The 114541-nt window shown below is 49.2% G+C and carries 112 protein-coding genes, 9 tRNA genes and 6 rRNA genes (2 of these 127 cut by a window edge); 110 read left to right on the forward strand and 17 right to left on the reverse strand.

The annotated features are described in order from the left end of the window. The 8 genes in view from gspG to AC5SV9_RS11445 are tightly spaced (at most 9 nt apart) and all read left to right on the forward strand, a layout consistent with a single transcriptional unit that may run on beyond the window. A protein-coding gene (gene gspG / locus AC5SV9_RS11410; RefSeq protein ID WP_475152582.1) for a type II secretion system major pseudopilin GspG crosses the window boundary here: on the forward strand, positions 1-29 show its 3' end. 424 nt of this gene lie to the left of the window's left edge; only the last 29 of its 453 coding nucleotides appear in the window; the start codon falls outside the window, past its left edge; it ends in the stop codon at positions 27-29. Next, positions 29-625, forward strand: coding sequence for a type II secretion system minor pseudopilin GspH (gene gspH, locus AC5SV9_RS11415; RefSeq protein WP_475152583.1), 597 nt, complete (start codon positions 29-31; stop codon positions 623-625). The genes gspG and gspH overlap by 1 nt, the downstream gene beginning before the upstream one ends. Next, positions 622-990, forward strand: coding sequence for a type II secretion system minor pseudopilin GspI (gene gspI / locus AC5SV9_RS11420; protein WP_331922465.1), 369 nt, complete (start codon positions 622-624; stop codon positions 988-990). The genes gspH and gspI overlap by 4 nt, the downstream gene beginning before the upstream one ends. Beyond that, positions 983-1606, forward strand: coding sequence for a type II secretion system minor pseudopilin GspJ (gene gspJ / locus AC5SV9_RS11425; RefSeq protein WP_475152586.1), 624 nt, complete (start codon positions 983-985; stop codon positions 1604-1606). Before gspI ends, gspJ begins: the two co-directional genes overlap by 8 nt. Further along, positions 1603-2595 carry a type II secretion system minor pseudopilin GspK gene (gspK, locus tag AC5SV9_RS11430; RefSeq protein ID WP_475152587.1) on the forward strand — a complete coding sequence of 331 codons (993 nt, stop codon included), beginning with the start codon at positions 1603-1605 and terminating at the stop codon, positions 2593-2595. Before gspJ ends, gspK begins: the two co-directional genes overlap by 4 nt. Then, positions 2592-3779 carry a type II secretion system protein GspL gene (gene gspL, locus AC5SV9_RS11435; protein WP_475152588.1) on the forward strand — a complete coding sequence of 396 codons (1188 nt, stop codon included), beginning with the start codon at positions 2592-2594 and terminating at the stop codon, positions 3777-3779. The genes gspK and gspL overlap by 4 nt, the downstream gene beginning before the upstream one ends. Beyond that, complete coding sequence (locus AC5SV9_RS11440) at positions 3776-4246, forward strand: type II secretion system protein M (protein WP_475152590.1); 471 nt, start codon at positions 3776-3778, stop codon at positions 4244-4246. Before gspL ends, AC5SV9_RS11440 begins: the two co-directional genes overlap by 4 nt. A 9-nt stretch (positions 4247-4255) precedes the next feature. Then, the gene (locus tag AC5SV9_RS11445; RefSeq protein WP_475152592.1) at positions 4256-4999 is read left to right on the forward strand and encodes a type II secretion system protein N; all 744 of its coding nucleotides are present in this window, start codon (positions 4256-4258) and stop codon (positions 4997-4999) included. A gap of 8 nt (positions 5000-5007) precedes the next feature. On the opposite strand, the gene yrfG is transcribed toward AC5SV9_RS11445, so the two are convergent. Then, on the reverse strand, positions 5008-5688 hold the full coding sequence (gene yrfG / locus AC5SV9_RS11450; protein ID WP_417706029.1) for a GMP/IMP nucleotidase: 681 nt from the start codon (positions 5686-5688) through the stop codon (positions 5008-5010). A 58-nt stretch (positions 5689-5746) separates the two neighbouring features. Here yrfG and nudE point away from each other — a divergent pair, with 58 nt between their 5' ends. The 8 genes from nudE to AC5SV9_RS11490 all read left to right on the forward strand — a co-directional run bounded on the left by nudE (position 5747) and on the right by AC5SV9_RS11490 (position 14632). After that, positions 5747-6346 (forward strand): ADP compounds hydrolase NudE, encoded by a 600-nt coding sequence (gene nudE, locus AC5SV9_RS11455; protein ID WP_134058504.1) that lies wholly within the window; start codon positions 5747-5749, stop codon positions 6344-6346. After that, entirely contained in the window at positions 6324-7154 is an 831-nt protein-coding gene (gene cysQ, locus AC5SV9_RS11460) for a 3'(2'),5'-bisphosphate nucleotidase CysQ (RefSeq protein ID WP_475152594.1), read from the forward strand. Before nudE ends, cysQ begins: the two co-directional genes overlap by 23 nt. Positions 7155-7405: 251 nt before the next feature. Then, positions 7406-9007 carry a phosphoenolpyruvate carboxykinase (ATP) gene (gene pckA / locus AC5SV9_RS11465; RefSeq protein ID WP_475152595.1) on the forward strand — a complete coding sequence of 534 codons (1602 nt, stop codon included), beginning with the start codon at positions 7406-7408 and terminating at the stop codon, positions 9005-9007. Between the two features lie 223 nt (positions 9008-9230). Continuing rightward, entirely contained in the window at positions 9231-10850 is a 1620-nt protein-coding gene (locus AC5SV9_RS11470) for a methyl-accepting chemotaxis protein (protein ID WP_475152597.1), read from the forward strand. 162 nt (positions 10851-11012) lie between these two features. After that, positions 11013-11516 carry a hypothetical protein gene (locus AC5SV9_RS11475; protein ID WP_475152599.1) on the forward strand — a complete coding sequence of 168 codons (504 nt, stop codon included), beginning with the start codon at positions 11013-11015 and terminating at the stop codon, positions 11514-11516. Further along, positions 11513-12181: a PspA/IM30 family protein gene (locus tag AC5SV9_RS11480; protein ID WP_475152600.1), complete on the forward strand. Its 669-nt coding sequence runs from the start codon at positions 11513-11515 to the stop codon at positions 12179-12181. Before AC5SV9_RS11475 ends, AC5SV9_RS11480 begins: the two co-directional genes overlap by 4 nt. Continuing rightward, positions 12181-12852 (forward strand): YqiJ family protein, encoded by a 672-nt coding sequence (locus AC5SV9_RS11485; protein WP_475152603.1) that lies wholly within the window; start codon positions 12181-12183, stop codon positions 12850-12852. The genes AC5SV9_RS11480 and AC5SV9_RS11485 overlap by 1 nt, the downstream gene beginning before the upstream one ends. A gap of 40 nt (positions 12853-12892) precedes the next feature. After that, entirely contained in the window at positions 12893-14632 is a 1740-nt protein-coding gene (locus tag AC5SV9_RS11490) for a flotillin family protein (protein WP_475152605.1), read from the forward strand. Positions 14633-14671: 39 nt separating this feature from the next. On the opposite strand, the gene AC5SV9_RS11495 is transcribed toward AC5SV9_RS11490, so the two are convergent. From AC5SV9_RS11495 to AC5SV9_RS11505, 3 genes are all read right to left on the reverse strand, one after another. Next, positions 14672-16513 carry a choice-of-anchor I family protein gene (locus AC5SV9_RS11495; protein ID WP_475152606.1) on the reverse strand — a complete coding sequence of 614 codons (1842 nt, stop codon included), beginning with the start codon at positions 16511-16513 and terminating at the stop codon, positions 14672-14674. 113 nt (positions 16514-16626) lie between these two features. After that, the gene (locus AC5SV9_RS11500; RefSeq protein ID WP_475152607.1) at positions 16627-16869 is read right to left on the reverse strand and encodes a YheU family protein; all 243 of its coding nucleotides are present in this window, start codon (positions 16867-16869) and stop codon (positions 16627-16629) included. Next, on the reverse strand, positions 16866-17867 hold the full coding sequence (locus AC5SV9_RS11505) for a hydrolase (protein ID WP_475152610.1): 1002 nt from the start codon (positions 17865-17867) through the stop codon (positions 16866-16868). Before AC5SV9_RS11505 ends, AC5SV9_RS11500 begins: the two co-directional genes overlap by 4 nt. A gap of 53 nt (positions 17868-17920) precedes the next feature. Here AC5SV9_RS11505 and AC5SV9_RS11510 point away from each other — a divergent pair, with 53 nt between their 5' ends. The 4 genes from AC5SV9_RS11510 to AC5SV9_RS11525 all read left to right on the forward strand — a co-directional run bounded on the left by AC5SV9_RS11510 (position 17921) and on the right by AC5SV9_RS11525 (position 23524). Then, a complete protein-coding gene (locus AC5SV9_RS11510; RefSeq protein WP_475152613.1) occupies positions 17921-18412 on the forward strand; it encodes a hypothetical protein in 492 nt (163 codons plus the stop codon). After that, positions 18412-19962 carry a GMC family oxidoreductase N-terminal domain-containing protein gene (locus tag AC5SV9_RS11515; protein ID WP_475152616.1) on the forward strand — a complete coding sequence of 517 codons (1551 nt, stop codon included), beginning with the start codon at positions 18412-18414 and terminating at the stop codon, positions 19960-19962. Before AC5SV9_RS11510 ends, AC5SV9_RS11515 begins: the two co-directional genes overlap by 1 nt. Positions 19963-20056: 94 nt before the next feature. Further along, positions 20057-21439: a diguanylate cyclase domain-containing protein gene (locus AC5SV9_RS11520; RefSeq protein ID WP_475152619.1), complete on the forward strand. Its 1383-nt coding sequence runs from the start codon at positions 20057-20059 to the stop codon at positions 21437-21439. Positions 21440-21511: 72 nt separating this feature from the next. Next, the gene (locus tag AC5SV9_RS11525) at positions 21512-23524 is read left to right on the forward strand and encodes an amidohydrolase family protein (protein ID WP_475152622.1); all 2013 of its coding nucleotides are present in this window, start codon (positions 21512-21514) and stop codon (positions 23522-23524) included. A gap of 16 nt (positions 23525-23540) precedes the next feature. On the opposite strand, the gene AC5SV9_RS11530 is transcribed toward AC5SV9_RS11525, so the two are convergent. Next, on the reverse strand, positions 23541-25154 hold the full coding sequence (locus AC5SV9_RS11530; RefSeq protein ID WP_475152624.1) for an NAD(P)/FAD-dependent oxidoreductase: 1614 nt from the start codon (positions 25152-25154) through the stop codon (positions 23541-23543). A 147-nt stretch (positions 25155-25301) separates the two neighbouring features. Between AC5SV9_RS11530 and fdxA the strand changes: the two genes are divergently transcribed. Then, positions 25302-25628 carry a ferredoxin FdxA gene (fdxA, locus tag AC5SV9_RS11535; RefSeq protein WP_331924169.1) on the forward strand — a complete coding sequence of 109 codons (327 nt, stop codon included), beginning with the start codon at positions 25302-25304 and terminating at the stop codon, positions 25626-25628. Between the two features lie 9 nt (positions 25629-25637). Here fdxA and AC5SV9_RS11540 read toward each other — a convergent pair whose 3' ends face one another. The 3 genes from AC5SV9_RS11540 to AC5SV9_RS11550 all read right to left on the reverse strand — a co-directional run bounded on the left by AC5SV9_RS11540 (position 25638) and on the right by AC5SV9_RS11550 (position 28243). After that, positions 25638-25778: a DUF3149 domain-containing protein gene (locus AC5SV9_RS11540; RefSeq protein WP_475152626.1), complete on the reverse strand. Its 141-nt coding sequence runs from the start codon at positions 25776-25778 to the stop codon at positions 25638-25640. 88 nt (positions 25779-25866) lie between these two features. Then, positions 25867-26343, reverse strand: coding sequence for a TIGR02444 family protein (locus tag AC5SV9_RS11545; protein ID WP_475152628.1), 477 nt, complete (start codon positions 26341-26343; stop codon positions 25867-25869). Continuing rightward, positions 26336-28243 carry an ABC transporter ATP-binding protein gene (locus tag AC5SV9_RS11550; RefSeq protein ID WP_475152631.1) on the reverse strand — a complete coding sequence of 636 codons (1908 nt, stop codon included), beginning with the start codon at positions 28241-28243 and terminating at the stop codon, positions 26336-26338. Before AC5SV9_RS11550 ends, AC5SV9_RS11545 begins: the two co-directional genes overlap by 8 nt. Positions 28244-28347: 104 nt before the next feature. Between AC5SV9_RS11550 and AC5SV9_RS11555 the strand changes: the two genes are divergently transcribed. Further along, positions 28348-28554 (forward strand): YheV family putative zinc ribbon protein, encoded by a 207-nt coding sequence (locus AC5SV9_RS11555; RefSeq protein WP_226768265.1) that lies wholly within the window; start codon positions 28348-28350, stop codon positions 28552-28554. Here AC5SV9_RS11555 and AC5SV9_RS11560 read toward each other — a convergent pair. Then, positions 28551-28778, reverse strand: coding sequence for a SlyX family protein (locus AC5SV9_RS11560; RefSeq protein ID WP_134058456.1), 228 nt, complete (start codon positions 28776-28778; stop codon positions 28551-28553). The genes AC5SV9_RS11555 and AC5SV9_RS11560 overlap by 4 nt on opposite strands. After that, positions 28765-29745, reverse strand: coding sequence for a WD40 repeat domain-containing protein (locus AC5SV9_RS11565; RefSeq protein WP_475152633.1), 981 nt, complete (start codon positions 29743-29745; stop codon positions 28765-28767). The genes AC5SV9_RS11560 and AC5SV9_RS11565 overlap by 14 nt, the downstream gene beginning before the upstream one ends. A 105-nt stretch (positions 29746-29850) precedes the next feature. On the opposite strand from AC5SV9_RS11565, the gene fkpA reads away from it, so the two are divergent. Beyond that, positions 29851-30591 carry an FKBP-type peptidyl-prolyl cis-trans isomerase gene (gene fkpA, locus AC5SV9_RS11570; RefSeq protein ID WP_134058450.1) on the forward strand — a complete coding sequence of 247 codons (741 nt, stop codon included), beginning with the start codon at positions 29851-29853 and terminating at the stop codon, positions 30589-30591. 54 nt (positions 30592-30645) lie between these two features. On the opposite strand, the gene rsd is transcribed toward fkpA, so the two are convergent. Next, positions 30646-31131 (reverse strand): sigma D regulator, encoded by a 486-nt coding sequence (rsd, locus tag AC5SV9_RS11575; protein WP_475152635.1) that lies wholly within the window; start codon positions 31129-31131, stop codon positions 30646-30648. Between the two features lie 147 nt (positions 31132-31278). Here rsd and nudC point away from each other — a divergent pair, with 147 nt between their 5' ends. Next, positions 31279-32073, forward strand: coding sequence for an NAD(+) diphosphatase (gene nudC / locus AC5SV9_RS11580; RefSeq protein WP_475152637.1), 795 nt, complete (start codon positions 31279-31281; stop codon positions 32071-32073). Between the two features lie 280 nt (positions 32074-32353). Continuing rightward, positions 32354-33433: a uroporphyrinogen decarboxylase gene (hemE, locus tag AC5SV9_RS11585; RefSeq protein ID WP_134058441.1), complete on the forward strand. Its 1080-nt coding sequence runs from the start codon at positions 32354-32356 to the stop codon at positions 33431-33433. 36 nt (positions 33434-33469) lie between these two features. Here the strand turns inward: hemE and AC5SV9_RS11590 are convergent, their stop codons facing one another. From AC5SV9_RS11590 to AC5SV9_RS11600, 3 genes are all read right to left on the reverse strand, one after another. Beyond that, positions 33470-34831 (reverse strand): TonB family protein, encoded by a 1362-nt coding sequence (locus AC5SV9_RS11590; protein ID WP_475152639.1) that lies wholly within the window; start codon positions 34829-34831, stop codon positions 33470-33472. A 128-nt stretch (positions 34832-34959) separates the two neighbouring features. Then, positions 34960-36384: a Si-specific NAD(P)(+) transhydrogenase gene (sthA, locus tag AC5SV9_RS11595; protein WP_134058435.1), complete on the reverse strand. Its 1425-nt coding sequence runs from the start codon at positions 36382-36384 to the stop codon at positions 34960-34962. Between the two features lie 87 nt (positions 36385-36471). Then, on the reverse strand, positions 36472-37590 hold the full coding sequence (locus AC5SV9_RS11600) for a fatty acid desaturase (protein ID WP_475152642.1): 1119 nt from the start codon (positions 37588-37590) through the stop codon (positions 36472-36474). A 99-nt stretch (positions 37591-37689) separates the two neighbouring features. On the opposite strand from AC5SV9_RS11600, the gene fabR reads away from it, so the two are divergent. Next, positions 37690-38298: an HTH-type transcriptional repressor FabR gene (gene fabR / locus AC5SV9_RS11605; protein WP_475152643.1), complete on the forward strand. Its 609-nt coding sequence runs from the start codon at positions 37690-37692 to the stop codon at positions 38296-38298. Here the strand turns inward: fabR and trmA are convergent. Further along, positions 38295-39383, reverse strand: a complete 1089-nt coding sequence (gene trmA, locus AC5SV9_RS11610) for a tRNA (uridine(54)-C5)-methyltransferase TrmA (protein WP_475152645.1) — start codon at positions 39381-39383, stop codon at positions 38295-38297. The genes fabR and trmA overlap by 4 nt on opposite strands. A gap of 136 nt (positions 39384-39519) precedes the next feature. Continuing rightward, on the reverse strand, positions 39520-40008 hold the full coding sequence (locus AC5SV9_RS11615) for an RNA recognition motif domain-containing protein (RefSeq protein WP_475152647.1): 489 nt from the start codon (positions 40006-40008) through the stop codon (positions 39520-39522). A gap of 619 nt (positions 40009-40627) precedes the next feature. Between AC5SV9_RS11615 and AC5SV9_RS11620 the strand changes: the two genes are divergently transcribed. From AC5SV9_RS11620 to AC5SV9_RS11930, 63 genes are all read left to right on the forward strand, one after another. Further along, positions 40628-42164: ribosomal RNA gene (locus tag AC5SV9_RS11620) — 16S ribosomal RNA — on the forward strand. A 72-nt stretch (positions 42165-42236) separates the two neighbouring features. Beyond that, positions 42237-42313: transfer RNA gene (locus AC5SV9_RS11625), tRNA-Ile, on the forward strand. Between the two features lie 225 nt (positions 42314-42538). After that, positions 42539-42614: transfer RNA gene (locus tag AC5SV9_RS11630), tRNA-Ala, on the forward strand. Positions 42615-42808: 194 nt separating this feature from the next. Continuing rightward, positions 42809-45691, forward strand: a 23S ribosomal RNA gene (locus AC5SV9_RS11635). A gap of 93 nt (positions 45692-45784) precedes the next feature. Next, a 5S ribosomal RNA gene (gene rrf, locus AC5SV9_RS11640) occupies positions 45785-45899 on the forward strand. Together the 16S, 23S and 5S rRNA genes with 2 tRNA genes alongside form the textbook arrangement of a ribosomal RNA operon. A 206-nt stretch (positions 45900-46105) precedes the next feature. After that, positions 46106-47116, forward strand: coding sequence for a UDP-N-acetylmuramate dehydrogenase (gene murB, locus AC5SV9_RS11645; RefSeq protein WP_475153357.1), 1011 nt, complete (start codon positions 46106-46108; stop codon positions 47114-47116). Beyond that, positions 47109-48092, forward strand: a complete 984-nt coding sequence (gene birA, locus AC5SV9_RS11650) for a bifunctional biotin--[acetyl-CoA-carboxylase] ligase/biotin operon repressor BirA (RefSeq protein WP_475153355.1) — start codon at positions 47109-47111, stop codon at positions 48090-48092. The genes murB and birA overlap by 8 nt, the downstream gene beginning before the upstream one ends. A 1-nt stretch (position 48093) precedes the next feature. Further along, positions 48094-48789 carry a type III pantothenate kinase gene (locus AC5SV9_RS11655; RefSeq protein ID WP_475153353.1) on the forward strand — a complete coding sequence of 232 codons (696 nt, stop codon included), beginning with the start codon at positions 48094-48096 and terminating at the stop codon, positions 48787-48789. Between the two features lie 111 nt (positions 48790-48900). After that, positions 48901-48976: transfer RNA gene (locus tag AC5SV9_RS11660), tRNA-Thr, on the forward strand. Between the two features lie 5 nt (positions 48977-48981). After that, positions 48982-49066: transfer RNA gene (locus AC5SV9_RS11665), tRNA-Tyr, on the forward strand. A 31-nt stretch (positions 49067-49097) separates the two neighbouring features. Next, positions 49098-49172, forward strand: a tRNA-Gly gene (locus tag AC5SV9_RS11670). A gap of 11 nt (positions 49173-49183) precedes the next feature. Beyond that, positions 49184-49259, forward strand: a tRNA-Thr gene (locus AC5SV9_RS11675). A gap of 73 nt (positions 49260-49332) precedes the next feature. Beyond that, positions 49333-50517, forward strand: a complete 1185-nt coding sequence (tuf, locus tag AC5SV9_RS11680) for an elongation factor Tu (RefSeq protein ID WP_134059789.1) — start codon at positions 49333-49335, stop codon at positions 50515-50517. 163 nt (positions 50518-50680) lie between these two features. Further along, positions 50681-50757, forward strand: a tRNA-Trp gene (locus tag AC5SV9_RS11685). A 74-nt stretch (positions 50758-50831) separates the two neighbouring features. After that, complete coding sequence (gene secE, locus AC5SV9_RS11690; protein WP_226768308.1) at positions 50832-51206, forward strand: preprotein translocase subunit SecE; 375 nt, start codon at positions 50832-50834, stop codon at positions 51204-51206. A 15-nt stretch (positions 51207-51221) separates the two neighbouring features. Continuing rightward, the gene (nusG, locus tag AC5SV9_RS11695) at positions 51222-51749 is read left to right on the forward strand and encodes a transcription termination/antitermination protein NusG (protein WP_008224569.1); all 528 of its coding nucleotides are present in this window, start codon (positions 51222-51224) and stop codon (positions 51747-51749) included. A gap of 120 nt (positions 51750-51869) precedes the next feature. Beyond that, entirely contained in the window at positions 51870-52298 is a 429-nt protein-coding gene (gene rplK / locus AC5SV9_RS11700; protein ID WP_027672427.1) for a 50S ribosomal protein L11, read from the forward strand. Positions 52299-52301: 3 nt separating this feature from the next. Continuing rightward, positions 52302-53003: a 50S ribosomal protein L1 gene (rplA, locus tag AC5SV9_RS11705; protein ID WP_134059755.1), complete on the forward strand. Its 702-nt coding sequence runs from the start codon at positions 52302-52304 to the stop codon at positions 53001-53003. Between the two features lie 287 nt (positions 53004-53290). Further along, positions 53291-53785, forward strand: a complete 495-nt coding sequence (gene rplJ, locus AC5SV9_RS11710; RefSeq protein WP_027672429.1) for a 50S ribosomal protein L10 — start codon at positions 53291-53293, stop codon at positions 53783-53785. A gap of 64 nt (positions 53786-53849) precedes the next feature. Then, positions 53850-54215, forward strand: coding sequence for a 50S ribosomal protein L7/L12 (rplL, locus tag AC5SV9_RS11715; protein WP_134059759.1), 366 nt, complete (start codon positions 53850-53852; stop codon positions 54213-54215). A 174-nt stretch (positions 54216-54389) separates the two neighbouring features. Beyond that, on the forward strand, positions 54390-58415 hold the full coding sequence (rpoB, locus tag AC5SV9_RS11720; RefSeq protein WP_475153351.1) for a DNA-directed RNA polymerase subunit beta: 4026 nt from the start codon (positions 54390-54392) through the stop codon (positions 58413-58415). A 65-nt stretch (positions 58416-58480) separates the two neighbouring features. After that, a complete protein-coding gene (gene rpoC / locus AC5SV9_RS11725; protein WP_475153349.1) occupies positions 58481-62662 on the forward strand; it encodes a DNA-directed RNA polymerase subunit beta' in 4182 nt (1393 codons plus the stop codon). 151 nt (positions 62663-62813) lie between these two features. Then, complete coding sequence (rpsL, locus tag AC5SV9_RS11730) at positions 62814-63188, forward strand: 30S ribosomal protein S12 (RefSeq protein WP_019677787.1); 375 nt, start codon at positions 62814-62816, stop codon at positions 63186-63188. Between the two features lie 89 nt (positions 63189-63277). After that, entirely contained in the window at positions 63278-63748 is a 471-nt protein-coding gene (rpsG, locus tag AC5SV9_RS11735; RefSeq protein WP_134059768.1) for a 30S ribosomal protein S7, read from the forward strand. 23 nt (positions 63749-63771) lie between these two features. Next, complete coding sequence (gene fusA / locus AC5SV9_RS11740; protein WP_475153346.1) at positions 63772-65874, forward strand: elongation factor G; 2103 nt, start codon at positions 63772-63774, stop codon at positions 65872-65874. Between the two features lie 55 nt (positions 65875-65929). Beyond that, positions 65930-67114, forward strand: coding sequence for an elongation factor Tu (gene tuf, locus AC5SV9_RS11745; RefSeq protein ID WP_134059789.1), 1185 nt, complete (start codon positions 65930-65932; stop codon positions 67112-67114). A 136-nt stretch (positions 67115-67250) separates the two neighbouring features. Next, positions 67251-68990: an acyl-CoA dehydrogenase family protein gene (locus AC5SV9_RS11750; RefSeq protein WP_475153344.1), complete on the forward strand. Its 1740-nt coding sequence runs from the start codon at positions 67251-67253 to the stop codon at positions 68988-68990. Positions 68991-69002: 12 nt separating this feature from the next. Beyond that, positions 69003-69863 (forward strand): phospholipase A, encoded by an 861-nt coding sequence (locus tag AC5SV9_RS11755; RefSeq protein ID WP_475153343.1) that lies wholly within the window; start codon positions 69003-69005, stop codon positions 69861-69863. Between the two features lie 224 nt (positions 69864-70087). After that, the gene (gene rpsJ / locus AC5SV9_RS11760) at positions 70088-70399 is read left to right on the forward strand and encodes a 30S ribosomal protein S10 (protein ID WP_008899121.1); all 312 of its coding nucleotides are present in this window, start codon (positions 70088-70090) and stop codon (positions 70397-70399) included. A 29-nt stretch (positions 70400-70428) separates the two neighbouring features. Then, positions 70429-71067, forward strand: a complete 639-nt coding sequence (rplC, locus tag AC5SV9_RS11765) for a 50S ribosomal protein L3 (RefSeq protein ID WP_134059736.1) — start codon at positions 70429-70431, stop codon at positions 71065-71067. A gap of 18 nt (positions 71068-71085) precedes the next feature. Further along, the gene (gene rplD / locus AC5SV9_RS11770) at positions 71086-71691 is read left to right on the forward strand and encodes a 50S ribosomal protein L4 (RefSeq protein ID WP_008224494.1); all 606 of its coding nucleotides are present in this window, start codon (positions 71086-71088) and stop codon (positions 71689-71691) included. Then, positions 71688-71990: a 50S ribosomal protein L23 gene (gene rplW / locus AC5SV9_RS11775; RefSeq protein ID WP_134059733.1), complete on the forward strand. Its 303-nt coding sequence runs from the start codon at positions 71688-71690 to the stop codon at positions 71988-71990. The genes rplD and rplW overlap by 4 nt, the downstream gene beginning before the upstream one ends. A 16-nt stretch (positions 71991-72006) precedes the next feature. Then, positions 72007-72831, forward strand: coding sequence for a 50S ribosomal protein L2 (gene rplB / locus AC5SV9_RS11780; protein WP_475153341.1), 825 nt, complete (start codon positions 72007-72009; stop codon positions 72829-72831). Between the two features lie 16 nt (positions 72832-72847). After that, positions 72848-73126, forward strand: coding sequence for a 30S ribosomal protein S19 (rpsS, locus tag AC5SV9_RS11785; RefSeq protein ID WP_008950795.1), 279 nt, complete (start codon positions 72848-72850; stop codon positions 73124-73126). Positions 73127-73136: 10 nt separating this feature from the next. After that, on the forward strand, positions 73137-73469 hold the full coding sequence (gene rplV, locus AC5SV9_RS11790) for a 50S ribosomal protein L22 (RefSeq protein WP_475153359.1): 333 nt from the start codon (positions 73137-73139) through the stop codon (positions 73467-73469). 11 nt (positions 73470-73480) lie between these two features. After that, positions 73481-74194, forward strand: a complete 714-nt coding sequence (gene rpsC / locus AC5SV9_RS11795) for a 30S ribosomal protein S3 (RefSeq protein ID WP_008224489.1) — start codon at positions 73481-73483, stop codon at positions 74192-74194. 12 nt (positions 74195-74206) lie between these two features. Next, positions 74207-74620, forward strand: coding sequence for a 50S ribosomal protein L16 (gene rplP / locus AC5SV9_RS11800; RefSeq protein WP_134059727.1), 414 nt, complete (start codon positions 74207-74209; stop codon positions 74618-74620). Next, positions 74620-74811, forward strand: coding sequence for a 50S ribosomal protein L29 (gene rpmC, locus AC5SV9_RS11805; protein ID WP_008224486.1), 192 nt, complete (start codon positions 74620-74622; stop codon positions 74809-74811). The genes rplP and rpmC overlap by 1 nt, the downstream gene beginning before the upstream one ends. Then, on the forward strand, positions 74811-75065 hold the full coding sequence (gene rpsQ / locus AC5SV9_RS11810) for a 30S ribosomal protein S17 (protein ID WP_068238321.1): 255 nt from the start codon (positions 74811-74813) through the stop codon (positions 75063-75065). The genes rpmC and rpsQ overlap by 1 nt, the downstream gene beginning before the upstream one ends. 165 nt (positions 75066-75230) lie before the next feature. Beyond that, positions 75231-75599, forward strand: coding sequence for a 50S ribosomal protein L14 (rplN, locus tag AC5SV9_RS11815; protein WP_475153339.1), 369 nt, complete (start codon positions 75231-75233; stop codon positions 75597-75599). 9 nt (positions 75600-75608) lie between these two features. Beyond that, a complete protein-coding gene (rplX, locus tag AC5SV9_RS11820; RefSeq protein ID WP_215399480.1) occupies positions 75609-75923 on the forward strand; it encodes a 50S ribosomal protein L24 in 315 nt (104 codons plus the stop codon). Positions 75924-75942: 19 nt separating this feature from the next. Next, entirely contained in the window at positions 75943-76482 is a 540-nt protein-coding gene (gene rplE / locus AC5SV9_RS11825; RefSeq protein WP_027672153.1) for a 50S ribosomal protein L5, read from the forward strand. Between the two features lie 11 nt (positions 76483-76493). Then, entirely contained in the window at positions 76494-76799 is a 306-nt protein-coding gene (gene rpsN / locus AC5SV9_RS11830) for a 30S ribosomal protein S14 (protein ID WP_134059719.1), read from the forward strand. Between the two features lie 21 nt (positions 76800-76820). Beyond that, entirely contained in the window at positions 76821-77213 is a 393-nt protein-coding gene (rpsH, locus tag AC5SV9_RS11835; protein ID WP_475153338.1) for a 30S ribosomal protein S8, read from the forward strand. 15 nt (positions 77214-77228) lie between these two features. Further along, positions 77229-77762, forward strand: a complete 534-nt coding sequence (gene rplF / locus AC5SV9_RS11840; protein ID WP_134059713.1) for a 50S ribosomal protein L6 — start codon at positions 77229-77231, stop codon at positions 77760-77762. A gap of 9 nt (positions 77763-77771) precedes the next feature. Further along, positions 77772-78122 carry a 50S ribosomal protein L18 gene (gene rplR / locus AC5SV9_RS11845; RefSeq protein ID WP_068238302.1) on the forward strand — a complete coding sequence of 117 codons (351 nt, stop codon included), beginning with the start codon at positions 77772-77774 and terminating at the stop codon, positions 78120-78122. Positions 78123-78131: 9 nt separating this feature from the next. Further along, entirely contained in the window at positions 78132-78635 is a 504-nt protein-coding gene (gene rpsE, locus AC5SV9_RS11850; protein WP_475153336.1) for a 30S ribosomal protein S5, read from the forward strand. 6 nt (positions 78636-78641) lie between these two features. Then, a complete protein-coding gene (rpmD, locus tag AC5SV9_RS11855) occupies positions 78642-78824 on the forward strand; it encodes a 50S ribosomal protein L30 (RefSeq protein WP_027672159.1) in 183 nt (60 codons plus the stop codon). A gap of 3 nt (positions 78825-78827) precedes the next feature. Continuing rightward, positions 78828-79262: a 50S ribosomal protein L15 gene (gene rplO, locus AC5SV9_RS11860; RefSeq protein ID WP_134059710.1), complete on the forward strand. Its 435-nt coding sequence runs from the start codon at positions 78828-78830 to the stop codon at positions 79260-79262. Positions 79263-79277: 15 nt separating this feature from the next. Next, positions 79278-80606 (forward strand): preprotein translocase subunit SecY, encoded by a 1329-nt coding sequence (gene secY, locus AC5SV9_RS11865; protein ID WP_475153335.1) that lies wholly within the window; start codon positions 79278-79280, stop codon positions 80604-80606. Positions 80607-80627: 21 nt separating this feature from the next. Then, positions 80628-80741, forward strand: coding sequence for a 50S ribosomal protein L36 (gene rpmJ, locus AC5SV9_RS11870; protein WP_008950799.1), 114 nt, complete (start codon positions 80628-80630; stop codon positions 80739-80741). Positions 80742-80876: 135 nt separating this feature from the next. Then, entirely contained in the window at positions 80877-81233 is a 357-nt protein-coding gene (gene rpsM / locus AC5SV9_RS11875; protein ID WP_027672162.1) for a 30S ribosomal protein S13, read from the forward strand. Positions 81234-81244: 11 nt separating this feature from the next. After that, positions 81245-81634 carry a 30S ribosomal protein S11 gene (gene rpsK / locus AC5SV9_RS11880; protein ID WP_027672163.1) on the forward strand — a complete coding sequence of 130 codons (390 nt, stop codon included), beginning with the start codon at positions 81245-81247 and terminating at the stop codon, positions 81632-81634. Between the two features lie 33 nt (positions 81635-81667). Further along, a complete protein-coding gene (gene rpsD / locus AC5SV9_RS11885; RefSeq protein ID WP_134059704.1) occupies positions 81668-82288 on the forward strand; it encodes a 30S ribosomal protein S4 in 621 nt (206 codons plus the stop codon). A 24-nt stretch (positions 82289-82312) separates the two neighbouring features. Continuing rightward, on the forward strand, positions 82313-83302 hold the full coding sequence (locus AC5SV9_RS11890; RefSeq protein ID WP_008224458.1) for a DNA-directed RNA polymerase subunit alpha: 990 nt from the start codon (positions 82313-82315) through the stop codon (positions 83300-83302). A gap of 39 nt (positions 83303-83341) precedes the next feature. After that, positions 83342-83740 carry a 50S ribosomal protein L17 gene (gene rplQ / locus AC5SV9_RS11895; RefSeq protein WP_027672166.1) on the forward strand — a complete coding sequence of 133 codons (399 nt, stop codon included), beginning with the start codon at positions 83342-83344 and terminating at the stop codon, positions 83738-83740. A 111-nt stretch (positions 83741-83851) separates the two neighbouring features. After that, the gene (locus AC5SV9_RS11900; protein WP_475153330.1) at positions 83852-85132 is read left to right on the forward strand and encodes a serine hydrolase; all 1281 of its coding nucleotides are present in this window, start codon (positions 83852-83854) and stop codon (positions 85130-85132) included. A gap of 358 nt (positions 85133-85490) precedes the next feature. Further along, a 16S ribosomal RNA gene (locus tag AC5SV9_RS11905) occupies positions 85491-87027 on the forward strand. A 72-nt stretch (positions 87028-87099) separates the two neighbouring features. Next, a tRNA-Ile gene (locus AC5SV9_RS11910) sits at positions 87100-87176 on the forward strand. Between the two features lie 91 nt (positions 87177-87267). Beyond that, positions 87268-87343 (forward strand) — tRNA-Ala (locus tag AC5SV9_RS11915). 194 nt (positions 87344-87537) lie between these two features. Further along, a 23S ribosomal RNA gene (locus AC5SV9_RS11920) occupies positions 87538-90420 on the forward strand. A gap of 93 nt (positions 90421-90513) precedes the next feature. Further along, positions 90514-90628, forward strand: a 5S ribosomal RNA gene (gene rrf, locus AC5SV9_RS11925). Positions 90629-90839: 211 nt separating this feature from the next. Beyond that, positions 90840-92648 (forward strand): EAL domain-containing protein, encoded by a 1809-nt coding sequence (locus tag AC5SV9_RS11930; RefSeq protein ID WP_475150108.1) that lies wholly within the window; start codon positions 90840-90842, stop codon positions 92646-92648. Here the strand turns inward: AC5SV9_RS11930 and AC5SV9_RS11935 are convergent. Continuing rightward, entirely contained in the window at positions 92602-93558 is a 957-nt protein-coding gene (locus tag AC5SV9_RS11935; protein ID WP_475150106.1) for a 1-aminocyclopropane-1-carboxylate deaminase/D-cysteine desulfhydrase, read from the reverse strand. The genes AC5SV9_RS11930 and AC5SV9_RS11935 overlap by 47 nt on opposite strands. 69 nt (positions 93559-93627) lie before the next feature. Here AC5SV9_RS11935 and AC5SV9_RS11940 point away from each other — a divergent pair, with 69 nt between their 5' ends. From AC5SV9_RS11940 to rng, 21 genes are all read left to right on the forward strand, one after another. After that, on the forward strand, positions 93628-94542 hold the full coding sequence (locus AC5SV9_RS11940; protein ID WP_475150103.1) for a hypothetical protein: 915 nt from the start codon (positions 93628-93630) through the stop codon (positions 94540-94542). Continuing rightward, entirely contained in the window at positions 94539-95135 is a 597-nt protein-coding gene (locus tag AC5SV9_RS11945) for a PilN domain-containing protein (protein WP_475150100.1), read from the forward strand. The genes AC5SV9_RS11940 and AC5SV9_RS11945 overlap by 4 nt, the downstream gene beginning before the upstream one ends. Then, a complete protein-coding gene (locus AC5SV9_RS11950) occupies positions 95132-95782 on the forward strand; it encodes a hypothetical protein (protein WP_475150098.1) in 651 nt (216 codons plus the stop codon). Before AC5SV9_RS11945 ends, AC5SV9_RS11950 begins: the two co-directional genes overlap by 4 nt. Further along, positions 95760-96080 (forward strand): hypothetical protein, encoded by a 321-nt coding sequence (locus AC5SV9_RS11955; RefSeq protein ID WP_475150095.1) that lies wholly within the window; start codon positions 95760-95762, stop codon positions 96078-96080. The genes AC5SV9_RS11950 and AC5SV9_RS11955 overlap by 23 nt, the downstream gene beginning before the upstream one ends. Then, the gene (gene mshL / locus AC5SV9_RS11960; protein WP_475150094.1) at positions 96073-97731 is read left to right on the forward strand and encodes a pilus (MSHA type) biogenesis protein MshL; all 1659 of its coding nucleotides are present in this window, start codon (positions 96073-96075) and stop codon (positions 97729-97731) included. Before AC5SV9_RS11955 ends, mshL begins: the two co-directional genes overlap by 8 nt. Positions 97732-97733: 2 nt before the next feature. Beyond that, positions 97734-98651 carry an ExeA family protein gene (locus AC5SV9_RS11965; protein WP_475150092.1) on the forward strand — a complete coding sequence of 306 codons (918 nt, stop codon included), beginning with the start codon at positions 97734-97736 and terminating at the stop codon, positions 98649-98651. Beyond that, the gene (locus AC5SV9_RS11970) at positions 98648-99820 is read left to right on the forward strand and encodes a tetratricopeptide repeat protein (protein ID WP_475150090.1); all 1173 of its coding nucleotides are present in this window, start codon (positions 98648-98650) and stop codon (positions 99818-99820) included. The genes AC5SV9_RS11965 and AC5SV9_RS11970 overlap by 4 nt, the downstream gene beginning before the upstream one ends. A 4-nt stretch (positions 99821-99824) precedes the next feature. Beyond that, positions 99825-101555: a GspE/PulE family protein gene (locus AC5SV9_RS11975; protein ID WP_475150088.1), complete on the forward strand. Its 1731-nt coding sequence runs from the start codon at positions 99825-99827 to the stop codon at positions 101553-101555. A gap of 4 nt (positions 101556-101559) precedes the next feature. Continuing rightward, on the forward strand, positions 101560-102789 hold the full coding sequence (locus tag AC5SV9_RS11980; RefSeq protein WP_475150086.1) for a type II secretion system F family protein: 1230 nt from the start codon (positions 101560-101562) through the stop codon (positions 102787-102789). A gap of 82 nt (positions 102790-102871) precedes the next feature. Continuing rightward, positions 102872-103441, forward strand: a complete 570-nt coding sequence (locus AC5SV9_RS11985; protein ID WP_475150085.1) for a prepilin-type N-terminal cleavage/methylation domain-containing protein — start codon at positions 102872-102874, stop codon at positions 103439-103441. Between the two features lie 25 nt (positions 103442-103466). Next, positions 103467-103982: a prepilin-type N-terminal cleavage/methylation domain-containing protein gene (locus tag AC5SV9_RS11990; RefSeq protein WP_475150083.1), complete on the forward strand. Its 516-nt coding sequence runs from the start codon at positions 103467-103469 to the stop codon at positions 103980-103982. Between the two features lie 69 nt (positions 103983-104051). Further along, positions 104052-104498: a prepilin-type N-terminal cleavage/methylation domain-containing protein gene (locus AC5SV9_RS11995; RefSeq protein WP_475150082.1), complete on the forward strand. Its 447-nt coding sequence runs from the start codon at positions 104052-104054 to the stop codon at positions 104496-104498. After that, the gene (locus tag AC5SV9_RS12000; RefSeq protein WP_475150080.1) at positions 104492-105085 is read left to right on the forward strand and encodes a type IV pilus modification PilV family protein; all 594 of its coding nucleotides are present in this window, start codon (positions 104492-104494) and stop codon (positions 105083-105085) included. The genes AC5SV9_RS11995 and AC5SV9_RS12000 overlap by 7 nt, the downstream gene beginning before the upstream one ends. Continuing rightward, positions 105085-105840, forward strand: a complete 756-nt coding sequence (locus AC5SV9_RS12005) for a PilW family protein (RefSeq protein ID WP_475150078.1) — start codon at positions 105085-105087, stop codon at positions 105838-105840. Before AC5SV9_RS12000 ends, AC5SV9_RS12005 begins: the two co-directional genes overlap by 1 nt. Next, positions 105830-106240 carry a type II secretory pathway component gene (locus tag AC5SV9_RS12010; RefSeq protein WP_475150076.1) on the forward strand — a complete coding sequence of 137 codons (411 nt, stop codon included), beginning with the start codon at positions 105830-105832 and terminating at the stop codon, positions 106238-106240. The genes AC5SV9_RS12005 and AC5SV9_RS12010 overlap by 11 nt, the downstream gene beginning before the upstream one ends. Next, entirely contained in the window at positions 106237-110571 is a 4335-nt protein-coding gene (locus AC5SV9_RS12015; protein WP_475150074.1) for a DUF6701 domain-containing protein, read from the forward strand. Before AC5SV9_RS12010 ends, AC5SV9_RS12015 begins: the two co-directional genes overlap by 4 nt. A 219-nt stretch (positions 110572-110790) precedes the next feature. Beyond that, on the forward strand, positions 110791-111834 hold the full coding sequence (locus AC5SV9_RS12020) for a rod shape-determining protein (protein ID WP_008219881.1): 1044 nt from the start codon (positions 110791-110793) through the stop codon (positions 111832-111834). Between the two features lie 28 nt (positions 111835-111862). Beyond that, positions 111863-112729 carry a rod shape-determining protein MreC gene (gene mreC, locus AC5SV9_RS12025; RefSeq protein WP_475150070.1) on the forward strand — a complete coding sequence of 289 codons (867 nt, stop codon included), beginning with the start codon at positions 111863-111865 and terminating at the stop codon, positions 112727-112729. After that, the gene (gene mreD / locus AC5SV9_RS12030) at positions 112729-113211 is read left to right on the forward strand and encodes a rod shape-determining protein MreD (RefSeq protein WP_134058322.1); all 483 of its coding nucleotides are present in this window, start codon (positions 112729-112731) and stop codon (positions 113209-113211) included. The genes mreC and mreD overlap by 1 nt, the downstream gene beginning before the upstream one ends. A 10-nt stretch (positions 113212-113221) precedes the next feature. Next, on the forward strand, positions 113222-113797 hold the full coding sequence (locus tag AC5SV9_RS12035; protein WP_475150068.1) for a Maf family protein: 576 nt from the start codon (positions 113222-113224) through the stop codon (positions 113795-113797). Further along, on the forward strand, positions 113794-114541 hold the 5' portion of the coding sequence (rng, locus tag AC5SV9_RS12040; protein WP_134058318.1) for a ribonuclease G. The gene runs 719 nt beyond the window's last position; the window shows 748 of its 1467 coding nt (coding positions 1-748); its start codon is at positions 113794-113796; its stop codon lies beyond the right edge, outside the window. Before AC5SV9_RS12035 ends, rng begins: the two co-directional genes overlap by 4 nt.

The raw sequence follows: 114541 nt of genomic DNA on the forward strand, positions 1-114541 counted from the left end.
TGGATGTTAACGAGGCGCAGAGCAACTAATGCCGACGCTGCCTGCTATGCCTTATCGACGCAACGGCTTTACCCTGGTAGAGGTAATGCTGGTGATGTTGCTGATTGGCTTGCTGGCAACGATGGTAGTGATGAATTTCAGTGGTGAATCGCGGGAAGACAGGCTGGAAAAAGAAGCCGAGCGGTTTCAGCAGATATTTCAGTTTGTCGCAGAAACCGCCATGCTAAAGCAGCAGGAATGGGGCTTGTACATTTTGCCCGACCGCTACGGCTTTCTGTACTACAACAATGATGATGGCAAATGGGCGGCGGCAGAAGAACCTGCCGGCGTCGCGCAGCACCGATTACCGGAAAATATTTCACTGCAATTGGAGCTGGAAGGGCTGCCGGGAGAGGAAACTAACCTGCTGAGCAAGCTTGAGTGGCAGTTAGATGAAGACGAGCAGACAGAAGAGGACAGTAAAATACCGGTATTGCCACAAGTGTTTATTTTGTCATCAGGTGAAATCAGCCCGTTTCAGCTGCTGTTGACTGAAAATTCCGACCTGACGCCGCTATACAGCGCTGTGTCTACCGATTTTGCCATTCCGCTAACCCGCAGTGCGGTATCGACGGAGCGGCCATGAAGCGTAATGGCTTTACTTTGCTGGAGCTGCTGGTGGCGATGGCGATTTTCGCCACTGCGGGACTGGCGATTATGCAGTCCAGTTCGGCGCATATCCGCAATCTTAGCCAGTTAGATGATTTAACCATTGCCAGTTATATCGCCGACAATCAAATGCAACTGGCGATGCTCGATAAAGAATGGCCCGGTAAAGAAAAAAGCCAGGGCGAAGTAAAAATGGCAAACCGTGACTGGCTGTGGCAGCAGCAGGTGAGCAAACTGGCCGATGAGGATCTGCGTCTGGTGCAAATCAGCGTCAGTTTGGCCGAGTCACCAGAGCAGGTGCTGTACCAGTTGCAAAGCTACCGGGGGAAGCCCGGTGGTTAAGCGCAGCGCAGGCTTTACGTTTATTGAAATGCTGTTGGCTGCGGCTATTTTTGCCCTGGTTGGTTTGGCGTCAGTCGCGATTTTAAGTAGTGTGACGCAAAGCGACGAGCTGTCGCAGCAAGAAAGTAAACGTTTAGTCGAGCTGCAGCGAACTATGTTGATGCTGGAACGAGATTTTATGCAGATCAGTTTGCGGCACGTGCGGCTTGACGGCGAGGCGCCCGCCAAATATCGGCTGTTTGGCGAGAAATTCTTACTGGAAAGCGAAGATCACGGTATCAGCTTTGTGCGCCAGGGCTGGCGCAACCCGGGCATGGTATTGCCACGCAGCGAGATCCAGGCGGTGGCTTACCGTTTACAGGACGGCACTTTACAACGCTTGTTTACGCTGTATCCGGATGCGGTTACCGGTACCGAGCCTAAAGTACAACAGTTACAAACGGGCTTAAGCGGGTTCGAGGTTCACTATTTACAGGGCGAGGACTGGCTGGAGCGCTGGCAGGATGCAAATTTTCCGCAGGCCGTGCGCGTGACACTGGTCGATGAGAACCTTGGTAATCTGGAACGGATTTTTACATTGCCAGATGCAGTAGTGGCACAGAGCGCGCGCGAATGAATGCATTTCGTTGCCGTCAGCAGGGTGTGGCTCTGGTTGCAGTGCTGATGATCATTGCCATTGTCGTGGTAATCGCAGTGAATATGACCGGCCGGCTGCAGCTTCAGCTGCAGCGGCAGCAAAATGTGCAACAGCAGCAGCAGGCATTCTGGTATGCGATGGGCGCCGAACAGTTTGCCAAAGTGCTGCTCAGCCGCACGTTGGCGGGTGAGGAAAGTGTTAACTTAGCACAGGACTGGGCGCTGCAGGGGGCAACTTTTCCGGTTGAGAACGGTACCATAGCCGGTGATATCAAAGACCTGCACAGCTGTTTTAATATCAATGCGCTACAAAATGTCAGTGCACAGAATGGCAATCGCAACGAGCCAAGCCCGGCACAAAAAGCCTTTTTGCGGCTGCTGGAGTTAAAAGGCAGCGAGCTGTCGATGCCTGCAGAGTATCTGGTGGCCCGTTTAGGTGACTGGTTAGATGAAGACAGCCTGCTAAGTACAGCGGGCAGCGCCGAAGATGACGACTATGCCGCGCTGCAGTTTCCGTACTATACCGCAAATGGTCTGATGGCCAGTGTGTCGGAGCTGAGGGTTATTCTGGATATGACACCGGCAGATTATCAGCTGCTGGCGCCCTATGTGTGCGTGATACCAGAAAACAGTGGTCTGGTACTGAATGTTAACACGCTGACTGAGGATACCGCGGTGTTGTTGGCGGCGCTTATTCCTGAGCTGACAGAACAAGGCGCGGCAGATGTGGTTGCCGGCCGGCCCGAGGAAGGGTTTGCCAATATTGAAGAGGTGTTTGGCAGCGAAGCGCTGGCAGGTATCACTGTGCCTGATGAGGTAAAAACAATGCTCAGCGTTAAGTCTGACAGTTTCCAGCTTACGGCAACCGCCGCCTATCTGGAGAGCGGGTTCATATTAACGTCGGTACTAAAATTAGATGAAAATAATCAGGTCAAAGTATTGGCCCGGCGATTTGGAGGCCAGGGGTGAGTGAACAGTTGGTGATCCGGCTAGGCAGCCGGGCAGATCAGAGCATCAGCTGGCTGGTGTGGGCCAGCCATAATCAGGAAGTGATTGCCAGTGGTGAAATTGCCGGTGCAGATCAATTGCCTGAGCTGGCTGTACGTCTGGGAGGCAGGCCGGTAGTGGCATTAGTGCCGGCTTCAGATGTGGTGCTAAAGCAGGTCAGCTTGCCAGCAAAGCCTAACCGGCAGCTGCTGCAGGCGCTGCCTTATATGCTTGAAGAAGAGCAAGCTGAGGATATTGAAAAGTTGTTTCTGGCGCTTGGCGCCACAGAGCAACACGATGGCCAGTATAGCCAGCAGGTAGCGGTTTGCCAGCATCAGCGCATGCAGCAATGGCTAAGCTGGTTGCAGGAAGCTGGTTTTAGTGTCAGCCGCATGTTACCTGATGCTTTGTTATTGCCAGAGCAACAGTTACCGGCGTGTATTCAGTTGCACGAACAATGGCTGTTAAAGCAAAGCCGTTGGCAGGTATCGGCTATAGATGCGGCCTGGTGGGGGGATTACCTGCAGCTGGCGGCGTTACCTATGCTAACCAGTTACAGCCCGTGGCCGCAGGAGCTGATGCAAAGCCATCAGTTGGCCGAACCCGAGCTACCGCTGGCTTTACTGGCAAGTCAACTGCAGCACAGCGACTTCACACTGTTGCAGGGTGACTACAAACCCAAACGTAAAGTAAACCCGCAGCTGCAGTTGTGGCGCAGCAGCGCTGTGTTAGCTGGCGCCTGTCTGGCGGTGTATCTGTTGCAGCTGGGTTTCAGCAACTGGCAACTGGCGAGGCAGAACACGGCGTTGCAACAGCAAAGCCAGGCGGTTTATCTGCAGGCTTTCCCGCAAGAGCGCATAGTGAACCTTAATTTGCAGCTACAGCAAAAGCTTTCAGCAGTTGGCGGCAATACCGATCAGAGTTTTCTGGTGTTGTTGGATAAACTACAGCAACAGCTGGCTGGTGTGCCGGATATTAGCCTGGAAAATTTGCGCTTCGATGGTAAAAGGTCAGAGCTACGTTTTCAGGCCAAAGGTGATGGTTTTCAGAGCTTTGAAAAGCTGAAATCTGCGCTGGAACAAGCTGGCTTTATTGTCGAACAGGGTGCGCTTAGCAACGATGGCGGCAAGGTTCAGGGCAGTATCGCGATGCGGAGCAGAATATGAAGCAACAATTCCTAAGCTGGTGGGCCGGTTTGCAGCAGCGTGAGCAGCGTTTGCTGACATGGGCCACTGTAGTGGTTGCTATCGGCCTGTTCTATTGGTTGCTGTGGCAGCCACTGCATCAGGCAAATGCGGCGCAGCAGCAAAAAGTATTGGCAGCCCAAAAGCAACTAAGCCAGTTACAACAACTGCTGCCACAACTAAAAGCCGCGGGTAATAAAACGGCCCGCAGCGGTGGTAGTATTCAGCAAATTATCAGCAACAGCGCGCGCAGCGCCGGAGTGAATGTCAGCCGGATGCAGCCGCAGAATGAGCAACTGACGTTAGTACTTGAAGATATCAGTTTTGAACAACTGCTGGGCTGGCTGCATACATTGCAATATCAGCACGGTGTTAAGTTAGTTAACCTGGATATTGCAACGGCAGATAAGCCCGGCATAGTGCGGGTGCGACGTATGGTAGTGGAGTAAGCAAACGGCATGACAAAAGCGAAACTGATCATTATTGGTGTTATCAGCTATCTGCTGTTTACCGTGCTGCTGACCCCGGCCAGCTGGTGGCTAAAGCTGGTACCGCTGCCGGCTCAACTGCAGTTTGGGGGGGTCAGCGGTACTTTGTGGCATGGCAATATTGCCGGAGTACAATATCAGAATTTACAGCTGACAGACGTGCAATGGCAGCTAAATGGCTGGCAGCTGTTTACCGGTAAGCTGCAGTTTGCGTTGCAAAGTGGCAGCGTGAAGAACCCGCAGCAACCCTATTTTAAAGGTAAAGCCAGCTATGGCTTCAATGGTGCAGCCCTGACTGACGGCCTGATTAAACTGCCGGTTACTCAGCTGATACCGATGTTACCCTTACCGCTGCCGGTGCAGGCTAGTGGTGAGCTGGTGCTGGATATTCCCTCTTTTCAGCAGGGGCAACCCCGCTGTGAAGTATTAAAAGGCAACGCCAGCTGGCAAGACGCCCGGCTACAGACGCCAACCGGCACCTGGCTTGAACTGCAAAACCTGTTTGGTGAGCTGGCGTGTGACAACGGCACCATAGTGCTGACGACAGACGGTGCCAACTTGCTTGGCCTGGATATCAAAGCGGTGCTAAATGCCGAGCAGTTACTGGTGAACGGTACATTAAAACCAGACGCCAGCATGCCCAAAGAAGTACATCAGGCAATGCAATTTCTTGGCAAGCCAGACGCGCAGGGCCGCTTCCCTATCAGATTCTGATGCGATAATCAGAGCGTAGCACGCGCGCTGCCTCTGATATCATCGAGCAGCACGCTGTAATCCGTAATGGCAGGAAACTCAGTAATTTGCCGGCTTAATTGCTGGCTATCCGGGTTAGCCACGGCCAGCAGATGCTTAATGCCAAAATCCTGTGCGGCTTTTAAAATTGGCAGGCTGTCATCAACGAATAAGGTTCGGGCAGGGTCAAACCCCAATCGTTGCTGCAGTTTTTGCCACAACGCCCAGTTTTCTTTAGTAACACCAAACTCATGAGTAGAAATGAGAGTATCAATGTAGTTAGCCAGTTCGGTACGTTCAATCTTTAACGACAGGCTGCCCGGGTGGGCGTTGGTCACCAGTACTATGTCACGCCCACTGTGTTTTAATGTGGTCAAAAACTCTGGCACGTCAGCGCGCATGGCTATTTTGTGCATCACTTCACGCTTTAGCTCGGTGATCGGTAGTTGCAGACGTTTGCCCCAGTAATCCAGGCAATACCATTCCAGCTTACCGGTCAGCTCAGCATACTCAGCCTTAAGCTGCGCTTGCGCGTCTGCCAGGCTGATACCGCTTATTTCGGCCCAGCGTTTGGGCAGATGCTGTAGCCAGAAATAATTATCGTAGTGCAGATCCAGCAGGGTTCCGTCCATGTCCAGCAATACGGTATCAATTTCAGCCCAGTTCAGCATAGGTTTTTCCTGTTAATCGTTTTATAGTAACAGTCTGGATTGTATCAGAGGTGGCAGCATGACGCAGCGGCAGCACGACAAACATAACAGCAAACAAAAGCCGGAAATACTCAGCGCCGATATCGTTGCCCAAAGCCGTCTGTTTAAAATTGAACAACTGGAGCTGCAGTTCAGTAACGGTGTGCAGCGCACCTATGAGCGCATGCGTGGCAGCGGGCGTGGAGCCGTAATGATCATTGCCTGCCCGGATGATGCCCACTTTTACCTGGTACGCGAATATTGCGCTGGCACACATGATTACCAGTTGGGTTTTCCTAAGGGCTTAATCGACCCGGGGGAAGATATTCTTACGGCCGCTAACCGGGAACTGAAAGAAGAGATTGGTTTTGGCGCGCGCCGTTTTGTACAGTTAAAGTCACTGGCGTTAGCTCCTGGCTATTTTAATGCTACAATGCATATAGTTCTGGCCTTTGATTTATATGCAGAAAGCTTAGAAGGCGATGAGCCTGAGCCGTTGGAACTGGTTAGCTGGCCACGCCAGCAAAGTACCGCCTTGCTGCAGCAGGCTGATTTTACCGAAGCCAGAAGCGTTGCCGCCCTGTTATTAGCACAGCAATATTTGGAAGTGAATCCGGATGTTTTTAAGCAGACTGCTTGATCCAGTTAAATCTGCGGCCCGGGAGGCTGGGGCAGAGTTATGGCGGTTGTATCAAAGCGGTGATTTTCAGCAGCAGCAAAAAGCTGATTTAAGCCCGGTAACCAGCGCAGATCTGGCCGCAAACCGGATTATTATCAACCACTTGTCTGAATTGACCCCTAACATTCCGATTATCTCAGAAGAATCACATTTAGTGCCGTTAGCCCAGCGTCAGGACTGGCCGCGTTACTGGCTGATAGACCCGATGGACGGTACGCAGGAGTTTGTCGCCAGAAGCGGTGATTTTGCTGTCAGCGTTGCTTTGGTCGAGTATGGTTGGCCTGCGCTTGGTGTGATCTACTGGCCCAAAGAAGACATTATGTACTATGCCAGCCGTGGTAATGGTGCCTTTAAGCAGCAGCGCAACCTGATTAACCGGATGAAAGTAAACCAGCATCAGGCGGGTGATACCCTTAAAATTGCGATTAGCCGGCGGCAGCCGCTGCAGCCAATAGTTGATTTATTACATAGCACAGAGCATGTTGAATATATTGCGCTGGGTAGCTGTTCGTTAAAAAGCTGTCTGGTAGCAGAGGGGAAAGCCGACTGCTATATGCGTTTGGGGCCAACCGGCGAGTGGGATACCGGCGCTGTGCATGTGATTGTTGAAGAGGCCGGTGGCAAAATTCTTGATAGTGAGTTTACCGCGCTCAGCTACAATCAGCGTGATACGCTGGCTAATCCTGACTTTATGGTGATGGGACAGGCCAGCATACCCTGGCAGCAACTCGTTAAATCACGTCCGACACAGCGTAACCTGACTGCCTGATTCTGAAAGTGTATTAACGAACTTTCAGGTTGGCTTTCATCTTGGTTTTAATTTCTTTCAATCCTTTCAAAGTCAGTTGTGACGCGCCTTTAAGGCCTCTCGCGTGTTTTTTTGCCTATCTTTTAAAACGGAAAAACGTTATTATGCGGCTGGGTTTTTGCACAGAGCAACAAACTAAGTGACAAAAATTCCTGAAAATTAAGTCCGCCAGAGACTGCACCCTTACCTACAGTACCCTTAGGAGTTACATCATGTCCGATCTGGATCTGAGCCAATACGGCATCACAGATGTCACGGAAATTATTTATAACCCTTCGTATGATCAGTTGTTTACGGAAGAAACCCGTGCTGGTTTACAAGGTTATGAACAAGGCAAACTGACCAAACTGGGCGCAGTTTCAGTCGATACTGGTATCTTTACCGGCCGCTCACCAAAAGACAAATATATTGTGCGTGATGACACGACCCGCGACACTGTGTGGTGGTCTGATCAGGGCAAAAACGACAATAAAGCTATAACACCTGACGTATGGGCAGATCTGAAGTCGCTGGTTACTAAGCAGTTATCGGGTAAGCGTTTATTTGTTGTCGACACCTACTGCGGCGCCAACGCTGACACCCGCCTGGCGGTAAGGTTTATTACAGAGGTTGCCTGGCAGGCGCATTTCGTTAAAAACATGTTTATCCGTCCGACGGATGCAGAGCTGAAAACTTACCAGCCGGATTTCATTGTAATGAATGGTGCCAAGTGCACTAATCCGGATTGGCAACGCCATGGCCTGAATTCAGAAAACTTTGTCGCCTTTAACCTGACTGAGCGTATCCAGCTGATCGGTGGTACCTGGTACGGCGGTGAGATGAAAAAAGGTATGTTCTCGATGATGAACTACTTTTTGCCACTACAAGGCGTCGCGTCTATGCACTGTTCAGCTAATGTCGGCAAAGATGGCGATGTTGCGGTGTTCTTCGGTTTGTCAGGTACCGGTAAAACTACGTTATCAACCGATCCTAAGCGGCAGCTGATTGGTGATGATGAGCACGGCTGGGATGACGACGGCGTATTTAATTTTGAAGGCGGTTGTTACGCAAAAACCATCAACCTGTCGCAAGAAAACGAGCCTGATATCTACAATGCTATCCGTCGCGATGCACTGCTGGAAAACGTGACAGTGCTGGCTGACGGCGATATTGACTTTAATGATGGTTCTAAAACTGAAAACACCCGCGTGTCATACCCGATTTATCATATTGATAATATCGTAACGCCAGTGTCTAAAGCCGGTCATGCCAAAAAAGTGATTTTTTTAACAGCTGATGCGTTTGGTGTATTACCACCGGTATCGAAACTGACAAAAGAACAGGCTAAATATCACTTCCTTTCGGGTTTTACCGCTAAACTGGCCGGTACTGAGCGGGGTATTACAGAACCAACACCGACTTTCTCCAGCTGTTTTGGTGCAGCATTTTTAAGTCTGCACCCAACCAAGTATGCCGAAGTGCTGGGTAAGCGCATGGAAGCTTCAGGCGCTGAAGCGTATTTAGTGAATACTGGCTGGAACGGCAGTGGTAAACGTATTTCTATTAAAGCGACGCGGGCTATTATCGATGCTATTTTAGACGGCAGCATTGAGAACACCGAATTTGTTCAGTTGCCGTATTTTAATCTGGCGATGCCAAAGGCGTTATCTGGTGTAGATGATGCGTCTATTCTGGACCCGCGCAATACCTATGGCAATGCCGGACAGTGGGACGAAAAAGCCAAAGATTTAGCCAAGCGTTTTGTCGACAACTTTGTTAAGTTCACCGACAATGCTGAAGGTAAAGCACTGGTTGCTGCAGGTCCGCAACTGTAATCAGCAATTCTGATAAAGAGGTCGCGTATGCGGCCTTTTTTATTGGTAGTTTCTAATGCTAATTCATGACAGAATTTAGCATTATTGCTGGCAAGCCCTGGTCTCTATGGCTAAAGTAAGTGCTGGCATAGCCGCTAAATATTGTTTAGTAAGACATTTCCTGCAACATAATGTAGTGTGAATGTAGCTTGGTGAAGAACCTGCAGGCAGAAAGAGGTGATAAATGTTACGGTCCATAACGATACAAAAACGTTTACTGGCGGCTTTTGGTGCTCTGGCACTGTTGCTGGCGATAACGGGCATATTTAGTGTTCAGAGTTTGTCTAAGTTTCGGGAACAGGCTGATCTGGTTGAATCCAACTTACTGCCTTCAATAAGTTATCTGGGGCAGGTTGAGGCGCTTGCTCACCGTTCGCGGGCAACGACACTGCGATTACTGTTGGCAATTGATATCACACAGGAAGGTGCAACGTTTGAGCAAATCAAACGCCTAAACAGTGAAAAAGTTGATATCAGTCAGAAGTATGAAGCAACCATTTATATGCCAGAAGAACGGACTTTGTATGAGCAATATAAAGACGTAGACCAGCAATATAGAGACTTACAGCAGAAGGCGCTCGACTTCTTACGCCAGGAAGAACTTGGCGCTGCGCAAGACTTACTGGACCAGATGAACCCGCTGGCAGACCGTATGGTCTCAGTTCTGGGGCAGTTATCTGAGTTAAATCAGAAAGCCGCATCTGATGCGCGTAAACAATCTATTTCAACCTATGAATCGGCAAAATGGGCTGTTGTGGCATTGATTATTGTCGCTGTCGTTATTGCTATCGCGATTGCTCTGTTGATTTCCCGCAGTATTAGCCAGCCATTATCGCAAGCTGTTGTTTCAGCTCAGTATATTGCCGATGGAGACTTGACCAGGCCGTTAACGGTAGAAGGTAACGATGAGTTAACTTCACTGGCTAACGCGCTGTCGCAGATGCAACAAAAACTGCGTGATGCGATCAGCCACATTTCCAGCTCATCCAGTCAGTTGGCCTCCGCTGCAGAAGAGCTTAATGTGGTAACAGACGAGTCTGCCAAAGCGTTGCAGTTACAAAATGACGAAGTACAGCAAGCCGCAACTGCGATTACTGAAATGAGCTCTGCCGTTGATGAAGTAGCAGGCACTGCACTTAAAACATCCGAAGCTTCTGTACAATCTGCCAGCCTGGCAAAAGATGGTACGCAAAAAGTGCTACAGACCCGCAGCGTGATTGAAAAGATGAATGGCGAAGTGCAGCAGAGTACCAAAGTCATTAATACGCTGGCGGATAAAGTAACGTCAATTAATCAGGTGCTGGAAGTTATTCGCAGTGTGGCAGAGCAAACTAACCTGCTGGCGCTGAATGCTGCCATTGAAGCTGCCCGTGCCGGTGAAGCCGGCCGTGGTTTCGCGGTGGTAGCAGACGAAGTACGTAGCCTTGCACATCGCACGCAAACCTCTACTGGCGAAATTGAGCAAATGATCCAGCAGGTACAGGGCTCAGCCAGTGAGGCAGTAAATGCAATGCAACTCATCAGTGGTAATGCAGACAATGCACAGAATGTTGTCGCCGCAGCTGCAGATGCGCTGGAGCTGATAGCCGAGAATATCACCGCAATCAGTGATCAGAACCATGTTATTGCCGGTGCAGCGGAAGAACAGTCTAAAGTTGCACGTGAAATCGACCGCAATATTGTCACCATCAGTGATCTGGCTGCGCAGACTGCAGCGGGCTCTAACCAGACGACAGCCAGCGCAACCGAGTTATCGCGCTTAGCGATACAGCTGAATGAACTGGTTGGCAGATTTAAGCTTTAACAACATTACAGAACTGCAAAAGCCCGCATTTAATGCGGGTTTTTTGTTGGTCAATGAAGAAAGTAAAATAAAAGTCAATTTAATGATTTATATGTTTACTTTTGAATTCATTTGAATACACTGGCTGTTAAGTGAACACCGCTTAATGGGAAGTATCTCTTTATGAGCTCAAAAACCGTGCCTTTCAGCGCCCGGATTAGCGTCGAGGATGCTGAGTTTATCAGTAGCCTGGAATTCGATGGCGCGCATACGCCGTCTGATAAATTAAGAGCTTTATTGGCCCAGACACGCCGCCGGCATGAAGGATTCACTGATTACGGCCAAAACCTGGCTCAGATGCAGGAATGGCTAGGACAGATAAAACGGCAGTTGCTTGTGCGTCAGCATCAGTTAAATAAGCACAGTGAGCTATTGATAAGAGTACTGGACGCGCTGCCGGATTTATTAGCTACATTGCAAACACTTTCAGCTAGCAGCGCGTCGTTAAATATTCGTGAGCTTCAGCAAGCAGAGCAAGAGGTCCAGTTGAAAATATGCCGCTTGAACGAACTGTTGTTGCCATTGGCTCTTACTGCAGACGGTGATGGTGCTTTGCAACATAGTATGTTTGGTTTAGCCAAGTTGTTACATGAACATAGAGTGGCATTACAAGGAGAAACACAATGAGTGAAAGTATAACCCGTCGTGTGGCGCGCTTAGTCAGTGGCAGTGTGAATGCTCTGGTTGACGCGGTAGAAAATAGCGCGCCGGAAACTGTTATGGAGCAAGCTATTCGTGAACTGGATTCTGCTATCACCGATACAAGAACCGAATTGGGCCAGTTGGTTGCGCAGAAACATCTGGCTAGTAAAAAGTTGATGGAAGAAAACAACCGTCATGATGCATTAAGTAGCCAGTTAGAAGTGGCTATCGCAAATGGCCGTGATGATTTGGCGGAGGCTGGCATTGCTGAGCAAATGGACATTGAAGCCCGCATACCGGTGCTTGAAGCCACGATAAGTGATAATGCCAACCGGGAAAAAGAACTAGAGGGTTTTGTGCAGGCGCTATTGGCGAAAAAGCGTGAAATGCAAGCCGAACTGCGGTCCTTCATTCAGGCGCAGCAAGCTACAACAGCAGCGGCCAATGCCACATCAAAGCAAGGCGACACGGCAGCAGACAAGGCCGGCCGTGCGAGCGATGCGTTTAGCCGGGTGATGGAAAATGCTTCTGGTCTGACCGGGCGTGACACCAATCTTGGCAATACTGCTAAGCTGGCCGAGCTGGATGAGCTGGCGCGTAAAAACCGTGTTGCCGAACGATTGGCTGCGTTAAAAGCAGGTAAGGGTTAATGATTGGTTTGATACTCGCCAGCGAGAATATGGCTTTTAGTATCGCGCTGGCATTAATGCTGATGATTGCTGTGCTGGAAGGCGTGGCCGCATTATTTGGCGCCGGTGTGTCGTCAGCCCTGGACAGCTTGTTACCTGATTCTGATATCAGTCCTCACACTGAAGTTGGTCAGATAGATGCTGATACTGCACTAAGTCGATTTTTAGGCTGGCTACGCATTGGTGAAGTGCCACTGCTGATGTTGCTAGTGGTGTTTCTGCTCAGCTTTGGTCTCTTGGGTCTGCTGTTACAAGGCGCGGTACAAAATACTCTGGGGTTTTTGGTGCCGGCATGGTTGGCAGTGCCAACAGTATTTATGCTCAGCTTGCCATTGGTGCGTCTCGGCGGCGGAGTGCTACAGGCAATTATGCCAAGAGATGAAACCAGTGCGGTAAGTGAAGACAGCCTGCTGGGCCGGATTGCTGTTATAACCCTGGGTAATGCCAGAGCGGGTTATCCGGCGGAAGCAAAGGTTAGAGACCAGCATGGTTACAGCCACTATATACAGCTGGAGCCAGACGGCCCTGATGATGAATTCGTTCAGGGCGATGAGGTGTTATTGTTATCGCGGCAAGGCTCGGTGTACAAGGCGATCCTTAACCCCAATCCACATTTGTCAGCGCAGCTTTAAAAGCCTGCCACAACGGATGTTATTTTAAAAGGAACAGTAAATGTTGGCATTAAATTTTATTGATATTTTGATCATTTCCGGCGCAGTGCTTGTTGGCTTGCTGATACTGGGGATGATATTGGCGCGGTTGTACAAAAGAGCGACGAAGGAAGTTTCTTTTGTGCGTACCGGTTTTCGTGGCGAAAAAGTGATCATGAATGGTGGCGCGCTAGTGCTGCCGGTGTTACATGAAATTATTCCGGTGAACATGAACACGTTACGGCTTGAAGTACGCCGGGCAAATGAACAGGCTTTGATTACCCGCGACCGCATGCGGGCAGATGTAACAGCAGAGTTTTATGTACGGGTTAAACCCACTGCCGAAGCCATTGCCAACGCTGCACAAACCTTGGGTTTAAAAACAATGAACCCGCACGAGTTGAAAGAGCTGGTAGAGGGTAAGTTTGTTGATGCTCTGCGCTCGGTGGCAGCTGAAATGGCGATGGAAGAGTTACATGAAAAGCGTGTTGATTTCGTGCAGAAAGTGCAGCATGTGGTGTCAGAGGATTTATTGAAAAACGGTTTGGAGCTGGAATCAGTATCTTTAACCGGTTTGGATCAAACAGCTTTTGAGCACTTTAACCCACAAAACGCGTTCGATGCCGAAGGTTTAACCAAGCTTACTCAGGCTATAGAGTCACGCCGTAAAATCCGTAACGACATTGAACAGGAAACCGACCTCGCAATAAAGACGAAAAACCTTGAGGCAGAAAGAGCCAAACTGCAGATTTCCCGGGAAGAAGAATATGCCCGCTTGGAGCAAGAGCGTGAAGTCTCTATCCGCCGTGCGTCTCAAATGGCAGAAATTGCCCGTGAGCAAGCAGAGAAAAAACGGGAAGCAGAAGAAGCTCAGATTGCTTCACAGCGTGAAATTGACTTAAAACGCATTATGTCAGAGCGTGATATCGATAACGAAACCATTCAAAAAGACCGCGCGGTGCGTGAAATGGAAATTGCTAAACAACGGGCGGTTGAGCAAGCGGAGATCGAGCGGCAAAAAGCTATTGAGCTGGCGTCGCAGGAAAAATCTATAGCAGTAGCGGAAAAGTCGCGTTCTGAGTCTGAAGCGAAAGCTGAAGCTGATAAAGCCCGCGCGTTAGCGGTGAAACAGGAAGAAGGCGTATTAACCGTGCGTCAGACGGAACAGGCTGAGCGTACTAAGCAGGTTGAGCTGATCATGGCGCGTCAGCAAGCTGAACGAGAGGCCATTCAGTTAATGGTCACTGCAGAGGCTGAGAAAAAAGCAGCAGAAGATCAGGCAGAAGCATTACGTTTGGCGGCACAGGGCCAGGCAGATAAGGAGCGTTTAACAGCAAAAGGTCAAGCCGACGCTGAGTTACTGTTGGCTGACGCCAAAGCGCGCAGTTATGCAGTAGAAGCCGAAGGTAAACAAGCGATCAATACGGCGGCGAATACACTTTCAGCCGAGCAGATAGCGATGCAGGTCAGACTGGCGTTGATAGAACATTTGCCAAATATTATTGCCCAGAGTGTGAAACCGATGGAGCAAATCAGCGATATTAAGATCCTGCAGGTAAATGGTATGGGAGCGCAAGGCGCTTCTGCCGATGGCTCAGCGATTGATGCAGGCAATGGCTCGTTAGCAGATCAGGTAGTAAACAGCGCGCTGCGTTACCGGGCTCAGGCGCCGATATTAGACTCGTTGTTATCTGAAATAGGCCTTAAAGCTGGTGACATTAATGGTATGACAGAGGCAATTAAAGCGCCATTGAAGCAATAACCTTTTGATAAAAGGCCGCAATAGCGGCCTTTTTACATACTACTTTTCAGTTACCTGATACACAGTTACGCTGCCGCTGACTTCATTGCCAACAATCAGCAGTGGGTTGCCGTTGGGGCTGTCACTGGCAGCAACAAACTTCACGCTTTCCGGCCCTAAATCGCCTGCCAATGGCACTTCGGTGCAGTCCATGCCTTCGTTGGTATCACATGGGTCGGCCAGTTCGTCGTCCAGTTCAAACTCAACATCGAAGTTACGGTTATTATAGTGGCTGACAAACGCAGCCTGGAACGGGTTGGTGACATCGTAGACAAACAGATCACCTGAACGCTCCTGCGCGATAAAGGCATAAGTGCGGCCTGCAATTGTACCTACGTCTACTGCCTCTGGTTCACCGCCTTTGTCGTCAGAGCGGTTGTCACCTTTGTTTTCGGTATGGGCGCTGTTGAAGTTATTACCTAAAATAGCGGCAGAGATACGGCCAAAATCATCACCTGAGTCATATACCTGATTTATGTTCTGATCCCAGATTGAGAATGAGCGGCCGCCGTAAGCATACAGTGATTCAACAACGCCGTCGTTGTCCGGGTCTACCAATGCTGCAGTGACTTTCAACCGGCCGAGGCCGTCATCGCCGCCTGTTGCATCGTACAATGCCTGTAACTCAGTGCTGAAGGTTTTGTTCAGTTCGTCCGGGTCGATAATATCTGCCGCGCGGATATCTTCGGAATAGGCATCCCAATCGCGTGAGTCACCTTCATTAGCTGACACGATAAAGGTTGCGCCGTTCCACTGATAGGATGCGATGGTATCCGGCTGATACAGGCCGTAGACACCCGGCAGCTTACGAAATGACGGCACTTCATCTTCATTGGTGTAATCCATGCTGTATTGTGACCAGTCTTTCAGCCCCAGCGCTTTTACCTCAATGGTCATATCGGTAAGATCCATAATACCGATGGCGTTAGCCTCCTGCAGTGACACCCAGGCTTTTTTGCTATCGGCTGATACTGTAATGTATTCCGGTTCCAGATCCTGCGCCACGGTGGTGCCCGCAGGGCCAGCAAATTTCACACCGGCAGCTTGCAACAAGGCGCGGCGTTTGGCATCAGTGTCGTAATCTGTTTCATCGAGCAAGTCGCTGCTAAACACCATGTCGCTGGTCAGATTTATGGTCGCTGCAACATCCGCCGGTACACCGTCGCTCAGGCTGATGACCGAAACAGAACCTTCAGGGTCTGCCAGATAGTCAGTATCCGGCTCACCTTCGTTTGCGACCAGTACTTTGCTGCCATCAGGCGTGAACGTAAGCATGTCGGGCAAAGCACCCACACTAACCGCTTTAACAAAAGTACCGACTCCTGTTGCACTTAAGCTGTAGAACAACACAGCACCATTGTCAGTTTTCAGCGGTGCAGCAACCGCTATTGCCAGCATATCAGCGTAAATGGCAATAGAGTTGGCTTCGCCAAGGTTGACGGTAATATCGCTACCGGCAGCGTTTTTCACTGTTACGTTGTTTGGAAAGGTAAAGGCAGCGGATGTCAGGCTGTCATCAGATACCGGGCTGCCGACAGACGTTACCGGTAATGCTGAAAGAGGGATGACCTCAATCCGGTTTTGCGCAGCATTGATGGCAAAAGCGGACTTGGATGCTTTGTGAAACTGTACAATCTCCGCCGCAGACTGGCCATATATGCCGGTGTTAAAACGGCCAACCACCGCTATTTCAAGCTCGCGCGGCAGGTTTTTACCGTCATCACCCGGTGTGCCGGGCGCGCCAACTTCACCTACAGGCCCCTGGGCACCATCATCGCCGTCCAGTGAACAGCCGCTCAAAGCTGCCAGTACCGTCAACGCCAGCAGAGATTGCTTCATCATTGTTATTGCATCCTTATATCTGATTGAAAAACCGTGTTAAACAATCAGTTTCAGTAAGCTGTATGACAATAACATGATGTTGGTGTGATAGATTTATGACGTACACTCCGCCGTTAGGCGGGCTGCTGTTCGAGCTGCTGCTGCAGAAACTGCTGTTTGGAAATAAGATTAATACTTTCATGCAGTTCTGAGTAAACAATCAATACCTCGCCACTTTTTAGCTGGCGTTTTACCATAGCAACCTTCTGCGGCAGTTCCACTTCCTGTTCGCCGTAATCTGTGCCTTCACGCAGCACAAAATACTCGATCAGGTTATTCAGCGTGGCGTCGCTAATATCGGTGTAGGGAATAATCATAATGCTAACTGGCTCCGGATAAATTCGGGAATGCGCTGATTCAGCCAGAAGGTTGGTTTAAATACACTGCCACTGACAAAGCCAACGTGGCCACCGCCACTGGTTAACTCGTAGTGGACACTGGGAGGGATTTCATCAGCGCTAGGGATCACTGCATCAGATAAAAACGGATCATCACTGGAGTGAATAATCAGTGTTGGAATATCAATATGCTGCAGGAAGGCTTTCGCGCTGGATTTCTGATAGTAATCCTGTGCGTCTAGAAAGCCATGTATTGGCGCGGTGTAAAGTTCATCAAACTGCTCTATGCTGCTCAGACGCCGCACTTTCCGTGGCGTAAGCGGAATAGGAAAGTCAGGAAACTGTTTTAATTTTAATAAAGTACTGCGTTTTAGCCTGCTTAGCAGGTAGCGTTGGTAGATCCGGCTGCTGCCCTGATTGATACGGCTGGCACAGGCGGATAAATCCAGTGGTGGGCATACTGCAACAGCCGCTGACAGCATATTCTGGCCATTGTTCTCACCGCAGTATTTCAGTAACACATTTGCGCCAAGTGAGTAACCCACCGCCACCAACCGGCGGCCGGGGAAACGCTGGGTTATTTCGTGCAGTACCGCTGCAACATCGGCTGTATCGCCACTGTGATAAGCGCGGGGCAGCTTATTGGGCTTACCATTACAGCCACGAAAATGCATCAGCACAGCAGGCCAGTGCTGTGCGCGGCACTGCGCCAGTATGCCCTGAATATAATGGCTGTGAATGTTACCGGCCAGACCATGCAATACCACAACCATGGGGGCATTCGCCGCTTCTTTTGAGGGCTGCATCCAGTTCAGTTCCAATTCGTCACCATCTGGCAGCGTATAGAGCTCGGCGACGGTTTTTTGCTTTTTCCGCGGGCTCAGGTATTTGGCGAAAATAGTCTGCAGATGCGCATGTTTAAGCCACCAGGCAGGTTTAAACGAAGAGGAGACAACTGGTCTGACTTGAGCTTGCAAATTAGGGTTCCCTGATAAACAATGCGTTAACGTTAGCTAACGGGGTTGTCGTAATGAACAGACGCCAATTTCTTTTCAGCGGTCTGGCCTTAGGCGCCAGTGGCAGCCTGTTGCTGGCTGGTTGGCAGTTTAGCCTAAACCCGGACGAAGATAACCGGGACTGGGTGTTGTCTGCCATTCTGCCAGCATTGTTGTACGGCGCTTTGCCTGAGGATGCGACCTTAGCACAGGCCGCACTGCAACGCAGCAAAGCCGCTGTAATTGATTTCACGGCTTTTTTACCGTTAAGCCAGCAACAGCAGTTGCATCAGCTGTTTAATCTGTTAGCAAACCGGCTAAGCCAACTGGCGCTAACTGGCCATATTACAGCTTTACCGGCGTTGAGTGTTACCGCACGGCTGGCCCTGCTTAACAGTTGGCGCGACAGTTACCTGCTGATACTGCAACAGGCTTATCATAGCCTGCGCGAGTTGCTCTATGGCGCCTTCTACGGCCAGCCACAGCATTGGCTACAACTGAATTACACCGCGCCGGAATTTCGCTAATGGTTGACCATATTAACGCTGCTTTGTTCAGTTCGGATCAGCAGTTTGATGCTGATATCGTTATTATCGGTTCAGGCGCGGGTGGTGGCATTGCCGCGGAGCAACTGACTCTGGCCGGTTTTAACGTGTTACTTCTGGAAGAAGGCGCCTGGTATACGCGTGATGATTTCGTGATGCAGGAGCGCTGGGCTTATCCTAACTTATATCAGGAAGGCGCTGCGCGTAAGACGCGCGATCAGGCCATTGGTATTTTGCAGGGCCGTACCGTAGGGGGGTCAACAACCGTTAACTGGACTACCTCTATCCGTACGCCTAAACCCACACTGGCTTATTGGCAAAGTGAGTTTGGCCTGACTTTTCAGGCACAGAACGACCTGACCCCATTTTTTACCAAGGCAGAACAGCGGCTGAATATCCAGCCGTGGCCCGTACCGCCGAATATGAATAACGCCAGGCTGCAGCAGGGCTGCGAAGTCCTTGGTTGGCATAGCAGTGTGATTAGCCGCAATGTTAACGGTTGCGCAAACCTGGGCTATTGCGGTATGGGTTGCCCGATTAATGCCAAGCAATCGATGTTGGTCAGCACTATTCCCGCTGCAATGGCAAACGGAGCCAGACTGATTTCGCGTATTTCTGTGCGCAAGCTGCGCTGGCAGGGCGAGCGGGTTACAGCGGTGGATGCTGTGCCGGTAGATCAGTATTTTCAGCCGCGCAGCGATGTACGCATTACGATAACCGCTAAGCATTATATTGTCGCTGCGGGAGCGATTGGCTCGCCGGCGTTGCTGTTGCGTTCGAAAGTACCTGATCCGTCAGGCCGGCTGGGCAAACATACCTATTTGCACCCTTCGGTTATTTCCGGAGCCTTGTTTGATGAAGCCGTAAATGGCCATAGTGGCGCACCACAATCGGTGTATTCAGATCAGTTTGTCTGGCCAGCGGATAACGATCTGGCCGGCTACAAGCTTGAAGTGCCGCCGCTGCACCCGGTATTAATGGCCACTAAACTTATCGGCAGCGGTGCACAACACGCCGCGCTGATGCAGCAGTTTAATCATCTGCAGGCAACGATAGCATTACTGCGGGATGGCTTTCACCCACAAAGCCAAGGCGGCAGCGTGATGCTGGATCAGCACCAACAACCAGTGCTGGATTACCCCATCACAGATTATTTATGGCATGGCATGCGCCGGGCTTTGCTGTCGATGGCAGAGCTGCAGTTTGCCGCTGGCGCGCGCCAGGTATTGCCTATTCATCATGATGCTCACTTATATAGCAGCTGGGCGGAAGCTAAAGCGGCTATAACCCAGTTGCCAATGCAGATACTGCGACAGACCATAGTGTCCGCGCATGTGATGGGTGGCTGCAATATGAGCAGTAGCGCTCAACGCGGTGTGGTCGATCCTTACGGCCGGCACAACCAGCTGGGCAACCTTTCAGTGTTTGATGGTTCAGTGCTACCCACCAGTTTAGGCGTCAATCCACAGCTGACGATTTACGCTTTGGTGTGGCGTAACTGTGAACAACTGATTGCTGAGTTGTCACCTTAGCAACTTTGCTTTAAAAATCAGCTGATACCGCCTGTTATAGTTCGCCGGGCGTGCTAAGGTTTAAACAGTTTTCTGCTGTATCCAATGCCGACTGATGAATACTGATAGTTATAAAGCCCTGAGTAATTATATCGATTTACTGCTGGATGCCATTTGTGTGGTAGATAAGTTTGGCCGCTTCGAATTTGTCAGCAAAGGTGCCGAACGCATCTTTGGTTATACGCCGGAGGAAATGCTGGGTCGGCAGATGATTGAGCTGGTACACCCGGATGATCGTGAGCGCACATTAAAAACAGCGGCAGAGATTAATGCCGGTGCCGTCAAGGTTGACTTTGAAAACCGCTATATTCGCAAAGATGGCCAGATTGTTCACCTATTATGGTCGGCACGCTGGTCTGCTACCGATAAACGCCGTGTTGCTGTGGCGAGGGATATCAGCCGCAGTAAAAAAATTGAAGCGCGTCAGGCAGCGTTGTACGCCATTTCTGAAGCGGCTTTTGCTTGTGATGATCTTGAAGCGCTTTACCAATGCATTCAGCAGATTGTCGCTGAGTTAATGCCGATGTGCCGTTTTGCTATAGTGCTGCCGGCTGAGTCTGGCACGGCGTTATATTTTGCTCATAACGCTGCCTTGCATAGTCGTAATGATGATCACTGCGGTTGTGATGTGCTGGCGCTGTGTGCAGAGGTGATGCATCGCTCTGAAACCATTTTACTAACCGCGATTAACCAGTCTGAATTATCAGCAAAGCTGCGTAAGCTTGTGGGTAGCGCAGCTATTAACTGGCTTGGTGTGCCACTGAAATCACACAGTGCAGTGATTGGCACCTTGATGGTGCAGAACCAGCCAGACGCTGCCGGTTACAGTGCCAGTGAAGTGGAACTGCTGGAATTTGTTTCGGTGCAGGTAGCGGTTGCGATTGAACGCAAGCAAATGCTGCAGCGACTGCAGCGCAATGCGTTATACGACCAGTTAACCCAGTTACCGAACCGCGAATTGTTTCAGGACCGGTTGCAATCAGCTCTGGCCAGAGCGCAGCGGGATGGCGAGCAGTTTGCTTTATGTTATCTGGATCTGGATAAGTTTAAACACATCAATGATCATTTTGGCCATCAGGCCGGTGACGAGCTGTTACAGCAAACCGCACAGCGTATTGTGCAGTGTTTACGTCATAGCGATACGGTAGCAAGAATGGGCGGCGATGAATTTGTGGTGTTATTACCTGTTGTTGAGCATAGCGACGCCGCACTGCAATTGGCAGAAAAAATTCGCCTGACACTGAACGCACCTTTTGCATTAACCGGCCAGTTGCTACAGGTCTTGCCCAGCATCGGTGTTGCTATGTTTCCGCAGCATGGGCAGGCAGGCGGCACTTTACTTCAGGCCGCGGATCAGGCGATGTATCTGGCAAAAAAAGCTGGCGGTAATCAGGTGGTACTGTCCGCCGCTGCGGGTAAACAACCTTGTGCTGGCTAAGGTGTACTAACATGGCACTGTAAGTTTGAGCTGCTATAGTTTCTGAGTTTATCAATTCAGAAAGGATGCTCAATGAAAATCCACGGCGTGATTTTGGCTGGTCTGTTGTTCACCGTAACAACGGTTGTCGCGGCAGACAAAACTGTTACCAACAAACTCTATTCCGAAAAAGGCGAGGCCGGGCAGCAGGTCGTCACAGAAAAAAGTGATGGCAGTTTTGATGCTTCGTTAAATTTAAGTTGGAACAACCGGGTTGTTACGATTAAAGAAAGCCTGAAACTGAATGACAAAGGTATACCAGTTGCATTCAGTGCTACAGGTACCTCGGCGTTTGGGGCGCCTATTGCAGAGGAGTTTAGCCTGGTCGACGGCGTGGGCCGTTGGGCCGGCAATAAAGATGAAGGTATGCTGCAAACGTCGCAGCCACGGTTTTACGTACCGGCTGATGAAGCCGGTGCTGCCAGCTATGCGCTGATGAAAGCCCTATTGGCCTCACCGACCGGTTCTGTCGATTTATTCCCCAGCGGCACAGCAAAACTGGATAAGCTCAAAACGGTTACCGTTAAAAATGGCGATAAGAGTGAGGACGTCAGCTTATATGCTATCAGCGGCCTGGCGTTTAATCCGTCTTTTGGCTGGTTTGATAAAGACGGCCATTATTTTGCCCAGGATTTCAGCGGCTTTATGCGGGTGATCCGAGATGGCTACAGCCTGGAAAATTTTGCTGAACTTACCACCATACAAAAAAAAGCTGAAAACGATTATCTGGCTGATATCGCCAAACATCTGAGCCACAGTTATGACACTGTGCTGCTAAAGGGCGGTAACGTCGTTAATGTGTTGGATAAGACGCTGCTGAAAAATACTGATGTTTTGCTAAAACAAGGCAAAATTGTCGCTGTAGGCACCGGGCTTACCGCACCCTCCGCTGCCAAAGTGGTTGATGTAAAGGGTAAAACTTTGGTGCCGGGTTTGTGGGACATGCACGGACATTTATCAAAGAACGATGGTTTGCTAAATATCGCAGCAGGGGTAACCAGTGTGCGTGATATTGGTAACAATCATGACAACATCATGGAAATTGACCGGCTGTTTAACACTGACGAACTGATAGGCAATCATGTATACCGCGCCGGCTTTTTTGATAAGCAAAGCGAGTACTCAGCTGGTTTGTCGGTAAATTCGTTGGCTGAAGCGCATGAGAAAATTGACTGGTTTGCAGATAACGGTTATCTGCAGATTAAGATTTACAGCTCTATTGATCCTAAGTGGGTAAAGCCGATTGCTGAGCATGCGCATCACCGCGGTATGCGTTTAAGTGGTCATGTACCGGCCTTTATGACAGCGCAGCAGGCGGTAGATGCCGGTTTTGATGAAATTCAGCATGTAAATATGCTGTTTTTAAACTTTCTCGCCGGTACTGAAGTTGATACCCGCACCCAGCTGCGGTTTTCTCTGGTCGGTGAAAAAGCCGCTGGCCTGGATTTAGCCAGCAAACCGGTAAAAGACTTTATTAAACTGTTGGCTGATAAGCAAATTACCATAGATCCGACTGTTGCAACTTTTCGTAGTTTGTTGCTGGGGAAAAATAAGCAGGTTGACCCGGAGTTTGCTATGGTTGCTGATCATCTGCCGCCGGGCGTAGTGCGCCAGTTAAAAGGTGCCGTAATGAACGTTTCTGCCGAGATGCAACCTGTGTATCAACAATCGGCCGATGCGCTGGTTAAAATGATTAAGGTACTGTTCGATGCTGGCGTACCTATAGTACCCGGCACAGACCATATCGCCGGTTTTACGCTGCATCGAGAGCTTGAACTCTATGCTAAAGCGGGTATACCGCCGCTTGATGTGTTGCGTATTGCCAGTCTGGAACCTGCCCGGCTGGTAGGCGCTGCCCATTACAGCGGTTCGATCACCGCAGGTAAAAACGCCGATTTATTGGTGATTGATGGCGACCCGACAAAAAATATCAGTGATATCCGTAAGGTGGCACTGGTGTTTAAAGGCTCTCATTATTACAAACCGGACGAGTTGTATCCGGTGGTGGGGGTGAAGCCGTTTACCACCTCACTGGCACTAAACTGACAATTTATGTGGGCGCTTAAGCGCCCACTTCCGACAGCATTGCCAATGCGACAGCTTCTGCCACTTTAATGCCGTCTATGCCGGCCGACAAAATACCCCCAGCGTAACCCGCGCCCTCACCAGCAGGGTATAAACCTCTGGTGTTGATGCTTTGATAATCAGCACCGCGTTTGATGCTGATGGGCGATGACGTGCGGGTTTCGACGCCAGTCAGTAAACCGTCTGCTTTGGCAAAGCCTTTAATTTGTTTATCAAATGCCGGTATGGCCTCACGCAATGCTTCAACAGCAAAATCCGGCAGTGCCTGGGCTAAGTCGGTTAAGGTAATACCCGGTGTATAAGATGGTTTTACCTCACCCAGTTCGCTGGACGCTTTACCAGAGAGGAAATCACCAATCAGCTGCGCTGGCGCGTGGTAGTTTTCACCACCCAGTTTAAATGCTTGCTCTTCCAGCTTGCGCTGCAGTGCAATGCCAGCCAGCGGATGGCCGGGGTAATCGCGCTCAGGGTCTATGCCTACTACTATGGCGCTGTTGGCGTTACGTTCATGGCGTGAGTACTGGCTCATACCATTAGTTACGACGCGGCCGGTTTCAGATGCGGCTGCTACCACAGTGCCGCCCGGGCACATACAAAAGCTGTAAACACTGCGGCCGTTAGTGCAATGATGCACCAGCTTATAATCGGCAGCGCCCAGAATAGGGTTACCGGCATTTGGGCCAAAGCGGCATTCGTCAATCATTGATTGCTCATGCTCAATGCGAAAACCAATCGAGAACGGCTTGGCTTCAACGTATACGCCTTTGTCGTACAGCATCTGGAAGGTATCACGGGCACTGTGGCCAACCGCCAGCACAATATGGCGGCTGTGCAGCTGCTCGCCGCTGGATAGTGTCAGGCCGGTAAGCTGGCCATCGGTGATATGAAGATCGTCAACGCGGCTACTAAAGCGGATCTCGCCGCCCAGCTCAATAATATTCGCGCGCATTTTCTCCACCATCGCGACCAGTTTGAAGGTACCGATATGTGGCTTGCTAACATACATGATTTCTTCCGGCGCACCGGCGGCAACAAACTCACTCATCACCTTACGGCCATAATGCTTTGGATCTTTTACCTGGCTGTACAGCTTGCCGTCAGAAAACGTACCGGCACCACCTTCGCCATACTGCACATTGGATTCGGTATTCAGCTCTTTGCCGCGCCAGAAGCCAAATGTATCTTTGGTGCGTTCGCGCACCTCTTTACCACGCTCAAGAATAATCGGCTTAAAACCCATTTGCGCCAGCAGTAAACCGGCAAATAAGCCGCACGGGCCAAGACCAATGACAATGGGACGCTCGGTCTGGTTTGCCGGTGCTGTCGCGACAAACTTATAGCTGGTGTCGGGCGCCGGCTTCACATGCGGATCTTTGGCAAATTTACTCAGCAGCACAGCGTCATTTTCTGTTTCAATATCCAGCGTATAAATGAGCTGGATATCTGATTTTTTACGGGCATCAAAACCGCGTTTAAAAACATGCACGCTAAGCAGTTGATCGGGTTTAATGTTTAACTTCGCAATAATGGCGGCATTAATGGCGCTTTCATCATGGTTTAACGGCAGTTTAATTTCGGTAAGGCGCAGCATAAGGGTTCCGTATCGGTGTCATAGCCGCCGGCGGCAGCTCACAAGATGGCCGCTATTTTACGTCAATTAATGCTGCAACGGCCAACTTGTTTTTTCAGCCTGCTGCAGTATGATCGCCAGCCTGAGCAACACGGAACACTTTTTACTATGGCCTTTGTGGTACTGGATAACTGTATTAAATGCAAATACACAGATTGTGTGGCGGTATGCCCGGTAGATGCATTTTTTGAAGGGCCGAATTTTCTGGCAATCAGCCCAACCATTTGCATAGATTGTGGTCTGTGTGAGCCAGAATGTCCGGCTAATGCCATAGTCCAGGAAGATAAAGTACCCGCTGAACAACAAGCCTTTGTTGCGCTAAATGCAGAGTTGGCTGAGCTGTGGCCGAATATCCGTGAAGTTAAACCGGCACCCGCCGACGCAGATGCCTGGAATGGAATACCGGATAAACTGCAGTATTTGCAGGTTGATTAGGCGCCCTGCTTATTTCTCGTCAGGTTCAGCGTGGCTCACTTTATACATAAAGTACCAAGCGTAAAACGCACACAGACCGATCACTATTGCCAGGCCGGTAAAAGAGATAAAGATTACCGGGTCGCGGGTAAATTCGTGCCACAGGTTCATAATATTGCCCTCATGCTGAACTGATGAGCCAAGTCTAGAACGAGGAGGTTGGTATTTACCTGACCCAGATCAAACCAGGCGTATGTGATTAGCTTAAGCTGACGAAGGCTTGACGCAGATCAAATATTTGCTGTTGATAGGCGGTGATGTCATTGGTTAGTTGTGCCAGATAAAGCTCCAGCAGCGGGGCTGCTGAGTTGGTTAATGGCGGGCAATGCTGCAACAACAACTGCTGCTCTAATTTCTCCAGCTGCAGTTCGGTTTGCAGCAAACTTTGTTTTAACAGGTGTTGCTGCTCTGTTGTCAGCATAGTGGTGTTGCTTTGTTTACGCAGCGCGCGCAGCGGCTGAGTGAACTGCACGCTAAAGCGCTGTAACGTGGTACTTAGCTGCTGCACGTGCGCTTGCGTCAGGCTAAGCTGGCGCTGCTCCAGCAAGCACAGTAGCAGCAGCAGGTTAACATTGGCGCCATGTTTATCCTGCAAACTAAGACAGGCTGATTTCACCTTTGGGTATAGTGCCAGGCTAAATTGCCACAGTTCGTCAGCGCTAATTCTGTCAGCCATTTTGCTGCCAGAATTGTTCGGTTTTTTGCTCCAGCTCTTCCTGAGCCATAAACCAGTCTTCTTCAATACTGGCAAGACTGCTGCTGGCACTGGCTTGTTTGGCTAATAGCTCAGTTAACTCTGCTTTACGTTTAGCGTCGTAAATATCCGGGTCTGCCATTTGCTGTTCGATGGCGGTAAGCTCTGCGGTCAGCTTTTCCTGTTGTTGCTCCAGCTTGTCAATTTTTTGCTTCACCGGGCGCAGCAAATTGCGCAGGTCCGCTTCGAGGCGCTTCTGATCTTTTCTGGGCGCATTGCTGCTGGCTGGCGCTTGTGTGGCAGCAGCATTGGCCGCTTTACGGGCATCCTGTTGCAGCCACTGGTAGTAATCGGCCAGGTCGCCATCAAACGGTGCAACGCGGCCATGGGCTACCAAATAAAACTCATCGGTACAGCTACTTAGCAGGTGGCGGTCGTGCGACACTATCACGATAGCACCTTCAAACTCTTGCAGCGCCATCACGATGGCTTCACGCATATCTAAATCGAGGTGGTTAGTTGGTTCATCCAGCAGCAGCAGGTTGGGGCGCTGATACACGATCAAGGCCAGTACCAGACGGGCTTTTTCGCCACCGGAAAACGGCGCGCAGGCTTCCAGCGCTTTGTCGCCATGAAAACCAAAGCCGCCCAAAAAGTCGCGTAACTTTTGCTCTGGAACCTGCGGGTCCAGCCGTACTAAATGCTGTAGCGGTGAGTCCTGTGGTCGCAGCGTTTCCAGCTGATGCTGGGCGAAGTAGCCCAGACTGACGCCGTTGGCAAACCAGACATCACCACTTTGCGGTGCCATACTGCCCGATAACAGTTTAATAAGTGTTGATTTACCGGCACCATTCCGCCCCAGCAGGCCTATGCGGCTGCCGGGTAACAGCTGGAATTTTATCTGGCTTAAAATAACTTTATCGGCGTAACCGGCTTGCACATTGTCCATTTTCAGCAGCGGGTTTGGCAGCGCTTTGGGTTCGCGAAAACTAAAGCTAAACGGCGAATCGATATGCGCCGGTGCCAGTATCGTCATGCGCTCCAGCGCTTTAATCCGGCTTTGCGCCTGCCGGGCTTTAGTGGCCTGGGCCTTAAAACGATCGATAAACTTCTGTAAGTGTGCCACCTGACGCTGTTGCTTTTCAAAGTTAGATTGCTGCTGTGCCAATTGCTCTGCGCGCTGGCGTTCGAACTGGCTGTAGTTGCCTTTATATAAGGTCAGTGTCTGGCGTTCGATATGTACAATATTATCTGTCACCGCATCAAGAAAATCGCGGTCATGGCTTATTAGCAGCAATGTGCCCTGATAATTACTCAGATATTTTTCCAGCCACAGCACGGCGTCCAGATCCAGGTGGTTGGTGGGCTCGTCCAGTAACAACAGTTCAGCGCGCTGCATCAGCGCCCGAGCCAGGTTTAACCGCATCCGCCAGCCACCGGAGAATGACTTTACCGCCTGTTGCTGGGCATCACCGCTAAAACCTAAACCATCCAGTAACACGCCGGCTTTTGCTTCAGCGCGGTAACCATCCAGAGCCTCTATTTGCAGATGTACAGCGGCCAGGTCCGATTCGCTGCAACCGGTGCGTACTTTCAGCAGTAGCGGGTATAACTGTTCATCGCCTTGTAGCACATAATCCATAGCACTGCAGTCCAGTGCCGGGGTTTCCTGCGCTACGGTAGCAATTTGCCAGCTGGCCGGAATACTGACGTTACCCGCATCGGCGTGCAGTTTATTTTGCAGCAGGGCAAACAGGCTGGATTTACCGCAACCGTTGGCACCGACAATTCCCACCTTTTGCCCCGGAAATACGGTAAGATCGGCACCCTGAAACAAACATTGAATACCACGGCGCAGTTCGACCTGTTGCAGCTGGATCATGTTTTTACCTGTGTAACTGAATTGGGCTGCTAATTTACCCGTATAAAGCCAACAAACCAAGGCTTAGCGCGTAAAAATGCCGCAGCAAACAGACGGGAAACCAAATGACAACACGTAAAAAGAAACGTTTTATTGCTGGCGCCAGTTGTCCGAAATGTAAGGCGACGGATACGATGATGCTGTTTTTGGAAAATAATGTCGAAAAAGTAGAGTGCGTAGCGTGCGGCCATCAGATGGTGCAACCGGAGGCACAGATAGCCAAAGCCAGCCGTGCTGCCGAGCAGGTAATAGGGGTATTTAAACCCGATTAATAGTGGGGTGGTGGCGGCTCTTCTTCCGGCCGCAAAATGCCTTGCTCATCCGGCAGGTTACGCAGCTTTTCCGCCAATAACATCACTTGCTGTTGCAGGCGGTCTATTTTCTTTTGGTGTTCCAGCAGTTCATTGCTCAGGCTGTTAACGGTGTCTTCCTGGAAAGCCAGTTTGCTTTCCAGCTCGACAATGTGCAGCTGCAGCTCTTGCTCATTTACTGTCATGTTTAATCTCCCATACTTCGGCAATGCCACTGGAGCTTTCGCTGATAAGTTGATTGTTGTTTAAAAACGCCACGGCATGCACCACGGCGCTGGGTGGTCTGCTATCTGCACGCACAGACACCTGCCAGCTTTGCAGTTCACGCCCAGTTTGTACATCCCATAAGGCCAGCTTGCGGGTCGGTGCGCCGGTCGTCAGATACTTGCCATCGTTACTGAAACGCACGGCACTGAACACCTGCTGACGTGCTGTGAATTGCAGTTTGCTGACTAACTGACCAGTTTGGATATCCCAGATTTGGGCTAAGTCCTGACTGTCGGCAGTAAAGGCGTACCGGCCTTGCGGATCAAGCGCTACCTTGGTTACCCGGCTAGGGTGGCTAAAGCTGTATATAATCTGGGCGCTTTGTGTATCCCATAAATGTGCTTTGTAATCGTTACCGCCGGTCAGGGCATAACGACCGTTAGGGGACATCGCAACGCTGTTAGTACGTTCTGTATGGCCTAAAAACTCCAGCCGGCGGCCACTGGCCAGCGTAATATGCTGCACGCCGCCATCACTTTTGCCAATCAGTAAGTGGGCGCCATTATCTGATACCGCGACATCCCGCACCGTGGCGGCGTCAATTTGCCAAAAACCGACGTTTTTGCCACTTGCTATATCCCATAGCGCAAAAGTGCTTTGATCTGCTGTTAGCACATGACTGTTGTTATGGCTAATGGCCAGGCTAAATACCAGGTTTTCCGCATCGTCGTGATGCTTCCACTGATATTTCAGGGCGTTATTTTGCAAGTCCCACAAAGCAACACCATCCTGAATAGACGACACCGCGCTGTAGCTGGCGTCGTCTGATAAGGCTGCAGCATAACTGCCTTGCGCAACATGCGGCAATTGTTTTACCGGGGGGGAAGTTGTCAGTTTTTCGCAGCCGCTGAGCAGTAATAGCAGAAAAAACACAGGATATTTCATGTCGGGTGTTAACCTCATCCGCACAAACCGTTAGTATAGGTCAGTTCATTGGACACTATTAAAACATACTTTTGCAGCCTGGCTGCGTAAATCTTGGAGAACCGAATGCGCTTAGTCACCAAAATGTCACTGGTCGCAGTGGCTGTTATTACCCTTACCGCCTGCCAAAAAGAAGCTGAGCAGAAGCCTGCAGCACTGGATACCGATGAAGCAAAACAATCATACAGCTTAGGTGTATCTGTTGGCCGGTATCTGGACAGCACGCTGGATGAATACAGCAAAATGGGCTTGTCATTAGATAGCGCATTAATTTTACGTGGTGTGCAGGATGCGGTGGCAGACAAAACTGCGCTAACCGAAGAAGAAGTGCAAACCATGATGACGGCTTTGGAAGAACAGTTCCGTGAAAAGCAAACCGCTATTGCTGAAGCAGAAGCAGCCCAGGCTGTTGCGGCAGGTAAAGCTTATCTGGAAGAGAACGCCAAAAAAGAAGGCGTAAAAGTGACTGAATCCGGCTTACAGTATGAAGTGTTACAAGCTGCAGAAGGTGCCAAACCTAAAGCTACTGATACTGTAAAAGTACACTATACCGGCACTTTAGTTGACGGCACCAAGTTCGACAGCTCTGTTGACCGTGGTGAGCCAGCGCAATTCCCTCTGAACCGCGTGATTCCGGGCTGGACCGAAGGTGTACAACTGATGAACGTGGGTTCAAAGTACAAGTTTACTATTCCGTCTGAGCTGGCTTACGGCGAGCGCGACATGGGTGTGATTAAGCCAAACAGCGTACTGGTATTTGAAGTAGAGTTGCTGGATATTATCCCTGCAGAAGCCGAAGAAAAATAATAGGCGACAACAATAAAAAAAGCGGCTTTCAGCCGCTTTTTTTATCTGAGCTGTTTACGCAGACAGACTGTTGTCAGTGTGTTTTTCATATAAGGTATGGATAAGCTCGTCTTCATATGCAAAACGCTCTTCCAAAGCTTGCCCCAGCTCTGACAATTCCCGATCAAAGGCGCCGCTATGACGGGTGCTCAGATGATCGGCATACAGGTCATTAAAATTCAGAGCCAGGTCGGTTGAGACTGCAATTTTTGGATAAAGGCTGTCGGCAAGTTTACGGCTGTCAGTGCCATTTATTGCGCATTCAGAGACAATACGTTCATAGACTTCAAAGTGGCCTGCTGATAAATAGTCTACCAGTAACTGGCAAAACTCCTGAACTGCAGACTGGGCAGGCAATGTTGTGCGCTTATCATCAAAGGGCGGCAGAGAAGCCAGTTTACAGTAACTGACGATAAGCTGCTGCCGTTCATCCAGCCAGTTATCGATGGCAGTTAATGAACCACCCCATTTTTGACGCGCTTTTTGCACACGGGTGTACATTGCCTTCTCCTTAAGTACAGCAACTACGCTGCGAATAGTGTCTAATTAAATGAATTTTGCAGTAAAGATCAACCGTTTTTTTATTGGTCAGCCCAGTGAACAGCATTATCATAGTATCGGACAACAGAGTACCGCAGAGGGCAACAGATGATCAAACATAGTCTCAATGTAAAAGCGCAATCTTATGGTCGCTGGTTTGTTGTCAACCGGGGGCGGATTTGGCTGAACAAAGCCGGGCAGGTGCCGGTTGGCGAATACCGGGACCTAACATTATCTGCAGAACCGGAGCAGGTCTGTTTCCTGGGGCAGGATAATAATGTCGATGCTTATCTACTGATCAACCACGACCAGATAACAGACGAAGAGCAATGGGTGTCACCGCGTGAGTTACTCAGTGCGGGCGAAAGTATTTTCGAGTTGGCAGCACGCGCAGTGCAGGTTGCTTTATTCTTGCAGACTCACCGCTTTTGTGGGCAGTGCGGCAGCGCTATGAATCTGGTGAACTGGGAACTGGCAATGCTGTGCAATAAATGCGGGCACCGCTGTTACCCGCGTATAGCGCCGTGCGTACTGGTGGGTATTTTACATGATGACAAAATTTTGCTTGCCCGCTCAAGCCGCCATCGGCCCGGTTTTTACTCTATTCTGGCTGGTTTTGTTGAGTCAGCAGAGACATTAGAGCAGGCAGCTGTGCGTGAAGTAAAGGAGGAAGTGGGCATTGATATTACTAATTTGCGTTACGTTGGTAGCCAGCCCTGGCCTTTCCCGCATTCGCTTATGACCGGCTTTATTGCGGATTATGCCGGAGGTGACATCGTCTGCCAGCCGCAGGAAATTGAAGAAGCAGGGTGGTATTCATTAAAAGCGCTACCGCAAGTGCCTCCGATAGAGACATTGTCTGGCCAAATCATTGCGCAAATACAGCAAATGGCAGGCAAATAAAGCATCTTCTATATAGCGAGGGTTTTGTCAGGAAATACAGCACGAACGGCAGAAAATAAAAAAGCCACATAAAGTGGCTTAACTAAATTTTTGCGAGGTCCCGTTTATACGGGCTTCTTACTTGTTATTCTTCACTAGCGCAGGACTGTTATAGCAAAACAATTTGCTGATGACAAGCACCTATCACAAAAAACATGAACCCAGCATTTACAGGGAAAAAATAGGCGTCACGCCTGCGCAGTGATAAAATAGCCGCAATTCTGTGAATGGCGGGCTAGATATGCAATTAAAAAATGATCGGTACCTCAGAGCTTTATTAAAACAACCGGTAGACAGAACACCGGTATGGATGATGCGTCAGGCTGGCCGTTATTTGCCAGAGTATCGTGCAACCAGAGCCCAGGCCGGCGATTTTATGTCGTTATGCAAGAACCCTGAATTAGCATGTGAAGTGACGCTGCAGCCTCTGCGTCGCTATGCGCTGGATGCAGCCATTTTATTCAGTGATATTCTGACAATCCCTGATGCTATGGGGTTAGGGCTGTACTTTGGCGAAGGCGAAGGTCCTAAGTTTCAGCGACCGGTGCGTGACTTTCTGGAGATTGCTAACCTGCCAATCCCGGATCCTGAACAAGAACTGCGTTATGTTATGGATGCTGTTCGTACCATCCGCCGTGAACTGGATGGCAGTGTGCCACTGATCGGATTTTCCGGCAGCCCGTGGACATTGGCAACCTATATGGTTGAAGGTGGAAGTAGTAAAACGTTCGGCACCATTAAAAAAATGATGTTCAGTGAGCCTGAAGCACTGCACCTGCTGCTGGATAAACTCGCCCAGAGCGTAGTGCTGTATTTAAATGCACAGATTGCAGCGGGTGCACAATCTGTAATGATTTTTGATACCTGGGGTGGAGTACTAACGCCGCGGGATTATCAGGAGTTTTCGCTTGGCTACATGCAGCAAATCGTCAATGGCTTAACACGCGAAGCTGACGGGCGTAAGGTGCCGGTTACCTTGTTCACCAAGAATGGTGGTTTATGGCTGGAAGCGATTGCAAACACAGGCTGTGATGCGTTAGGGCTGGACTGGACTATTAATATCGCTGATGCCAAAGCGAGGGTAGGTGACAAGGTTGCCCTGCAAGGCAATATGGATCCGGCAATCCTGCTCGGCTCTCCTGAGCGTATCCGTCAGGAAGTTCAGATGATTCTGGATGGCTTTGGCCAAGGCAGTGGCCATGTGTTTAATCTTGGCCATGGCATTACCCCTGATGTAGATCCTGAGCGGGTTAGCGTATTTATTGATGCAGTACACTCTTTTAGCCGTACTTATCATATGAGCGCAGACATCGCTGAGTAAAAAGAAAAACCCCGGTATTGCCGGGGTTTTCATCTTTCAGTTATTGCCGGCTGACGCGGTCTGATAGTCTGCCAGCAAATCTTCAAAGTTCTGTATTGTCCAGTTACGGCTGCGTGCCTCTTCTAAAGCCTGGCGCAGCATAGATTCTCCTCTTCCTTGCTGCCCTAGCTCAATAAAAGCTACACCCAGAGTAGACAGCAAATTCGGGTTATTTGCATCAATTGCCCGTCCTTGTTCAGCCAGGCGGATGGCTTTGTTCGGGTCCCGTAAAGTTGGATCATCTGACATGGCTAGCAAAGCAGCATATTCGGCTATCGCAGGCATATACTCTTGCAACGCCGCAACTTCGAGATAGCCAGCGGCTTTGTGCGGATTATAGTTTACGTTGTTGCTGTCGAGTAATTCCTGTGCAAGCAGATAAGCGGCCTTCGGGTCACCACTGTCTGCTGATATTGCTAACCAGTTTACCGCTTTATTTTGATCGCGGTTGCAACCATTACCTGTTTTTAAACACTGAGCAATTCTATATTGTGCTTTTGGATGTCCGTTTATGGCTGCTTTTAAGTACCAACTTATCGGATCTGATTCTGTGACGATATTATTCTCCGCAAGCACAGCAAAAAGGTATTGATTTTCAGCAGATTCATTTTCTGCAGAAGCAAGAATTCGCAATAAAAATTCTTCATTATCATTTATAAAGCGCCTGTTTTTACTTCCGGTGTCTGTTTGAACTAGAAAAGGATGAGAGCGCATTTCGAGTCTGATAGGATCTCCGTAAATATTCTTAGGAGGTTCAAATTGCCAACTGTTTACTGCATTAAGTACGTAGACGTCAATTTGATCTTGGGGAAATGCAGACGTGACCTCAGCGTTTTCCACTAATCCCTGTTCGTTTATATCAAAATGCACTACAGCCCAAGCAGAAAGTCCGGATCTAATGTAATGACTAGGGTAGGAAGGCTCTCTTTTGTGAATTGCTTTAGGGAGTTCGGTTGATTTGATAAAGCGGTTTAATGTGGGATGCAACGTGTCCTTCAACGACTTTTTTCCATACCTAGCGCTTAGATCGTGATAAACTTCTTTGCCTGCCAAACGCGACTTAAGCTTAGTACGTAATTCCTGGTACTGTCCTTCTGCTTGTGGGTGATTACGTTCCTTAGCGATCAGTGTCCAGGCGTAAGCAAGATTCATATCCGGGTCAACACCTAAGCCTTCAGCGTACATCCGGGACAATAGAAATTGTGCTTCAAGATGCCCTAATTCAGCCAGTGTTTCGAGTTGAGGTTTTGCCAGCGCATATTCCTGCTTTTCAAATAATGCTTTTGCTGTCGGAAAGTCTGCATGTGCCTGCCAAGATAGTAAACACAGCAGTGCTAATGCGTACTTAAGCTGTACCATATAAACCCCACCAAAACTAATTATTTAATTATTATGTAATTGAGTTTACAACGAAATATCAGGCAAAACAAAAATAAATGTTACAGCTCTACAGCCGCCATTATTTTATTTAAATTCAATAAATTAGCTTAGAATAATCTATTTAGTCCATTCAGAGCCGCTACCCGGTAGGCTTCTGCCATCGTTGGATAATTAAATGTTGTATGAACAAAGTACTCAAGCGTATTACCACCGTTCTTCTGCATCATAATGGCCTGTCCTATATGAACAATCTCGGCAGCCCGTTCTCCAAAACAGTGAATACCAAGGATCTCTAACGTATCCCGATGAAATAGCAATTTGAGGCTACCGACATTGGTATTGGCAATTTGCGCCCGTGCCAGATGCTTAAACTGAGCCCTGCCAACTTCGTATGGAATTTTTGCCGCAGTCAACTCCTGCTCTGTTTTGCCAACAGAACTCATCTCCGGAATGGTATAAATGCCGGCTGGAATATCCGCTATCAGGTGGCCGTCAAGATTACCTTTGACAATAGCCTCACCGGCTAATCGCCCCTGGTCATACGCGGCACTGGCCAGACTGGGATAGCCAATAACATCGCCTACGGCGTAGATGTTATTCACGCTGGTCTGATAATGGCTGTTCACTTTTACCAGGCCGCGGCTGTCTGCTTCCAGCCCTATCGCGGACAGGTTCAACATGTCGGTATTGCCAGTTCTGCCATTGGCAAATAAAAAGCAATCAGCCTTCATTTTTTTGCCTGATTTTAAATGCAGCACTACGCCATCTTCTTTGCCTTCAATCCGATCAAATTCTTCACCGTGACGGATTGTCATGCCGGAGTTCCAAAAATGGTAACTTAAAGAATCGGATATTTCGGTATCCATAAAAGATAGCAACCGGTCCCGGGTGTTGACTAAATCAACGCGTACACCCAGGCCGCGGAAGATAGACGCATATTCGCAGCCGATAACACCAGCACCATAAATAATAATATGCTTAGGGTCATGCTGTAGTGACAGGATAGTATCTGAGTCATAGATCCGGTTATGGTTAAAGTCGACTTCAGCAGGGCGATATGGGCGTGAACCTGTTGCGATAACGATCGTCTTTGCACTCAATTCAAAGCAACTGCCGTCATCACTGCGGATACTTAAGTGATGCTTGTCGATAAAACGCGCTTCTCCCTGATACATTCTGACCTGGTTGCGGTCATAAAAGCCGCTCCTTAACCTGACTTGTTTGCGGATCACACCCGCAGCGTGCTTTAAAATTTGTGAAAATGTCAGCTTGGTATGTTGCTCATCCAACTGAAACAGCGGGTTCTCATTAAATTCAATCAGTCGGCTAACGGAATGACGTAAGGCTTTGGATGGAATTGTGCCCCAGTGAGTGCAGCCGCCTCCCACAGACTGATAGCGTTCTATGGCGGCAACTTTAAGGCCGCTTTTAGCCAGATACATGGCTGCACCTTCGCCTCCCGGGCCGGTGCCGATAACAATGGCATCAAAATCAAAGTGGGCTTTCTTTGGCGACGTATTTTTTCCACTCACGCTATCAATCTCGCTGTTTTCATTGATTTATATCTGAGCATATCAGGTATCGGGCACAAAAAAAGAGACCGGAGTCTCTTTTTTCTGTTAGCTAAACGCGGTGACTAAGCGTTGCCAGTGCTGTTGTTGTTGCTGCAAATGCTGCTTAAACTCGAGATAACGATGCTTAAAATCAACCGCCTGATACTGCGCCATCAGTTGTTCTTTACGCTGTAAAAGCATTTGCTTTTTCAACTGATAATAGTCCTGCATTCTGGCAGACAATATTTCATATTCATGCTCAAGTAACTGCAGCAACTGTTCAGCGTTGGGGCGCAGTTTCACGTGTTCTCTGGCGCGCAGTAATTGCATCTTCGCCTTAGCTTGTTCAATCCGCTCCTCCGGCACAGTGCGAAGATTACTGGTGAGGCCTAACCATGACGCTGCTTTGATAAACCATTTGGTTGGATCAAACTGGTACCACTTAATACCGTTGCGATAATCAGACTCAAAAATATGATGAAAGTTGTGATATCCCTCGCCATACGTCAGTAACGCCAGTAAGCCATTGTCACGGGCAGAGTTCTGGTCGGTGTAAGGCTGCTTTCCCCATATATGCGCCAGAGAGTTGATGAAAAACGTAAAGTGATGGCTAAGAACCAAGCGTAATACGCCAGCAGAGAGCAGCATACCCAACACATTTCCGGTAAATAACCCCAACAGTAAAGGAATGCCGAAGTTAGTTAACACAGTAAGCCACAGATAATTGCGATGCTGCCACATTACAATAGGGTTCTTCTGCAGGTCCCGCGCATTGTTATAGTCCGGTTTTTCAACACCTGGGTAGTCACGCAACATCCAGCCTATGTGGCTGTACCAGAACCCGCGGCCTGCAGAGTACGGATCTTTGTCGTTGTTATCGACATGACGATGATGCACGCGGTGGTCTGCCGACCAGTGCAGAGCACTATTTTGCAGTGCAAATGCGCCGCCAATCGCATAAATCCACTGCAGCACAGGATGTGCTTCGTAAGTTTTGTGAGCCCAAAGCCGGTGATAACCTGCAGTAATCGACATGCCGCAATACCCCAGGCAAACAACAGTGGCAATAAGTTCTGACCAGCCAAAACCTACCGTCAGGGCATACCAGGGGACGCCAATGAGTGCGACCAGAGTAGTGATTGAAAACAGCAGGACATTGGTCCAGATGATCGGAGCTTGTTTCATAAATGGCCGCTTTAGCTTACAACTGTTCGCTCATTTTACTGGTCACAAACCGGTGGTCAAGGTATATGATAGGGCTTTTCGGTGAATAAAGGGATTTCTGTGTCAAGAGCAGAGCAAAAAGAGCGTACCAGACGGGCCATTATCAATGCCGCTTTTTCTCAACTGAGCGCAGACAAGAGTTTTGCCAGCCTGAGCTTACGTGAGGTAGCACGTGAGGCAGGTATCGCTCCAACATCATTTTATCGTCATTTTGCCGATATGGACGAGCTGGGCCTGACACTGGTCGACGAAGCGGGTTTAATGTTACGGCAGTTGATGCGTCAGGCCAGACAGCGTATTGAGAAAAATGGTAGCGTCATCCGCACGTCAATAGACACTTTTATGGAGTTTGTTACTGGCAATAGCAATGTGTTCCGGTTATTACTACGGGAGCGCTCCGGTACTTCTGCTGCATTTCGAAGTGCAGTGGCGCGTGAAATACAGCATTTTGTTGCTGAGCTGGCAGAGTATCTACGCAAAGAAACTACCTGTCCGGATGAGTTGGCCCGAGCACAGGCGGAAGCTATGGTGACCTTGGTATTTCACACCGGGGCAGATGCACTTGACGCGCCTTCAGAACAATATGCCTACCTGACCAGCCGAACTATTACGCAATTAAGGTGGTTAGCACATGGTGCGGCCAGTTATGGCCGCAAACATAAAGATTAACGTTTTCGCAGCCAAACACCGGTCTCTATATGGTGGGTGTAAGGAAATTGATCAAATACTGCCAACTTTACAATGTAATGGCTTTGAATGAGTACCTGTAGATTTTGAGCCAGGGTGTCGGGGTTACAGGAGATATAAAGAATATCATTAAATCGACTGACCAGCTGAACCGTGCCATCATCCAGCCCTGCGCGTGGTGGGTCAACTAACACGGTATCAAGCTGCATATCCTTCAAATCAAGCTGCTTTAATTTGCTACCATCTTGTAATGCCGCCGATACATCTTCTGCTGGCATCTGCAGCACCTGAAGGTTGGTGACATTGTTCAGTGTAATATTGTACTGGGCAGACTTAATTGAAGTCCGTGAGATCTCTGTGGCAACGACTCGACCGAAGCAAGGGGCTAAAGCAATAGAAAAGTTGCCATTACCACAATACAATTCAAGCAAATCACCGGATAACTGCTGTGATACAGCCTTTGCCCAGCCAAGCATTTTTCGGTTAACTTCGCCATTGGGCTGGGTAAAGCTGCCTTCAACTTGTTGGTATTGTAATTGTTGGCCGTCCAGCTCAAACTGCTCAGTGACGTAGTCATTAGTCACCATCAGTTTCTTTTTACGCGAGCGGCCGATGAACTTGACTTTGTGGTGGGGAGCTAAAGCTTCAGTCAGTGCTTTAGCCTGATCCAGCCAGCTATTTGTCAAAGGCCGCTTATATATAAGGGAGACCAGTAGCTCACCGGAAAGTGTCGCTAAATAATCTACCTGATATAACTTGTAACGCAGCTCATGATTAAACTGGATATTGTTTAATAGCACCGGCATGAAGTCGGCTATAGTGCGGCAAGCTACCGGGAAGTAATCAATCCTGACTTTATCCCGTGTTTGCGGATCAAACATGGCGTGATAAATGTCATCACCATTGTGCCAGATACGAAATTCAGCTCGTAACCTATAATGTTGTGGCTCAGATGCAAATATCTCGGCCGGCGGTGCTTTGAATTCGCCCAGCAATTGCTGCACTGTATTACTTTTATCAGACAGTTGTTGGGTATACTGCTCGGGGAAAACCTGACCTACGCTCATCGGACACTCTGCTAAACTAAAACGGCTATTTTATGCCAGAGTAACCCTTGAGCCAACAGCCAATCGGCTTAATGATAAGCTTCAAACAAAAAAGAGAGGCATTGCCTCTCTTTATCAACCTAACGTTATGGCGATACTATTCTTCGCTATCGTCGTTATCCTGGCGCTCTTTCGCTTCACGAACTTTTAATGTGCGTTCCTGGAAATTGAAGTCGTTAAGCTTTTGAATCATTTTACTGCCGTCTTTTGCTGCTACTTCAACGAAACCAAAGCCCCGGCGACGGCCTGTCTGCCTGTCTTTCATCAATCGAACATTAATAACAATACCAAAACGCTGGAATAACTCTTTTACTGCGTCTTCATTCGCACGATAAGGCAAATTACCGACATACAACGTTGTGGTCTCACCTTGATAGTCTACAGCCTTATTGGTCTGCAACACCGGGTCTGTGGTGCCGGCTTTAACATCTAATAAGACCGGAATCAGAATGCCTGCGAGAAGTACACCAATAACAACGAAGATTTCCTGACCAAGCCCCAGCACAGGAAGAAAAGCAAAGCTTAAATAAACCAACACAGCTAAAGCCAGTGTATATGGCAAAGAAGCACGAAAAGTGGGTAACATAATAATATCCTAAGCACTTAATTATATTTATCGGAATGCTTTAATCAGATAAAGCAGCCTTATCTTAGCGGTTAGCAGATAAACCGCAACCACTAACAATAGTACTCTGTATAGAACTTTGAGTTAAAAATGCACAGAAAGCTGGTTTAATAAGCAAACGAACCTAAAATCTGAATTTATTGCACTTTAGGTGTTGCAGGAGTTTAAAAACGCCCTATAATGCGCGCCATGCCACGGGGTGCTGCGAAAACAGAGTCTCCGGGTGGTTTAGAAAGAAAGTTAAAAATCTTCAAAAAGACGCTTGACAGACTTTCTTAAATCACTAAAATGGCGCCCTCGCTTCACGGTGGTGTTTAACGCGGTGAAACGGGATAAAAAGTCGGGTGTGACGAGTGTTTTTAAAAAAGAATAATCGTCACGCTTGACTTAAAAACTGGGAAGTGTAACATACGCCTCCCGCTTCTAAGCGAAGCACGCTCTTTAACAATTCGCAATCAATCATCTGTGTGGGCACTTATGATGGATTTCACAAAATGAAATTTATCGGTTGAGTGACTTACATAGAAATATGTTTTAAGTCAGTAAGACTGAGCAGTCCTTTATGGACAGCAAACACTTTTAATTGAAGAGTTTGATCATGGCTCAGATTGAACGCTGGCGGCAGGCCTAACACATGCAAGTCGAGCGAATGAAGGGAGCTTGCTCCTGGATTTAGCGGCGGACGGGTGAGTAATGTATAGGGAGCTGCCCGATAGAGGGGGATACCAGTTGGAAACGACTGTTAATACCGCATAATGTCTACGGACCAAAGTGTGGGACCTTCGGGCCACATGCTATCGGATGCACCTATATGGGATTAGCTAGTTGGTGGGGTAATGGCTCACCAAGGCGACGATCCCTAGCTGGTTTGAGAGGATGATCAGCCACACTGGAACTGAGACACGGTCCAGACTCCTACGGGAGGCAGCAGTGGGGAATATTGGACAATGGGCGCAAGCCTGATCCAGCCATGCCGCGTGTGTGAAGAAGGCCTTCGGGTTGTAAAGCACTTTCAGCGAGGAGGAAGGGTGTTGTGTTAATAGCACAGCATTTTGACGTTACTCGCAGAAGAAGCACCGGCTAACTCCGTGCCAGCAGCCGCGGTAATACGGAGGGTGCAAGCGTTAATCGGAATTACTGGGCGTAAAGCGCACGTAGGCGGTGTGTTAAGTTGGATGTGAAAGCCCCGGGCTCAACCTGGGAATTGCATTCAAAACTGGCACGCTAGAGTATGTGAGAGGGGGGTAGAATTCCAAGTGTAGCGGTGAAATGCGTAGAGATTTGGAGGAATACCAGTGGCGAAGGCGGCCCCCTGGCACAATACTGACGCTCAGGTGCGAAAGCGTGGGGAGCAAACAGGATTAGATACCCTGGTAGTCCACGCCGTAAACGATGTCTACTAGCTGTTCGTGGTCTTGTACTGTGAGTAGCGCAGCTAACGCACTAAGTAGACCGCCTGGGGAGTACGGTCGCAAGATTAAAACTCAAATGAATTGACGGGGGCCCGCACAAGCGGTGGAGCATGTGGTTTAATTCGACGCAACGCGAAGAACCTTACCTACTCTTGACATCTAGCGAAGATTGCAGAGATGCAGTTGTGCCTTCGGGAACGCTAAGACAGGTGCTGCATGGCTGTCGTCAGCTCGTGTTGTGAAATGTTGGGTTAAGTCCCGCAACGAGCGCAACCCTTATCCTTAGTTGCCAGCACGTAATGGTGGGAACTCTAGGGAGACTGCCGGTGATAAACCGGAGGAAGGTGGGGACGACGTCAAGTCATCATGGCCCTTACGAGTAGGGCTACACACGTGCTACAATGGTACGTACAGAGGGAGGCAAGCTGGCGACAGTGAGCGGATCTCTTAAAGCGTATCGTAGTCCGGATTGGAGTCTGCAACTCGACTCCATGAAGTCGGAATCGCTAGTAATCGCAAATCAGAATGTTGCGGTGAATACGTTCCCGGGCCTTGTACACACCGCCCGTCACACCATGGGAGTGGGTTGCAAAAGAAGTAGGTAGCTTAACCTTCGGGAGGGCGCTTACCACTTTGTGATTCATGACTGGGGTGAAGTCGTAACAAGGTAACCGTAGGGGAACCTGCGGTTGGATCACCTCCTTACCTAAAGTGACATGAAGTTATAAGTGTTCACACAGATGATTGATTGCATGAGATAGAGCACACGTACAGATTGGGTCTGTAGCTCAGGTGGTTAGAGCGCACCCCTGATAAGGGTGAGGTCGGTAGTTCGAGTCTACTCAGACCCACCAAATTCCGCGTTATACGGCGTTGCTTCCCTGCTTGCATACCTAAGTATGCTTCACAGGAAAGCGCCTTGTCTAAAGCGAAATTGACTTAGTCAGAAAGACTTAGAGCGAGAAGTTTAAGCTTAGGCGAGCCGATTGAGGAGCGAGTGAAGAAGTTTACATAAGTAAATGACTGAATGAGGGACGAAATAAGGCGAAGCATAAGGTTAAAATCCGAAGCTATAAGATGGGGTTATAGCTCAGCTGGGAGAGCGCCTGCCTTGCACGCAGGAGGTCAGCGGTTCGATCCCGCTTAACTCCACCATTCCTTTAGTGTGTTGAAATTCAAATGAAACTGTTCTTACGAGAATGATTTGATTTGAGTTTAATCTCAAACTGCTCTTTAACAATTTGGCAAGCTGATAGTAGTAAAAAACAAGCTAAGCAACCTCTCGAACTCAAGCGAGAGAGTGTATAGCAAAGCACACTGTACGATTCAAAAACATTTTTGGGTTGTATGGTTAAGTGACTAAGCGTACACGGTGGATGCCTTGGCAGTCAGAGGCGATGAAGGACGTACTAACCTGCGAAAAGCTGTGGGAAGCCGGTAAGAGGCGTTAGACCCGCAGATGTCCGAATGGGGAAACCCAGTGAGTTTACTCACTATCCTTAACTGAATACATAGGTTAAGGAGGCAAACCGGGAGAACTGAAACATCTAAGTACCCCGAGGAAAAGAAATCAACCGAGATTCCGTTAGTAGCGGCGAGCGAACGCGGAGTAGCCCTTAAGCTGGATTGGTGTTAGTGGAATCATGTGGAAATATGAGCGATACAGGGTGATAGCCCCGTACACGACAATGCCTTTTTAGTGAAAACGAGTAGGACGGGACACGTGGTATCCTGTTTGAACATGGGGGGACCATCCTCCAAGGCTAAATACTCCTGACTGACCGATAGTGAACCAGTACCGTGAGGGAAAGGCGAAAAGAACCCCTGTAAGGGGAGTGAAATAGAACCTGAAACCGTGTACGTACAAGCAGTGGGAGCACCTTCGTGGTGTGACTGCGTACCTTTTGTATAATGGGTCAGCGACTTACATTCTGTAGCGAGGTTAACCGAATAGGGGAGCCGTAGGGAAACCGAGTCTTAACTGGGCGAATAGTTGCAGGGTGTAGACCCGAAACCGGGCGATCTATCCATGAGCAGGTTGAAGGTTGGGTAACACTAACTGGAGGACCGAACCCACATCTGTTGAAAAAGATGGGGATGACTTGTGGATCGGAGTGAAAGGCTAATCAAGCTCGGAGATATCTGGTTCTCCTCGAAAGCTATTTAGGTAGCGCCTCGAGCGAATACCATTGGGGGTAGAGCACTGTTTGGGCTAGGGGGTCATCCCGACTTACCAACCCCATGCAAACTCCGAATACCAATGAGTACTACTCGGGAGACACACGGCGGGTGCTAACGTCCGTCGTGAAAAGGGAAACAACCCAGACCGCCAGCTAAGGTCCCAAAGTAATGATTAAGTGGAAAACGATGTGGGAAGGCATAGACAGCTAGGAGGTTGGCTTAGAAGCAGCCACCCTTTAAAGAAAGCGTAATAGCTCACTAGTCGAGTCGGCCTGCGCGGAAGATGTAACGGGGCTAAATCATTCACCGAAGCTGCGGACTTGTGCTTGCACAAGTGGTAGAGGAGCGTTCTGTAAGCCTGTGAAGGTGACCCGGGAGGGTTGCTGGAGGTATCAGAAGTGCGAATGCTGACATGAGTAACGATAAGGGGAGTGAAAAACTTCCCCGCCGAAAGACCAAGGGTTCCTATCCCATGCTAATCAGGGTAGGGTGAGTCGGCCCCTAAGGCGAGGCTGAAAGGCGTAGTCGATGGGAAACGGGTTAATATTCCCGTACCGGCCAATACTGCGATGGGGGGACGGAGAAAGCTAGGCAAGCGCGGCGTTGGTAGTCCGCGTGAAAGTATGTAGGTTGAGCGTTTAGGAAAATCCGGATGCTTAAGACTGAGATACGAGACGAGTCACCACGGTGACGAAGTTGCTAACGCTATGCTTCCAGGAAAAGCCTCTAAGCTTCAGGTATTGGTGACCGTACCCTAAACCGACACAGGTGGTCAGGTAGAGCATACCAAGGCGCTTGAGAGAACTCGGCTGAAGGAACTAGGCAAAATAGTACCGTAACTTCGGGAGAAGGTACGCTCTTTGCTGTGAAGGACTTGCTCCGTAAGCAGTGAAGAGTCGCAGTGACCAGCTGGCTGCAACTGTTTATTAAAAACACAGCACTCTGCAAACTCGTAAGAGGACGTATAGGGTGTGACACCTGCCCGGTGCCGGAAGGTTAATTGATGGGGTTAGCGCAAGCGAAGCTCTTGATCGAAGCCCCGGTAAACGGCGGCCGTAACTATAACGGTCCTAAGGTAGCGAAATTCCTTGTCGGGTAAGTTCCGACCTGCACGAATGGTGTAATGATGGCCAGGCTGTCTCCAGCCGAGACTCAGTGAAATTGAAATTGCGGTGAAGATGCCGTATACCCGCGGCTAGACGGAAAGACCCCGTGAACCTTTACTATAGCTTGGCACTGAACATTGACCCTACATGTGTAGGATAGGTGGGAGGCTTTGAAGCGGTAACGCCAGTTATCGTGGAGCCGTCCTTGAAATACCACCCTTGTATGTTTGATGTTCTAACGTAGGTCCCTGAACCGGGATTGCGGACAGTGTCTGGTGGGTAGTTTGACTGGGGCGGTCTCCTCCTAAAGAGTAACGGAGGAGCACGAAGGTTGGCTAAGTACGGTCGGACATCGTACGGTTAGTGTAATGGTAGAAGCCAGCTTAACTGCGAGACAGACACGTCGAGCAGGTACGAAAGTAGGTCATAGTGATCCGGTGGTTCTGTATGGAAGGGCCATCGCTCAACGGATAAAAGGTACTCCGGGGATAACAGGCTGATACCGCCCAAGAGTTCATATCGACGGCGGTGTTTGGCACCTCGATGTCGGCTCATCACATCCTGGGGCTGAAGTCGGTCCCAAGGGTATGGCTGTTCGCCATTTAAAGTGGTACGCGAGCTGGGTTTAGAACGTCGTGAGACAGTTCGGTCCCTATCTGCCGTGGGCGTTGGATGATTGAGTGGAGTTGCTCCTAGTACGAGAGGACCGGAGTGAACGAACCGCTGGTGTTCGGGTTGTCATGCCAATGGCACTGCCCGGTAGCTACGTTCGGAACGGATAACCGCTGAAAGCATCTAAGCGGGAAGCCGGCCACAAGATGAGTCATCCCTCAGACTTTAAGTCTGCTAAAGGGTCGTTGGAGACCACAACGTTGATAGGTGAGGTGTGGAAGCGCTGTGAGGCGTTAAGCTAACTCATACTAATTGCCCGAGAGGCTTAACCATACAACGCCAAAGATGTTTTAGGCTGAAAAGCCAACAGAAATACAGTGTGCATACTACAAGCTTGCTAAGTTAAAGACAGACAAACCGTTTTTGCCTGGTGGCAATAGCGCTGTGGAACCACCTGATCCCATTCCGAACTCAGAAGTGAAACGCAGCTGCGACGATGGTAGTGTAGCATTCGCTATGCGAGAGTAGTTCACCGCCAGGCGCCTCATAAAGCAGAAGGCCTACCTTAACCGGTAGGCCTTTTTGTGTTTGGCGGCCAGAACGTATCGTTCACCGCTGCTCGCCCCGCTGCAGCACAATACTCAACACCCTCAACAACGCGGCGGGTTTTATTGCGGTAAAAGTCTGGATTTGCGCTGATGTCTTAGGGTCATTACAATAGCAGCACTTTTACGATCTGGCTTGTCTATGCAAACCTTTACTAATCTCTCCGCTATTCCTTATTCAACTTTTCGTTTGAACGCCAAGCTCGTTACAGTTTACCAATGTGAAACTTTAGCGGATCTGCGTCGGCTCAGTTTTACGTCGCCGCCGGTAGTACTTGGAGAGGGAAGTAATACCATTTTTATGCAAGATCTGCTTGTTCCGGTCTGCCGCTACACAGCAGAGAGTATTACCGTTGCTGATACCGACACAGATCATGTATTAGTTCATGTCGAGGCTGGCCGCAACTGGCATCAACTAGTCAGTTGGTCGGTACAGAATCGATTATGGGGCATTGAAAATCTTGCATTAATCCCCGGTACTGTAGGGGCCGCACCTGTACAAAATATTGGAGCCTATGGTGTTGAGTTAGCAGACGTATGCAGTTATGTGGATTTTTACTGCTGGCAGACTAATACGATAGAGCGCATCGAGGCGGCCCAATGTCAGTTTGGCTATCGCGACAGTATTTTTAAAAAAGAACTGAACGGCAAGGGTATCATTGTCGGTGTTGGCTTGCGGCTTAGCCACATACCAAAACCTATACTGAACTATAAAGGGCTTGATCATTTACAGTCTGACGTTGATATCGAAACGGTATTCAATGCTGTCGTGGCGACAAGGAATAGTAAACTGCCCGATCCTAAAGTACTGGCAAATTGCGGTAGCTTTTTTAAAAATCCGGTAATTTCATTGGCACATTATCAACGATTACTACAATTATTCCCTGACTTGCCAGGCTATAAGCTAGCAGATAACAATGTCAAGGTGCCCGCAGCTTGGTGTATCGATAAACAAGGCTTTAAAGGACAGCAGCATGGTGATATTGGCTGTTACGAGTTACAGCCGCTGGTGTTGGTAAATAAAGGGCAAGGAACTGCTGCACAGTTACGCGAATTGGTCGCAGAAATTCAGCAGAAAGTGTTGAAAGCGTACGATATCAAATTAGAACCCGAAGTGCGTTTGTTAAACGCTGATGGGTGTGTAAATGTCTAGAACGGCACTGGTTACGCAGCGTCAGCTGCTGCAGCTTCTTAGTAAAGGCGAATTTGTATCCGGCCAAAAGGTTGCTGATGAGCTCGGACTAAGTCGTACTGCGATTGCAAACCATATAAAACTATTGCAAGAGATCGGGCTCGATGTCTATAAAGTGAAAGGCAAAGGCTACCGTTTGGCTAAACCGTTAAGTCTGCTTGATGCTTCCCGCATTATTGCGTGTAAAGAGGCTTTGACGCCAGATGTATTGGTGCAGAACATCACTGATTCTACAAACAGCCAGCTTATGCAGAAAGTGACAGATGGCAGTGTTAAAACGCCCGGCTATGTTATTGTTGCAGAAGCGCAAACGGCTGGTCGTGGCCGGCGTGGCAAGGTATGGTATTCACCGTTTGGTGCCAGCTTATACTTCTCAATGTATTGGCGGCTTGAACAAGGTGTACAGGCAGCTATGGGGTTGAGTCTGATTGTCGCTATTGCGTTGTCCCGCGTGCTTGAGCAATGCTATAAGTTGTCACCTACAGTGAAGTGGCCTAACGATGTTTATATAGACGGCAAAAAGTTAGCTGGCATTTTGGTGGAGCTTGCGGGCCAGGCTGATGCTGCATGCGATGTCATTATTGGAATAGGTCTGAACATTCAATTACCCACGCAGTCAGGTAGTTATATTGATCAATCCTACACCGATCTGTGTTCTGGTTTTGCTCAGCCTATCGACCGTAACAGACTGGTCGCTCAATTACAGCAGGAGTTAATTACTATGCTGCGTCAATTCAGCGAGCACGGGTTTACTGAGTTCGCCAGCGAATTTAACCGTCGGGACCACTTTTATATGAAGCCAGTAAAGCTATCCGGCAGCACAGAAACAGAGGGCCTTTGTTTGGGGGTAGACAAGCAAGGCGCTTTGCTAATCAAAACGAATCAAGCGATAAAAGCTTTTTATGGCGGTGAGTTAAGTCTGCGCGCGGGGAACTGACATGTACTTATTGTTGGACATTGGGAACACCCGAGAAAAAGCAGCATTGGTTAAACAGGGTAAAGTCACTGCTTTACCGCAGCTTGCGCCCGAGAATTTAGCCAAACTACCGCTGAAAGCAATTTATTATGCCAGTGTGGCATCACAGGAAAAGGTAGCTTTAATTAAGCAATTACTCGGACTGGAGCATTTACCCTGGCGGCAGGTTCACGCTGAAGCCCGTGCTTATGGTGTTAGCAGCATTTACCAGCAACCTCAGACTCTCGGTGTAGACAGATGGCTGGCTATGCTGGGTAGCCAGCTATTGCTTCCCTCCACCCAGGTTATGGTAGTGGATGCGGGCACTGCTGTAACGATAGATTGGCTCGGTGAAGATGGCCAGCATAATGGTGGTTGGATTATTCCGGGTCTTAAGATGCAGCAACATGCTGTGGTGAAAAACACCGCAAAAGTATTTAATTCCGAAATGTTTAATGGCCGTTTAGAGCCTGGCGAAGATACCGTCACCTGCTTACAAAATGGTTGCTTGGCGAGCGTATTAGGGGCAATAAGACTAGGGTGGCAACAAAACCCTTGCCAGAAGTTATTGTTGACGGGCGGTGACAGTAAATTTCTTAAACCTTACCTAACCGATTTACCGTTGATTGTCGAACCATTGCTGATCTTCCATGGTTTATCCCGTTATATTGATATGTAACTGCCCATTTGTGCACTTTATGAACGCTTAGGCAGGAAATTCCTGCTTTTTTGGTTTTTTCTATTGCACGGTTTAGGGCATTCCTCTAGAATTCGCACCCACTGACGTTGTGCCGCTTTAGCTCAGTTGGTAGAGCAACTGACTTGTAATCAGTAGGTCATCCGTTCGACTCGGATAAGCGGCACCATTAGTGGAGGGGTTCCCGAGTGGCCAAAGGGATCAGACTGTAAATCTGCCGGCACTGCCTTCGAAGGTTCGAATCCTTCCCCCTCCACCATCTTCGTCAGACGAATAGCTACGAGTAGGCCGCGGGCATCGTATAATGGCTATTACCTCAGCCTTCCAAGCTGAAGATGCGGGTTCGATTCCCGCTGCCCGCTCCAATCAAAGCGTTGCTGATATAGCTCAGGCGGTAGAGCGCATCCTTGGTAAGGATGAGGTCCCCAGTTCGATTCTGGGTATCAGCACCATCTTGACTCCTCTCTTGCTATCTAATACTTAATTAATTTAAACAACCGCCGTTTTGTTAAAAAGGGTCTATTCATGGCTAAGGCTAAATTTGAACGTAGTAAACCGCACGTAAACGTAGGCACCATCGGTCACGTTGACCATGGTAAAACTACCTTAACAGCTGCAATCACCAACGTACTGGCTAAGACTTACGGCGGTCAGGCGTTTGCTTTCGATCAAATCGACAAAGCACCAGAAGAAAAAGCACGTGGTATCACGATCAACACCTCACACGTTGAGTACGATACCCCGACTCGTCACTACGCGCACGTAGACTGCCCAGGCCACGCTGACTATGTTAAGAACATGATCACTGGTGCTGCGCAGATGGACGGCGCTATTCTGGTAGTAGCGGCAACTGACGGCCCAATGCCACAAACACGTGAGCACATCCTGTTATCACGTCAGGTAGGCGTACCGTACATCATCGTGTTCATGAACAAATGTGACATGGTAGATGACGAAGAGCTGTTAGAGCTGGTAGAGATGGAAGTACGTGAGCTTCTGTCAGACTACGACTTCCCAGGTGATGACCTGCCAGTAATCCGTGGTTCAGCGCTGAAAGGCCTGGAAGGCGATGCAGAGTGGGAAAAGAAAATCCTGGAGCTGGGTGAAGCACTGGATACTTACATCCCTGAGCCAGTACGTGCGATTGATAAGCCATTCATCATGCCAATCGAAGACGTATTCTCAATCGCGGGTCGTGGTACAGTAGTAACAGGCCGTGTAGAGCAAGGTATCATCAAAGTTGGTGAAGAAGTTGAAATCGTAGGTATCAAAGATACGACTAAGACAACTTGTACTGGTGTTGAGATGTTCCGTAAGCTGTTAGACGAAGGTCGTGCAGGTGAGAACATTGGTGCGCTGTTACGTGGTACTAAGCGTGAAGACGTAGAGCGTGGTCAGGTACTGTCTAAGCCAGGTTCAATCAAGCCACACACTAAGTTTGAAGGCGAAGTGTACGTACTGTCAAAAGAAGAAGGTGGCCGTCATACACCATTCTTCAAAGGCTACCGTCCACAGTTCTACTTCCGTACAACAGACGTAACGGGTTCAGTAGAGTTGCCAGAAGGCGTAGAAATGGTAATGCCAGGCGACAACCTGAAGTTTGTTGTTGAACTGATTTGCCCAATCGCGATGGACGAAGGTTTACGCTTCGCGATCCGTGAAGGCGGCCGCACAGTAGGTGCTGGCGTAGTATCAAAAATCCTGGCTTAATAAGCTGAGATTGAAAAAGGCCCTGCGGGGCCTTTTTTGTTTTGCTAAAAAAGTATGCAGGAAAGTGACGCAATAAGAGCAGCTAAGCTTGTTTTAGCTTGCTAAGACAGTATAATGAGCGGCTATTTGCAAACCCGGCCACGTGTCAGGTTTACAACCTTGTAGGGGCATAGTTCCAATTGGTAGAACAGCGGTCTCCAAAACCGATGGTTGGGGGTTCGAATCCCTCTGCCCCTGCCAATATTTTTCGGTCAAGTTTTAGCTTGGCCGGTAGTGTGTTGCTATAAGCAAGTCAAGGTGAAGTGAGTCAAAGCATGAACGCAGCAAGTGAAACCCCAAAAAGCGGATTTGATATAGTCAAATGGTTGCTGGTCTTTGTTATTTTGTCACTGGCAGTGGTAGGGAACTACCTTTATGAATTATCTGCATTAGAAAAAGCAATCGCTATCGTGGTACTGGTTGTGATAGCCGGTGCAGTAGCCGCACAGACGCACAAAGGCAAAACCTTTATCAATTTTGCTAAAGAGTCACGTACTGAAGTTCGCAAAGTGGTATGGCCAACCAGACAGGAAACGATGCAAACGACTTTGGTTGTTCTGGTTGCTACCCTAATTATGGGCCTGCTACTGTGGGGTTTGGACGCTATTTTATTGCGTGTTGTATCATTTTTAACAGGATTGGGGATCTAAACCATGGCAGGAAAGATGCGTTGGTATGTGGTGCAGGCCTTCTCTGGCTTCGAGCAACGGGTTGCCACCTCTCTGCGTGAACACATCAAAATCCATCAGATGGAAGATAAGTTTGGTGAAGTGCTGGTGCCAACTGAAGAAGTGATCGAGATGCGCGCAGGCCAAAAGCGTAAATCTGAGCGCAAATTCTTCCCGGGTTATGTATTAGTACAAATGGAAATGTGTGAAGAAGCGTGGCACTTAGTGAAAAGTGTACCGCGCGTTCTGGGCTTTATTGGTGGTACTTCTGATCGCCCGGCACCTATTTCTGAAAAAGAAGCGATGACGATATTAAATCGTCTGCAGGATAACGTTGACAAGCCGAAGCCAAAAACGCTGTTTGAAGCAGGCGAAGTGGTACGCGTTACTGAAGGTCCATTCGCAGACTTTAACGGTGTGGTAGAAGAAGTTGATTACGAGAAGAGCCGTGTGAAAGTATCGGTTCTGATCTTCGGTCGTTCTACGCCGGTTGACCTGGAATTTGCTCAGGTCGAAAAAGCTTAACTTAAAGATTGTAACCGGGCGCTGATTAAAATATAATCTGCGCCCTTTTTAACGTTGGGAAGCCGCTTGAGTAAGTGTCCTCGCACTTACAAGGCTATGACCCAAAAACAGAGGTGAAACATGGCAAAGAAAGTCACTGCACTTATTAAACTGCAGGTTAAAGCCGGTATGGCTAACCCGTCGCCACCAGTAGGTCCGGCACTGGGTCAACACGGTGTGAATATCATGGAATTCTGTAAAGGCTTCAACGCCCGTACAGAAAGCCTAGAGAAAGGCATGCCAATCCCAGTAGTAATTACTGTGTATAGCGATCGTTCTTTCACGTTCGAAACCCGCACTCCTCCAGCATCTTTCTTATTATTGAAAGCAGCTGGCTTAAAAGGTGGTTCAGGTCGTCCTAACACCCAGAAAGTGGGCAAAATCACTGCAGCTCAGGTTGACGAGATCGTTAAGATCAAGCAGCCAGATTTAACTGCTGCTGATCATGCCGCTGCGGTGCGTACCATCGAAGGTACTGCCCGTTCAATGGGTTTAGTGGTGGAGGGCTAATAGATGGCTAAATTAACTAAACGCGCTAAGTTAATCCGTTCTAAAGTGGATTCAACTCGTGAATACGACATCAACGAAGCTGTTGCTCTGTTGAAAGAATTAACTGCCGGCAAGTTCGTTGAGAGCGTAGACGTAGCAGTAAACCTGGGTATCGACGCCCGTAAATCTGACCAGAACGTGCGTGGTGCAACTGTACTGCCTCACGGTACTGGCCGTACTGTTCGCGTTGCTGTGTTCACTCAGGGTGCAAACGCTGAAGCCGCTAAAGCTGCAGGTGCCGACATCGTTGGTATGGAAGACTTAGCTGAACAGGTCAAAAAAGGCGTAATGGATTTCGACGTGGTTATCGCTTCACCAGACGCTATGCGTGTGGTAGGTATGTTAGGTCAAATCTTAGGCCCACGTGGTTTAATGCCTAACCCAAAAACCGGTACTGTTACTCCTAACGTAGCAGAAGCCGTTAAGAATGCGAAAGCAGGTCAGGTTCGTTACCGCAACGACAAGAACGGTATCGTTCATTCAACTATCGGCAAAATCGACTTCGATGCTGATAAGCTGAAAGAAAACTTAGAAGCGCTGCTGGTTGCACTGAAACGTGCTAAGCCATCAGTAGCTAAAGGCGTTTACATCAAGAAAGTCACTATCTCTTCAACGCACGGTGCGGGTTTAGCCCTGAGCCAGGCGTCACTGAGCGCAGTGGTCTAAGGCGTATTCGCTTTACAGGGCAGCAAGATTATTTTATAATCCTGCGCTCATTTTTAGGGTAGAAGCCGCATTTTTAACCAAATGACGGCTTCCGTCCAAGACCGTAGGTGTCGCAAATTTCTTTGGAAATGCGTGACTTAAAACAACAAACCTACGCAGACGGTGCAGGCCCCAGAAAGAATTAGATTCCTTCTGGTCTCACCGTAAATCGCGCGCCCTGTGGCAACGCAGGGCGATGTGTAGGCAAACGGGCAATCATGCCCGGATGAACCAGGAGTTAAGAGCCAATGGCTATTAAGCTTGAAGACAAAAAAGCACTTGTTGCTGAAGTCCAGGAAGCTGCCAAAGGTGCTTTATCTGCGGTAGTCGCAGACGCTCGTGGTGTCACTGTAGGCAATATCACTGCGCTGCGTAAGCAAGCGCGTGAAGCTGGTGTGTGGATGAAAGTTGTCCGTAATACACTGGTTCGCCGTGCAGTAGAAGGCACCGAATTTGAGTGTCTGAAAGACGCATTCGTAGGTCCGACGTTAATTGCTTTCTCTAAAGAGCACCCAGGTGCTGCAGCGCGTATCTTTAAAGATTTCGCGAAAGAGAACAAGAACTTCGAACTGAAAGGTGCAGCTTTCAATGGCGCCACAGTAAACATTGAAGTGTTAGCATCGTTACCAACATACGACGAAGCTATTGCACGTTTAATGAGCACTATGAAAGAGGCAGCAGCCGGCAAACTTGTACGTACAATTGCCGCGGTTCGCGACCAAAAACAAGAGCAAGCCGCGTAATTTTACGTTTGGTTTGAAAGTAAAGTTTAATCGGGATAAGTCCCCTAATTTAGGAATCTGAGCAATGTCAGTGACTAAAGATCAAATCTTAGATGCTATCGCTGCAATGTCTGTAATGGACGTAGTAGAGTTAGTAACTGCAATGGAAGAAAAATTCGGTGTGTCTGCAGCTGCTGCTGTAGCAGTTGCTGCAGGTCCTGCTGCTGCTGTTGAAGAACAAACTGAATTCAACGTTATTCTGGCTGGTGTTGGCGCGAACAAAGTTGCTGTTATCAAAGCAGTACGTGGCGCTACCGGTTTAGGCCTGAAAGAAGCGAAAGACCTGGTTGAGAGCGCTCCAGCTCCAATCAAAGAAGGCGTTTCTAAAGCTGAAGCTGACGCTCTGAAGAAAGAACTTGAAGAAGCTGGTGCTTCTGTTGAAGTTAAATAATCCGGCTTATACCGGATTATTCGCCTGAAGTTCAGGCTGGGCTGGTGATGAATTAATCACCGGCCTTTTTGCGCTGTGGGACAATGATTTCCCCACCCCTGTTGATACTATGGCTGGTATCAAACACGACCCGGAAGGGTTGTTGGGAAAAAAATCAGCAAGCTGAGGAACCCCATGACTTACTCTTATTCTGAGAAGAAACGTATCCGTAAGGACTTCGGCAAACGTCCGGAAGTATTGGATGTGCCATACCTGCTGTCGATCCAGATTGAATCGTTCAGCAAATTCATCGAGCCTGATCCGGAAGGAGATTACGGTTTAGAAGCCGCATTCCGCTCTGTATTCCCTATTAAAAGCTATTCAGGCAGTGCGGAATTGCAGTACGTCAGCTACCGCATCGGGGAACCCGTATTTGACGTAAAAGAATGTCAGATCCGCGGTGTTACTTACTCAGCGCCATTACGTGTAAAACTGCGCATGGTGTTATTCGATAAAGAAGCTCCAGGTACAATTAAAGATATCCGTGAACAGGAAGTTTATATGGGTGAAATCCCATTAATGACTGAAAACGGTACTTTCGTTATCAACGGTACTGAGCGTGTAATCGTATCTCAGCTGCACCGTAGCCCTGGCGTATTCTTCGATCACGACCGTGGTAAAACCCACTCGTCTGGCAAGGTGTTATATAACGCTCGCGTTATTCCTTACCGTGGTTCATGGTTAGATTTCGAATTCGATGCCAAAGATAACCTGTTTGTGCGTATCGACCGCCGTCGTAAGTTACCGGCAACGATACTGTTACGTGCGCTGGAATTCAGTACCGAAGACATTTTAAGCACCTTCTTTGAAAACACGAAGTTTGAAATCAAAGACGGCAAGCTGTTAATGGAAGTTGTAGCGAACCGCTTGCGTGGTGAGACTGCTGCATTTGACATTAAAGACAACGATGGCGAAGTCATAGTAGAACAAGGCCGTCGTATTACTGCACGCCACGTGCGTCAGCTGGAAAAAACCGGTTTGACCATGATGGAAGTACCACACGAATACGTGGTAGGCCGTGTGCTGGCCAAAAATTACGCTGACCGTTCAACCGGAGAGATTATTGCCGAGGCGAACGCAGAGCTCACATTGGAGCTGTTGGCAAAACTGGCTAAAGCCGGCTATGAGAGTTTTGAAACTCTGTATATCAACGATTTGGATCAGGGCTCTTATGTTTCTGAAACCATTCGTATCGACCCAAGCAGCAACCGTATGGAAGCGCTGGTAGAAATTTATCGCATGATGCGCCCTGGTGAACCACCAACGCGTGATGCCGCAGAAACGTTATTTGATAACCTGTTCTTCTCGGAAGACCGTTACGATTTATCGACGGTAGGCCGCATGAAGTTCAACCGCCGCGTAGGTTTTGACGAAGGCACCGGTGCCGGCGTACTGAGCAAAGAAGATATTCTGGCAGTAATGAAAGTCTTAATTGACATTCGTAACGGTAAAGGCGAAGTGGACGACATCGACCACTTAGGTAACCGCCGTATCCGTTCTGTTGGCGAAATGGCTGAGAACCAGTTCCGTGTTGGTTTGGTACGTGTTGAGCGTGCGGTTAAAGAGCGCCTGTCACTGGGTGACTTAGATGCTGTTATGCCTCAGGATCTGATCAACGCTAAACCAATTTCAGCGGCAGTAAAAGAGTTCTTCGGCTCAAGCCAGCTGTCTCAGTTTATGGATCAGAACAACCCGCTGTCAGAAGTAACGCACAAGCGTCGTATTTCAGCCTTAGGCCCAGGCGGTTTAACGCGTGAGCGTGCCGGCTTCGAAGTGCGTGACGTACACCCGACACACTATGGTCGCGTATGTCCAATCGAAACGCCTGAAGGTCCGAACATCGGTCTGATTAACTCACTGTCAATGTTTGCTCAGACAAACGAATATGGCTTCCTGGAAACACCATACCGTCGTATTGAAGATGGCGTGGTAACTGATGAAGTCGACTTCCTGTCAGCCATCGAGGAAGGCAATTTTGTTATCGCACAGGCAAATGCTGAATTAAACGAAGAGAATCGTTTATCAGAAGAGTTAGTACCTTGTCGTTATAAAAACGAATTTACTCTGATGCCTGCTGATCAGGTGCAGTACATGGACGTAGCTCCTCAGCAAATCGTGTCTGTTGCTGCCGCACTGATCCCGTTCCTTGAGCACGACGATGCTAACCGTGCATTGATGGGTTCGAACATGCAACGTCAGGCGGTACCAACATTGCGTGCTGATAAGCCGCTGGTAGGTACTGGTATTGAGCGCGTGGTAGCAAAAGACTCAGGTGTAACCGTTGTTGCTAAACGAGGTGGTGTAATCGATTACGTTGACGCCAGCCGTATCGTAATTAAGGTAAATGAAGATGAAATGGTGGCCGGTGAAGCCGGTATCGACATCTACAACCTGACAAAGTACACCCGTTCTAACCAGAACACCTGTATTAACCAGCGTCCTTGCGTAAACCATGGCGAACCAATCGAACGCGGTGATGTACTGGCTGACGGCCCGTCTACCGACTTAGGTGAACTGGCTCTGGGTCAGAACTTACGCGTAGCATTCATGCCGTGGAACGGTTACAACTTCGAAGACTCGATTTTATTATCAGAGCGTCTGGTACAGGAAGATCGTTTAACCACAATCCATATTCAGGAGTTAAGCTGTATCGCCCGCGATACCAAACTTGGCCCTGAAGAGATCACGGGTGACATCCCTAACGTGGGTGAGTCTGCGCTGAGTAAGCTGGACGAAGCTGGTATCGTTTACATCGGTGCTGAAGTGAAAGGTGGCGACATTCTGGTTGGTAAAGTCACCCCTAAAGGTGAAAGCCAGTTAACACCGGAAGAGAAACTGTTACGCGCTATTTTCGGTGAAAAAGCGTCTGACGTTAAAGACACCTCTTTACGCGTGCCTAACTCTGTAACCGGCACGGTTATCGACGTTCAGGTATTTACCCGTGATGGCGTAGAGAAAGACAAGCGCGCCCGTGAAATCGAGGAAATGGAAGTCAAACAGGCTAAGAAAGACCTGAATGAAGAATTCCGTATCCTGGAAGCCGGTATTTCTGATCGTGCCCGTAACCTGCTGGAGCAAAGCGGTATGGACCGCGCCAAGCTGGATACCATGAAAGGTGACGCGCTGTTTAACCAAAGCTTAAGCGATGAAGATAAACAGAACGATCTGGAACAGTTAGCGGCCCAGTACGAAGAAATTCGTGTTGAGTACGATAAGAAGTTCGAAGCTAAACGTCGTAAGATTGTGCAGGGCGATGACCTGGCACCGGGTGTACTGAAAATCGTTAAAGTGTACCTGGCCGTTAAACGCCGTATCCAGCCGGGTGACAAGATGGCTGGTCGTCACGGTAACAAGGGTGTTATCTCAACTATCGTTCCGGTTGAAGATATGCCATATGACGAACACGGTAAGCCGGTTGATATCGTACTGAACCCGTTGGGCGTACCTTCGCGGATGAACATCGGTCAGATCCTCGAAACCCACTTAGGCTTAGCGGCCCGTGGTATCGGTGACAAGATCGATGCGATGATTAAAGACCAGAAAGAAACGGCGGAAATCCGTGACTTCCTGAAGAAAGTGTATGCACTGGGTGAATCACGCCAGAATGTAGACGTTGAAAGCTTTACCGATGACGAAGTGCGTCGTTTAGCGGAAAACCTGCGTAAAGGCTTACCTGTTGCGACACCGGTATTCGACGGTGCTAAAGAAAGCGAAATCAAGCAATTGCTTGAACTGGGTGACTTACCGTCAAGCGGTCAGATCACATTATATGATGGCCGTACCGGCAATACCTTCGAGCGCAAGGTTACCGTAGGTTACATGTACATGCTGAAACTGAACCACTTGGTAGACGATAAGATGCACGCGCGTTCTACCGGTTCTTACAGCTTAGTAACGCAACAACCGCTGGGTGGTAAAGCTCAGTTCGGTGGTCAGCGTTTCGGTGAGATGGAAGTGTGGGCACTTGAAGCATACGGCGCAGCGTACACGCTGCAGGAAATGCTGACTGTTAAGTCGGATGACGTTAACGGCCGTACCAAGATGTATAAGAACATCGTGGATGGTGACCACAGAATGGAACCTGGCATGCCAGAATCTTTCAACGTATTGATGAAAGAGATCCGTTCGCTCGGTATTAACATCGAATTGGAAGAGGAATAAACCGACCTTGAGTTGGGGGGCAGGCAACTGCCCCATTCCGGTTTACCTCTTACAGGAGAGCTAAGGTGAAAGACTTATTAAAGTTTCTGAAACAACAAACTAAAACCGAAGAGTTTGATGTTATCCGTATCGGTTTATCTTCGCCAGACATGATCCGTTCATGGTCTTTTGGTGAAGTAAAGAAGCCAGAAACGATCAATTACCGTACCTTTAAACCAGAGCGCGACGGCTTATTCTGCGCCCGTATCTTTGGCCCGGTAAAAGATTATGAGTGTCTGTGCGGTAAGTACAAACGCTTAAAGCACCGTGGTGTTATTTGTGAAAAGTGTGGTGTAGAAGTTACGCTGACTAAAGTACGCCGTGAGCGTATGGGCCATATCGAACTGGCCAGCCCAACTGCCCACATCTGGTTCTTAAAGTCGCTGCCAAGCCGTATCGGTTTGCTGCTGGATATGACACTGCGTGATATTGAGCGCGTGCTGTATTTCGAAAGCTATGTAGTGACAGAGCCTGGTATGACGTCTTTAGAGCGTCGCCAGATGCTGACTGAAGAAGAATACTTAGACGTGCTGGAAGAGCATGGCGACGAGTTTGAAGCCAAAATGGGTGCAGAAGCCATTCTGGATTTATTAAAAGGCATTGAGCTGGCAACTGAAATCAAGCAAATGCGTGAAGAGCTGCCAACCATCAACTCTGAAACCAAGCGTAAGAAAATCAGCAAGCGTCTGAAACTGATGGAAGCGTTCCATACCTCTGGTAACAAGCCAGAGTGGATGATAATGACAGTGCTGCCAGTACTGCCGCCGGATTTACGTCCGTTGGTACCACTGGACGGCGGTCGTTTCGCTACCTCAGATCTGAACGATTTATACCGTCGCGTTATTAACCGTAATAACCGTCTGAAGCGTCTGTTAGACCTGTCAGCACCGGATATTATCGTACGTAATGAAAAGCGTATGTTGCAGGAAGCCGTCGATGCATTGTTAGATAACGGTCGTCGTGGCCGTGCTATCACTGGCAGCAACAAGCGCCCGCTGAAATCTTTAGCGGACATGATTAAAGGTAAGCAGGGTCGTTTCCGTCAGAACCTGTTGGGTAAACGTGTTGACTACTCAGGCCGTTCGGTTATCACCGTAGGTCCTACTCTGCGTTTACACCAGTGTGGTCTGCCGAAGAAAATGGCACTGGAACTGTTCAAACCGTTTATCTATGGCAAGCTGGAAGCGCGTGGTTTAGCGACCACCATCAAAGCTGCCAAGAAGATGGTAGAGCGTGAAGAAGGCGCAGTATGGGACGTTCTGGATGAAGTTATCCGTGAACATCCGGTATTACTGAACCGTGCACCAACACTGCACCGTCTGGGTATTCAGGCGTTTGAACCTGTACTTATCGAAGGTAAAGCGATTCAATTACACCCGTTAGTGTGTGCGGCCTATAACGCCGACTTCGACGGTGACCAAATGGCGGTACACGTACCGTTAACGTTAGAAGCACAGTTAGAAGCGCGCGCGCTGATGATGTCGACTAACAACGTACTGTCACCTGCTAACGGTGAACCTATCATCGTTCCTTCTCAGGACGTTGTATTAGGTTTGTACTACATGACGCGTGAAGCAATTAACGCTAAAGGCGAAGGCATGCTGCTGAAAAGCGCCAAAGAAGCTGAGAAAGCTTTCCGCGCTGGTGTTGCCAGCTTGCACGCTAAAGTAAAAGTACGTATCACTGAAGTAGAATTTGCTGAAGATGGCAGCCGTACAGAAACCACAGCGGTACGTGATACCACTGTAGGCCGTGCGATCCTGTATTCAATCCTGCCGGAAGGTTTGAGCTTTGATGCTATTAACCAGGCGATGGGTAAGAAGCAAATTTCTCGCTTGTTAAATGGTGCTTACCGTCGTATCGGTCTGAAGAAAACCGTTATTCTGGCTGACCAGATCATGTACACCGGTTTCCACTACGCGATGTTATCAGGTGTGTCTGTAGGTATTAACGATATGGTTATCCCTGCAGCTAAAACTGACATCATCAATGCAGCAGAAGCTGAAGTTGCCGAGATCCAGGATCAGTTCCAACAGGGTCTGGTAACCGCCGGTGAAAAGTACAACAAAGTTATCGATATCTGGTCAACAGCTAACGAAGCCTTGTCTAAAGCGATGATGGACAACCTGTCAAAAGAAGATGTGGTTGACCGCGACGGCAATACTGTACAACAGCAGTCATTTAACTCTGTTTACATGATGGCTGACTCAGGTGCGCGGGGCTCACCAGCTCAGATCCGTCAGCTGGCAGCAATGCGTGGTCTGATGGCAAAACCAGATGGTTCTATCATCGAGACGCCAATTACGGCTAACTTCCGAGAAGGCTTAAGCGTATTACAGTACTTCATCTCGACGCACGGTGCGCGTAAAGGTCTTGCCGATACTGCACTGAAAACAGCTAACTCTGGTTACCTGACGCGTCGTTTGGTAGACGTTGCACAAGACTTAGTCGTAACCGAATCAGACTGTGGTTCAGATCAGGGCATTATCATGAAGCCACTTATCGAAGGTGGTGACGTGGTTGAAGGTCTGCGTGAGCGCGTACTGGGCCGGGTGGTTATCGGTGATGTGGTTGCACCAACGACCGGCGAAGTGCTGGTTGCTGACGGCACCATGCTGGATGAGCAATTGTGTGATGCGTTAGAGCAAAACTCCATTGATGAAGTGCATGTTCGCTCAGTAATTACCTGTCAGACTGACTTCGGTGTGTGTGCCAAGTGTTACGGTCGTGACTTAGCGCGTGGTCACCTGATCAACGCCGGTGAAGCTGTGGGTGTTATCGCCGCACAGTCAATCGGTGAACCAGGTACACAGCTGACGATGCGTACATTCCACATCGGTGGTGCGGCATCACGGGCGTCTGCAGAAAACAGCGTACAGGTTAAAACGGCCGGTACCTTAAAACTGCAAAACGCTAAGTTTGTACGTAATGCTGATAACAAGATTGTTATCACCTCACGTTCTGCTGAAGTAACGGTATTTGATGAATTAGGTCGTGAGAAAGAGCGTTACAAGTTGCCATATGGTTCAATCCTGACCACTGACGACAACGCGAAAATCACTGCCGGTCAAATCGTGGCGAACTGGGATCCGCATTCACACCCAATTATCGTTGAGCGTGGTGCTAAGGTTAATCACAGCGATGTTGACGATACCAACACTGAAGTACAGACCGACGAGTTAACCGGCTTAACCCGTACCGTTGTTAAAGATTTGGCCAAAGCTAACGCGAAAGAGCCAAAACTTATCCTGACTATGGACGATGGCGCGCTGCAGGAAATTCGTCTGCCAAGCTTCACCACTATCGAAGTGACTGATGGTGCCACCGTGAAAGCGGGTGAAGTATTAGCGCGTATCCCGCAGGAAAGCTCGAAAACACGCGATATTACCGGTGGTCTGCCGCGCGTTGCGGACCTGTTCGAAGCCCGTAAGCCAAAAGATCCTGCCATCCTGGCGGAAATCTCTGGTGTTATCAGCTTCGGTAAAGAGACCAAAGGTAAACGTCGTCTGTTAATCACTCCGGATCAGGGTGATGTACATGAAGAAATGATCCCGAAATGGCGTCAGGTTAATGTGTTCGAAGGTGAGCGCATTGAGAAAGGTGAAGTTATTTCGGAAGGCCCGGAGTCAGCACACGATATCCTGCGTTTACGTGGTATCCACCATGTAGCCAGCTACATCGTGAACGAAGTGCAAGACGTTTACCGTCTGCAAGGCGTTAAGATCAACGATAAGCACATCGAAACGATTATTCGCCAGATGCTGCGTAAGTGCGTGATCACTAACCCGGGTGATAGCGAGTTCCTAGAAGGTGAACAGGCTGAAGTGGCGCGCGTTAACATCGCGAACCGTGAGTTGGAAGCAGCAGGTAAAATGCCAGCACAGTACGAGCGTTCGTTACTGGGTATTACCAAAGCGTCGCTGTCTACCGATTCATTTATTTCTGCGGCCTCGTTCCAGGAAACGACCCGCGTTCTGACTGAAGCTGCTGTTGGCGGTAAGATTGACGAACTGCGTGGTCTGAAAGAAAACGTTATTGTTGGCCGCTTGATCCCGGCAGGTACTGGTTTTGCGTATCACCAAAACCGTATCCGTCAGCGTCAACGTGCTGGCAATAACGAACACGTCGAACCGGCAATGAGTTCAGAAATGGCAGAGCAGGCATTGTCTGACGCGCTGAACATGGACTTATCCGGCAATGACGAGTAAACCAGGGAAATTGGCCTAATTGCTGCTTAAATTAGCAGCAATTGGCTTTGTTCCTTGACAGGTCAAAGCTTGACCATTAGAATTCCGCGACCCCAATTTTGGGGTGCGGAATTTTCACGTTTATTGGGTATATATTAACCAGGAGTATTTAATGGCAACAATCAACCAGCTAGTGCGTAAGCCGCGCAGCCAGAAGGTAGCCAAGAGCACCGTTCCGGCGCTTGAAGCTTGCCCGCAGAAGCGTGGTGTTTGTACCCGTGTATACACCACTACACCTAAGAAGCCAAACTCAGCATTACGTAAAGTATGCCGTGTTCGTTTAACCAACGGATTCGAAGTTTCTTCTTATATTGGTGGTGAAGGCCACAACCTGCAGGAACACAGTGTTGTTCTGATTCGCGGTGGCCGGGTAAAAGACCTGCCAGGTGTGCGTTACCACACCGTACGCGGCACATTAGACTGTGCTGGCGTTAAAGATCGTAAACAAGCCCGTTCTAAGTACGGCGCAAAACGGCCTAAGAAATAACGGTACTCCGTTAGTAAGGCCAAACTAAACAACTTTTTTTCTTTATGTATTAAAAGTTTTGGAATCACCTGAAGCAATCGGAGTTACGAATGCCAAGAAGACGCGTCATAGGTCAACGTAAAATTCTTCCAGATCCTAAGTTCGGAAGTGAATTACTTGCCAAATTTGTAAACGTCGTTATGGTCGACGGTAAAAAATCTACAGCCGAATCAATTGTATACGGCGCATTAGAATTAGCAGCTACTAAGTCTAAGAAAGAACATTTAGACATTTTTGAAGTTGCACTGGACAACATTCGTCCTACAGTGGAAGTTAAATCACGTCGTGTTGGTGGTTCTACCTACCAGGTACCATGTGAAGTACGCCCTGTACGTCGTAATGCTCTGGCAATGCGTTGGTTAGTTGAGGCTGCCCGTAAACGTGGTGAAAAATCAATGGCTCAGCGTTTAGCTGGTGAAATGCTTGATGCTGTTGAGAACAAAGGTTCTGCGGTTAAGAAACGTGAAGACGTTCACCGTATGGCCGAAGCGAACAAAGCGTTCGCGCATTTCCGCTGGTAAGCTTTGCTTAAAGAGGATTAATTGTGGCACGTACAACCCCAATAGAACGCTACCGTAACATTGGTATTTGTGCGCACGTCGATGCGGGTAAAACAACTACGTCTGAACGTATTCTGTTTTACACGGGCCGCTCTCACAAGATCGGTGAGGTTCATGACGGTGCTGCTACTATGGACTGGATGGAGCAGGAGCAGGAGCGTGGTATTACTATCACCTCAGCTGCGACGACGACATTCTGGGCTGGTATGCAGCAGCAATTTGAACAGCACCGTATCAACCTGATTGATACCCCGGGACACGTTGATTTCACTATCGAAGTAGAGCGCTCTTTGCGCGTACTGGATGGTGCTGTCGTTGTGCTCTGCGGTTCATCAGGTGTTCAACCGCAAACAGAAACGGTATGGCGTCAGGCCAACAAGTATGAAGTTCCGCGGATGATCTTTGTGAACAAGATGGACCGTACCGGTGCCAACTTCCTGCGCGTGGTAAAACAAGCGCAAACGCGATTAAACAGCACCATAGTGCCAATTCAGCTGCCGATAGGCGCTGAAGATGACTTCAAGGGCGTAATTGACCTGATTAAAATGAAGGCCATCAACTGGAATATGGAAGATCAGGGTATGACGTTCACTTATGAAGACATTCCAGCCGATATGGTTGACGAGTGTAACGAGTGGCGGCAGAACATGATTGAAGCGGCTGCCGAAGCCAGCGAAGAGTTAATGGAGCGCTATTTAGAGGGTGAAGAGTTCTCTGAAGAAGAGATCCGTCAGGCCCTGCGTGACTTAACGCTTCGTAATGAAGTGGTATTAGTAATGTGTGGTTCTGCCTTTAAAAATAAAGGCGTTCAGGCGATGCTGGATAATGTTATTTATTATCTGCCATCACCAACCGAAGTGAAAGCCATTACCGGTATCAATGAAGACGAGACAGAAGGTGAACGTCACTCTAGTGATGATGAACCTTTCTCAGCTTTGGCGTTTAAAATCGCAACCGATCCTTTCGTCGGTACTTTGACTTTCTTCCGAGTTTATTCGGGTGTCATCAATTCAGGTGATACGGTGTACAACCCGGTAAAACAGAAGAAAGAGCGCATAGGCCGTATCGTGCAGATGCATGCCAATGCACGCGAAGAGATTAAGGCAGTTTGTGCCGGCGATATCGCTGCTGGTATAGGTTTTAAAGACGTAACCACCGGGGACACCTTATGTGACCCAGAGCATGTTATTACACTGGAACGGATGGAATTTCCGGAACCGGTGATTTCTGTTGCAGTAGAGCCAAAAACGAAAGCTGATCAGGAAAAGATGGGGATAGCGCTGAGTAAACTGGCTGCTGAAGATCCGTCTTTCCGTGTCCATACTGACGAAGAAACCGGCCAGACAATTATCTCTGGCATGGGTGAATTGCACCTTGATATTATCGTCGACCGTATGCGTCGTGAATTCAAAGTAGAAGCTAATGTGGGTAAACCGCAGGTTTCTTACCGCGAGACACTGCGAGCAGCAACGGAAGTCGAAGGTAAATTTGTTCGTCAGTCAGGTGGCCGAGGTCAGTTTGGTCACTGTTGGCTGAAAATTGAGCCGCAGGAAGAAGGTGCTGGTTACGAGTTCGTTAACGCCGTAGTCGGTGGGGTAATTCCAAAAGAATATATCCCAGCTATCGACAAAGGTGTTCAGGAGCAGATGAAGAACGGTGTTCTCGCTGGCTATCCGGTAATTGACGTTAAAGTTACTGTGTTTGACGGTTCGTACCACGATGTTGACTCAAACGAAATGGCGTTTAAAATTGCTGCTTCGATGGGCTTCAAGAAAGGTGCACTGCAAGCTAAGCCGGTTATTCTTGAACCGATTATGAAAGTTGAGGTGGTAACACCGGAAGACTTCATGGGTGATATTGTTGGTGACTTAAACCGTCGCCGCGGTATTATAAACGGTATGGAAGATGCACCTGGTGGTATCAAAATCGTTGATGCGCATGTGCCGCTCTCTGAAATGTTTGGTTATGCAACCAACATGCGTTCGTTAAGTCAGGGTCGCGCTTCATATTCAATGGAACCATTGAATTATGCAGAAGCACCCAGCAACGTGACAGAAGCGATTATCGCTGCGCGTAAAGCATATTAATAACTTAGTTTGGCCTGCTAAGGCAGGCCGCAATTAAATAAAGAAGGGTCTATTCATGGCTAAGGCTAAATTTGAACGTAGTAAACCGCACGTAAACGTAGGCACCATCGGTCACGTTGACCATGGTAAAACTACCTTAACAGCTGCAATCACCAACGTACTGGCTAAGACTTACGGCGGTCAGGCGTTTGCTTTCGATCAAATCGACAAAGCACCAGAAGAAAAAGCACGTGGTATCACGATCAACACCTCACACGTTGAGTACGATACCCCGACTCGTCACTACGCGCACGTAGACTGCCCAGGCCACGCTGACTATGTTAAGAACATGATCACTGGTGCTGCGCAGATGGACGGCGCTATTCTGGTAGTAGCGGCAACTGACGGCCCAATGCCACAAACACGTGAGCACATCCTGTTATCACGTCAGGTAGGCGTACCGTACATCATCGTGTTCATGAACAAATGTGACATGGTAGATGACGAAGAGCTGTTAGAGCTGGTAGAGATGGAAGTACGTGAGCTTCTGTCAGACTACGACTTCCCAGGTGATGACCTGCCAGTAATCCGTGGTTCAGCGCTGAAAGGCCTGGAAGGCGATGCAGAGTGGGAAAAGAAAATCCTGGAGCTGGGTGAAGCACTGGATACTTACATCCCTGAGCCAGTACGTGCGATTGATAAGCCATTCATCATGCCAATCGAAGACGTATTCTCAATCGCGGGTCGTGGTACAGTAGTAACAGGCCGTGTAGAGCAAGGTATCATCAAAGTTGGTGAAGAAGTTGAAATCGTAGGTATCAAAGATACGACTAAGACAACTTGTACTGGTGTTGAGATGTTCCGTAAGCTGTTAGACGAAGGTCGTGCAGGTGAGAACATTGGTGCGCTGTTACGTGGTACTAAGCGTGAAGACGTAGAGCGTGGTCAGGTACTGTCTAAGCCAGGTTCAATCAAGCCACACACTAAGTTTGAAGGCGAAGTGTACGTACTGTCAAAAGAAGAAGGTGGCCGTCATACACCATTCTTCAAAGGCTACCGTCCACAGTTCTACTTCCGTACAACAGACGTAACGGGTTCAGTAGAGTTGCCAGAAGGCGTAGAAATGGTAATGCCAGGCGACAACCTGAAGTTTGTTGTTGAACTGATTTGCCCAATCGCGATGGACGAAGGTTTACGCTTCGCGATCCGTGAAGGCGGCCGCACAGTAGGTGCTGGCGTAGTATCAAAAATCCTGGCTTAATAAGCTGAGATTGAAAAAGGCCCTGCGGGGCCTTTTTTGTTGCCTGCAATCCATACCAGGTCCATTCAAACACTTGTTTGAATATTCAAGCTGTGCCATGCTCTAACTCATCCGTCCAGTTTCAGAGGCATTGAACATGAGCCAGTACACAGCACCGCTTAATGATATTTGTTTTAACCTATTTGATGTGTGGCAGCTAGATCAGTACTGGCAGCAGCAATCTCAGCTGGCAGATCTTATCGAGCCAGACACTGCCAAAGCTATTCTGGAAGAGGCAGCAAAAATTTGTGAGCAACAAATCGCGCCCTTTACCCGTGCCGCCGACGCCACAGGTGCTCAGCTTCGTGATGGCAAAGTCGAGTTGCCTGAGCATTATCATGCTGCTTATAAAAGCCTAAGCGAAGGTGGCTGGACCAGTTTAAGCGGCGCGCCGGAATATGGCGGTATGGGTATGCCAAAAGCATTGTCGATGATGGTCGATGAAATGCTCTGCAGCGCGGATATTGCCTTTTCACTCTATCCCGGCCTCACTGCCGGCGCCTGTGTTGCATTGCTGCAACATGCTGACGATGAAACTAAAGCACTGTATTTACCGAAAATGTATAGCGGTGAATGGAGCGGTACTATGTGTTTGACTGAAGCGCATGCTGGCTCAGATCTGGGTATTATGCGCACCAATGCTAAACCGGCATCGGATGGTAGTTACCGCATCAGTGGCAGTAAAATCTTTATCACCGCCGGCGAGCATGACCTCACCAGTAATATTATCCATTTGGTGTTAGCCAAGCTACCTGATGCACCGGCTGGCAGCCGAGGCATATCGCTGTTTTTAGTGCCGAAATATTTACCTGATGTAAATGGCGAACCAGGAGAGCGCAATACAGTATCAGTAGGGTCTATAGAGCATAAGATGGGTATTAATGGTTCGGCGACCTGCGTGCTGAATTTCGATGAAGCAAGGGGGTATCTGATTGGCGAGCCACACCGTGGTTTGGCCTGTATGTTCACTATGATGAATTATGAGCGTTTATCGATGGGTAGCCAGGGGCTTGGCGCTGCGGAGCGCGCTTACCAGAATGCACTCGTTTATGCTAAGGAGCGGCTGCAGGGACGTATTGCCGAAAAAGACGCTAATAAAGCCGAGCCTATTATTATTCACGCTGATGTCCGACGTATGCTGTTAAACGTTAAAGCGATGAATGAAGCCGGCCGTACTTTTGCTACCTGGGTCGCATCGTTACTGGACAGGGCCAAATACGATAATTGCGCGCAGTCGGCGCAGCGTGCCAATTTACTCACGCCAATCGCCAAAGCTTTTATGACTGACCAGGGTTTTGATGCCTGTGTTACTGCGCAGCAGGTGTTTGGTGGCCATGGTTACATTAAAGAGTGGGGTATGGAACAGCTGGTGCGCGACGTGCGTATTGCGCAAATCTACGAAGGCACCAACGGCATTCAGGCTGCCGATTTTATGTTGCGCAAAGTTGCATCCGATCAGGGCAATGCACTGTTCTCACTATTGGCAGACATAAAACAGGAGATCTCAACCAGCGGGATGTCAGAAGCACAGGTACTTGCATCTTACATTGACGAATTGATAGTAGTATCGCAGACGCTACTTGACTGTCATTCAACAACGCAGAGCGCTCAGGCATGTGATTATCTGGCAGCAGTGTCATATGTGCTGTATGGCTATATGTGGTATAAAAGTCTCTGTGCAATCAAAACTGCGGATTGCACTGATGTTTTCAAACAGAGTAAACAACATACCGCAGCATACTTTTTTCAGCGAATACTGCCAAAAGTAAAAGGCTTATTCGCATTGTTAAGCCAGGATACAGCAGTACTGGATACGATGACACCAGAGCATTTTTAAAAGGAACTACAGATGAGACTACTGTTCGGCATGTTGCTGTTATTCACTTTCGAAATGCATGCCGCTGATGCTTTAGACAAACGCCTCAAAGCCGAACAGTGGGACTCATACGCGCCCTTTACGTTACTGCCACACCACACTAATTATTTAATGCCAGTGACATATGTCGATGGTATAGCACCGACTATCCAGCGTGATGGCGTCACGGCGCGATCTGATAATGTTGAAGCGAAGTTCCAGCTCAGCCTGAAAACGCCATTATGGAGCAAAATCTATAACGACAATGGGTATCTTTTTTTTGCGTTTACTCAGCAAGCATACTGGCAAGCTTACAACAGCGACATTTCCTCACCTTTTCGTGAGACTAATTATGAGCCGGAGCTTATCTTACTGATCCCGCATTATAAGAATTATGAAGAGGCTGCCAGTCGAATTATTGGTGTCAGTCTTTCTCACCAGTCTAATGGCAGGGCAGGTCAATTATCCCGAAGCTGGAACCGGCTGAAGCTTAGTTGGGTGACCTCTGTTGGCAATGTGTTTATTAATTTCGAGCCCTGGTATCGCTTCAAAGAACAGAGAAAAGAAACACCTGAAGATCCAAAAGGTGATGATAACCCGGATATAACCGAGTACATGGGCTGGTTTGAACTATCAGCGGCTTACAAACAGGAGGACGCCACCTGGCGTTTAATGCTGCGCAATAATCTGCGTAGTGATAATAAAGGTGCTGTGAGGTTGTCTTATTCCCGGCCGTTTAATCAGCACATCAGACTTTATGTGGAGTTTTTTAATGGCTATGGTGAGAGCCTGATAGATTATAATCGCTCAGTCACCCGTTTTGGCATCGGCTTTGAGTTAAACGATATTCTATAGCGTAAATTTTAACCAATGCTTGCGTTATCTGTTGATTTCAGTATAATGCGCGGCCAGTCGATACAATTCTGACTGGCTCGTTAGTTAATCATTTGAATTAATTAACGCTTACAGTGCTCCCGATTGGGGAGCAAACGTAACTTAGGTGCATGGGCATCCCCACATTAGTGGTTGGATAGCTTGTGTGTATTTTTGCTCTTTTTGCTCTTTAGAGGCTTTGATACATGAGTAATCAAAGGATTCGCATCCGTCTGAAAGCGTTCGATCACCGTTTGATCGATCAGTCAACTATGGAAATCGTTGACACAGCTAAGCGTACGGGCGCACAGGTTCGTGGTCCTATCCCACTTCCTACTCGCCAGGAACGTTTCACTGTATTGATTTCTCCTCACGTAAACAAAGATGCGCGTGATCAGTACGAAATCCGTACCCACAAGCGTTTAATCGACATCGTTGAGCCAACAGAAAAGACTGTTGATGCACTGATGCGTTTAGATCTGCCTGCTGGTGTTGACGTTCAAATCAGCCTGGGCTAATCAGACAGGTTTATAGAGAGGTTTAGGAAATGGCTATCGGTCTAATCGGTCGTAAAGTGGGAATGACCCGCATCTTCACTGAAGATGGCGTATCAATTCCAGTAACCGTAATCGAAGCGACACCAAACCGTGTAACTGCAGTTAAAACTGCAGAAACAAACGGTTACAGCGCACTGCAGGTAACTGCTGGCACTGTTAAGGCAAACCGCCTGAACAAGCCAGATGCCGGTCACTTTGCAAAAGTTGGCGTTGAAGCGGGTCGTGGTCTGTGGGAATTCCGCCTGGCAGATAACGAAGGTGCTGACATTGCTGTTGGCAGCGAAATTACGGTAGAAATCTTCGCTGAAACGAAGAAAGTTGATGTAGTTGGTACATCAAAAGGTAAAGGTTTTGCTGGTGCTGTTAAGCGCTGGAATTTCCGTACTCAGGATGCTACTCACGGTAACTCTTTATCACACCGTGCACCTGGTTCAATTGGTCAGAACCAATCACCAGGTAAAGTATTCAAGGGTAAAAAAATGGCTGGTCACTTAGGTGCTGAGCGCGTAACCGTGCAGTCACTGGAAGTGGTTCGTGTAGACGCAGAACGTAACCTGCTGTTAGTTAAAGGTGCAGTACCTGGCGCTATCGGTGGTGACGTGATCGTTAAACCAGCTGTTAAAAGCTAACGTCTGAGGAGATAAGTGATGGAATTAGCATTACGAGACGCTCAGGGCGTTCTTGAAGTTTCCGAAGCTACCTTTGGACGTGAGTTTAATGAAGCTTTGGTTCATCAGGTCGTTGTAGCTTATGCTGCCGGCGCCCGTCAGGGTACCCGCGCTCAGCTGACACGTTCTGAGGTGCGCGGTGGCGGTAAGAAGCCATGGCGTCAAAAAGGTACTGGCCGTGCGCGTGCTGGTACAATCCGCAGCCCAATCTGGCGCGGAGGCGGTGTGACATTTGCGGCTAAGCCACAAGATCACAGCCAGAAAGTAAACCGTAAAATGTATCGTGGTGCGATCCAAAGCATCCTGTCTGAATTAGTGCGTCAAGAGCGTTTAATCGTGGTGGAAAATTTCGCCGTTGATACGCCTAAGACCAAAGATTTAACTGCAAAGTTAAAAGCTATGGACTTAAAAGACGTGTTAATCGTGACTAACGAAGTGGATGAGAACCTGTTCTTATCTGCACGTAACCTGTACAAGGTAGACGTGCGTGACGTACACGGTATCGACCCGGTCAGCTTAATCGCATTCGACAAAGTGTTAATGACTGCTGCTGCAGTTAAGCAACTTGAGGAGCTGTTAGCATGATCCGCGAAGAACGTTTACTGAAAGTTATTCTGGCACCACACGTTTCTGAAAAGAGCACTGTGTCTGCTGAAAAACACAATACAGTCGTTTTCAAGGTAGCCACTACTGCGACTAAAGCTGATGTTAAAGCAGCAGTTGAAAAACTGTTCGAAACAGAAGTAGTCGGTGTGCGTACTGTTAACGTTAAGGGTAAAACCAAGCGCACTGGTATGCGTGTTGGCAAGCGTAGCGACTGGAAAAAGGCCTACGTAACTCTTAAAGAAGGCAGCGAAATCGATTTCGTTGGCGGCGCTGAGTAAGAAGAGGAGTTAGGAAATGGCACTTGTTAAGTGTAAACCTACATCACCAGGTCGTCGCCACGTATTAAAAGTGGTTAACCCAGACCTGTACAAAGGTAAGCCTTATGCTCCTTTGTTAGAGAAAAATTCAAAAACTGGTGGTCGTAACAACAACGGTCGTATCACTACCCGTCATATCGGTGGTGGTCATAAGCAGCATTACCGTTTAGTTGACTTCAAACGCAACAAAGATGGCATTCCAGCCAAAGTTGAGCGTTTAGAGTACGATCCAAACCGTACTGCTAACATCGCACTGGTGTTATACGCAGACGGCGAGCGTCGTTACATTCTGGCCCCTAAAGGCCTGAAAGCTGGCGATACAGTGATTTCTGGTATGGAATCACCTATCAAAGCCGGTAACACGCTGCCACTGCGCAACATCCCAGTTGGTCAGGTAGTACACAACATCGAAATGAAACCAGGTAAAGGTGGTCAGTTAGCTCGTTCTGCTGGCGCATTTGTACAGATCCTGGCTCGTGACGGTGAGTACGTAACTCTGCGTTTACGCAGCGGTGAAGTACGCAAAGTATTAGCAGATTGTCGCGCGACTATCGGTGAGATCGGCAACGCGGAACATATGCTACGTCAATACGGTAAAGCTGGTGCTATGCGCTGGCGCGGCGTTCGCCCAACCGTACGTGGTGTGGTAATGAACCCGGTTGATCACCCACACGGTGGTGGTGAAGGTAAAACTTCTGGTGGTCGTCACCCAGTTACACCATGGGGCGTACCAACGAAGGGTTACAAAACTCGTTCAAACAAGCGTACTGATAAACTTATCGTACGTCGTCGTGATAAATAATTTGTGAGGAATTGCCATGCCACGTTCTCTCAAGAAAGGTCCATTTATTGACCTTCACTTGCTGAAGAAGGTAGAGAAAGCGTTGGAAAGCGGTGACAAGAAGCCTATTAAGACTTGGAGCCGTCGTTCAATGATCATACCTGATATGATCGGTTTGACCATCGCTGTCCATAATGGTCGTCAACATGTACCTGTGTTCGTCTCTGAAGAGATGATTGGTCACAAGTTAGGTGAATTTGCACCTACTCGTACCTACCGTGGTCATGCAGCCGACAAAAAGGCCAAGAAGCGCTAAGGGGTAAATGATGCAAGCATTAGCTAAACACAAATTTGCCCGTTCTTCTGCACAAAAAACTCGTCTGGTTGCTGACCAGGTTCGTGGTTTGTCAGTTGAGAAGGCGTTGAATGTATTAACTTACAGCCCGAAAAAAGCTGCACAGTTAGTCAAAAAGGTTCTTTTATCAGCCATTGCAAACGCGGAGCACAATGAAGGCGCCGATATTGATACGCTGAAAGTTAAGACAATCTTCGTTGACGAAGGTCCGTCTATGAAACGTATCAAGCCACGCGCTAAAGGTCGTGCTGACCGTATCGTCAAGCGTACCAGCCACATCACTGTGGTTGTAGCTGATAACTAGGAGAGAAGAGAATGGGACAGAAAGTACATCCTAATGGTATTCGCCTAGGTATCACTAAGCCATGGAGCTCTACCTGGTTCGCGAATACGAAAGACTTCCCGGATTTCTTAAACGGTGACTTTAAAGTTCGTCAGTACCTGACAAAAGAACTGAAAGCCGCGTCAGTTAGCCGGATCGATATTGAACGCCCTGCGAAAAGCATCCGTGTGACTATTCACACTGCGCGTCCAGGCGTAATCATCGGTAAAAAAGGTGAAGATGTTGAAAAAATCCGCAAGCAAGTAGCTGCCATCGCTGGCGTACCTGCGCAGATTAACATCTCTGAAATCCGTAAGCCTGAGCTGGATGCTAAATTAGTTGCTGATTCAATCAGCAGCCAGTTAGAGCGTCGTGTTATGTTCCGTCGCGCGATGAAGCGTGCGGTGCAAAACGCAATGCGTATCGGTGCTAAAGGTATCAAAGTTGAAGTTAGCGGCCGTTTAGGCGGCGCAGAAATCGCTCGTTCAGAGTGGTACCGCGAAGGCCGTGTGCCTCTGCACACTCTGCGTGCTGACATCGATTACAACACCTCAGAAGCACTGACTACTTACGGTATCATTGGTGTTAAAGTGTGGATTTTCAAAGGCGAGATCTTAGGTGCTCTGCCATTGAACAACAACACCAACAACGCCAACAATAACAACCAGCCTAAAGCGCCGAAAAAACCGGCACGTAAGGCTAAGTAGGGGTATTGAGCGATGTTGCAACCAAAACGTACAAAATTTCGTAAAGTGCACAAAGGTCGTAACCGTGGTTTAGCCCTGGTTGGCGATAAAGTATCTTTCGGTACTTACGCACTGAAATCTGTAGAACGTGGTCAAATGACTTCACGTCAAATCGAATCTGCACGTCGTGCTATGACGCGCGCTGTTAAGCGTGTTGGTAAAATCTGGATCCGTGTGTTCCCAGACAAGCCAATCACTGCTAAGCCGCTGGAAGTACGTATGGGTAGTGGTAAAGGTTCTGTTGAGTACTGGGTATGTCAGATTAAACCTGGCAAAGTACTGTACGAAATGGACGGTGTGTCTGAAGAATTAGCGCGTCATGCTTTCAGCCTGGCAGCTGCTAAACTTCCATTTAAGACAACCTTTGTAACGCGGACGGTAATGTGATGAAAGCCAGCGAATTAAAAGCGAAAAGTGTTGAAGAGTTAAACGCTGAATTACTGGGCTTATTACGTGAGCAGTTCAACCTGCGCATGCAATTAGCTACTGGTCAGTTAGCTCAAACGCATTTATTTAAGCAGGTGCGTCGTGATATCGCGCGCGTTAAGACCATCTTAACCGAGAAGGCAGGTGCGTAATGAGTGAAACTAATACTCGTACACTGCAAGGTAAAGTGATCAGCAACAAAATGGACAAGTCTATTACTGTTGCTATCGAACGTTCAGTGAAACACCCAATCTATGGGAAGTTCATTAAGCGTACTACCAAGCTGCACGTACATGACGAAACCAATCAGTGTAAAGAAGGCGACGTAGTCACTATCCGTGAATGCCGTCCGCTGTCTAAGACTAAGTCTTGGACTCTGGTTGCTGTAGTCGAGTCAGCATCTTAATTCGTTAAGATGTTAAAAAGCGGCTCCTTCTGGAGCCGCTTTTATTTTGAGCTACCTTTTTGCCAAGAGTGCTGTTATAATCACGCGCCCTCTTGTCAGGGGGTAGTTTTATATTTAAGCAGCGTAACCCGTGAGGGTTATTTAGTAGAATAGCGGAGCACTAAGATGATCCAGATGCAATCTATGCTGGAAGTCGCAGACAACAGCGGCGCGCGCAGCGTAATGTGTATTAAGGTCTTAGGTGGTTCGCATCGCCGTTATGCTGCAATTGGTGACATCATCAAAGTTACTGTGAAAGAAGCAATTCCTCGCGGTAAAGTTAAAAAAGGTGATGTACTGAATGCAGTGGTGGTGCGTACAGCAAAAGGCGTACGCCGTCAGGACGGTTCTTTGATCCGTTTTGATCGCAATGCAGCAGTGTTGTTAAACAGCAAGCTGGAACCGATCGGCACTCGTATTTTCGGGCCTGTTACACGTGAACTTCGTGGCGATAAGTTTATGAAGATCGTGTCTCTGGCACCAGAAGTACTGTAAGGAGTCACCATGGCTAGTAAAATCCGTCGTGATGACGAGGTTATTGTTCTTACTGGTAAGGACAAGGGTAAGCGCGGCAAAGTTACTAAAGTTTTAGTTGCTGAAGGTCGTGTTTACGTTTCTGGCGTTAACCTGGTTAAAAAGCATCAGAAGCCTGTACCGGCTCTGAACCAACCAGGCGGTATCGTTGAGAAAGAAGCCTCAATTCATGTTTCAAACGTAGCGATTTTTAACTCTAAAACGGGTAAAGCAGATCGCGTAGGTTTCCGCCTTGAAGATGGTAAAAAAGTCCGTTTCTTCAAGTCGAATAACGAAGTAATTTAATTGCTATTGGAGTAATACGATGGCGAAACTGCATGAAATTTATAAAGACACCGTAGTCCCAGAACTGTTTAAGCAGTTCGGCTACACCAGCGTCATGCAAGTCCCTCGGATTGTTAAAATCACGCTCAATATGGGTGTGGGTGAAGCCGTAGCTGATAAAAAGATCCTTGAGAACGCTGTAGCAGATTTAACTGCTATCGCCGGCCAGAAACCTCTGGTAACTAAGGCTCGTAAGTCAGTAGCTGGTTTCAAAATCCGTGAAGGCTACCCTATTGGCGCGAAAGTGACCCTGCGCGGCGAACGTATGTGGGAATTTTTAGAGCGTTTAGTCTCTATTGCTATCCCGCGTATCCGTGACTTCCGTGGTGTAAACCCGAAGTCGTTCGATGGCCGTGGTAACTACAGCATGGGTGTACGTGAGCAAATCATTTTCCCAGAAATCGACTATGACAAAGTAGACGCAGTACGTGGTTTAGATATCACTATTACGACTACCGCGCGTACCGATGACGAAGGACGTGCTTTACTTGCCGCGTTTAACTTCCCATTCAAGAAATAAGGTGTAGGGTCATGGCAAAACAATCAATGAAAGCACGTGAAGCAAAGCGTGCACAACTGGTAGCCAAATTCGCTGCAAAGCGTCATGAACTGAAAGATACCATTGCTAATCCAGCGACTTCTGACGAAGACCGTTGGGCAGCGGTTCTGAAGTTACAGACGTTGCCGCGTGATTCAAGCCCTTCGCGTCAACGTAATCGTTGTCGTGTAACAGGTCGTCCACACGGTTACCTGCGTAAGTTCGGCATGAGCCGGATCAAGGTCCGTGAAGCGGCGATGCGCGGTGAAATTCCTGGCCTTCGTAAGGCTAGCTGGTAAGAATCACGGGAGTAACGAGCTATGAGTTTGCAAGATCCAGTAGCGGATATGTTTACTCGCATTCGCAACGGCCAGTCAGCCAATAAAGTTGCGGTTAAGATGCCATCTTCAAAACTGAAGGTATCTATTGCGAAAGTATTAAAAGACGAAGGTTACATCGCCGATTTCGCAGTTTCTGGTGAATCAAAACCAGAACTGGAAGTTACTTTAAAGTACTTCCAGGGCAAATCTGTAATTGAAACTATCGATCGTGTTAGTCGTCCAGGCCTGCGCATCTATAAGAAGCACGGCGAATTACCTAAGGTAATGGGCGGTTTAGGTGTGGCCATCGTGTCAACATCTAAAGGACTAATGACTGACCGCGCAGCGCGCAAGGTTGGTATCGGTGGCGAAATCATCGGCTACGTAGCGTAACGGAGGTAGTAATCTATGTCTCGTGTTGCTAAGGCCCCAGTCACTATTCCAGCCGGCGTTACTGTTACGCAAAAAGGCCAGGTAGTGTCATTCAAGGGCAAAAACGGCGAGTTAGCACTAGATGTTAACCCGGCAGTTGAAGTTGTGGTTGATGGTAACGTTTTACGTACCAACCCACGTGACGGCTTCGACGGCGCTAACGCGCAAGCGGGTACTGCCCGTGCGTTAATCAATAACCTGGTTACCGGTGTAACTGAAGGCTTCACACAGAAGCTGGAGCTGGTTGGTGTTGGTTACCGTGCGAAAGCAGAAGGTAAAGTGTTGAACCTGAGCCTGGGCTTTTCTCACCCAGTGGTGTTCCAGGTACCTAACGGTATCACTATTGAAACACCAAGCCAGACTGAAGTCGTGGTAAAAGGTGCTGACAAGCAATTAGTTGGTCAGGTTGCCGCTAACATCCGGGCATACCGTAAACCAGAGCCTTACAAAGGCAAAGGTGTGCGCTATGCAAATGAAAACGTGCGTCGTAAAGAAGCGAAGAAAAAGTAGGGTAGGACGATGGATAAGAAACTTGCTCGTCTGCGCCGTGCCAAACGCACTCGCAGAAACATTATCGAACAAGGTGCGAATCGCCTGGTTGTACACCGTACACCACGTCACATCTACGCCCAGCTTATCGCACCAAATGCTGAAGTGATTGCTGCAGCTTCTACAGTAGAAGCTTCAATCAAAGACTCACTGAAGTACACTGGTAACGTAGACGCTGCTAAGGCTGTAGGTAAAGCGATTGCCGAACGCGCAGTAGCCAAAGGCGTTACTGCTTGTGCTTTTGACCGCAGTGGCTTCCAGTATCATGGTCGCGTACAAGCTCTGGCTGACGCGGCGCGTGAAGCCGGTCTTCAGTTCTAGGAGTAGCTCATGGCTAACGAAGAAACTAAACAACAATCTGATTTACAAGAGAAGCTTGTTGCAGTAAACCGCGTGTCAAAAGTTGTTAAAGGTGGTCGGATTTTCTCTTTCACCGCTTTGACCGTAGTTGGTGACGGTAATGGTCGCGTTGGTTTTGGTTATGGTAAAGCACGTGAAGTTCCAGCTGCTATTCAAAAGGCAATGGAAAAAGCACGTCGCAACATGACTCAGGTTGAGTTAAACGGTAACACGTTACACCACCCAACTCGTGGTGTTCACTCAGGTTCGAATGTTTACATGCAGCCTGCTGCTGAAGGTACTGGCTTGATCGCCGGTGGTGCAATGCGCGCCGTACTGGAAGTTGCTGGTGTACAGAACATTCTGTCTAAGTGTTACGGCTCAACTAACCCAATCAACGTAGTTCGCGCAACTATCAATGCTTTGGCGTCTGTAAAGTCGCCTGCACAGGTAGCTGCTAAACGCGGTTTACGCGTTGACGACATTCTGGGGTAATCTGCCATGGCGAAGAAGACAATTAAAGTAACCCAAACGAAGTCAAGCATCGGTCGTTTGCCGAAGCACAAGGCTTCGTTAACAGGGTTAGGTTTACGCCGCATCGGTCACACTGTTGAAGTTGAAGATACACCTTCAGTTCGCGGTATGATCAACGCTGTGTATTACATGGTTAAAGTGGAGGAGTAATTGATGTTATTAAATACTATTGCTCCGGCACCTGGTGCCAAGAAAGAAAAGCGTCGCCTTGGTCGTGGTATCGGCTCTGGCTTAGGCAAAACCGGTGGCCGTGGTCACAAAGGTTTGAAATCACGCTCTGGCGGTTCAGTTCGTCCAGGTTTCGAAGGCGGTCAAATGCCTCTGAAACAGCGTTTGCCTAAGTTCGGTTTCACTTCTCAGAAATCTCTGGTTTCTGCAGAAGTACGCCTGCACGAACTGGCTGCGGTAAACGGTGATGTAGTTGATCTGGCTAGCCTGATGGAAGCTAACATCATCGCTCGTACTGTTAAGTTCGCTAAAGTTGTGCTGTCTGGCGAGATCTCTCGCCCGGTAACCGTTAAAGGTTTAGGCGTAACTAAAGGTGCACGTGCAGCAATCGAAGCCGCTGGCGGTAAAGTCGAAGAATAATAAGGATAGTACGCGATGGCTAAACCAGGTTCGGACTCAAGAAGTGCAAAAGGCGGTTTCAGCGAGCTGAAAGCCCGTCTGTTATTTGTACTTTTGGCCATAATCGTTTTTCGGTTAGGCTCCTTTGTGCCAATTCCTGGAATTGACGCCGCCGTGCTGGCTCAGTTATTCGAGCAACAAAAGGGCACCATCGTTGAAATGTTTAACATGTTCAGCGGTGGCGCACTTGAGCGTGCTTCGGTGTTTGCGTTGGGCATTATGCCCTACATCTCTGCCTCTATTATTGTTCAGCTGTTAACGGTAGTTCACCCTGCCATGGCAGAACTGAAAAAAGAAGGTGAAGCTGGAAAGCGCAAAATTAACCAGATGACGCGCTACGGTACTTTAGGTTTAGCAACGTTACAGGCCATTGGTATTGCCACTGGCCTGCCTAACATGATGCAAGGGTTAGTCATTAACCCGGGCTTTGCATTTTACTTCACAGCGGTAATCAGTTTGGTTACCGGTACCATGTTCTTAATGTGGTTAGGTGAGCAAATTACAGAGCGCGGCATCGGTAATGGTATTTCGTTGCTGATCTTTACCGGTATTGTTGCCGGCTTCCCGTCTGCCATTGGTCAGACGATAGAGCAGGCACGTCAAGGCGATTTGCACTTTTTACTGTTAGTTGCAATTGGTGTTATCGTGGTTGCGATTACCTGGTTTGTGGTGTTCTTTGAACGCGGCCAGCGTCGTATTGTGGTTAATTACGCTAAGCGTCAGCAGGGCCGTCAGGTGTTTGCCGCGCAAAGCAGCCATTTGCCGTTAAAAGTGAATATGGCCGGTGTAATTCCACCAATCTTTGCATCTAGCATTATTCTGTTCCCTGGAACGATAGCCAGTTGGTTTGGTTCAGGTGAAGGCGTGGTAGCTAACTTCCTGCAGGAATTAGCGTTAACATTATCTCCGGGACAACCGTTGTATATGATGTTATACTCCGCGGCCATCATTTTCTTCTGCTTCTTCTATACCGCGCTGGTATTTAATCCACGCGATACAGCGGATAACCTGAAGAAATCTGGTGCCTTTATCCCTGGTATTAGACCTGGTGAGCAGACATCAAAATACATTGATAAAGTGATGACGCGGTTAACCTTAGCAGGCGCGCTGTACATTACCTTTATCTGTTTGGTTCCTGAGTTCATGATGGTAGCGTGGGACGTTCAGTTCTACTTCGGCGGTACATCATTGCTGATTATCGTTGTCGTTATCATGGACTTTATGGCACAGGTACAGACCCATCTGATGTCGCATCAGTATGATTCTGTGCTTAAAAAGGCAAATCTTAAAGGCTACAGCCGTTAAGATAGTTTGCGGAGTTAAGTTATGAAAGTACGAGCTTCCGTTAAGAAGATCTGCCGTAACTGCAAAGTGATCAAGCGTAATAACGTAGTTCGCGTAATTTGCAGTGAGCCGAAGCATAAACAGCGCCAAGGCTAATAGCAGAATAAAACTGATACTGCGGGCTGAACTTTTGGGTTTAGCCCCTTTATCGTTTGCAATGTAAGCGCCATTTGAGTATCCTTACGGGCTTTTCAAATTGGCATCTTTAAACTCTATTAAAGGAGAACGTTAGTGGCCCGTATCGCTGGCATTAACATCCCCGATAATAAGCATGCGGTCATCTCTTTGACCTATGTTTATGGTATCGGTAAAACCCGCGCTAAATCGATTTTAGCTGCAGTGGGTATCGAAGAAAGTACTAAAATTGCGTCTTTATCTGATGCACAGTTAGATACACTTCGTGACGAAGTTGCTAAGTACACCGTTGAAGGTGACTTACGCCGTGAAATCACATTGAACATTAAGCGTTTAATGGACTTAGGTTGCTACCGTGGCCTGCGCCACCGTCGTAGTCTGCCAGTTCGTGGACAGCGCACTAAAACTAATGCGCGTACCCGTAAGGGCCCACGTAAAGCGATTAAGAAATAAGGTGATTCGACATGGCTAAAGCACCAGTTCGTACTCGTAAACGGGTAAAAAAGCAAGTTTCTGACGGTATGGCTCATATCCATGCTTCTTTCAACAACACCATCGTGACGATTACTGATCGTCAGGGTAATGCGCTGTGCTGGGCGACTGCCGGCGGTTCAGGTTTCCGTGGTTCACGTAAATCTACTCCGTTTGCTGCTCAGGTAGCTGCAGAGCGTGCAGGTACTGCTGCGCTGGAATATGGTGTTAAAAACCTTGAAGTGTTTGTGAATGGCCCAGGCCCAGGCCGCGAATCAGCGATTCGTGCTCTGAACGCCGCTGGTTACAAGATCACAAATATCACCGACGTGACGCCAATCCCACACAACGGATGCCGTCCACCTAAAAAACGTCGCGTGTAATTACAGCGCTTCACGGATTATTGGAGAAAGAAGATGGCAAGATATTTGGGTCCTAAGCTCAAACTAAGTCGTCGCGAAGGTACAGACCTGTTCCTGAAAAGCGGCGTAAGAGCAATCGATTCAAAGTGTAACTTAACCACAGCACCTGGTCAGCACGGCGCACGTCGCGGTCGCTTATCAGACTACGGTTTGCAGTTACGCGAGAAACAAAAAGTACGTCGTATTTATGGCGTATTAGAGAAGCAGTTCCGTAACTATTACAAGGAAGCTGCTCGTTTGAAAGGTAATACCGGTGAAAACCTGCTGCAGTTGTTAGAGTCACGTTTAGACAACGTAGTATACCGTATGGGCCTGGCCAGCACTCGTGCAGAAGCGCGTCAGCTGGTGAGCCACAAGGCAATCATGTTAAATGGTCGCGTGGTTAACGTTCCGTCACATACTGTATTACCTGAACAAGTGATCTCTGTTCGTGAGAAGGCTAAAAAGCAAGCCCGTATCGGTGCTGCGCTTGAAGTTGCTGCACAACGTGAGAAGCCAACTTGGATCGAAGTAGACAACACGAAGCTTGAAGGCGTATTTAAGCGTCTTCCAGAGCGTTCAGACCTGTCTGCGGACATCAACGAACAGTTAATCGTCGAGCTTTACTCTAAGTAAGGCTAATTGTTAAGAGAGGATACAATGCAGGGTTCTGTCACCGAATTCCTTAAGCCGAGATTAGTTGGTATCGAAAAAATCAACCCAACTCGTGCCAAAGTTACTTTGGAACCACTTGAGCGCGGTTTCGGGCATACCTTGGGCAACGCGTTACGTCGTATTCTGCTTTCGTCTATGCCGGGTTGTGCTGTGACTGAAGTTGAAATTGATGGCGTTCTCCATGAGTACAGCGCCAAAGAGGGTGTGCAGGAAGATATTATTGATATCCTTCTGAACCTGAAAGGCCTAGCCGTTCGCCTGGAAGACAAAGATGAAGTCACACTGACTTTGACGAAAAAAGGTGCCGGCCCTGTAACAGCTGGAGATATCCAGCATGGCGACGGTGTGGTTATCGTCAACCCTGACCATGTAATCTGCAACCTGACCGGCGAAACTGAATTCAGTATGCGCCTGAAAGTGCAACGTGGTCGTGGTTATGTGCCTGCATCAGCGCGTTTGTCCTCAGATGATGACGAGCGTCCTATTGGTCGTCTGTTACTGGACGCGTCTTTCAGCCCGGTTGAGCGTATTGCTTATTCGGTTGAAGCGGCCCGTGTTGAACAGCGCACTGACCTGGACAAACTGATCATCGATATGGAGACCAACGGCACAGTCGAGCCAGAGGAAGCCATTCGCCGCGCAGCGACAATTCTGGCAGAACAGCTAGAGTTCTTCGTAGAACTGCGCGATAAGAGCGAACCGGAAAAACGCGAAGAGAAGCCGGAGTTTGATCCGATTCTGTTACGTCCGGTCGATGATTTGGAATTAACAGTTCGTTCTGCTAACTGCTTGAAGGCAGAGCAGATTCAGTACATTGGTGATCTGGTTCAGCGTACCGAGGTTGAGTTACTTAAAACCCCTAACCTGGGTAAAAAGTCGCTTACCGAAATCAAAGACGTGCTGGCATCACGCGGTTTATCACTGGGCATGCGCCTGGAGAACTGGCCGCCAGCGAGTCTGGTAAATAAAGACTAATCAGATACCAGTTTCTGGTTTAGTGAGAAGGAATAGATCATGCGCCATCGCAAGAGTGGTCGTCAATTAAACAGGAACAGCAGCCACCGTACGGCAATGTTCCGCAACATGGCAAGCTCGTTGGTGAAGCACGAAATCATCAAAACGACTTTGCCTAAAGCTAAAGAGTTACGTCGTGTGATTGAACCGTTGATCACACTGGCAAAGAACGACAGCGTTGCAAACCGCCGTCTGGCTTTCGCCCGTACTCGTGATAAAGAAGTAGTTGGTTTGTTATTCAACGTGTTGGGTCCGCGTTATAATGCGCGTCCAGGTGGTTACACTCGTATTCTGAAGTGTGGCTTCCGTGCCGGTGATAACGCACCTATGGCTTACATCGAATTAGTCGATCGTCCAGAAGTGGATGCACTGCCAGTTGAAGAAACTGCAGCTGAATAAGCTATAACCGAATAAAAAACCGGGCTGATGCCCGGTTTTTTTATGCCTGTTTGTTTTTCCTCCGTACTGCCCTTATGATTTGATTTCATTTTATCTATGGCAGTTATTTCGATGCGAATTCTCTCATGTCTGTTGTTGGCACTGACGATTAGCGCCAACGCCGAAGAAACCGGCTGTGCAAGTTCTACGCAGCCATCAAAAAATGCTGAACTGAGCGAGATTATTGGTGACAAGAAAATTGGCGCGAAGTACCCGACGCTGGCAGCTGTGCTAAAAGAACCAGATCGCTTTAAGCTTCAGATTATCTACACACAAATAGATAGAGATAAGCAAAACAATGCTGCTTTGAGCTGTTACACCTTGGGTCTGGAACCCGAACGTTATTTCTATCCAGCCAGCACAGTGAAGTTGCCAATATCGTTACTCGCTCTGGAGTGGTTGAATGAACCACAGCAAAAAGCAATTACCATGTTTTCACCAATGTTGACTGACACAGCATTTGACGGGCAGTCAGAGGCACATGTTGATACCAGCTCGGCTTCGGGTTTACCGAGTATTGCTCACTATATAAAGAAGATATTGCTAGTGAGTGACAATGATGCCAGTAACAGGTTGTATGAATTACTCGGCCAGGACAGGCTGAACGACAGATTACGTCAGCTCGGATTGAATCAGGCCTTAATAAATCACCGTCTGAGTATAGCTTTAACGCCAGCACAGAATCGTCAGTATAACCCTATTAGCTTCTTAGGTTCGGGCGGAGCCGTTGCTCTCGCGTTACCGGCTCGCATATCGCAATTAGAATACGTGAACATTGAACAGCCTAAGCTCGGCCATGGCTATATGTCTGACGGAGTACTCATTCAGCAGCCTATGGACTTTAGTATCAAGAACCGCTTGAGTCTGCAGGATCTAGATAGCATCGTAAAACGTGTAGTGTTTCCTCAGCTTTTTGCCATCAACAAGCAGTTTCAAATAACTGAAGAACAGCGTGCTTTTATATTGCGTTACATGTCTATGTTACCCGGCGAAAGTGAGTTTCCGCATTACAGTAAAGAGGAATATCCTGACAACTACTCAAAGTTTCTGATGTTTGGCGGTGGGGCACAGGCTTTACCGGCTAATATACGTATTTTTAATAAAACAGGCTGGGCCTATGGTCATCTGATCGATAGTGCCTACATAGTTGATCTGGCAAACAACGTAGAGTTTTTCTTGTCTGCAGTCATATATACCAATCAGAACGATATTCTGAATGACGACCAGTATGAAACAGAACAGATAGGCTTGCCGTTTTTAAATGAGCTCGGCAATTTTATCTACCAACATGAACTGAGCAGAGCGAAAAACAGAACGCCAGATCTTTCTTATCTGCACAGGATCATTAATTAATTACCGTGTAATTGGCTAATAAATAAACCAATTCAATGCATTTGAGGTTGTTTTGCTCAAAAAGTGCGCGGTCGATCATCTTTCTGTAAAAAAGATCTTGATCACTTTTCGATGATCTCTATAATGCGCACCACACAGACGGCAGCAAGCGAAAGCAAGCAAAGTCTGACTGAGGCGAAAGCCTCGCATCATTGAGCCAAGGCTCTGGTGCAACGCTCTTTAACAATTCGCAATCAATCATCTGTGTGGGCACTTATGATGGATTTCACAAAATGAAATTTATCGGTTGAGTGACTTACATAGAAATATGTTTTAAGTCAGTAAGACTGAGCAGTCCTTTATGGACAGCAAACACTTTTAATTGAAGAGTTTGATCATGGCTCAGATTGAACGCTGGCGGCAGGCCTAACACATGCAAGTCGAGCGAATGAAGGGAGCTTGCTCCTGGATTTAGCGGCGGACGGGTGAGTAATGTATAGGGAGCTGCCCGATAGAGGGGGATACCAGTTGGAAACGACTGTTAATACCGCATAATGTCTACGGACCAAAGTGTGGGACCTTCGGGCCACATGCTATCGGATGCACCTATATGGGATTAGCTAGTTGGTGGGGTAATGGCTCACCAAGGCGACGATCCCTAGCTGGTTTGAGAGGATGATCAGCCACACTGGAACTGAGACACGGTCCAGACTCCTACGGGAGGCAGCAGTGGGGAATATTGGACAATGGGCGCAAGCCTGATCCAGCCATGCCGCGTGTGTGAAGAAGGCCTTCGGGTTGTAAAGCACTTTCAGCGAGGAGGAAGGGTGTTGTGTTAATAGCACAGCATTTTGACGTTACTCGCAGAAGAAGCACCGGCTAACTCCGTGCCAGCAGCCGCGGTAATACGGAGGGTGCAAGCGTTAATCGGAATTACTGGGCGTAAAGCGCACGTAGGCGGTGTGTTAAGTTGGATGTGAAAGCCCCGGGCTCAACCTGGGAATTGCATTCAAAACTGGCACGCTAGAGTATGTGAGAGGGGGGTAGAATTCCAAGTGTAGCGGTGAAATGCGTAGAGATTTGGAGGAATACCAGTGGCGAAGGCGGCCCCCTGGCACAATACTGACGCTCAGGTGCGAAAGCGTGGGGAGCAAACAGGATTAGATACCCTGGTAGTCCACGCCGTAAACGATGTCTACTAGCTGTTCGTGGTCTTGTACTGTGAGTAGCGCAGCTAACGCACTAAGTAGACCGCCTGGGGAGTACGGTCGCAAGATTAAAACTCAAATGAATTGACGGGGGCCCGCACAAGCGGTGGAGCATGTGGTTTAATTCGACGCAACGCGAAGAACCTTACCTACTCTTGACATCTAGCGAAGATTGCAGAGATGCAGTTGTGCCTTCGGGAACGCTAAGACAGGTGCTGCATGGCTGTCGTCAGCTCGTGTTGTGAAATGTTGGGTTAAGTCCCGCAACGAGCGCAACCCTTATCCTTAGTTGCCAGCACGTAATGGTGGGAACTCTAGGGAGACTGCCGGTGATAAACCGGAGGAAGGTGGGGACGACGTCAAGTCATCATGGCCCTTACGAGTAGGGCTACACACGTGCTACAATGGTACGTACAGAGGGAGGCAAGCTGGCGACAGTGAGCGGATCTCTTAAAGCGTATCGTAGTCCGGATTGGAGTCTGCAACTCGACTCCATGAAGTCGGAATCGCTAGTAATCGCAAATCAGAATGTTGCGGTGAATACGTTCCCGGGCCTTGTACACACCGCCCGTCACACCATGGGAGTGGGTTGCAAAAGAAGTAGGTAGCTTAACCTTCGGGAGGGCGCTTACCACTTTGTGATTCATGACTGGGGTGAAGTCGTAACAAGGTAACCGTAGGGGAACCTGCGGTTGGATCACCTCCTTACCTAAAGTGACATGAAGTTATAAGTGTTCACACAGATGATTGATTGCATGAGATAGAGCACACGTACAGATTGGGTCTGTAGCTCAGGTGGTTAGAGCGCACCCCTGATAAGGGTGAGGTCGGTAGTTCGAGTCTACTCAGACCCACCAAATTCCGCGTTATACGGCGTTGCTTCCCTGCTTGCATACCTAAGTATGCTTCACAGGAAAGCGCCTTGTCTAAAGCGAAATTAACTAGATTGGGGTTATAGCTCAGCTGGGAGAGCGCCTGCCTTGCACGCAGGAGGTCAGCGGTTCGATCCCGCTTAACTCCACCATTCCTTTAGTGTGTTGAAATTCAAATGAAACTGTTCTTACGAGAATGATTTGATTTGAGTTTAATCTCAAACTGCTCTTTAACAATTTGGCAAGCTGATAGTAGTAAAAAACAAGCTAAGCAACCTCTCGAACTCAAGCGAGAGAGTGTATAGCAAAGCACACTGTACGACACAAAAACATTTTTGGGTTGTATGGTTAAGTGACTAAGCGTACACGGTGGATGCCTTGGCAGTCAGAGGCGATGAAGGACGTACTAACCTGCGAAAAGCTGTGGGAAGCCGGTAAGAGGCGTTAGACCCGCAGATGTCCGAATGGGGAAACCCAGTGAGTTTACTCACTATCCTTAACTGAATACATAGGTTAAGGAGGCAAACCGGGAGAACTGAAACATCTAAGTACCCCGAGGAAAAGAAATCAACCGAGATTCCGTTAGTAGCGGCGAGCGAACGCGGAGTAGCCCTTAAGCTGGATTGGTGTTAGTGGAATCATGTGGAAATATGAGCGATACAGGGTGATAGCCCCGTACACGACAATGCCTTTTTAGTGAAAACGAGTAGGACGGGACACGTGGTATCCTGTTTGAACATGGGGGGACCATCCTCCAAGGCTAAATACTCCTGACTGACCGATAGTGAACCAGTACCGTGAGGGAAAGGCGAAAAGAACCCCTGTAAGGGGAGTGAAATAGAACCTGAAACCGTGTACGTACAAGCAGTGGGAGCACCTTCGTGGTGTGACTGCGTACCTTTTGTATAATGGGTCAGCGACTTACATTCTGTAGCGAGGTTAACCGAATAGGGGAGCCGTAGGGAAACCGAGTCTTAACTGGGCGAATAGTTGCAGGGTGTAGACCCGAAACCGGGCGATCTATCCATGAGCAGGTTGAAGGTTGGGTAACACTAACTGGAGGACCGAACCCACATCTGTTGAAAAAGATGGGGATGACTTGTGGATCGGAGTGAAAGGCTAATCAAGCTCGGAGATATCTGGTTCTCCTCGAAAGCTATTTAGGTAGCGCCTCGAGCGAATACCATTGGGGGTAGAGCACTGTTTGGGCTAGGGGGTCATCCCGACTTACCAACCCCATGCAAACTCCGAATACCAATGAGTACTACTCGGGAGACACACGGCGGGTGCTAACGTCCGTCGTGAAAAGGGAAACAACCCAGACCGCCAGCTAAGGTCCCAAAGTAATGATTAAGTGGAAAACGATGTGGGAAGGCATAGACAGCTAGGAGGTTGGCTTAGAAGCAGCCACCCTTTAAAGAAAGCGTAATAGCTCACTAGTCGAGTCGGCCTGCGCGGAAGATGTAACGGGGCTAAATCATTCACCGAAGCTGCGGACTTGTGCTTGCACAAGTGGTAGAGGAGCGTTCTGTAAGCCTGTGAAGGTGACCCGGGAGGGTTGCTGGAGGTATCAGAAGTGCGAATGCTGACATGAGTAACGATAAGGGGAGTGAAAAACTTCCCCGCCGAAAGACCAAGGGTTCCTATCCCATGCTAATCAGGGTAGGGTGAGTCGGCCCCTAAGGCGAGGCTGAAAGGCGTAGTCGATGGGAAACGGGTTAATATTCCCGTACCGGCCAATACTGCGATGGGGGGACGGAGAAAGCTAGGCAAGCGCGGCGTTGGTAGTCCGCGTGAAAGTATGTAGGTTGAGCGTTTAGGAAAATCCGGATGCTTAAGACTGAGATACGAGACGAGTCACCACGGTGACGAAGTTGCTAACGCTATGCTTCCAGGAAAAGCCTCTAAGCTTCAGGTATTGGTGACCGTACCCTAAACCGACACAGGTGGTCAGGTAGAGCATACCAAGGCGCTTGAGAGAACTCGGCTGAAGGAACTAGGCAAAATAGTACCGTAACTTCGGGAGAAGGTACGCTCTTTGCTGTGAAGGACTTGCTCCGTAAGCAGTGAAGAGTCGCAGTGACCAGCTGGCTGCAACTGTTTATTAAAAACACAGCACTCTGCAAACTCGTAAGAGGACGTATAGGGTGTGACACCTGCCCGGTGCCGGAAGGTTAATTGATGGGGTTAGCGCAAGCGAAGCTCTTGATCGAAGCCCCGGTAAACGGCGGCCGTAACTATAACGGTCCTAAGGTAGCGAAATTCCTTGTCGGGTAAGTTCCGACCTGCACGAATGGTGTAATGATGGCCAGGCTGTCTCCAGCCGAGACTCAGTGAAATTGAAATTGCGGTGAAGATGCCGTATACCCGCGGCTAGACGGAAAGACCCCGTGAACCTTTACTATAGCTTGGCACTGAACATTGACCCTACATGTGTAGGATAGGTGGGAGGCTTTGAAGCGGTAACGCCAGTTATCGTGGAGCCGTCCTTGAAATACCACCCTTGTATGTTTGATGTTCTAACGTAGGTCCCTGAACCGGGATTGCGGACAGTGTCTGGTGGGTAGTTTGACTGGGGCGGTCTCCTCCTAAAGAGTAACGGAGGAGCACGAAGGTTGGCTAAGTACGGTCGGACATCGTACGGTTAGTGTAATGGTAGAAGCCAGCTTAACTGCGAGACAGACACGTCGAGCAGGTACGAAAGTAGGTCATAGTGATCCGGTGGTTCTGTATGGAAGGGCCATCGCTCAACGGATAAAAGGTACTCCGGGGATAACAGGCTGATACCGCCCAAGAGTTCATATCGACGGCGGTGTTTGGCACCTCGATGTCGGCTCATCACATCCTGGGGCTGAAGTCGGTCCCAAGGGTATGGCTGTTCGCCATTTAAAGTGGTACGCGAGCTGGGTTTAGAACGTCGTGAGACAGTTCGGTCCCTATCTGCCGTGGGCGTTGGATGATTGAGTGGAGTTGCTCCTAGTACGAGAGGACCGGAGTGAACGAACCGCTGGTGTTCGGGTTGTCATGCCAATGGCACTGCCCGGTAGCTACGTTCGGAACGGATAACCGCTGAAAGCATCTAAGCGGGAAGCCGGCCACAAGATGAGTCATCCCTCAGACTTTAAGTCTGCTAAAGGGTCGTTGGAGACCACAACGTTGATAGGTGAGGTGTGGAAGCGCTGTGAGGCGTTAAGCTAACTCATACTAATTGCCCGAGAGGCTTAACCATACAACGCCAAAGATGTTTTAGGCTGAAAAGCCAACAGAAATACAGTGTGCATACTACAAGCTTGCTAAGTTAAAGACAGACAAACCGTTTTTGCCTGGTGGCAATAGCGCTGTGGAACCACCTGATCCCATTCCGAACTCAGAAGTGAAACGCAGCTGCGACGATGGTAGTGTAGCATTCGCTATGCGAGAGTAGTTCACCGCCAGGCGCCTCATAAAGCAGAAGGCCTACCTTAACCGGTAGGCCTTTTTGTGTTTGGCGGCCAGAACGTATCGTTCACCGCTGCTCGCCCCGCTGCAGCACAATACTCAACACCCTCAACAACGCGGCGGGTTTTATTTTATTGCTTTCACAGATAAAAACTCGACAAATCCTCTGCAACGATTAACACTTGTAGGCAGTTACAAAAGGAGTTGGCTGTGTATTTACTACAGTTTCCCAGACAGCGGATGCGTCGCTTTCAGCTTTTGGCTTTATTGGCATTGCTGTTTGCCTTTAATATTTGTCATTTTGCAATGCAGTATTACGATGTGCGCCAGCAAGCACATGTTCTGTTTCAGTCAGCTCAAGGGGTAGGATCAACTGATGCTGCAGGGCCACGTTGGTTGACTTCGCATTTCGGCCTAACCTCCGAGCCGCAAGGCGCTGCAGATTATCTTAGTTTTCAGCTACAGGATACTTTGGTATTCGTTGATAAAGCATTGTTAGTTACATCTGGTTTCTGGGCTTATCTTGTCTCTAATCTCATATTTTTATTAATCCTGATGCCATTGTGGTGGTTATGGCTACGCCAGCTAAAGATGCTTGCTAATGAAGAGCTGGTTGTACATGGCTTACTAGAACAGCTGGAGACTAAACTGGAATTGCGCGTGGAAAAGGGTTCCCCATCCCATCAACGTTTGCATAAAGTAGTGCAAAATTTAGAGCAGTTATTACGACGTGATCAGGAAGTGCGGCATCTGGTGCGTGTGCAGGGATTGATCGATCATGAATTGGCGATTGGTAACCGGGTATTTTTTGAAAGCAAGCTACAGCACTATTTAAGTGATACCTCTGAGGTAGCGTTTGGCGCTTTGTTTATTATTCAGCTGGCAGCGCCAGAGCCCAACGCAGCCGGTGCAAGGCCGTTTTTAAGGCTGCGGGCTTGTGTTGATATTCTGCAAGGTGTTATTGCCAGCTACAGCGATACAGTAATAGCCAGGCTGGCAGATAATGATCTGGCCTTGTTAGTGGCAGGCCTGGCGTCTAAGGATATGGAGAAGCTGGGTGACAAGATCGCCGTATTGTTAAGCCGGGCCAGCTGTTTCAGTGAGGCCCTTGAACATGATGTTGTACATATAGGTTATGCCGGCTATCAGCGTGGCCAAACTTCTTATCAGGTTCTATCTGAAGCTGATATGGCATTGAAAACCGCCCAGCTGCACGGCCCAAATGCTGCTTATGGTTTCGTTCAACAAGACAAGCCGCAGGCAAAAGGCTCTGTGTGGTGGCGTTCAGAACTTAGTAAAGCACTATTGGAGCATCGCTTCAGCCTGAGTTTTCAGCCAGTATTTTCCTGGCAAGAAAGAGATATCTTGCAACATGAGGTGTTGATCCGACTGCAAAGCCGGGAAGCAGGCAGTGTGCCCGCAGCTATTTTCTTACCGATGGCGCATAACTGTGGCTTAGCCAGTGAGATTGATAAATATGTCTTGCTTAAAACAGCTCGTATGTGTGCTGTTGAGTCCCGCACTTTTAACCGTTGTAGCGTCAATGTCAGTGTTCAGTCTTTGCTTGATCCTGTGTGGTGGGAATGGTTGGAGCACATGGTGCTCTCGGGACAGATTGACCCGCAGCAGCTGGCAATTGAGATTGCAGAGCATCACTTGTTACGGCACTACAAGCCGTTGAAAAGCAAAATGTTAAAGCTGAACAAGACAGGCTTTGCCTTGGTTATCGATCAGGTGGGGCTGGTAATAGACAATACCGTCTATGTTGATGAGTTGCCGTTGGAGTCGGTAAAACTACATCCTTCAGTGGTGCGGAATATAGATCAACATCTGGAGCAACAACTCTTCGTCAGAGGCCTGATCGCGGGTTTTGCCGGCAAAGGCGTCAGGGTTATTGCCACAGGCGTAGAGTTAGAAGCGGAATGGCTTGCACTGCAAAAATCGGGCGTTGCGGGCGGACAGGGGTTTTATTTCAGTCAGCCACTGACCCAGATAATAGCGCAAAGTCAGTTGCAGTAATCAGATTACGATGGCGTAAGCCCTGTAGTCCCTGCAAACCACCGGTATGAAAAAAGCTCAACCGACTGCCGGGTGGGATCTGGTTATGCTCAGCCAGATGAATAGCTGCCGCCAGGGCTTTGCCCGTGTAAATTGGTTCAAGAAGTATGTTTTGTGCCGCCATGCTGCGGCAAAATGCCAGTAGGTTGCTATCAAACTGGCCATAGCCTTTACCGGTAAAGGTGTTGTCAATCCGCCATTGTTGTTCGGCGTTTTCTTTATTTATCAGCTGTTGTACCCGTAACGGCAAGGACGCATCTCTGACTACCGCGATCCCCAATACGTTGCAATCATGACCGTTAATAATGCCGGCCAGGGTTCCGCCACTCGCGGTCGCACAAAGGATAAGGTCTGCATTGCCATCTGGCGTACTGGCTAAATCCAACTCTGACACACCAAGGCTACCCGCAGCAGAAGAGCCACCCTCTGGTACCAGCAATAAATCCGGGTGTAAAGCGGTTATCTCATTAATGAAAGCGGGCTCGGAACGTTGGCGGTAGCGGCCACGCTCCAACGTTATCAGTTGCATACCCCGTTGCCGGCAAAATGTCAGAGTAGGATTTGTTGGATCCAGCTCGTCGGTTCTGACATAAGCTACACTTTTTAACCTCATTGCATGACAACAGGCCGCCACGGCACACAGATGATTAGAGTAAGCGCCGCCGAACGTCACAATCCCTGCATAACCGTGTTGAACAACCTGCAGTAAGGGGTATTTCAGTTTAAGGCATTTATTACCTGAGACTTCCGTCAAACCCGTATCAAGGTGGCATATCCACAGTTGAATGTTTTTTTGCTGCAGCACTGAATGGTGCACCACCTGCCAACGCTTCTGGGGAGTAATTAGCTGAATATCAGATGAATACAACATAGCTCAGCACATGACAGTAACTAAATTTGCCGCTAGTATAGCGTTACACTCTACGTTAATGGCAGCGCTATGCTGAGAAAAATAATAACAAGCATCAGTCGGGGAGCGGCGAATCATTCCGGATTGTTTGCGTTGTATCTGGGAAGCTCTACTGTCAGTCTGACTCAGATCAAAGGCAATAAAACGGTATTACGCCGGCAAACGGATTTTACCGGCGCTGACTGGCAGCCGGCTGTGCGGGCGATGTTATCGGTCATGCCGACCGGTAGTCGTTTACATCTGGTGTTAGCTGCTGATTTCTACCAGTTGGTGCAGTTGGATAAGCCTGAACTGTCAGAAGAAGAAATGTTGCAGGCATTACCCTGGCAGGTCAAAGATCTGGTTAGTATCAGCCCGGAAGACATTATTGCAGATTACATTGATTTACCCGTCCACAGCGCACAGCAAGCGAAAATAAATGTCGTGGTAGCCAGTCTCAGTTGGTTAAAGCAGCTGGTTCAACAGGTAACCCAATCCGGGCAGCAGCTGCTGACAATTCAACCTGAAGAGTGGCTGGCTTTACGATTAGTGAAACCAACAACGAGCGCAACTATGCTGGTGATACATCAACCAGAGCAGGAAGTACTGATCCAGATTGTACGCGAGGGGGTACTGTATTTTTCCCGCCGTACCCGTGGCCTGGGGCGCATGCATCTTTATTCGGAATCAGAGCTGCGCAACGGCGAGTTAGATCGTCTGCAACTTGAACTTCAGCGTTCTATGGACTATTTCGAAAGTCAGCTAAAGCAGCCTCCGGTCAGGGATATTCGTCTGCTGATGCCAAATGCAGAGATAGTGACAGAGGTATTGACGCAAACTGGTTTTAGCCGGGTTGAGGTATTAAGCAACGCAGTTGTTGATAATTCACTGAATACACAACAAATGATAAGCAGCTGGCCTGCAGTGGCGGCACTCAGCCCGGCCAGGGCGGAGCAAACCGTATGAAGCAGCAGGTAAATTTATATCAGGCTGTGCTGCAGCCAATACGTGAAAGGTTGGGCTTGAAGCGACTGCTGCAAATCTGGCTGTGTATCTTGCTGGTGCTGTTTGCAGCCTGGCTTTATCTGCAACAGCAGCAGGCTCAGCTTACAAAGCAGCTGGCATCTGAACAGCAGCAGCTGAATGTATTGCAGCAGGAAATGACTATGTATCAGCAGGCACTGGCGCAGCGCCAGCCGTCGGCTGAGTTAGTGAGCCAGTATGATACGGCCGCTCAGAGTGTGGCGCAAAAGCAGCAGCTGTTAAATTATCTAAGTCAGCAGCAACAACAGGCAACTCAGATATACAGCCCTGTTTTGCAGCATTTGCAACACATTGATCGACAGGACTTATGGCTAACGGGTTTCTCTTTGCAGCAACACTTTAGCAGCTTTAATGGCATAGCCCTGCGCCCGGACAGTGTTCCGCTGTGGCTTGAGAATTTGCGGCAACTGGCGTATTTCCGCGGTCAGCGCTTTAGTCAGGTTAATATGCTGCAGGTACCAGAGAAAAAAGCCGTGAGTTTTGAGCTGCGGGCCCGGCAAGGAGCAGAACAATGAACCAGTGGCAACTATTGTCGGAACGTTTTAGTCAGTTACAGCACAGGGAGAAAGTACTGATTTGGGGTGGCAGTCTTATCTTAACACTCTGGCTGGGGCTGGTGTACTTGCTTGAGCCAGGTTGGCAGAGTCTGCACAAAGGCAAATTGCAGCTTGATGCCATGCAGCGGCAACAACAGCAAACTCAACAACAAAGCGAGGAGCTTCGACAGCAGCTAAGCATTGATATTGATCGCGATTACCGCGAACGGCTGGCTTCATTGCAGCAGCAACAGGTACAGTTGAATGAGCAAATCAAACTCAGTGCCAGTCATTTTATTGGCGCCGAGCAAATGGTGACACTGTTGCAAAATATGCTGCAAAGCAGTGAGGGTGTTCAACTTAGCAGTTTGCGGACTTTACCGCCTGTGCCTGTCAGGTTGGAGGGGCAAGCAGACAGTGAGCCACCACTGATGTATCAGCACACGCTTAAGTTGGTGATGACAGCTAATTACGATAAGTTGTATCAGGTATTGCAACGTATCGAGCAACTACCCTGGCTGGTGAACTGGCAGGGGCTGCACTATAACGTCACGGAATATCCGTTGGCTGATATGACGATAGAATTAGGTACGGTGAGTGAAAATGAAGATTTTATCCGTCTGTAGCCTCTGTTTGTTTTGGTGCGCCGTTGCGCAGGCGGATCCAACAAAACCGGCTGCTGGCTGGCAGGCCGCTGGCGTTAGCAGTGCAGGTGCGGTAACGGCCACACTGCCTAAACTACAACTGATTAAACACACAGCCGATGGCCGCGTTGCAGTACTTGATGGCGTTTTGGTACGAAAAGGCCAGCGTTTTCAACAGTATCTGGTGCTGGATATTCAGCAAACAAAAGTGATTATGGATTTAAACGGCGAGCAGCTAGTACTGCCTTTACTTAATACAGCGATAAAACAATATGAATAATAAGCGTGTAAACAAGGTGTTGTGGTTATGCAGTGGTGTCCTGTTAAGTGGCTGCCAGGCATTTTCACCTACGCAGGTACCGGATAAAGCTCAGCAGGTGCTGCAGCAAGCGGCGCAGACGAAACCTGTTACGGTAGCAACACCGACAGTACCGGATGCGGTGACTCAGGACCTGATTGCCAGTAGCTACACGCCTCAGGCTGCGCAGTTACCGCGTTTTAATGTTGCAGCAGCTCAGGCTGACCTGGCTGACTTCTTTCAGTCTATTGTGGCTGATACTGCTTATAGCGTTGTTTTGCACCCCGGCGTCAGTGGACAGATCACGCTTCAGCTGAAGCAGGTTACCCTGCCGGAGACAATGGCAATTGTGCAACAGTTATATGGCTTTGATATCCGTCAGCAAGGCATGGTGTACAAAATATACCCGGCAGGCCTGCGCACCGAAACTATAGCTGTGAATTATCTGATGCTGCAGCGTCAGGGGTTTTCGTCTATTGCTGTCAACTCAGGCGGCGTGTCGCAGGATAACCAAAATAACCAGAATGGACAGAATAACCGCAACAATGGCTCATCGCAGAGTAATAACAATCAGGGTAATTTAAATAACCAGAATCAGCAGTATGGCCAGCAGCAGTTTAATGGCAGCACCATACAAAGCGAAAGCAAGACCGATTTTTGGAAAGATCTGGAGAAGGCCGTCAGTACTGTACTGGGTAATGGCCCGGATCGGATGGTAGTTGTAACGCCTCAAGCCGGGCTGGTAACCGTGCGCGGCATGCCGGACGAGATCGCAGCAGTAAAAGCCTATCTGGGGCAGTCAGAGCAGCATCTGCAGCGTCAGGTTGTGCTGGAAGCGAAGATCATTGAAGTGACACTTAACGACGAATATCAGCAGGGTATTAACTGGCAAAATGCCATTATGAACCTGCGAAACACCAGTTTTAACTTTAGTACCAGTGGTGCCGTTGCGTCTAACGCCATCAGTAGTTCGCTGGGTGGTGTGACTGCTATTTCCTTTAACAATGCAGATTTTAATGGTGTGATAAACCTGCTGGAAACACAGGGCAATGCGCAGGTGTTATCCAGCCCGCGGGTTACGGCAATGAATAACCAGAAAGCGGTGATTAAAGTGGGGCAGGACGAGTACTTTGTTACCAACGTCAGCAGTGATACCACCATTGGTGCAGGCGGCACGACCAGCACGCCTAATATTTCTCTGCAGCCGTTTTTCTCGGGTATAGCACTTGATGTTACGCCGCAGATTGATCAAAGTGGCAGTGTTATTTTACATGTGCACCCGTCAGTTACCGAAACTGCCGAACAAAACAAAACCATTCAGTTTAGTGATGAGCGCATCATTTTGCCTCTGGCGCAAAGTAATATCCGTGAGTCTGACACTATTATCCGCGCCCGTAGTGGTGAAATTGTGGTGATTGGCGGCCTGATGCAAACGGTTACCAGTGACAGTGAGTCACGTACGCCGGTGTTAAGTGCTATTCCGTTGGTAGGCAAACTGTTTACCAGCCTGAACAAAGTCGAGAAGAAAAAAGAGCTGGTGATATTACTGAAACCAACGGTTGTTGGTGAAGGCGTATGGCAACAGCAGATCCAGCAGTCGTCTGGTTACATCGGTGACTGGTATCCAAAATAATTATGTATCAGCAACATTTTCAGCTTAGCCGTATGCCGTTCGGGCTAACGCCCGATACGACATTCTTTGTGCCGCTGCAGCAGCACAATGATGTGCTGGCGGTGCTGAAAACGGCACTGAACGCTGGAGAAGGTTTCATTAAGGTTTGCGGTGAAGTGGGCAGTGGTAAAACGCTGCTGTGCCGGAAGTTGCTACAGCAAACCGAACCAGACTGGCAACTTGCCTATGTCCCCGATCCCTGCCTAAGCCCAATTGAACTGCGCTGGGCATTAGCGCTGGAGTTGGGCTTGAAACATTCCGCTAATATCGACCCGCCGCAGCTGCTGCAATTACTGCAGCGGCAGCTGATGTTGCTTGCCAGTCAGGGTAAAAAAACCATAGTGCTGATAGATGAAGCGCAGGCGCTGCCGGATGAGACACTTGAGGCACTGCGTTTGCTGACGAACCTGGAAACTGAGCAGCGTAAATTGTTGCAGGTAGTACTGTTTGGCCAGCCAGAGTTGGACAACCGGCTTAGCAGTTACCGCTTTCGCCAATTACGTCAGCGCATTTCGTTTTCCTGCCGTTTAACTTTGTTAAACCGACAGCAGGTGGGGGCTTACTTACAGCAGCGGCTATACCAGGCTGGCACCCAGCGCATGCTATTCAGTGAAATGGCGCTAAGGGCGTTGACGCGCTACAGCAGAGGGGTGCCGCGTTTGGTGAATATACTGGCACACAAAGCCTTGTTACTGGCGTTTGGCGAGGGCAAAGCGCATGCCGGTTATCAGCATGTACGTTTAGCTGCCTGGGACACCGAAGATGTGCAGCCTAAACCCAGAGCATGGTGGTGGTATGGGGTAGCGTCAGCATCATTGGTGGCGGCAACGTGCGCCATGGCAGCAGGCAGTCAGTGGCTAGCCGGATGGGTGACGCTATGAGTGTGCTGAATAAAATGCTGCGGGATCTGGAGAAACGCCAGCATGTGTCAGAGCGTGCAGTAACACCACTAAACGCCCGCAGTGATGAGCGGCCACTGTGGCTGAATCTGTTACTGCTGTTAAGCGCGTTATTGCTGGCATTTGCGGTCTATGCCATTTTGACGCGCGAGCCGTTACCTGACACAGGCGAAGCTGCATCGGTGCTTGTTAAACCAGTAAACAGCGACACAGCAGCTGCTGTGACTGCAGCAGATAACAGCGCTGAACTATCAGTTAGCACGAAAGCTGTACCATTGGCTTCACAACAAAGTGCCGCAGTTATCAATGCGGAGCCCGGCCTTGCTGACGCAGAGGCTGAACAAGTGGCTGACAGTGTTCTGGCCACAGGCACTAAGGCCGGGGATGATACCGTATTACAGCGCACCGCCAACGCACAGCCCGCAGCTGAGCCTGACGCAGTGGCGCAACCTCAGTCGTTGCCAGCAAAACATGACGCCGGCGCTTTGCATACGACCAGTGCTGAGGGTAATACCGAGCCCCGCACAGGTGCGAACGCCCAGTCTGAAACTGACGTGAAAGTGGTGCGCTCTGTAGCGACACCGCAACAACAAGCCGCGCTGTTACAACAGCAGGCTCTTACCGCGGCACAGGCTGGTCAGCTACAACAGGCGCTGCAACTATGGCAACAGCTGCAGCAACTAACACCACAAAATGCAGAAGCCTACCTGGAGCAAGCCCGGTTGTGGCATCAGCTGGGGCAGCCTCAACAGGCGCTTATGGTGCTGCAGCAGGCATTGCAGCAAGGTATAGTAAATGCCGATATTCAGCTGCTGCTGGCACAACAGGCTGCAGCTCAGGCACAGTGGCAGCGGGTTGATACGTTGCTACCTGCGCAGTTTGTATTAGCGCAACAGCCAGAGTACTACGGTTTAAAAGCGACTGCATTGCAGCAGCTTGGCCAGCCACAGGCAGCGCTTGACTGGTTCAGGCAGCTTATCGTGCTGCAGCCGCAGCAAGCCCGCTGGTGGTTGGGGGCTGCGATCGCCCTTGATGCGCTGGCACAACGTGAACAGGCGCAGCTGCATTATCGTCAGGCGTTACAATGGGGCGACAGCTTAACCGCGGCCAGCAGAAATTACATTCAGCAGCGTTTAGCTGCAACAGAGTGACCTTATGCAAAGACCTCGTTTAAAAATGCGTTTGGGTGACTTACTGGTACACGAGAATATTATCTCGGAGCCACAGTTACAGCAGGCATTGGCACAACAGCAGCAAAGTGGCCGTAAATTAGGCGCCACCCTGATTGAGCTGAAATTCTTATCAGAACAGCAACTGCTGCAGTTTCTGGCACAGCAACTGAGTGTGCCTTTTCTTGATATCGCGCAAAAACGCATAGACCCCAAAGCTGTACAGTTATTGCCAGAAGTGCAGGCCCGCCGGTTCCGGGCGTTGGTACTGGAAGACCACGGCAGTTCAGTATTACTGGGCATGAGTGACCCGGCTGATTTGGCTGCGTTGGATCAACTGGCTGATCTGCTTGCGCCGCGCCAGATTGAGCTGGCGGTAGTGCGCGAAAGCCAGCTGATTGAAGCCTTTGATACGCTGTACCGGCGTACTAAAGATATCGAGAGCTTTGCCTCCCAGTTAAAAGAAGAACATGGTGATGACCAGGGGCTGGATCTTACTGCGGTAGATGAGCAAACCGATGCCGATAACACCATTGTTAAACTGCTGCAGTCTATTTTCGAAGATGCGGTTCAGGTTAAAGCATCGGATATTCATATCGAGCCGGATGAAAAAGTGCTGCGTATACGGCAGCGGGTAGACGGCGTGCTGCAGGAAAGCATTCTGAATCAGGTCAGTATAGCGTCTGCGCTGGTATTGCGGCTTAAGCTGATGGCGAATCTGGATATCTCTGAAAAACGTCTGCCGCAGGATGGCCGTTTTCAGATTAATGTGAAAAAGCACCAGATTGATGTGCGTATTTCTACGATGCCGGTGCAGTATGGCGAATCAGTGGTTATGCGTTTGCTTGATCAGTCTGCCGGTATTCTGCACCTGGAAGAAACCGGTATGCCGGCGCCATTGCTGGCAAAACTTAGGCGTATTATCAAAAGCCCGCACGGTATGATACTGGTTACCGGGCCAACCGGTTCTGGTAAGACTACTACGCTGTATGGCTTGCTCAGTGAGTTAAACCAGGCCGGCAGTAAAATTATTACCGTGGAAGACCCGGTTGAATACCGCTTGCCGCGGATAAACCAGGTACAGGTTAACCATAAAATTGGTTTGTCGTTCAGTAATGTACTGCGCACCACATTACGGCAAGACCCTGACATTATTATGGTGGGTGAGATGCGGGATCAGGAAACCGCCGAAATGGGCCTGCGAGGTGCACTTACCGGCCACTTAGTACTGTCTACGCTGCACACCAATGATGCGGTAACCAGTACGCTGCGCTTAATCGACATGGGCGCCGCGCCTTATCTGGTGGCATCAGCGCTACGCGCTATAGTCGCGCAGCGGTTGATAAGGCGGTTATGTGAGTATTGCAAACAACCTTACCAGCCGGATGATATGGAGAGCAGTTGGCTTAGGCATAACAAAGCCAACGCTACAGCCAGCTACTGGCATGCGCCGGGGTGTCAGTCGTGCAACCACAGTGGCTATAAAGGCCGGTTGGGCGTATTTGAGTTGCTGGTTATCACCAAGCCGCTGGCAGATGCACTGCGCCGGGATGATACCTCGGCTTTTGCCGAGCTGGCGCATCGTAGTGAAGGCTTTACCAGCCTGGGCAATATGGCGCTGCAATATGCGCAGCAAGGGATTACCAGCCTTGATGAAGTGATCCGGGTGTCAGAGTTCCTTGATACCGATCCTGATTTTGATGCAGTGAGCAGCTAAGCCTATGCCGCAGTTTATTTACACCGCAAGAGACAGCACCGGCAATGCCGTACGCGGCGAGCTTGAAGCCGGCAGCGAGAGTGCTGCGGCCGATATACTGCGCCGGCGAAGTTACATACCGCTGACGATTAGCCGCAACGACGCCGCAGATAAACCCGGTTTCAGCAGCCCGGTGCTGTGGCAGCGAAAAGTGTCTCTGACTGACTTGATTATGTTTTCCCGGCAGATGTACTCGCTGATGAAAGCCGGTATTCCTATTATCCGGGCCATAGAAGGGCTGGCGCAAAGCACCAATTCACTCAGGTTGCAGCAAATATTACAGGAACTGGTCGATCAGCTGGAAAACGGCCGTAATCTGTCACAGGCAATGGCAGTGCATCCGGCGGTGTTCAGCCGCCTGATGGTCAGCATAGTGCACGTGGGTGAAAACACCGGCCGGCTGGACGAAGCATTTCTGCAGCTAACCTACTACTTTGAACAAGAGCTGGAAACCCGTAAGCAAATTAAACAAGCTACCCGTTATCCGTTTTTCGTATTACTGACGCTGATAGTGGCCATGTTTATTCTTAACCTGGCGGTAATACCCCAGTTTGCCAATATGTTTGCCCGCTTTAATGCCGAGCTGCCCTGGTCAACTAAAGCTCTGCTGGCCAGTTCAGAGTTTTTTATTGCCTACTGGCCGTTGATGCTGATAGTGGCAGTTGCCGCAGGCTTTGGTTTCAGGTCTTATATTAAAACCGATAATGGCCGTAAAGTTTGGGGGCGCTGGAAAATCCGCTTTCCTATTATTGGCAGCGTAATATACCGCGCGACGCTGGGCCGCTTCGCCCGCAGCTTCGGCATGATGCTTAAAGCCGGTGTGCCGATGACCAGCGCCCTGACACTGGTCGCAGACGCGGTAGACAACGATTACCTTGGCGATATTATCCGCGAGATGCGGCGCAATATTGAACGCGGCGAAAGCCTGCTGCGGGTAAGCCAGCAAAGCCAGATGTTTACCCCGCTGGTACTGCAAATGCTGGCGGTAGGGGAAGAAACCGGCGCAATGGACGAAATGCTGTCTGAGGTAGCCGGCTTTTACGAGCGTGAAGTAGCGTTTGATTTAAAAAGCTTAACCGCCAAGATAGAGCCTATCCTGATCTGTATTGTGGCAGTGATGGTGCTGATCCTGGCGCTGGGTATTTTTACGCCAATGTGGGATATGTTAAACGCTTACAAAGGCGGCAATGGTTAGCGCCAACAAGCGCCGACAAATAACGTGTAATTACAAACTTTAGCGATATACTAATGATAACAAACAGATGGGAGAAACAAATATGAAAAGACAATCAGGCTTTACGCTAATAGAACTGATTATCGTGGTAATTATCCTCGGTTTGCTGGCAGCAACAGCATTGCCGCGGTTTTTAAATGTCACTGAACAGGCGGAAGAAGCGTCAATCGAAGGTATTGCTGGTGGCTTTGCTGCTGCAGTGGGCCTTGTACGTGCACAGTGGGAAGTCGAAAGCCGGCCAGGTAAGGACTCCACCAGCGCACAGATTAATTATGACGGCGTACCCGTTGGGGTAGATGGCGGTACTGCTACCCGCACCGGTGGTTATCCAACTACTGATGCTGTTACAAGTAATACTCTAGCTACAACGATGACCAGCGGTGATTGTTTAGGTGTTTTAAATACTATTTTACAAGCCCCTCCACGGGCGACTAATACTGCTGCAGATTTTAACGACAGTGCTAATACTTTGTTTGTTCGTGCTGATGCAAACTTATGCTATTACCATCAGGTTGCGACTGTTGGTGCTGCCGCTCCTACGGGCACCGCTGCTCCGGGCAATGGATTTATCTACAATCCTGCTACCGGTCAGGTCAATGTATTCAAAAACTAAGTTTAGATAATTAATAGGTATCTTTATGACACGTAATCAAGGTTTTACATTAATTGAATTAATTATTGTTATCGTAATTTTGGGTATTTTGGCGGTAACTGCGGCACCACGGTTTTTCAATTTCGCCGGTGATGCCCGTGTTAGTGTGCTTACTGGATTAAAAGGCGCAGTGCAGGGGGCGACGCAAACCGTATATGCGAAAGCTGCAATTGAGGGGCAGCTAGGTGCTGGGCCAAATACATTAAACCCAAGCGGAATAACTATTGTGTATGGTTACCCAAATGCGACTGCAACAGGAATTATTGCCGCTGCTACGTTGGATGCCTCGGCTATTACAACGGCTGCGGCATCCACAGATTGGGTATATTTCATTGGCGCTGCAAATGATATTTACTTGGCACAGAGTTCTGTAATAGGAACTCCGGCGTCAGCAGATGCAGCGGGTATTACCGCTAAAAACTGTTACATAAGGTATGTTAATGCAACAAGCGCTGAAAGCCCTCCGACAATAGCTACAACCATAAGTGGTTGTGATGATTGATGTTTGAATACTCGACGCTGCCTAACGGGCAGCGTTACTTTTTTATTTAGTGGTTCATCGGATAACCCAATGCACGCTTTGCTAAAGAAGAAAGGTTTCACGTTAATAGAGCTGATAGTTGTGTTGGTAGTACTGTCCGTTCTGGGTGTCTCCTTAGCCTCGCGTTTTTTTACCATGTCCGGAACATCAGAATATTTATACCAGGATCAGATCTTAAATCTGCTGCGCCGGGCGCAGATGCAAGCCATGCAATGTACCGATTGCGTAGTTCCATCCGTTAGTCTTTCAGACAAAGAAGCTCTGCTTGGCACTGCAAGTTGTGAAAATGCAGACACAAGTATGGCGACAACTGTATGCGTTGCTGCACGTGACGCAGTAAGTTTTTCTCCCGCCGGTACAATCAGTTTTAATAGTCTCGGGCAGCCCACTTGTACTACGAGCTGTATTATTGCAGTTGAAGGCGAAACCACACTTCGTATCTGTATCGAAACCGAAGGCTATATCCACCCATGTTAAGGACGAGCCGTGGCGTCACATTGATTGAACTGATTATAGGCATAGTGGTGCTTGGGATCAGCTTGAGCCTTATTACTTCTATTTTGGGACCGTTATACATTAGATCTGTCGATCCATGGCATCAAATACGCGCTGCTGAGCTTGGCCATAGTCTGATGAATGAGATACTTGGTAAGGCTTTTGATGAGAACAGCAACCGTAGCGGCGGGCCTTTGCGCTGTGATGAAGATGGCGGCGAAAATTGTAGCTGCACTGCAACTGAAGTCGTGCTCACATTTTATCGCTGTACGGCCGGTTCTAATTATTCTGTTTTCGGGCCGAATGGGGAAACGCGTAGCCAGTTTAATGATGTCGATGACTATCACGGTCTTGTGCAAAGTGGTGCAGATATTTCAAATATATTTGGTTTAGGATTAGCTGACGCTTACCGGGAGTACACAGTAAGCGTACAGGTTGATTATGCAGGTGTTGAAGTTGGCATGGGGGGCAGCAACGAGGCTAATCGGTTAGTCAAACGAATCAACGTATCAGTAACAACACCTACCGGTGATGTCATAGATTTTGCTGCTTACAAGGGTAACTGGTAATGCGTTGCCGCGGCTTCACCTTGGTCGAGCTGGTCATTACGTTGGTAGTGCTGGCGATACTGGCGCTGGGTGTTACCAGCTATCTGGGTATTGGCTCGCGCATGTATGCCGATGCAGCGCTGCGTGAACAGGTGCTGGGGCAAAGCCGTTTTGTTGCCGAACGCCTGGTACGCGAGCTGCGAAATGCGGTGCCCAACAGTGTGTCATTTTCATTAAGCAGTAATTGCCTGCAGTTCCGGCCTATTTTATATAGCGGTGTGTATACCAGCTTGCCGTTTGAGCAAAACGGCAGCAGCATGACAGTGATAAGCCCCGGCCTGGCGTCAGTCAGCCCGGTAACGTACGCTTCTGGCAGTAAACCTCAGTTGGTGGTGTATCCTACTGCTGTAGCAAACCCCGGCGGCACTGTTGTGCTGAACAGCATCAGTACCGAGAATGCCGCTGCGGCGCGCTTTACGCTGAATTTTGACAGTTTCCGCTTTACCCGCCAGTCGCCGGAGCGGCGATTTTATATTGCCGATGAGAAAGTCAATTACTGCATTGTCAGTGCAGGCAGCGGGCGTTTTAACATGGAACGGCTGTATGCCGGCAACCGTGTGTTGATGGCAGAAGGGCTGACCAGTGCTCAGGTATTCCGTGTAACGGAGCCGGTGCTAACCCGCAATGCTGTGGTCAACATTCTGCTGCGCTTTGGCTATGATGACAGTGCAGATATGTTTTTAAATTACGAGGTGCATATCCCCAATGTACCCTAAACAGAATAAGCAGCGGGGCAGTGCTTTGGTGATTGCCGTCTTTATTATTGTCGTGATGCTGGCGCTGGTGCTGAGCCTGGCGCGGCTACTCACCAGCAGCAGTGAAGCCATAGTGTATGAAGTGCAGGGCACGCGGGCGCTGTTTGCCGCCCAAAGCGGACTTGAGCTGGCGCTGCCCAAGTTGTTCCCATTGGGGGCTTCAGCGGCAACGGCTTGCCCGGCGAATATCAGTAACCCGGTTAGTTTCAGCGATGCGGCGTTAAATGGCTGTAGTGTTACGGTCAGCTGCAGCGCCTACCCACCGGCGCAACCAGAGGTGTTTCGGCTTAGTAGCCGCAGCGAGTGCATTGCGAATGAATTTACTACCAGCCGCAGCGTGCAGGTAGAGGTGCGCAGATGAGGCTATTACTACTATTGTCCATTATGGCTCTGCCGTTACAGGCGGCAACTTATAATCTCAGCGGTGGGAGTTACCCGCCTTGCTCTACCAGCTGGAGTGTCAGTGGCACTACCTACACCTGTAGCGGTGATGGCAGAGTCACGCTAAGCAGCGGTGATAGCGTAGTGGCAAACAGCAGCGCTACATTAAGCGCAAATAACGGCTTTGATATTCGCGGCGCCGTTATAGGCACCAGCACCAACCGTATTAACCTGCAAAGTAACTATGGCAGTATTACCAGCACCGGTACGAATACGGTTTGGGGTAATATCCAGGCGGGCAGTGGTTTGGTGAACCTGGCGGCCACCACTGTAAATGGCAGCTTAACCAGCACCGGCGATATTACGCTCAGCGGCGGCAGTGTCTCAGGCAAAGTCACCAGCAGCAGTAATAAAATCACGACTAATGGTACTAATTTATTGGGCGGCGCCACAGCGCAGTCTGGTATGACGCTAACCGGTGGTACTTTGGCTGGTGACTTCGTTATGACGGCCGCGAACCCGTTAGTGCTGACGGGTGTCAGCATGACCAGTGGCAGCTTCAGTGGTGCTAGCCGTATTAGTATTGCCAGTAGTCAGTTAGGTAATGGTAATAATATGATTAATATTACCAGCACAACTGATGAAGTCGCTTTAACCGGCAATAGCGTGGTGTACGGTGTGTTAACTGCACCGAACTATTCGACCATCCGGGTGCAAAGCGGCAGTAATGTGTATGGTCAGTGTATTCCTAACTCAACGCCGACAAACGCCTGTACTGCCTATACTCCGCCGCCGCAGCCGCTGGCGCATTATCCGCTTGATTTATGCAGCGCTGTTTCTAATGGTGTGATAACCGATCTGACTGGCAATTACCCGGCAACCGGTATTAACGTGGGCGCAACCAGTACTGGCCAGGTACTGCAGGCTGCTAATTTATCTGCTGCTGGCAATGATTATGTCAATGTACCGGCCGCAGCGCTTAACGGCAGAACGAATTTCAGTATTTCGATGTGGCTCCGGTTGGATGCCGGCAGCGGGTTTAGAGAGCTATTTTCAGCCAGCAGCAATAGTTCAAATACCGAGCTGGAACTGTATATTAATGGCAGCAATGAAGTAAGGGCCGGTTTAAAAGGCAGTTATCACACCTTTAGTGGTGGCAGTATTAGCCCGGTGGTGGCCAATAATGTCTGGACACAGATTACCTTAACCCGCAGTGGCAGCCAGCTTTGTCTGTATCTGAATGACCAACTGGTAAATTGTGTTAGCAACGCCAGTAGCAGCAGTCTTAGTGTAGTGCGATCAGCTATCGGTATCTGGTGGCAGGCCAATGGTAACCTGACAGATGATTTCCGTGGTGATATCGATGAAGTATTACTGTTTAACCAGGCGCTGAGTAGTACTCAGGTGCGGCAGATGTATCTGAACCAGCAGGCCGGTACCAGTTATAACGGCACTACGCGCAGCAGCAGTTGTACTCAGTGTTTAAGTGACAGCTTCGCCAGCACCTTATCTGCTGACAGTTGGGTTACCAGCACCAGTAGCGGTAGCTTTACACCACAGGTAGTCAATGGCCGGCTAAGGATGACACAGGCTGTTGGCAATCAGGCGACATCAGCCACTTACCAGCGTTTATACCCGTCTGCCAGTAATCTGATAATCGTTGAGTTTGACTACTGGGCTTATGGTGGTAACGGTGCCGATGGCTTAGCAGTGGTGTTATCAGACGCCACGGTGACACCACAGCCCGGTTCATTTGGCGGGCCACTGGGGTACGGCTTTAAGCCGGGGATCCCGGGCTTTGCCGGTGGCTGGCTTGGTTTTGGTCTGGACGAATATGGCAACTTCTCCAATGAAGGTGGCAGCACAAATATTGGCAGAAGACGGCAAGCTGTAGTTGTACGGGGCTCCGGCAGCGGTACCTCCGGTTATAACTACCTGCGCGGAACTTGTAATAACGGCACAACCAATACCAACACCACCTGTCTGTCGCCTGCTGTTGATGGCAATCAGACAACAGCGCATCGGTATCGCTTTACCATAGATACCCGCACGGCTGGCAGCACGCTGGTATCAGTTGAGCGTAACAGTGGCAGCGGCTTTGTTAGCTTAATTGATGCTTTTAATGCGCAAAGCATCAATGGTCAGGCTGCGCCACCGGAAAATTTCTTTTTGTCTATTACCGGCTCTACCGGCGGCTCAAATAATATTCACGAGCTGGATAACCTGAGTATTTGTGCGCTGCGATCCAACCCTGTCGGCCAGCAAATCGATCATTTTGAGTTTGACTACAGTGGGCAGGCATTAACCTGTAAACCTGAAACCTTTACTGTACGGGCCTGCAAAAACGCCAGCTGTAGTGAACTGATCACTGAACCGGTTACCGCTACATTAAGCCCCACCAATAGCGCCACGGTTAACTGGCTGGGCGGCAATGTAATTAACTTCAGCGGTGGGCAAACCACAGTTAGCTTACGCCGCACAGTGGCTGGCAGTACCACCATTGGTGTTAGTGGCTCTGTGCCATCCACACGACCACTAAGCCAGACGTTATGCCGTATTGGCAGTGGTGGTTTGAGCACTGCAGCCTGCACCGTGAGTTTTGCTGACAGCGGACTGGTGTTTGATGTGCCTGACGGTATTTCAAACCTGCCACAGCAAAATATTACTATCAGCGCAGTGCGCAAAGACAACAGTAGCCTGCAATGTGTACCCGAGTTTGCTAATGTCAGCCGCAATGTAGCGTTCTGGAGTGATTATATTAACCCTGATGCAAATGGCCGGCCGGTGTCCTGGCCAGTGCAGGTTAATAATACCAATGTCGGCTTAAATGAGGCTAACCGGCAAGCGGTAGCGCTGACGTTTAATGCGCAGGGCCAGGCCAGCTTTACGGTAAATTACGCTGATGCCGGCCAAATGCAGCTAAACGCCCGTTATTCCGGCTCCGCTGCGACAGATGATGCAGGCCTGATGATGAACGGTGCCGATCAGTTTGTCCGCCGGCCGCTAGGGCTATGCATTGTTACCGGCGGTGAATGTGCTGGAGCTGATGCCAGTTGCACTGCTTTCAAACGGGCGGGTGAAAACTTTACGCTGACGATAACCGGCAGAGCCTGGCAAAGTGGCAGTACCGATATTTGCAGTAACCCGGTAACACCTAACTTTCAACGCGGTGCTATTACACTGAATCACAGCTTAGTTGCGCCAACAGGCGGCAATCTGGGTACTATCGGTACCACCAGTTACAGCCACAGCCGTAATGTACAGGCGCAAACTCAGGTAGTGCAGAGTGTGTCTGAAGTCGGAGTGTTCCGCTTTGGCAGTAGCGCTTTTAATTACCTGAGCATGACCGACCCGGTACCCGCAGCGACAAGTCAGGCGACAGGGCGGTTTTATCCGGCTGATTTCGAGCTGGGCAGCAACAGCGTCACACCGGCATGCAGTAGTTTCAGCTATATGGCGCAACCTTTCGCTACTCAATTTACGCTGACTGCCCGCAATATGCAGGGCGTGCGCACGCAGAACTACCACGGGGCTTTTGCCAGTGCTACCGCTGTGTTACAGGCCGAGAACAGCAATAACGGTGCTGCACTTGGTAACCGCTTAGCCGGCACGGTAAGTCCGGCCTGGGCGCAGGGTGTATTTAGTTATGCTGCGCCGGCGTTAAGCTTTAACCGGGCAAATCCGGCGCTGCCTGATGGCCCGTTTTTACAACTTGCGTTGGCAGCCAGTGTGGTGGAAAGAGACAACGTAGCCATTGCCAATCAGGATATCAACGTCAACACCAGCGCAGATTGTGTCGCCGCCGGCAATTGCACGGCAAAACTTTTTGCTACTACCGATATCCGCTACGGTCGTATGGTGCTGGACAATGCCTATGGCCCGGAAAATGAAAACCTGCCGCTGGTTTCCCGTGCCGAATATTGGAACGGAAGTGCTTTTGTCACTAACCCGCAAGATAATTGCACTGCACTCAGTGCACCAGCGGTAGTGCGGCCCGATAGCACTAACCCTGCGCTGGAGCTGAAAAAAGAGGCGCCTTATAGCGGCAGCGCAACGATGACGGTTAATGCTCAGGCCAGTGCTACTGCAGTGCAGCAGGGCAGTAGTGTGATCAATGGCTTATCGGCAATACTGTTGCCGGCTCCGCAGCAGCGCGGCAGCGGCAATATGGAGCTGCAGGTTGCGCCCTGGCTGCGCTATAACTGGCGCAGTGGCGGCAGCAATTATGATCAGAACCCGCAGGCCGAGTTTATTTTTGGCCGTTACCGCGGTAATCCAAGACAGATTTACTGGCGCGAACTTTTTCAGTAAAGGTTCAGTTTCACGGCTTAAGCTGTGCGGCATTTTCGCTATCGTCAGATAAATGCCGCCAGGGCTTGGTTTAATTGCATAAAAATGTAAGATAAAGCTATTCACATGGCAGCGACTTACTTAGAATAACCTCAGCTATGTTTACCACCACTGTCAAGCTGTGTGCAGCAGTGCTGAGTAATGTCTGGTTGCTCAGATTTATAAGGATCCGGTTTCTTCATGTTTAATAAATTACGTGGCCTGTTTTCAAACGATTTATCAATTGATCTGGGTACAGCCAACACTCTGATTTACGTTAAAGATCAGGGCATAGTGCTGAACGAACCCTCAGTAGTAGCAATACGGCAGGAACGTGCCGGTGGGCCGAAGAGTGTCGCCGCCGTAGGCCACGCGGCGAAGCGGATGCTGGGCCGTACACCGGGCAATATCAAAGCCATCCGGCCGATGAAAGACGGCGTGATTGCCGATTTCTACGTCACCGAAAAAATGCTGCAGCATTTTATCCGTCAGGCGCACAGTAACAGTTTCTTAAGACCAAGCCCGCGTGTGCTGGTGTGTGTACCTTGTGGCTCTACCCAGGTTGAGCGCCGCGCCATCCGTGAATCAGCTCAGGGTGCAGGTGCACGTGAGGTGTATTTGATTGATGAGCCGATGGCGGCAGCTATCGGTGCCGGTTTGCCGGTATCAGAAGCAACCGGTTCTATGGTGGTTGATATCGGTGGTGGTACCACAGAAGTCGCGATTATTTCATTGAACGGTGTGGTGTACTCCTCTTCTGTTCGTATCGGTGGTGACAAGTTTGACGATGCGATAGTGAACTATATCCGCCGTAACTACGGTATTTTAATTGGTGAAGCCACTGCAGAGCGTATTAAAACCGAAATTGGTTCAGCCTACCCAAGTGACGACGTACTGGAAATTGAAGTACGTGGCCGCAATCTGGCTGAAGGTGTGCCGCGCAGTTTCACTATGACCAGTAATGAAATTTTAGAAGCGTTGCAAGAGCCACTGGCCGGTATCGTCAGTGCTGTGATGGTCGCGCTTGAGCAGTCACCACCAGAGCTGGCATCAGATATTTCTGAGCGCGGTATGGTGCTGACCGGCGGTGGTGCCTTGCTGCGTGATCTGGATCGCTTATTAATGGAAGAAACCGGTATTCCGGTTGTCGTAGCCGACGATCCTTTAACCTGTGTCGCCCGTGGTGGCGGTAAAGCACTGGAGATGATTGATATGCACGGCGGTGATGTATTCAGTTACGACTAACTGAATCCGCTGTTGTGCCTGCATTTGTATGAACCAGATCTATAGTCGGGGCCCGTCACTGCCACTGCGGTTGTTTTTAGCCGTAGTATGCAGTGCTGGCCTGATGTTTCTCGACCGCTACACTGACAGTTCTACCCAATTACGCAGTTACCTCACTGCCGCCGCCAGCCCGCTGTTTTATGTTGCCAGCCTGCCACAGGCACTGTTTTCCGGTGCGTCAGAGCAATTGATGTCACAGCAGACGGTACTGGAAGAAAATGCCCGCTTAAAAGAAACCTTACTGCAACAAAGTGGCCAGCTGCAGTTGCTGCGTTTTTTGCAGCAGGAAAATGAAAAATTACGCGCTTTGCTTGGCTCATCAGCCGCCATTGAAGATAAATCCCTGGTGGCGGAAGTGCTGGCCGTGTACAGCCACCCGTTCAGTCACCAGGTGGTACTGAATAAAGGCAGCAATGATGGTGTGACAGAATTTCAGCCGGTTATTGATGATCAGGGTGTGGTGGGGCAAGTGGTCAGTGTTGGCCCATCCAGCAGCCGCGCTTTACTGATCTCCGATAACACCCATGCGCTTGCCGTACGGGCTGAACGTACCGGTGTACGCGCTATTGTCGAAGGCCTGGGACAGTGGGATTTATTAAGGGTTATGCATCTGCCGCACAGTACTGATATCCGCGAAGGAGATCGTCTGCTGACATCCGGCCTTGATGGCCGTTTTCCGGAAGGCTATCCGGTTGCGAAGGTGGTCAGGATAAGCCAGGATGCCAGCCAGCCGTTTATGGTGGTATACGCTGAGCCTTACGCCCGGCTTGATCGTATCCGCCACGTACTGCTGTTATCCGGCCGCAGTGAAGCAATGGCAGAAGCGGCTGAAATTCTGCCTCCGGAGCAACCCTGATGCGTAAACCTCAACGCCTTGGTTTTATTTATTTGTCACTGTTTGTCGCGTTGCTGCTGACGGTAATGCCGATGCCGCAGATAGTGAAACTGGCGCGGCCAGATTGGGCATTGTTGGTACTGATGTACTGGACGTTAGCTTTACCGCAACGCGTCAGCGTGATCACCGCATTTTTTACCGGCTTTATTGTCGATGTGCTGGTAGGCACTGTGCTTGGTGTCAACGCGCTGGCGTTTTCAGTGGTGATCTTTGTCGTCGCGCAGCATCATCTGAAAATCCGTAATTTTGCCGTGGTGCAGCAAGCGCTGCTGCTGGGGCTGCTGCTGGCGCTGTATCAACTGCTGTTATTCTGGCTCAGCCATTTTCTTACCGGGGTCTATTTCCGCCCGCAGTACCTGTGGCCGGTGTTGACAGGCATGCTGGTCTGGCCCTGGTTATTCTGGCTATTACGCCGCTACCGGCGACAATTAAAAATCCAATGAACACTTTTTAATGAATTATCCTGCCATTGCTTTAGCATCTTCTTCTCCACGCCGGCGTGAACTGCTGGCGCAACTGGGTGTCAACTACAAACTGGTCAAAGCGGATATAGACGAAACAGTGCTGCCTGATGAGGCGGCGGCTGTGTATGTACAACGGCTGGCGCTGGCAAAAGCACATGCCGGGCTGGCCAGGCTGCAGCATGACCTGCCGGTACTGGGCGCGGACACTGTCGTCGTCGTCGATGGGCTTATTCTGGGTAAACCTGCTGATTTTGAACAATTTCGCCAGACAATGTTACTGTTATCAGGTCGCAGCCATCAGGTGATGACGGCCATAGCGCTGGTGAGCGCTCAGCATCAGCTGACACAACTTGTCAGTACCGATGTGACTTTCCGCGTTCTGACCGAAGCCGAAATCAGTGCTTACTGGGCAACAGGTGAACCGCAGGATAAAGCCGGCGGTTACGGTATTCAGGGCCTGGCGGGGCGCTTTGTTCAGCGTATTAATGGCAGCTACAGCGCTGTGGTTGGCTTGCCACTGTGTGAAACTGAACAATTGTTACAACAATGGCAGGAATTATCATGAGCGCAGAATTACTGCTAAACGTCACACCGAGCGAAACCCGCGTTGCACTGATTGAAAATGGCGTACTGCAGGAGCTGCATATCGAACGTCAGGCCCGTTTAGGCCTGGTTGGCAATATTTATGTCGGTAAAGTAAGCCGTGTTTTACCCGGTATGCAAGCCGCCTTTGTCGACATTGGCCTGGATAAAGCGGCTTTTTTACATGCGTCCGATATAGTGCAGCACGACTCGCTGGCAGAGCTTGATGGCAAGCCTGCCGTCAGCAAAGATATCCGGGTGCTGGTGCGTGAAGGCCAGTATCTGTTGGTGCAGGTGGTAAAAGATCCGCTGGGTACCAAAGGCGCGCGACTGACCACCGATATTACGCTGCCATCGCGGTATCTGGTGTTTATGCCGGGGTCACCCCACGTTGGCGTATCGCAACGTCTGGAAACAGAGTCTGAACGGCAGCGGCTAAAAGATATTGTCAGCCAGTATCTGGACGACAGCGGTGGCTTTATTGTCCGCACAGCAGCCGAAGGTGCCGGTGAGGAAGAACTGGCGCAGGACGCCCGTTTCCTGAAAAAGCTTTGGGCTAAGGTGTTAAAACGTAAGCAGAAGACCCGTAAAGAGGGGGTGGTGTACGAAGACCTGACGTTGGCGTACCGTATACTGCGCGATTTTGTCGGCACTGAGCTGGAGCGGGTGCGGGTAGATTCGAAACTGACTTATCAGCAACTGACAGCATTTTGTGAAGAGTTTATTC

This window comes from Rheinheimera sp. ATLC3 (assembly GCF_059429535.1).

Excerpts from the sequence above, each read along its gene's own strand:
- pckA (WP_475152595.1), top strand. The coding sequence starts at position 7,406 with ATGTCCGATCTGGATCTGAGCCAATACGGCATCACAGATGTCACGGAA.
- AC5SV9_RS11955 (WP_475150095.1), top strand. The coding sequence starts at position 95,760 with ATGAAGATTTTATCCGTCTGTAGCCTCTGTTTGTTTTGGTGCGCCGTT.
- AC5SV9_RS11445 (WP_475152592.1), top strand. The coding sequence starts at position 4,256 with ATGACAAAAGCGAAACTGATCATTATTGGTGTTATCAGCTATCTGCTG.
- rplN (WP_475153339.1), top strand. The coding sequence starts at position 75,231 with ATGATCCAGATGCAATCTATGCTGGAAGTCGCAGACAACAGCGGCGCG.
- AC5SV9_RS11975 (WP_475150088.1), top strand. The coding sequence starts at position 99,825 with ATGCAAAGACCTCGTTTAAAAATGCGTTTGGGTGACTTACTGGTACAC.
- AC5SV9_RS11615 (WP_475152647.1), bottom strand. The coding sequence starts at position 40,008 with ATGTTACCCACTTTTCGTGCTTCTTTGCCATATACACTGGCTTTAGCT.
- gspH (WP_475152583.1), top strand. The coding sequence starts at position 29 with ATGCCGACGCTGCCTGCTATGCCTTATCGACGCAACGGCTTTACCCTG.
- rplC (WP_134059736.1), top strand. The coding sequence starts at position 70,429 with ATGGCTATCGGTCTAATCGGTCGTAAAGTGGGAATGACCCGCATCTTC.
- AC5SV9_RS11525 (WP_475152622.1), top strand. The coding sequence starts at position 21,512 with ATGAAAATCCACGGCGTGATTTTGGCTGGTCTGTTGTTCACCGTAACA.
- rpsJ (WP_008899121.1), top strand. The coding sequence starts at position 70,088 with ATGAGTAATCAAAGGATTCGCATCCGTCTGAAAGCGTTCGATCACCGT.
- AC5SV9_RS11655 (WP_475153353.1), top strand. The coding sequence starts at position 48,094 with ATGTACTTATTGTTGGACATTGGGAACACCCGAGAAAAAGCAGCATTG.
- AC5SV9_RS11560 (WP_134058456.1), bottom strand. The coding sequence starts at position 28,778 with ATGACAGTAAATGAGCAAGAGCTGCAGCTGCACATTGTCGAGCTGGAA.
- rplX (WP_215399480.1), top strand. The coding sequence starts at position 75,609 with ATGGCTAGTAAAATCCGTCGTGATGACGAGGTTATTGTTCTTACTGGT.
- AC5SV9_RS11750 (WP_475153344.1), top strand. The coding sequence starts at position 67,251 with ATGAGCCAGTACACAGCACCGCTTAATGATATTTGTTTTAACCTATTT.
- AC5SV9_RS11495 (WP_475152606.1), bottom strand. The coding sequence starts at position 16,513 with ATGATGAAGCAATCTCTGCTGGCGTTGACGGTACTGGCAGCTTTGAGC.
- AC5SV9_RS11985 (WP_475150085.1), top strand. The coding sequence starts at position 102,872 with ATGAAAAGACAATCAGGCTTTACGCTAATAGAACTGATTATCGTGGTA.
- rpsE (WP_475153336.1), top strand. The coding sequence starts at position 78,132 with ATGGCTAACGAAGAAACTAAACAACAATCTGATTTACAAGAGAAGCTT.
- AC5SV9_RS12010 (WP_475150076.1), top strand. The coding sequence starts at position 105,830 with ATGTACCCTAAACAGAATAAGCAGCGGGGCAGTGCTTTGGTGATTGCC.
- mreD (WP_134058322.1), top strand. The coding sequence starts at position 112,729 with ATGCGTAAACCTCAACGCCTTGGTTTTATTTATTTGTCACTGTTTGTC.
- AC5SV9_RS11470 (WP_475152597.1), top strand. The coding sequence starts at position 9,231 with ATGTTACGGTCCATAACGATACAAAAACGTTTACTGGCGGCTTTTGGT.
- AC5SV9_RS11510 (WP_475152613.1), top strand. The coding sequence starts at position 17,921 with ATGAACAGACGCCAATTTCTTTTCAGCGGTCTGGCCTTAGGCGCCAGT.
- rpmD (WP_027672159.1), top strand. The coding sequence starts at position 78,642 with ATGGCGAAGAAGACAATTAAAGTAACCCAAACGAAGTCAAGCATCGGT.
- AC5SV9_RS11990 (WP_475150083.1), top strand. The coding sequence starts at position 103,467 with ATGACACGTAATCAAGGTTTTACATTAATTGAATTAATTATTGTTATC.
- rsd (WP_475152635.1), bottom strand. The coding sequence starts at position 31,131 with ATGTACACCCGTGTGCAAAAAGCGCGTCAAAAATGGGGTGGTTCATTA.
- AC5SV9_RS11490 (WP_475152605.1), top strand. The coding sequence starts at position 12,893 with ATGTTGGCATTAAATTTTATTGATATTTTGATCATTTCCGGCGCAGTG.
- hemE (WP_134058441.1), top strand. The coding sequence starts at position 32,354 with ATGCAATTAAAAAATGATCGGTACCTCAGAGCTTTATTAAAACAACCG.
- AC5SV9_RS11440 (WP_475152590.1), top strand. The coding sequence starts at position 3,776 with ATGAAGCAACAATTCCTAAGCTGGTGGGCCGGTTTGCAGCAGCGTGAG.
- tuf (WP_134059789.1), top strand. The coding sequence starts at position 65,930 with ATGGCTAAGGCTAAATTTGAACGTAGTAAACCGCACGTAAACGTAGGC.
- nusG (WP_008224569.1), top strand. The coding sequence starts at position 51,222 with ATGCGTTGGTATGTGGTGCAGGCCTTCTCTGGCTTCGAGCAACGGGTT.
- AC5SV9_RS11980 (WP_475150086.1), top strand. The coding sequence starts at position 101,560 with ATGCCGCAGTTTATTTACACCGCAAGAGACAGCACCGGCAATGCCGTA.
- rplB (WP_475153341.1), top strand. The coding sequence starts at position 72,007 with ATGGCACTTGTTAAGTGTAAACCTACATCACCAGGTCGTCGCCACGTA.
- rplJ (WP_027672429.1), top strand. The coding sequence starts at position 53,291 with ATGGCTATTAAGCTTGAAGACAAAAAAGCACTTGTTGCTGAAGTCCAG.
- fdxA (WP_331924169.1), top strand. The coding sequence starts at position 25,302 with ATGGCCTTTGTGGTACTGGATAACTGTATTAAATGCAAATACACAGAT.
- mreC (WP_475150070.1), top strand. The coding sequence starts at position 111,863 with ATGAACCAGATCTATAGTCGGGGCCCGTCACTGCCACTGCGGTTGTTT.
- gspI (WP_331922465.1), top strand. The coding sequence starts at position 622 with ATGAAGCGTAATGGCTTTACTTTGCTGGAGCTGCTGGTGGCGATGGCG.
- AC5SV9_RS12035 (WP_475150068.1), top strand. The coding sequence starts at position 113,222 with ATGAATTATCCTGCCATTGCTTTAGCATCTTCTTCTCCACGCCGGCGT.
- secY (WP_475153335.1), top strand. The coding sequence starts at position 79,278 with ATGGCTAAACCAGGTTCGGACTCAAGAAGTGCAAAAGGCGGTTTCAGC.
- cysQ (WP_475152594.1), top strand. The coding sequence starts at position 6,324 with ATGTTTTTAAGCAGACTGCTTGATCCAGTTAAATCTGCGGCCCGGGAG.
- AC5SV9_RS11540 (WP_475152626.1), bottom strand. The coding sequence starts at position 25,778 with ATGAACCTGTGGCACGAATTTACCCGCGACCCGGTAATCTTTATCTCT.
- rplL (WP_134059759.1), top strand. The coding sequence starts at position 53,850 with ATGTCAGTGACTAAAGATCAAATCTTAGATGCTATCGCTGCAATGTCT.
- trmA (WP_475152645.1), bottom strand. The coding sequence starts at position 39,383 with ATGAGCGTAGGTCAGGTTTTCCCCGAGCAGTATACCCAACAACTGTCT.
- rplV (WP_475153359.1), top strand. The coding sequence starts at position 73,137 with ATGCAAGCATTAGCTAAACACAAATTTGCCCGTTCTTCTGCACAAAAA.
- AC5SV9_RS11500 (WP_475152607.1), bottom strand. The coding sequence starts at position 16,869 with ATGATTATTCCCTACACCGATATTAGCGACGCCACGCTGAATAACCTG.
- AC5SV9_RS11950 (WP_475150098.1), top strand. The coding sequence starts at position 95,132 with ATGAACCAGTGGCAACTATTGTCGGAACGTTTTAGTCAGTTACAGCAC.
- rplR (WP_068238302.1), top strand. The coding sequence starts at position 77,772 with ATGGATAAGAAACTTGCTCGTCTGCGCCGTGCCAAACGCACTCGCAGA.
- rpsC (WP_008224489.1), top strand. The coding sequence starts at position 73,481 with ATGGGACAGAAAGTACATCCTAATGGTATTCGCCTAGGTATCACTAAG.
- AC5SV9_RS11755 (WP_475153343.1), top strand. The coding sequence starts at position 69,003 with ATGAGACTACTGTTCGGCATGTTGCTGTTATTCACTTTCGAAATGCAT.
- mshL (WP_475150094.1), top strand. The coding sequence starts at position 96,073 with ATGAATAATAAGCGTGTAAACAAGGTGTTGTGGTTATGCAGTGGTGTC.
- rpmC (WP_008224486.1), top strand. The coding sequence starts at position 74,620 with ATGAAAGCCAGCGAATTAAAAGCGAAAAGTGTTGAAGAGTTAAACGCT.
- AC5SV9_RS11520 (WP_475152619.1), top strand. The coding sequence starts at position 20,057 with ATGAATACTGATAGTTATAAAGCCCTGAGTAATTATATCGATTTACTG.
- AC5SV9_RS11600 (WP_475152642.1), bottom strand. The coding sequence starts at position 37,590 with ATGAAACAAGCTCCGATCATCTGGACCAATGTCCTGCTGTTTTCAATC.
- AC5SV9_RS11940 (WP_475150103.1), top strand. The coding sequence starts at position 93,628 with ATGCTGAGAAAAATAATAACAAGCATCAGTCGGGGAGCGGCGAATCAT.
- rpsG (WP_134059768.1), top strand. The coding sequence starts at position 63,278 with ATGCCAAGAAGACGCGTCATAGGTCAACGTAAAATTCTTCCAGATCCT.
- rplP (WP_134059727.1), top strand. The coding sequence starts at position 74,207 with ATGTTGCAACCAAAACGTACAAAATTTCGTAAAGTGCACAAAGGTCGT.
- AC5SV9_RS11565 (WP_475152633.1), bottom strand. The coding sequence starts at position 29,745 with ATGAAATATCCTGTGTTTTTTCTGCTATTACTGCTCAGCGGCTGCGAA.
- rpsL (WP_019677787.1), top strand. The coding sequence starts at position 62,814 with ATGGCAACAATCAACCAGCTAGTGCGTAAGCCGCGCAGCCAGAAGGTA.
- AC5SV9_RS11900 (WP_475153330.1), top strand. The coding sequence starts at position 83,852 with ATGCGAATTCTCTCATGTCTGTTGTTGGCACTGACGATTAGCGCCAAC.
- AC5SV9_RS11485 (WP_475152603.1), top strand. The coding sequence starts at position 12,181 with ATGATTGGTTTGATACTCGCCAGCGAGAATATGGCTTTTAGTATCGCG.
- AC5SV9_RS11515 (WP_475152616.1), top strand. The coding sequence starts at position 18,412 with ATGGTTGACCATATTAACGCTGCTTTGTTCAGTTCGGATCAGCAGTTT.
- AC5SV9_RS11970 (WP_475150090.1), top strand. The coding sequence starts at position 98,648 with ATGAGTGTGCTGAATAAAATGCTGCGGGATCTGGAGAAACGCCAGCAT.
- AC5SV9_RS12020 (WP_008219881.1), top strand. The coding sequence starts at position 110,791 with ATGTTTAATAAATTACGTGGCCTGTTTTCAAACGATTTATCAATTGAT.
- rplW (WP_134059733.1), top strand. The coding sequence starts at position 71,688 with ATGATCCGCGAAGAACGTTTACTGAAAGTTATTCTGGCACCACACGTT.
- rplK (WP_027672427.1), top strand. The coding sequence starts at position 51,870 with ATGGCAAAGAAAGTCACTGCACTTATTAAACTGCAGGTTAAAGCCGGT.
- rplQ (WP_027672166.1), top strand. The coding sequence starts at position 83,342 with ATGCGCCATCGCAAGAGTGGTCGTCAATTAAACAGGAACAGCAGCCAC.
- AC5SV9_RS11550 (WP_475152631.1), bottom strand. The coding sequence starts at position 28,243 with ATGATCCAGCTGCAACAGGTCGAACTGCGCCGTGGTATTCAATGTTTG.
- AC5SV9_RS11475 (WP_475152599.1), top strand. The coding sequence starts at position 11,013 with ATGAGCTCAAAAACCGTGCCTTTCAGCGCCCGGATTAGCGTCGAGGAT.
- rpsN (WP_134059719.1), top strand. The coding sequence starts at position 76,494 with ATGGCAAAACAATCAATGAAAGCACGTGAAGCAAAGCGTGCACAACTG.
- gspK (WP_475152587.1), top strand. The coding sequence starts at position 1,603 with ATGAATGCATTTCGTTGCCGTCAGCAGGGTGTGGCTCTGGTTGCAGTG.
- rplA (WP_134059755.1), top strand. The coding sequence starts at position 52,302 with ATGGCTAAATTAACTAAACGCGCTAAGTTAATCCGTTCTAAAGTGGAT.
- AC5SV9_RS11995 (WP_475150082.1), top strand. The coding sequence starts at position 104,052 with ATGCACGCTTTGCTAAAGAAGAAAGGTTTCACGTTAATAGAGCTGATA.
- rplE (WP_027672153.1), top strand. The coding sequence starts at position 75,943 with ATGGCGAAACTGCATGAAATTTATAAAGACACCGTAGTCCCAGAACTG.
- yrfG (WP_417706029.1), bottom strand. The coding sequence starts at position 5,688 with ATGCTGAACTGGGCTGAAATTGATACCGTATTGCTGGACATGGACGGA.
- rplO (WP_134059710.1), top strand. The coding sequence starts at position 78,828 with ATGTTATTAAATACTATTGCTCCGGCACCTGGTGCCAAGAAAGAAAAG.
- AC5SV9_RS11935 (WP_475150106.1), bottom strand. The coding sequence starts at position 93,558 with ATGTTGTATTCATCTGATATTCAGCTAATTACTCCCCAGAAGCGTTGG.
- rpsK (WP_027672163.1), top strand. The coding sequence starts at position 81,245 with ATGGCTAAAGCACCAGTTCGTACTCGTAAACGGGTAAAAAAGCAAGTT.
- AC5SV9_RS11590 (WP_475152639.1), bottom strand. The coding sequence starts at position 34,831 with ATGGTACAGCTTAAGTACGCATTAGCACTGCTGTGTTTACTATCTTGG.
- AC5SV9_RS11890 (WP_008224458.1), top strand. The coding sequence starts at position 82,313 with ATGCAGGGTTCTGTCACCGAATTCCTTAAGCCGAGATTAGTTGGTATC.
- rpsD (WP_134059704.1), top strand. The coding sequence starts at position 81,668 with ATGGCAAGATATTTGGGTCCTAAGCTCAAACTAAGTCGTCGCGAAGGT.
- rpsQ (WP_068238321.1), top strand. The coding sequence starts at position 74,811 with ATGAGTGAAACTAATACTCGTACACTGCAAGGTAAAGTGATCAGCAAC.
- AC5SV9_RS12005 (WP_475150078.1), top strand. The coding sequence starts at position 105,085 with ATGCGTTGCCGCGGCTTCACCTTGGTCGAGCTGGTCATTACGTTGGTA.
- AC5SV9_RS11965 (WP_475150092.1), top strand. The coding sequence starts at position 97,734 with ATGTATCAGCAACATTTTCAGCTTAGCCGTATGCCGTTCGGGCTAACG.
- tuf (WP_134059789.1), top strand. The coding sequence starts at position 49,333 with ATGGCTAAGGCTAAATTTGAACGTAGTAAACCGCACGTAAACGTAGGC.
- AC5SV9_RS11555 (WP_226768265.1), top strand. The coding sequence starts at position 28,348 with ATGACAACACGTAAAAAGAAACGTTTTATTGCTGGCGCCAGTTGTCCG.
- AC5SV9_RS12000 (WP_475150080.1), top strand. The coding sequence starts at position 104,492 with ATGTTAAGGACGAGCCGTGGCGTCACATTGATTGAACTGATTATAGGC.
- nudC (WP_475152637.1), top strand. The coding sequence starts at position 31,279 with ATGATCAAACATAGTCTCAATGTAAAAGCGCAATCTTATGGTCGCTGG.
- nudE (WP_134058504.1), top strand. The coding sequence starts at position 5,747 with ATGACGCAGCGGCAGCACGACAAACATAACAGCAAACAAAAGCCGGAA.
- rpsS (WP_008950795.1), top strand. The coding sequence starts at position 72,848 with ATGCCACGTTCTCTCAAGAAAGGTCCATTTATTGACCTTCACTTGCTG.
- AC5SV9_RS11545 (WP_475152628.1), bottom strand. The coding sequence starts at position 26,343 with ATGGCTGACAGAATTAGCGCTGACGAACTGTGGCAATTTAGCCTGGCA.
- rpsH (WP_475153338.1), top strand. The coding sequence starts at position 76,821 with ATGAGTTTGCAAGATCCAGTAGCGGATATGTTTACTCGCATTCGCAAC.
- rplF (WP_134059713.1), top strand. The coding sequence starts at position 77,229 with ATGTCTCGTGTTGCTAAGGCCCCAGTCACTATTCCAGCCGGCGTTACT.
- AC5SV9_RS12015 (WP_475150074.1), top strand. The coding sequence starts at position 106,237 with ATGAGGCTATTACTACTATTGTCCATTATGGCTCTGCCGTTACAGGCG.
- AC5SV9_RS11945 (WP_475150100.1), top strand. The coding sequence starts at position 94,539 with ATGAAGCAGCAGGTAAATTTATATCAGGCTGTGCTGCAGCCAATACGT.
- birA (WP_475153355.1), top strand. The coding sequence starts at position 47,109 with ATGTCTAGAACGGCACTGGTTACGCAGCGTCAGCTGCTGCAGCTTCTT.
- rplD (WP_008224494.1), top strand. The coding sequence starts at position 71,086 with ATGGAATTAGCATTACGAGACGCTCAGGGCGTTCTTGAAGTTTCCGAA.
- AC5SV9_RS11480 (WP_475152600.1), top strand. The coding sequence starts at position 11,513 with ATGAGTGAAAGTATAACCCGTCGTGTGGCGCGCTTAGTCAGTGGCAGT.
- fkpA (WP_134058450.1), top strand. The coding sequence starts at position 29,851 with ATGCGCTTAGTCACCAAAATGTCACTGGTCGCAGTGGCTGTTATTACC.
- AC5SV9_RS11530 (WP_475152624.1), bottom strand. The coding sequence starts at position 25,154 with ATGCTGCGCCTTACCGAAATTAAACTGCCGTTAAACCATGATGAAAGC.
- murB (WP_475153357.1), top strand. The coding sequence starts at position 46,106 with ATGCAAACCTTTACTAATCTCTCCGCTATTCCTTATTCAACTTTTCGT.
- rpmJ (WP_008950799.1), top strand. The coding sequence starts at position 80,628 with ATGAAAGTACGAGCTTCCGTTAAGAAGATCTGCCGTAACTGCAAAGTG.
- rpoB (WP_475153351.1), top strand. The coding sequence starts at position 54,390 with ATGACTTACTCTTATTCTGAGAAGAAACGTATCCGTAAGGACTTCGGC.
- secE (WP_226768308.1), top strand. The coding sequence starts at position 50,832 with ATGAACGCAGCAAGTGAAACCCCAAAAAGCGGATTTGATATAGTCAAA.